Annotated in this window: 103 protein-coding genes, 1 tRNA gene, 10 pseudogenes and 1 riboswitch (2 of these 115 running past the window's edge); of the genes and pseudogenes, 64 read left to right on the forward strand and 50 right to left on the reverse strand. The window is 71.7% G+C overall.

Annotation, left to right across the window (positions count from 1 at the left end; genetic code table 11):
* The 5 genes from MMR14E_RS14060 to xseA form a co-directional block, all read left to right on the forward strand.
* On the forward strand, positions 1-88 hold the final stretch of the coding sequence (locus MMR14E_RS14060) for a DUF6894 family protein (RefSeq protein WP_331315113.1). 170 nt of this gene lie to the left of the window's left edge; only the last 88 of its 258 coding nucleotides appear in the window; its start codon lies off the left edge, out of view; the stop codon is at positions 86-88.
* A 69-nt stretch (positions 89-157) separates the two neighbouring features.
* Complete coding sequence (locus tag MMR14E_RS14065; protein WP_331315114.1) at positions 158-364, forward strand: ribosome modulation factor; 207 nt, start codon at positions 158-160, stop codon at positions 362-364.
* Complete coding sequence (locus tag MMR14E_RS14070; RefSeq protein WP_331315115.1) at positions 364-1,680, forward strand: MFS transporter; 1,317 nt, start codon at positions 364-366, stop codon at positions 1,678-1,680. Before MMR14E_RS14065 ends, MMR14E_RS14070 begins: the two co-directional genes overlap by 1 nt.
* A 181-nt stretch (positions 1,681-1,861) precedes the next feature.
* Positions 1,862-3,334, forward strand: a complete 1,473-nt coding sequence (locus MMR14E_RS14075) for an MDR family MFS transporter (RefSeq protein ID WP_331315116.1) — start codon at positions 1,862-1,864, stop codon at positions 3,332-3,334.
* Positions 3,335-3,453: 119 nt separating this feature from the next.
* On the forward strand, positions 3,454-4,716 hold the full coding sequence (xseA, locus tag MMR14E_RS14080) for an exodeoxyribonuclease VII large subunit (protein ID WP_331315117.1): 1,263 nt from the start codon (positions 3,454-3,456) through the stop codon (positions 4,714-4,716).
* On the opposite strand, the pseudogene MMR14E_RS29270 reads toward xseA, so the two are convergent.
* A pseudogene (locus MMR14E_RS29270) lies at positions 4,602-5,060 on the reverse strand (GNAT family N-acetyltransferase, cg3035/Rv0428c family); the annotation flags it as partial. The gene xseA and the pseudogene MMR14E_RS29270 overlap by 115 nt on opposite strands.
* Positions 5,061-5,110: 50 nt before the next feature.
* Here MMR14E_RS29270 and MMR14E_RS14085 point away from each other — a divergent pair.
* Together MMR14E_RS14085 and MMR14E_RS14090 are read left to right on the forward strand one after the other, a co-directional pair.
* On the forward strand, positions 5,111-6,538 hold the full coding sequence (locus MMR14E_RS14085) for an alpha/beta hydrolase (RefSeq protein ID WP_331315118.1): 1,428 nt from the start codon (positions 5,111-5,113) through the stop codon (positions 6,536-6,538).
* Positions 6,535-8,082, forward strand: coding sequence for a GMC family oxidoreductase (locus MMR14E_RS14090; RefSeq protein ID WP_331315119.1), 1,548 nt, complete (start codon positions 6,535-6,537; stop codon positions 8,080-8,082). Before MMR14E_RS14085 ends, MMR14E_RS14090 begins: the two co-directional genes overlap by 4 nt.
* 6 nt (positions 8,083-8,088) lie before the next feature.
* Here MMR14E_RS14090 and MMR14E_RS14095 read toward each other — a convergent pair whose 3' ends face one another.
* Both MMR14E_RS14095 and MMR14E_RS14100 read right to left on the reverse strand, forming a co-directional pair.
* Complete coding sequence (locus MMR14E_RS14095) at positions 8,089-8,799, reverse strand: GNAT family protein (protein WP_331315120.1); 711 nt, start codon at positions 8,797-8,799, stop codon at positions 8,089-8,091.
* Entirely contained in the window at positions 8,796-9,422 is a 627-nt protein-coding gene (locus MMR14E_RS14100; protein ID WP_331315121.1) for an FMN-binding negative transcriptional regulator, read from the reverse strand. Before MMR14E_RS14100 ends, MMR14E_RS14095 begins: the two co-directional genes overlap by 4 nt.
* A 275-nt stretch (positions 9,423-9,697) precedes the next feature.
* Here MMR14E_RS14100 and MMR14E_RS14105 point away from each other — a divergent pair, with 275 nt between their 5' ends.
* Positions 9,698-10,663 carry a PLP-dependent aminotransferase family protein gene (locus MMR14E_RS14105; protein WP_331315260.1) on the forward strand — a complete coding sequence of 322 codons (966 nt, stop codon included), beginning with the start codon at positions 9,698-9,700 and terminating at the stop codon, positions 10,661-10,663.
* Here MMR14E_RS14105 and MMR14E_RS14110 read toward each other — a convergent pair.
* From MMR14E_RS14110 to MMR14E_RS14150, 9 genes and pseudogenes are all read right to left on the reverse strand, one after another.
* Positions 10,635-11,894 (reverse strand): hypothetical protein, encoded by a 1,260-nt coding sequence (locus tag MMR14E_RS14110; RefSeq protein ID WP_331315122.1) that lies wholly within the window; start codon positions 11,892-11,894, stop codon positions 10,635-10,637. The genes MMR14E_RS14105 and MMR14E_RS14110 overlap by 29 nt on opposite strands.
* 88 nt (positions 11,895-11,982) lie before the next feature.
* Entirely contained in the window at positions 11,983-13,008 is a 1,026-nt protein-coding gene (locus MMR14E_RS14115) for an ABC transporter ATP-binding protein (protein ID WP_331315123.1), read from the reverse strand.
* 8 nt (positions 13,009-13,016) lie between these two features.
* Positions 13,017-14,072 (reverse strand): ABC transporter ATP-binding protein, encoded by a 1,056-nt coding sequence (locus MMR14E_RS14120; RefSeq protein ID WP_331315125.1) that lies wholly within the window; start codon positions 14,070-14,072, stop codon positions 13,017-13,019.
* Positions 14,069-15,004, reverse strand: a complete 936-nt coding sequence (locus tag MMR14E_RS14125) for an ABC transporter permease (RefSeq protein WP_331315126.1) — start codon at positions 15,002-15,004, stop codon at positions 14,069-14,071. Before MMR14E_RS14125 ends, MMR14E_RS14120 begins: the two co-directional genes overlap by 4 nt.
* A gap of 14 nt (positions 15,005-15,018) precedes the next feature.
* Complete coding sequence (locus MMR14E_RS14130; RefSeq protein WP_331315128.1) at positions 15,019-15,972, reverse strand: ABC transporter permease; 954 nt, start codon at positions 15,970-15,972, stop codon at positions 15,019-15,021.
* 160 nt (positions 15,973-16,132) lie between these two features.
* Entirely contained in the window at positions 16,133-17,755 is a 1,623-nt protein-coding gene (locus MMR14E_RS14135) for an ABC transporter substrate-binding protein (protein ID WP_331315130.1), read from the reverse strand.
* A gap of 108 nt (positions 17,756-17,863) precedes the next feature.
* A complete protein-coding gene (hpxZ, locus tag MMR14E_RS14140) occupies positions 17,864-18,247 on the reverse strand; it encodes an oxalurate catabolism protein HpxZ (protein WP_331315131.1) in 384 nt (127 codons plus the stop codon).
* Positions 18,244-18,789: pseudogene (locus MMR14E_RS14145) on the reverse strand (amidase family protein); the annotation flags it as partial. The pseudogene MMR14E_RS14145 and the gene hpxZ, both read right to left, overlap by 4 nt.
* A gap of 173 nt (positions 18,790-18,962) precedes the next feature.
* Positions 18,963-19,157 (reverse strand): DUF4089 domain-containing protein, encoded by a 195-nt coding sequence (locus MMR14E_RS14150; protein WP_331315132.1) that lies wholly within the window; start codon positions 19,155-19,157, stop codon positions 18,963-18,965.
* Positions 19,158-19,931: 774 nt separating this feature from the next.
* On the opposite strand from MMR14E_RS14150, the gene MMR14E_RS14155 reads away from it, so the two are divergent.
* The 3 genes from MMR14E_RS14155 (at position 19,932) to MMR14E_RS14165 (ending at position 21,179) form a co-directional block, all read left to right on the forward strand.
* Positions 19,932-20,312: a DUF6481 family protein gene (locus MMR14E_RS14155; protein ID WP_331315134.1), complete on the forward strand. Its 381-nt coding sequence runs from the start codon at positions 19,932-19,934 to the stop codon at positions 20,310-20,312.
* Positions 20,313-20,481: 169 nt separating this feature from the next.
* Entirely contained in the window at positions 20,482-20,787 is a 306-nt protein-coding gene (locus tag MMR14E_RS14160; protein WP_331315136.1) for a hypothetical protein, read from the forward strand.
* 104 nt (positions 20,788-20,891) lie between these two features.
* Positions 20,892-21,179: a hypothetical protein gene (locus MMR14E_RS14165; protein WP_331315137.1), complete on the forward strand. Its 288-nt coding sequence runs from the start codon at positions 20,892-20,894 to the stop codon at positions 21,177-21,179.
* 15 nt (positions 21,180-21,194) lie between these two features.
* Here MMR14E_RS14165 and MMR14E_RS14170 read toward each other — a convergent pair whose 3' ends face one another.
* From MMR14E_RS14170 to MMR14E_RS14185, 4 genes are all read right to left on the reverse strand, one after another.
* Positions 21,195-21,401, reverse strand: coding sequence for a hypothetical protein (locus MMR14E_RS14170; RefSeq protein ID WP_331315139.1), 207 nt, complete (start codon positions 21,399-21,401; stop codon positions 21,195-21,197).
* A 190-nt stretch (positions 21,402-21,591) separates the two neighbouring features.
* Complete coding sequence (locus tag MMR14E_RS14175) at positions 21,592-22,257, reverse strand: HAD family hydrolase (RefSeq protein WP_331315140.1); 666 nt, start codon at positions 22,255-22,257, stop codon at positions 21,592-21,594.
* Positions 22,258-22,410: 153 nt separating this feature from the next.
* Positions 22,411-22,854: a DUF2934 domain-containing protein gene (locus MMR14E_RS14180; RefSeq protein ID WP_331315142.1), complete on the reverse strand. Its 444-nt coding sequence runs from the start codon at positions 22,852-22,854 to the stop codon at positions 22,411-22,413.
* A 105-nt stretch (positions 22,855-22,959) separates the two neighbouring features.
* Positions 22,960-23,403 (reverse strand): atp-dependent helicase, encoded by a 444-nt coding sequence (locus MMR14E_RS14185; protein ID WP_331315143.1) that lies wholly within the window; start codon positions 23,401-23,403, stop codon positions 22,960-22,962.
* Between the two features lie 183 nt (positions 23,404-23,586).
* On the opposite strand from MMR14E_RS14185, the gene MMR14E_RS14190 reads away from it, so the two are divergent.
* The 11 genes and pseudogenes from MMR14E_RS14190 to MMR14E_RS14240 all read left to right on the forward strand — a co-directional run bounded on the left by MMR14E_RS14190 (position 23,587) and on the right by MMR14E_RS14240 (position 34,441).
* Entirely contained in the window at positions 23,587-24,153 is a 567-nt protein-coding gene (locus MMR14E_RS14190; protein WP_331315144.1) for a NifU family protein, read from the forward strand.
* 296 nt (positions 24,154-24,449) lie between these two features.
* A pseudogene (gene tsaB, locus MMR14E_RS14195) lies at positions 24,450-25,110 on the forward strand (tRNA (adenosine(37)-N6)-threonylcarbamoyltransferase complex dimerization subunit type 1 TsaB).
* On the forward strand, positions 25,107-25,622 hold the full coding sequence (locus tag MMR14E_RS14200) for a GNAT family N-acetyltransferase (protein ID WP_012317649.1): 516 nt from the start codon (positions 25,107-25,109) through the stop codon (positions 25,620-25,622). The pseudogene tsaB and the gene MMR14E_RS14200 overlap by 4 nt, the downstream one beginning before the upstream one ends.
* A 4-nt stretch (positions 25,623-25,626) precedes the next feature.
* The gene (locus MMR14E_RS14205) at positions 25,627-26,400 is read left to right on the forward strand and encodes a lysophospholipid acyltransferase family protein (RefSeq protein ID WP_331315147.1); all 774 of its coding nucleotides are present in this window, start codon (positions 25,627-25,629) and stop codon (positions 26,398-26,400) included.
* A 283-nt stretch (positions 26,401-26,683) separates the two neighbouring features.
* Entirely contained in the window at positions 26,684-28,420 is a 1,737-nt protein-coding gene (locus MMR14E_RS14210) for an L-lactate permease (RefSeq protein WP_331315149.1), read from the forward strand.
* A gap of 171 nt (positions 28,421-28,591) precedes the next feature.
* Positions 28,592-29,929: a tRNA (N6-isopentenyl adenosine(37)-C2)-methylthiotransferase MiaB gene (gene miaB / locus MMR14E_RS14215; RefSeq protein ID WP_331315150.1), complete on the forward strand. Its 1,338-nt coding sequence runs from the start codon at positions 28,592-28,594 to the stop codon at positions 29,927-29,929.
* Between the two features lie 312 nt (positions 29,930-30,241).
* A pseudogene (locus tag MMR14E_RS14220) lies at positions 30,242-31,141 on the forward strand (PhoH family protein); the annotation flags it as partial.
* A 2-nt stretch (positions 31,142-31,143) separates the two neighbouring features.
* The gene (gene ybeY / locus MMR14E_RS14225) at positions 31,144-31,623 is read left to right on the forward strand and encodes an rRNA maturation RNase YbeY (protein ID WP_331315261.1); all 480 of its coding nucleotides are present in this window, start codon (positions 31,144-31,146) and stop codon (positions 31,621-31,623) included.
* A 36-nt stretch (positions 31,624-31,659) separates the two neighbouring features.
* Positions 31,660-32,094, forward strand: a pseudogene (locus tag MMR14E_RS14230) (CBS domain-containing protein); the annotation flags it as partial.
* A 116-nt stretch (positions 32,095-32,210) separates the two neighbouring features.
* Positions 32,211-33,224 (forward strand): annotated as a pseudogene (gene lnt, locus MMR14E_RS14235) (apolipoprotein N-acyltransferase); the annotation flags it as partial.
* Positions 33,221-34,441 carry an MFS transporter gene (locus MMR14E_RS14240; protein WP_331315152.1) on the forward strand — a complete coding sequence of 407 codons (1,221 nt, stop codon included), beginning with the start codon at positions 33,221-33,223 and terminating at the stop codon, positions 34,439-34,441. The pseudogene lnt and the gene MMR14E_RS14240, both read left to right, overlap by 4 nt.
* On the opposite strand, the gene MMR14E_RS14245 is transcribed toward MMR14E_RS14240, so the two are convergent.
* Both MMR14E_RS14245 and MMR14E_RS14250 read right to left on the reverse strand, forming a co-directional pair.
* Positions 34,393-34,869 (reverse strand): cupin domain-containing protein, encoded by a 477-nt coding sequence (locus MMR14E_RS14245; RefSeq protein ID WP_331315154.1) that lies wholly within the window; start codon positions 34,867-34,869, stop codon positions 34,393-34,395. The genes MMR14E_RS14240 and MMR14E_RS14245 overlap by 49 nt on opposite strands.
* Before the next feature lie 85 nt (positions 34,870-34,954).
* Positions 34,955-36,544, reverse strand: coding sequence for a catalase (locus tag MMR14E_RS14250; protein ID WP_331315156.1), 1,590 nt, complete (start codon positions 36,542-36,544; stop codon positions 34,955-34,957).
* 136 nt (positions 36,545-36,680) lie between these two features.
* On the opposite strand from MMR14E_RS14250, the gene MMR14E_RS14255 reads away from it, so the two are divergent.
* The 6 genes and pseudogenes from MMR14E_RS14255 to ilvA all read left to right on the forward strand — a co-directional run bounded on the left by MMR14E_RS14255 (position 36,681) and on the right by ilvA (position 42,638).
* Positions 36,681-37,616 (forward strand): LysR substrate-binding domain-containing protein, encoded by a 936-nt coding sequence (locus MMR14E_RS14255; protein WP_331315158.1) that lies wholly within the window; start codon positions 36,681-36,683, stop codon positions 37,614-37,616.
* 90 nt (positions 37,617-37,706) lie between these two features.
* Positions 37,707-39,221 (forward strand): argininosuccinate lyase, encoded by a 1,515-nt coding sequence (locus tag MMR14E_RS14260; RefSeq protein WP_331315160.1) that lies wholly within the window; start codon positions 37,707-37,709, stop codon positions 39,219-39,221.
* Positions 39,222-39,432: 211 nt separating this feature from the next.
* Positions 39,433-40,149, forward strand: a pseudogene (locus MMR14E_RS14265) (AbrB family transcriptional regulator); the annotation flags it as partial.
* Positions 40,150-40,199: 50 nt separating this feature from the next.
* Positions 40,200-40,676, forward strand: a complete 477-nt coding sequence (locus tag MMR14E_RS14270) for an AbrB family transcriptional regulator (protein ID WP_331315162.1) — start codon at positions 40,200-40,202, stop codon at positions 40,674-40,676.
* Positions 40,673-41,020, forward strand: a complete 348-nt coding sequence (locus tag MMR14E_RS14275; RefSeq protein WP_020093477.1) for a diacylglycerol kinase — start codon at positions 40,673-40,675, stop codon at positions 41,018-41,020. Before MMR14E_RS14270 ends, MMR14E_RS14275 begins: the two co-directional genes overlap by 4 nt.
* Before the next feature lies 1 nt (position 41,021).
* The gene (ilvA, locus tag MMR14E_RS14280; RefSeq protein WP_419539344.1) at positions 41,022-42,638 is read left to right on the forward strand and encodes a threonine ammonia-lyase, biosynthetic; all 1,617 of its coding nucleotides are present in this window, start codon (positions 41,022-41,024) and stop codon (positions 42,636-42,638) included.
* Positions 42,639-42,672: 34 nt separating this feature from the next.
* Here ilvA and MMR14E_RS14285 read toward each other — a convergent pair whose 3' ends face one another.
* The 3 genes from MMR14E_RS14285 to MMR14E_RS14295 form a co-directional block, all read right to left on the reverse strand.
* A complete protein-coding gene (locus MMR14E_RS14285; RefSeq protein WP_331315163.1) occupies positions 42,673-43,332 on the reverse strand; it encodes an MgtC/SapB family protein in 660 nt (219 codons plus the stop codon).
* 82 nt (positions 43,333-43,414) lie between these two features.
* Entirely contained in the window at positions 43,415-44,353 is a 939-nt protein-coding gene (locus MMR14E_RS14290) for an EcsC family protein (protein WP_331315164.1), read from the reverse strand.
* Positions 44,354-44,378: 25 nt separating this feature from the next.
* Positions 44,379-45,764: an AmpG family muropeptide MFS transporter gene (locus MMR14E_RS14295; RefSeq protein ID WP_331315166.1), complete on the reverse strand. Its 1,386-nt coding sequence runs from the start codon at positions 45,762-45,764 to the stop codon at positions 44,379-44,381.
* Positions 45,765-45,967: 203 nt separating this feature from the next.
* Here MMR14E_RS14295 and MMR14E_RS14300 point away from each other — a divergent pair, with 203 nt between their 5' ends.
* Positions 45,968-47,044, forward strand: coding sequence for a histidine kinase dimerization/phosphoacceptor domain -containing protein (locus tag MMR14E_RS14300; protein WP_331315168.1), 1,077 nt, complete (start codon positions 45,968-45,970; stop codon positions 47,042-47,044).
* 57 nt (positions 47,045-47,101) lie between these two features.
* Positions 47,102-47,539 carry a response regulator gene (locus MMR14E_RS14305; RefSeq protein ID WP_020093483.1) on the forward strand — a complete coding sequence of 146 codons (438 nt, stop codon included), beginning with the start codon at positions 47,102-47,104 and terminating at the stop codon, positions 47,537-47,539.
* A 40-nt stretch (positions 47,540-47,579) separates the two neighbouring features.
* Here MMR14E_RS14305 and mutS read toward each other — a convergent pair.
* The 5 genes and pseudogenes from mutS to MMR14E_RS14330 all read right to left on the reverse strand — a co-directional run bounded on the left by mutS (position 47,580) and on the right by MMR14E_RS14330 (position 53,908).
* Positions 47,580-50,230: pseudogene (gene mutS / locus MMR14E_RS14310) on the reverse strand (DNA mismatch repair protein MutS).
* Between the two features lie 142 nt (positions 50,231-50,372).
* The gene (locus MMR14E_RS14315) at positions 50,373-50,681 is read right to left on the reverse strand and encodes a hypothetical protein (RefSeq protein ID WP_331315169.1); all 309 of its coding nucleotides are present in this window, start codon (positions 50,679-50,681) and stop codon (positions 50,373-50,375) included.
* 186 nt (positions 50,682-50,867) lie between these two features.
* A complete protein-coding gene (locus MMR14E_RS14320) occupies positions 50,868-51,785 on the reverse strand; it encodes an alpha/beta hydrolase (RefSeq protein ID WP_331315170.1) in 918 nt (305 codons plus the stop codon).
* A 71-nt stretch (positions 51,786-51,856) separates the two neighbouring features.
* Entirely contained in the window at positions 51,857-52,060 is a 204-nt protein-coding gene (locus MMR14E_RS14325; protein WP_331315171.1) for a hypothetical protein, read from the reverse strand.
* 114 nt (positions 52,061-52,174) lie between these two features.
* Complete coding sequence (locus MMR14E_RS14330) at positions 52,175-53,908, reverse strand: patatin-like phospholipase family protein (protein WP_331315172.1); 1,734 nt, start codon at positions 53,906-53,908, stop codon at positions 52,175-52,177.
* 211 nt (positions 53,909-54,119) lie between these two features.
* Here MMR14E_RS14330 and MMR14E_RS14335 point away from each other — a divergent pair, with 211 nt between their 5' ends.
* From MMR14E_RS14335 to mmsB, 4 genes are all read left to right on the forward strand, one after another.
* Entirely contained in the window at positions 54,120-54,869 is a 750-nt protein-coding gene (locus tag MMR14E_RS14335; RefSeq protein ID WP_331290114.1) for an SDR family oxidoreductase, read from the forward strand.
* 531 nt (positions 54,870-55,400) lie between these two features.
* Positions 55,401-56,474 (forward strand): multiple monosaccharide ABC transporter substrate-binding protein, encoded by a 1,074-nt coding sequence (gene chvE, locus MMR14E_RS14340; protein ID WP_331315174.1) that lies wholly within the window; start codon positions 55,401-55,403, stop codon positions 56,472-56,474.
* A 101-nt stretch (positions 56,475-56,575) separates the two neighbouring features.
* Positions 56,576-58,111 (forward strand): multiple monosaccharide ABC transporter ATP-binding protein, encoded by a 1,536-nt coding sequence (gene mmsA / locus MMR14E_RS14345; protein WP_331315176.1) that lies wholly within the window; start codon positions 56,576-56,578, stop codon positions 58,109-58,111.
* A gap of 95 nt (positions 58,112-58,206) precedes the next feature.
* The gene (gene mmsB / locus MMR14E_RS14350; protein ID WP_331315264.1) at positions 58,207-59,334 is read left to right on the forward strand and encodes a multiple monosaccharide ABC transporter permease; all 1,128 of its coding nucleotides are present in this window, start codon (positions 58,207-58,209) and stop codon (positions 59,332-59,334) included.
* Between the two features lie 189 nt (positions 59,335-59,523).
* Here the strand turns inward: mmsB and MMR14E_RS14355 are convergent, their stop codons facing one another.
* Positions 59,524-60,495 (reverse strand): farnesyl diphosphate synthase, encoded by a 972-nt coding sequence (locus MMR14E_RS14355; RefSeq protein ID WP_331315177.1) that lies wholly within the window; start codon positions 60,493-60,495, stop codon positions 59,524-59,526.
* Between the two features lie 35 nt (positions 60,496-60,530).
* Here MMR14E_RS14355 and mtgA point away from each other — a divergent pair, with 35 nt between their 5' ends.
* Entirely contained in the window at positions 60,531-61,301 is a 771-nt protein-coding gene (gene mtgA, locus MMR14E_RS14360; RefSeq protein ID WP_419539345.1) for a monofunctional biosynthetic peptidoglycan transglycosylase, read from the forward strand.
* 63 nt (positions 61,302-61,364) lie between these two features.
* Positions 61,365-62,009: a hypothetical protein gene (locus MMR14E_RS14365; RefSeq protein ID WP_331315180.1), complete on the forward strand. Its 645-nt coding sequence runs from the start codon at positions 61,365-61,367 to the stop codon at positions 62,007-62,009.
* A 22-nt stretch (positions 62,010-62,031) separates the two neighbouring features.
* Here the strand turns inward: MMR14E_RS14365 and MMR14E_RS14370 are convergent, their stop codons facing one another.
* Positions 62,032-63,270, reverse strand: a complete 1,239-nt coding sequence (locus MMR14E_RS14370) for an argininosuccinate synthase (protein ID WP_331315182.1) — start codon at positions 63,268-63,270, stop codon at positions 62,032-62,034.
* Positions 63,271-63,482: 212 nt separating this feature from the next.
* Here MMR14E_RS14370 and MMR14E_RS14375 point away from each other — a divergent pair, with 212 nt between their 5' ends.
* The 7 genes from MMR14E_RS14375 (at position 63,483) to MMR14E_RS14405 (ending at position 70,374) form a co-directional block, all read left to right on the forward strand.
* The gene (locus MMR14E_RS14375; RefSeq protein ID WP_020093497.1) at positions 63,483-64,109 is read left to right on the forward strand and encodes a 2-hydroxychromene-2-carboxylate isomerase; all 627 of its coding nucleotides are present in this window, start codon (positions 63,483-63,485) and stop codon (positions 64,107-64,109) included.
* A 129-nt stretch (positions 64,110-64,238) separates the two neighbouring features.
* A complete protein-coding gene (locus MMR14E_RS14380; RefSeq protein WP_331315184.1) occupies positions 64,239-64,937 on the forward strand; it encodes a DsbA family protein in 699 nt (232 codons plus the stop codon).
* Between the two features lie 215 nt (positions 64,938-65,152).
* Positions 65,153-65,725 carry a F0F1 ATP synthase subunit delta gene (locus MMR14E_RS14385; protein ID WP_331315185.1) on the forward strand — a complete coding sequence of 191 codons (573 nt, stop codon included), beginning with the start codon at positions 65,153-65,155 and terminating at the stop codon, positions 65,723-65,725.
* A gap of 54 nt (positions 65,726-65,779) precedes the next feature.
* A complete protein-coding gene (atpA, locus tag MMR14E_RS14390) occupies positions 65,780-67,312 on the forward strand; it encodes a F0F1 ATP synthase subunit alpha (protein ID WP_331315187.1) in 1,533 nt (510 codons plus the stop codon).
* A 134-nt stretch (positions 67,313-67,446) separates the two neighbouring features.
* Positions 67,447-68,337 carry a F0F1 ATP synthase subunit gamma gene (locus tag MMR14E_RS14395; RefSeq protein WP_331315189.1) on the forward strand — a complete coding sequence of 297 codons (891 nt, stop codon included), beginning with the start codon at positions 67,447-67,449 and terminating at the stop codon, positions 68,335-68,337.
* 42 nt (positions 68,338-68,379) lie between these two features.
* On the forward strand, positions 68,380-69,834 hold the full coding sequence (gene atpD, locus MMR14E_RS14400) for a F0F1 ATP synthase subunit beta (RefSeq protein ID WP_020093502.1): 1,455 nt from the start codon (positions 68,380-68,382) through the stop codon (positions 69,832-69,834).
* Between the two features lie 138 nt (positions 69,835-69,972).
* Positions 69,973-70,374: a F0F1 ATP synthase subunit epsilon gene (locus MMR14E_RS14405; RefSeq protein WP_331315190.1), complete on the forward strand. Its 402-nt coding sequence runs from the start codon at positions 69,973-69,975 to the stop codon at positions 70,372-70,374.
* 162 nt (positions 70,375-70,536) lie between these two features.
* On the opposite strand, the gene MMR14E_RS14410 is transcribed toward MMR14E_RS14405, so the two are convergent.
* The 7 genes and pseudogenes from MMR14E_RS14410 to hrpB all read right to left on the reverse strand — a co-directional run bounded on the left by MMR14E_RS14410 (position 70,537) and on the right by hrpB (position 77,207).
* A complete protein-coding gene (locus tag MMR14E_RS14410) occupies positions 70,537-71,634 on the reverse strand; it encodes a CCA tRNA nucleotidyltransferase (protein ID WP_331315191.1) in 1,098 nt (365 codons plus the stop codon).
* On the reverse strand, positions 71,631-71,888 hold the full coding sequence (locus tag MMR14E_RS14415; protein ID WP_331315192.1) for a DUF6111 family protein: 258 nt from the start codon (positions 71,886-71,888) through the stop codon (positions 71,631-71,633). Before MMR14E_RS14415 ends, MMR14E_RS14410 begins: the two co-directional genes overlap by 4 nt.
* 9 nt (positions 71,889-71,897) lie before the next feature.
* A complete protein-coding gene (locus MMR14E_RS14420) occupies positions 71,898-72,569 on the reverse strand; it encodes a CoA pyrophosphatase (RefSeq protein WP_331315194.1) in 672 nt (223 codons plus the stop codon).
* Positions 72,566-73,150 (reverse strand): DUF1285 domain-containing protein, encoded by a 585-nt coding sequence (locus tag MMR14E_RS14425; protein WP_331315196.1) that lies wholly within the window; start codon positions 73,148-73,150, stop codon positions 72,566-72,568. The genes MMR14E_RS14420 and MMR14E_RS14425 overlap by 4 nt, the downstream gene beginning before the upstream one ends.
* A gap of 90 nt (positions 73,151-73,240) precedes the next feature.
* Positions 73,241-74,455 (reverse strand): SMP-30/gluconolactonase/LRE family protein, encoded by a 1,215-nt coding sequence (locus tag MMR14E_RS14430; protein WP_331315198.1) that lies wholly within the window; start codon positions 74,453-74,455, stop codon positions 73,241-73,243.
* Between the two features lie 73 nt (positions 74,456-74,528).
* Positions 74,529-74,954, reverse strand: a complete 426-nt coding sequence (locus MMR14E_RS14435; RefSeq protein WP_331315199.1) for a PaaI family thioesterase — start codon at positions 74,952-74,954, stop codon at positions 74,529-74,531.
* A 41-nt stretch (positions 74,955-74,995) separates the two neighbouring features.
* A pseudogene (gene hrpB, locus MMR14E_RS14440) lies at positions 74,996-77,207 on the reverse strand (ATP-dependent helicase HrpB).
* 189 nt (positions 77,208-77,396) lie between these two features.
* Between hrpB and MMR14E_RS14445 the strand changes: the two are divergent.
* The 4 genes from MMR14E_RS14445 to MMR14E_RS14460 all read left to right on the forward strand — a co-directional run bounded on the left by MMR14E_RS14445 (position 77,397) and on the right by MMR14E_RS14460 (position 79,720).
* Positions 77,397-78,044: a carboxymuconolactone decarboxylase family protein gene (locus MMR14E_RS14445; protein ID WP_331315200.1), complete on the forward strand. Its 648-nt coding sequence runs from the start codon at positions 77,397-77,399 to the stop codon at positions 78,042-78,044.
* Positions 78,045-78,194: 150 nt separating this feature from the next.
* On the forward strand, positions 78,195-78,428 hold the full coding sequence (locus tag MMR14E_RS14450) for a hypothetical protein (RefSeq protein WP_331315202.1): 234 nt from the start codon (positions 78,195-78,197) through the stop codon (positions 78,426-78,428).
* A 107-nt stretch (positions 78,429-78,535) separates the two neighbouring features.
* Complete coding sequence (locus MMR14E_RS14455) at positions 78,536-78,907, forward strand: hypothetical protein (RefSeq protein WP_331315204.1); 372 nt, start codon at positions 78,536-78,538, stop codon at positions 78,905-78,907.
* Positions 78,908-79,021: 114 nt separating this feature from the next.
* A complete protein-coding gene (locus MMR14E_RS14460; RefSeq protein ID WP_331315205.1) occupies positions 79,022-79,720 on the forward strand; it encodes a YoaK family protein in 699 nt (232 codons plus the stop codon).
* Here the strand turns inward: MMR14E_RS14460 and MMR14E_RS14465 are convergent.
* The 5 genes from MMR14E_RS14465 to MMR14E_RS14485 form a co-directional block, all read right to left on the reverse strand.
* The gene (locus MMR14E_RS14465) at positions 79,710-79,958 is read right to left on the reverse strand and encodes a flagellar protein (RefSeq protein ID WP_331315206.1); all 249 of its coding nucleotides are present in this window, start codon (positions 79,956-79,958) and stop codon (positions 79,710-79,712) included. The genes MMR14E_RS14460 and MMR14E_RS14465 overlap by 11 nt on opposite strands.
* 102 nt (positions 79,959-80,060) lie before the next feature.
* The gene (locus MMR14E_RS14470) at positions 80,061-80,225 is read right to left on the reverse strand and encodes a hypothetical protein (RefSeq protein WP_331315208.1); all 165 of its coding nucleotides are present in this window, start codon (positions 80,223-80,225) and stop codon (positions 80,061-80,063) included.
* A 42-nt stretch (positions 80,226-80,267) separates the two neighbouring features.
* A tRNA-Leu gene (locus MMR14E_RS14475) sits at positions 80,268-80,354 on the reverse strand.
* A gap of 33 nt (positions 80,355-80,387) precedes the next feature.
* Positions 80,388-81,389 carry an FAD-dependent monooxygenase gene (locus tag MMR14E_RS14480; protein ID WP_331315209.1) on the reverse strand — a complete coding sequence of 334 codons (1,002 nt, stop codon included), beginning with the start codon at positions 81,387-81,389 and terminating at the stop codon, positions 80,388-80,390.
* A gap of 12 nt (positions 81,390-81,401) precedes the next feature.
* A complete protein-coding gene (locus tag MMR14E_RS14485) occupies positions 81,402-81,659 on the reverse strand; it encodes a zinc-finger domain-containing protein (protein WP_091779433.1) in 258 nt (85 codons plus the stop codon).
* A gap of 200 nt (positions 81,660-81,859) precedes the next feature.
* On the opposite strand from MMR14E_RS14485, the gene map reads away from it, so the two are divergent.
* The 6 genes from map to MMR14E_RS14515 all read left to right on the forward strand — a co-directional run bounded on the left by map (position 81,860) and on the right by MMR14E_RS14515 (position 87,629).
* Complete coding sequence (map, locus tag MMR14E_RS14490; protein WP_419539343.1) at positions 81,860-82,687, forward strand: type I methionyl aminopeptidase; 828 nt, start codon at positions 81,860-81,862, stop codon at positions 82,685-82,687.
* Positions 82,688-82,693: 6 nt separating this feature from the next.
* Positions 82,694-83,440 carry a RadC family protein gene (gene radC / locus MMR14E_RS14495; RefSeq protein WP_331315212.1) on the forward strand — a complete coding sequence of 249 codons (747 nt, stop codon included), beginning with the start codon at positions 82,694-82,696 and terminating at the stop codon, positions 83,438-83,440.
* A 96-nt stretch (positions 83,441-83,536) separates the two neighbouring features.
* Positions 83,537-84,970: a circularly permuted type 2 ATP-grasp protein gene (locus tag MMR14E_RS14500; protein WP_331315214.1), complete on the forward strand. Its 1,434-nt coding sequence runs from the start codon at positions 83,537-83,539 to the stop codon at positions 84,968-84,970.
* A 65-nt stretch (positions 84,971-85,035) separates the two neighbouring features.
* Positions 85,036-85,983, forward strand: coding sequence for an alpha-E domain-containing protein (locus MMR14E_RS14505; protein WP_331315216.1), 948 nt, complete (start codon positions 85,036-85,038; stop codon positions 85,981-85,983).
* 21 nt (positions 85,984-86,004) lie between these two features.
* Positions 86,005-86,832: a transglutaminase family protein gene (locus MMR14E_RS14510; RefSeq protein WP_331315217.1), complete on the forward strand. Its 828-nt coding sequence runs from the start codon at positions 86,005-86,007 to the stop codon at positions 86,830-86,832.
* 44 nt (positions 86,833-86,876) lie between these two features.
* A complete protein-coding gene (locus tag MMR14E_RS14515) occupies positions 86,877-87,629 on the forward strand; it encodes a peptidase (protein WP_331315218.1) in 753 nt (250 codons plus the stop codon).
* On the opposite strand, the gene MMR14E_RS14520 is transcribed toward MMR14E_RS14515, so the two are convergent.
* The 4 genes and pseudogenes from MMR14E_RS14520 to thiO all read right to left on the reverse strand — a co-directional run bounded on the left by MMR14E_RS14520 (position 87,626) and on the right by thiO (position 90,537).
* Positions 87,626-88,270 carry a thiamine phosphate synthase gene (locus MMR14E_RS14520; protein ID WP_331315219.1) on the reverse strand — a complete coding sequence of 215 codons (645 nt, stop codon included), beginning with the start codon at positions 88,268-88,270 and terminating at the stop codon, positions 87,626-87,628. The genes MMR14E_RS14515 and MMR14E_RS14520 overlap by 4 nt on opposite strands.
* Positions 88,271-88,294: 24 nt before the next feature.
* Complete coding sequence (locus MMR14E_RS14525; RefSeq protein ID WP_331315220.1) at positions 88,295-89,098, reverse strand: thiazole synthase; 804 nt, start codon at positions 89,096-89,098, stop codon at positions 88,295-88,297.
* Positions 89,099-89,100: 2 nt separating this feature from the next.
* The gene (gene thiS, locus MMR14E_RS14530) at positions 89,101-89,313 is read right to left on the reverse strand and encodes a sulfur carrier protein ThiS (RefSeq protein WP_331315221.1); all 213 of its coding nucleotides are present in this window, start codon (positions 89,311-89,313) and stop codon (positions 89,101-89,103) included.
* Positions 89,310-90,537 (reverse strand): annotated as a pseudogene (gene thiO / locus MMR14E_RS14535) (glycine oxidase ThiO). The gene thiS and the pseudogene thiO overlap by 4 nt, the downstream one beginning before the upstream one ends.
* Before the next feature lie 64 nt (positions 90,538-90,601).
* Positions 90,602-90,730, reverse strand: a riboswitch (TPP riboswitch).
* A gap of 233 nt (positions 90,731-90,963) precedes the next feature.
* Between thiO and MMR14E_RS14540 the strand changes: the two are divergent.
* Both MMR14E_RS14540 and MMR14E_RS14545 read left to right on the forward strand, forming a co-directional pair.
* Positions 90,964-91,470, forward strand: a complete 507-nt coding sequence (locus MMR14E_RS14540; RefSeq protein ID WP_331315222.1) for a TIGR02281 family clan AA aspartic protease — start codon at positions 90,964-90,966, stop codon at positions 91,468-91,470.
* 371 nt (positions 91,471-91,841) lie between these two features.
* On the forward strand, positions 91,842-92,963 hold the full coding sequence (locus MMR14E_RS14545; protein WP_331315224.1) for a glycosyltransferase: 1,122 nt from the start codon (positions 91,842-91,844) through the stop codon (positions 92,961-92,963).
* Positions 92,964-93,066: 103 nt separating this feature from the next.
* Here the strand turns inward: MMR14E_RS14545 and MMR14E_RS14550 are convergent, their stop codons facing one another.
* From MMR14E_RS14550 to MMR14E_RS14565, 4 genes are all read right to left on the reverse strand, one after another.
* The gene (locus MMR14E_RS14550) at positions 93,067-94,326 is read right to left on the reverse strand and encodes an adenylate/guanylate cyclase domain-containing protein (RefSeq protein WP_024831064.1); all 1,260 of its coding nucleotides are present in this window, start codon (positions 94,324-94,326) and stop codon (positions 93,067-93,069) included.
* A gap of 76 nt (positions 94,327-94,402) precedes the next feature.
* On the reverse strand, positions 94,403-96,388 hold the full coding sequence (gene rpoD / locus MMR14E_RS14555; RefSeq protein WP_331315227.1) for an RNA polymerase sigma factor RpoD: 1,986 nt from the start codon (positions 96,386-96,388) through the stop codon (positions 94,403-94,405).
* Between the two features lie 198 nt (positions 96,389-96,586).
* Complete coding sequence (gene dnaG, locus MMR14E_RS14560; RefSeq protein WP_331315229.1) at positions 96,587-98,500, reverse strand: DNA primase; 1,914 nt, start codon at positions 98,498-98,500, stop codon at positions 96,587-96,589.
* A 99-nt stretch (positions 98,501-98,599) separates the two neighbouring features.
* Positions 98,600-99,061 (reverse strand): GatB/YqeY domain-containing protein, encoded by a 462-nt coding sequence (locus tag MMR14E_RS14565; protein ID WP_331315231.1) that lies wholly within the window; start codon positions 99,059-99,061, stop codon positions 98,600-98,602.
* Between the two features lie 191 nt (positions 99,062-99,252).
* On the opposite strand from MMR14E_RS14565, the gene carA reads away from it, so the two are divergent.
* Both carA and MMR14E_RS14575 read left to right on the forward strand, forming a co-directional pair.
* Positions 99,253-100,485 carry a glutamine-hydrolyzing carbamoyl-phosphate synthase small subunit gene (gene carA / locus MMR14E_RS14570; protein ID WP_331315233.1) on the forward strand — a complete coding sequence of 411 codons (1,233 nt, stop codon included), beginning with the start codon at positions 99,253-99,255 and terminating at the stop codon, positions 100,483-100,485.
* Positions 100,486-100,685: 200 nt separating this feature from the next.
* Positions 100,686-101,063, forward strand: coding sequence for a hypothetical protein (locus tag MMR14E_RS14575; RefSeq protein ID WP_331315234.1), 378 nt, complete (start codon positions 100,686-100,688; stop codon positions 101,061-101,063).
* A 33-nt stretch (positions 101,064-101,096) separates the two neighbouring features.
* Here the strand turns inward: MMR14E_RS14575 and MMR14E_RS14580 are convergent, their stop codons facing one another.
* Positions 101,097-101,531: a pseudoazurin gene (locus MMR14E_RS14580; RefSeq protein WP_331315236.1), complete on the reverse strand. Its 435-nt coding sequence runs from the start codon at positions 101,529-101,531 to the stop codon at positions 101,097-101,099.
* Positions 101,532-101,839: 308 nt separating this feature from the next.
* Here MMR14E_RS14580 and carB point away from each other — a divergent pair, with 308 nt between their 5' ends.
* The 7 genes from carB to MMR14E_RS14615 all read left to right on the forward strand — a co-directional run bounded on the left by carB (position 101,840) and on the right by MMR14E_RS14615 (position 109,942).
* Positions 101,840-105,313, forward strand: a complete 3,474-nt coding sequence (carB, locus tag MMR14E_RS14585) for a carbamoyl-phosphate synthase large subunit (RefSeq protein WP_331315238.1) — start codon at positions 101,840-101,842, stop codon at positions 105,311-105,313.
* A gap of 90 nt (positions 105,314-105,403) precedes the next feature.
* Positions 105,404-105,880, forward strand: coding sequence for a transcription elongation factor GreA (greA, locus tag MMR14E_RS14590; RefSeq protein ID WP_170855149.1), 477 nt, complete (start codon positions 105,404-105,406; stop codon positions 105,878-105,880).
* Between the two features lie 4 nt (positions 105,881-105,884).
* A complete protein-coding gene (locus MMR14E_RS14595) occupies positions 105,885-106,385 on the forward strand; it encodes a hypothetical protein (protein WP_331315240.1) in 501 nt (166 codons plus the stop codon).
* Positions 106,386-106,436: 51 nt separating this feature from the next.
* Positions 106,437-107,486: a mitochondrial fission ELM1 family protein gene (locus MMR14E_RS14600; protein WP_331315242.1), complete on the forward strand. Its 1,050-nt coding sequence runs from the start codon at positions 106,437-106,439 to the stop codon at positions 107,484-107,486.
* 14 nt (positions 107,487-107,500) lie between these two features.
* On the forward strand, positions 107,501-108,481 hold the full coding sequence (gene trxB / locus MMR14E_RS14605) for a thioredoxin-disulfide reductase (RefSeq protein WP_331315244.1): 981 nt from the start codon (positions 107,501-107,503) through the stop codon (positions 108,479-108,481).
* Between the two features lie 268 nt (positions 108,482-108,749).
* On the forward strand, positions 108,750-109,640 hold the full coding sequence (locus MMR14E_RS14610) for a LysR family transcriptional regulator (protein ID WP_012317569.1): 891 nt from the start codon (positions 108,750-108,752) through the stop codon (positions 109,638-109,640).
* 41 nt (positions 109,641-109,681) lie between these two features.
* Positions 109,682-109,942 carry a YARHG domain-containing protein gene (locus MMR14E_RS14615; protein ID WP_056522408.1) on the forward strand — a complete coding sequence of 87 codons (261 nt, stop codon included), beginning with the start codon at positions 109,682-109,684 and terminating at the stop codon, positions 109,940-109,942.
* Positions 109,943-110,032: 90 nt separating this feature from the next.
* Here MMR14E_RS14615 and msrP read toward each other — a convergent pair whose 3' ends face one another.
* Positions 110,033-110,937 carry the 3' portion of a protein-methionine-sulfoxide reductase catalytic subunit MsrP gene (msrP, locus tag MMR14E_RS14620; RefSeq protein WP_331315245.1) on the reverse strand. It continues 61 nt past the right edge of the window, so 905 of the gene's 966 nt are visible here — the last part of the coding sequence; its start codon lies off the right edge, out of view; the stop codon is at positions 110,033-110,035.

Raw genomic sequence — 110,937 nt, forward strand, 5'->3', positions numbered from 1 at the left:
GACGGATGACGACGGCGAGGTCGTGCTGGAATTCCCCTTCAGCGAGGCCGTGGCGCTGCCCGCGGACGAAGATCCGACGCGGCACTGACATATCGGCGACGGGCGCGTTCCGTGCCCTACATCGCGCCGCAGCCCCCCGGAACGGAGCTGCGCCCGCATGCATACGCCACCGAACGACCTCGATGCCCGCGCCCTCGGCCGGGCCGCGCCCGCCAAGGGTCTGGCGCGGGAAGCCTGCCCCTACGCGGAGGGGACGGAAGCGCGCGCGCTCTGGCTGTCCGGCTACGAGGAGGCTCTGGCAGCGGGCGAGGATCCCGTGACCGGCGGCCTCGCCAAGCACCCGGTCGACGGATCGGCCCGCTGATGGACGCCCGGACCGCACCGCATCCCGGCGCGCATCATTCGACTCTCGACCGCAAGTCGGTCGGGGCCGTCGTCCTGGGCAACGCCCTCGAATTCTACGACTTCACCGTCTACGCCTTCTTCGCCAAGCCGATCGGCGAGGCCTTCTTCCCGGCGAACGACCCGACCCACAGCCTGCTGGCATCGCTCGCCCTGTTCGGCATCGGCTACGTCATGCGGCCCATCGGCGGCGTGCTGATCGGTGCCTTCGCGGACCGTGCCGGCCGCAAGCCCGCGATGCTGATCACCATCGCGCTGATGGCCGTCGGCATGCTCATGCTGGCCGCCTGTCCCTCCTACGCGACCATCGGCGGCTGGGCGCAGGTCATCGTCATCGCCGGCCGCCTCGTGCAGGGCCTCGCCCTCGGCGGCGAGGTCGGTCCCTCGACGGCCTTCCTGTTGGAGGCCGCACCCCCGGACCGGCGCGGCTTCGTGACGAGCTGGCAGATCGCCAGCCAGGGCTGCGCGGCCCTGTTCGCCGGGATCATCGCGACCGCCCTGGCGCTCGCGGTCGGCGATCAGGCGATGGCGCAGTGGGGCTGGCGGCTGATGTTCGCCCTCGGCCTGTGCGTCGTGCCGGTCGGCCTCGTCATCCGCAGCCACCTGCCCGAGACGGCCGGCGCCGAGGAGGATCCGCACGCGGCGGCCTCGACGATGGCGGTGGTCGGCCGGCTCCTGCGCGAGCACGGCCGCCTGCTGGGCCTGACCTTCCTGGTCATCGCCGCTTCGACCGTGTCGAACGCGGTCGGCACCAACATGCCGGTCTTCGCCGGCGCGACCCTCGGCCTGAGCGAGACCGCCGCCACGGCCGTGCCGATCGCCCTCGGCCTCGCCTCGGTGATCTTCCCGCTGCTCGGCGGTTGGCTGGCCGACCGGTACGGACGGCGACCGGTGATGATCTGGCCGCGGGCGCTGATCCTGGTCCTGGCGGTCCCAGCCTTCGCCTGGGTGGTGCAAGCGCCGAGCGCCGCCAGCGTCTACGCGGTGACCTTCCTGCTCTCGGCCCTGTCGTCCATCAACGCGGCGGCCGTGATCGTCGGCATCCCCGAGGCCCTGCCCCGGGCGGTGCGCAGCGCCGGGTTGTCGATCGTCTACGCGGTCTCGGTCTCGGTGTTCGGCGGCAGCACCAACTACGTGGTGAACTGGCTGATCGCCGCGACCGGGGACCGGCTCGCGCCGGCCTACTACCTCGCCGCGTTCAGCCTCGTCGGCACGATCGCCGCCTTCCTGCTGCCCGAGACGCGCGGTCGCGACCTCGATGCCGATTCCGAAGCCTGATCGGCCCGACCGGCGCGTTGCGCATAATGTATGCACTGGCTGCATCGCGGCGCGTCATCCATGCGTCCGCAGCGGGTCCGGCGCCGCGCGGATGTGCGCTCGCGCACGGATCTCGCCGCTTCGAGCGCGGTTGCCGTGTTCAACGCTAGGTGGGCAGCTGCGGCGGGCCTAGACCGGCGCGATGCCCACGCCTCCAGAGACGCGCCGCCCGCTGGTCCTCGCCGCGGTGATGGCGGCGATGTTCATGATCGCTATCGAGGCGACGATCGTCTCGACGGCGATGCCGCAGATCGCCGGCCAGCTCGGCGACCTCCACCTCTACGCCTGGGTGTTCGCCTCCTTCCTGCTGACCCAGACGGCCACCACGGTGGTGTTCGGCAAGCTCTCGGACCTGTACGGGCGCCGGCCGGTGCTGCTGTTCGGGATCGCGGTGTTCCTCGCGGGCTCCCTCCTGTGCGGGCTCGCGTGGTCGATGCCCTCGCTGATCCTGTTCCGCCTCATCCAGGGTGTCGGCGCCGGGGCGATCCAGCCGGTGAGCCTGACCGTCGTCGGCGACCTGTACGCGGCGCGGGAACGCGGCCGGGTCCAGGGCTATCTCGCCAGCGTCTGGGGCATCTCGTCGGTGGCGGGTCCGCTGGTCGGCGGCCTGATCATCGGCCACCTGAGCTGGCCCTGGATCTTCTGGATCAACCTGCCGATCGGCGTGATCGCGGCCGCCCTGTTCCTGCGCTTCCTCCACGAGGGGGTCGAGCGGCGCAGCCGCCAGATCGACGCGATCGGCGCGGCCCTGTTCACCGCCGCCATCGCGGCGCTGATGATCGCGCTGACCGCGGCGGGCGAATCCGCCGAGGCCGCCCTGTGGCCGGCGCTCGCCTTCGTGGTGGCCGCGATCCTGTTCGTCGTCCAGGAGCGGCGCGCGCCGGACCCGATGCTCGACATCCGCCTGTGGATGCAGCGCCCCATCGCGACGGCCAACACCGCGACGCTGCTCTCCGGCATGACGGTGATCGGGCTCACGGCGTTCCTGCCAATGTACGTGCAGGGCGTGCTGCGACAATCGCCCCTCATCGCCGGCCTGACCCTGACCCTGATGGTGCTCGGCTGGCCGATCGGCGCCACCACGGCGGCGCGCAGCTTCGTGCGGTTCGGCCTGCGCCCGATCCTGCTGGTCGGCGCAACGCTCCTGCCCCTCGGCGCGGTCGCCTTCGTGATGCTCGGATCGGACACCTCCCCGGTGGTGGCGGCCTGCGGCTCCGTTGTGATGGGGCTGGGCATGGGCTTCCTGTCCACGGCCGCCATCGTGATCATCCAGGACAGCGTCGCCTGGGCGCAGCGCGGCGCGGCGACGGCCTCGAACATCTTCTCGCGCAATCTCGGCTCGACCCTCGGCGCGACCGTCCTCGGGGCCGTGCTGAACTACCGGCTCGCGAACCCGTCGAGCGGCCCGGCCGTGAATTCCGATCAGCTGCGCCGCCTGCTCGACGATCCGGGGAGCCTCGGGGCCGGCGGTGAGGCGATCCGCGGCGGCCTGCAGCACGCGCTGCACGGCACGTTCTGGACGGTCTTCGCCGTGGCGGTGCTGACCCTGCTCCTGTCGCTGCTGGTCCCGCCGGTGGCGATCTCCGACCGGCCGCGCGAGCTCGCCGTGGAGTAGGCGGCGCTGTCGCGGCCAGGACACAGCGCGGGGCGCGCCGCCGGGGGGGCGCCCGCCGGACGCCCCCGTCTCCGCGGCGAGCCTTTGACTGTCCCGCCGGACCCCCCTAGCGTCCGGCCATGCCCCTCGTGCCGCCCCCGCGCCCCGCAGCCCAGCAAGCGGCGGACATCCCGCCGACCAGCGTGCTCAACGCCAACCAGCCGGAATGGTCGGTGGGTGAGCTCGCGGGCGCCCTGAAGCGCACCCTCGAGGACGTCTTCGGGCACGTGCGCCTGCGCGGGGAGATCTCGGGCTATCGCGGCCAGCACGGCTCGGGCCACGCCTACTTCTCCCTCAAGGACGGGCAGGCGCGGATCGACGCTGTGGTCTGGAAGGGCGTGTTCGGCCGCCTGCGCCAGCGGCCTCAGGAGGGGCTGGAGGTCGTCGCCACCGGCCGGATCACGACCTTCGCGGGCAAGTCGTCGTACCAGATCGTCATCGAGAGCCTGGAGCCCGCGGGGCTCGGCGCCTGGATGGCGCTCCTGGAGGAGCGCAAGAAGCAGCTCGCCGCCGAGGGCCTCTTCGCGCCGGACCACAAGCGGCCGATCCCCTACCTGCCGCGGGTCGTCGGCGTCGTGACCTCCCCGACCGGCGCGGTGATCCGCGACATCCTCCACCGGCTGGAGGACCGATTTCCCCGCCCGGTCCTGGTTTGGCCGGTGCGGGTCCAGGGCGACGGCGCGGCCGAGGAGGTCGCGGCCGCGATCCGCGGCTTCAACGCCCTTCCGGACGGGGGGGCGATCCCGCGCCCGGACGTGCTCATCGTGGCCCGCGGCGGCGGATCGATCGAGGATCTCTGGGCCTTCAACGAGGAGTGCGTCGTCCGCGCCGCCTTCGCGAGCGCGATCCCGCTGATCTCGGCGGTGGGGCACGAGACCGACACCACGCTGATCGACTACGTCTCGGACCGCCGCGCGCCGACCCCGACGGGCGCCGCCGAGATGGCGGTGCCGGTCCGCGCCGACCTGATCGCCACGGTGGCCGACCTGTCGGCCCGCGGCCGGGGGGCTGTCGGGCGCCGGATCGACCGCGACCGCGCTGACCTGCGCGCCCTCGGACGCGCCCTNGCCTCGATGATCATCAACTCGCGGTCTAGAACCCCGAAGGCGATGGCGCCGATGCCGCCCTCGGCCGCGGCCGCCGCGAAGGCCCGCGGCAGGGCGAGGGCGGCGACGGTGTCGCGGAACACCCGTGCGGCCGCGTCATCCGCGCGGTTCACCGCGTCGCGCAGGGCCAGCCAGTCCGGCCCGGGCGCCGCGGCGACCGCAACGTCCGGATCGGGCGCGGTCGTCAGGTCGTCGAGACGGCGGAACAGCGTGCAGGTCTCGTCGACCACGGCGTAATCCCCGCCGGCCAGGAGCGGCTCCATCTGTGGGGCGATGGCCGGCACGCGGAAGATCGGGCGCTGTCCGAGACGTTCGTAGATCGCGCGCGCGGCCGCGATGGCCGGCCCGGGCGCGCCGCTCCCGCGCATGGGATTCACGGAATTCTGCCGCTTCGAGCGGCCTCCGGCAGCGCGCAGGAGGTAGCCGTGCACCAGGAGCTCGCGTGGGCTCGGCCACGCGTTGAGGCAGGCCTCCTCCACGCGCCAGGCCTGTTCGAGATCCGCCATCGCCGCCTCCTCCGGCGTCCCTGATCGCACGCGTTCACGACTTGACCAACGGCACCGGGACAAGACTTCGGCCATGCGGCGTCGCGTACGCTTGAAGCATCTTGGCGCCGCGCGATGTCTCGGCGATGTCCGAGCCCGAAGTCCTGTTCTGCCTGCACTTTCTGGGCGGGAGTGCCCGAAGTTGGGAGCGTCTCGCGCGCGCCCTCGACGGGACGCCGTTGACTTGCGTGCCCGTAGACTTGCCGGGCTTCGGCGATGCCGTCGACACGCCGGGCTACTCCGTCGCCGCGATGGCCGATCACGTGGCCGAGGCGATCCGCACGCGTGCTCCGGCGCGCTTCGGGATCGCCGGGCACAGCATGGGGGCCAAGGTGGCGCTGGCGCTCGCGCGCCGGGCCGAGGATGGCGAGGCGGGTCTGACGGGCCTCACCGATCTCGTCCTGGTCTCCGGTTCGCCGCCGAGCCCGGAGCCGATTCCGGACGACCGGCGTGCCACGATGCTCGCCTGGATCGACGCGGATCCCGAGACCCGGCGCCGCGAGGCCGAGGCCTTCGTGCGCGCCAACGTGGGCGACCGCCTGGATCCCGAGACCGAGGCGCGGGCGGTGGCCGACGTCCTGCGGGCCGAGCCGGCCGCCTGGAAGGCTTGGCTCGCGGAGGGCGCCAACGAGGATTGGTGCCGCCGCGTCGGGATCCTGCGCACCCCGGCGCTGATCCTGGCTGGGTCCGAGGATGCCGACCTCGGACCGGACGCGCAGCGGGCCCTCATGGCGCCCCATCTCGCGCACCATCGTCTCGCCACCGTCGACGGCGTCGGCCACCTCCTGCCGCTGGAGCGGCCCGCCGCCCTGGCTGACCACCTGCGTGCCCATCTCGGCGATCGGCCCCGCCCGCCCGTCGAGGCCGGCCCCGCGGTTCCGCCGGACTACGCGGCGCTGATCGCCTCTGAGCGGGTGAACAGCCGCCTCCGTGAGGCACTCGCGGAGCGCGCCGCGCCGGACGATCCCGCCTATCGGCCGGCGGCCCTCGACCCGGTGGAACTCGCGATCCTGCGGTCGGCCCTCGCCCGCGTCGTGCCGGTGCCGAACCTCGATCTGGCCGCCCGTCTCGACCGGCGGCTGGCCTCCGGCGACGGCGATGGCTGGCGCTTCTCGGCCCTGCCGCCGGACGCGGAGGCCTACCGCGCCGCCCTTCGGACTCTGGACGCCGCCGCCCGCATCGCCCGCGGCCGCCCGTTCGTGACCCTCGACGCGGCCGAGCAAGACGGGCTGCTCACCCTGTGCGCGCGCGCCGCGCTGAAGGTCCCGGAGAGTCTCGGCGGCCGCCTCGATTCCGACCGGATGCGGTTCTGGTTCGAGGATCTCCGCGCCGACGCGGTCCGCCTCTGGCTCAGCCACCCGGCGGCGCTGGCGCGGATCGGCTTCTCGGGCATCGGTGCCGGCGGCGACCGGCCGGGCGAGATCGCCGACGACCTGCCGGGCTTCGGCGCCGTCGGGCTCGACGCGTCGGAGTGCTGGGAGCCACGGGCAGAGCGAACGGAGGCGGGTCGATGAACCTCGCGGATATGCGGACCTACCGCGCGGACGAGGCCGTCGACGCGGTCGTGGTGGGGACCGGTGCGGGCGGCGCGCCGCTCCTCGCGCGCCTCGCGGCCGCCGGTCTGAAGGTCGTGGCCCTGGAGGCCGGACCGAACTTCACGCCGGAGCGCTTCGCCTTCGACGAGACCCTGGCGGACGAGATCTACTGGACCGAGGAGCGCCTCAGCGGCGGTTCGACTCCGGAAGCCTTCGGGGCGAACAACAGCGGCACCGGGGTCGGCGGCTCGACGCTGCACTGGGGCGCCTTCGTGCCTCGGGCCGATTCCCGCGACCTGCGGCTCAACACGGAATCGGGGGAAGGGGTCGACTGGCCGCTGTCCTACGAGGACCTGCTCCCGTTCTACGAGCGGGTCGAGCGCTTCCTCGGTGTCTCCGGTGCGCAGAGCTACCCCTGGGACGCGGACCGCCGCTATCCCCTGCCCCCGGTCCCGCGGAACGGGCCGGCGCAGATCATGGCGCGGGCCTGCGAGGCTCGTGGCATCCGGTGGGCCGACGCGCCGGCCGCGGTGGTCTCGCGGGACTTCCAGTCCGAGGACGGACCCCGCCGCAACGCCTGCATCAATTGCGGCTTCTGCCACCAGGGCTGCCGCACCGGCGCCAAGGCCAGCATGGACGTGACCTACCTGCCCTACGCGGTCGCCCGCGGCGCCGAGATCCGGGTCGAGGCCTTCGTCCACGGCCTGGAGCGCGGCGCCGACGGCCGGATTAACGGCGTGGTCTACCGGCAGGACGGTCAGGAGCGGCGGCAGCGCTGCGGCGCCGTCTTCCTCTGCGCCGGGGCGGTCGAGACGCCGCGCCTGCTGCTCCATCTCGGGCTCGCCAATTCCAGCGGCCAGATCGGGCGCAACTACATGGGCCATGTGGCGACCCAAGTCTGGGGCACCTTCGACCACGAGGTGCGCATGAACCGGGGCTACCCGTCGTCGCTGATCACCGAGGACTTCATCCGCGCCGGCGCCGACTTCGCCGGCGGCTACCTGATCCAGAGCCTGGGCGTGGTGCCGGTGACCTTCGGCAATTCGGCGGCGCGGGGGCGCGGCCTGTGGGGGCAGCCGCTCCTCGACTACCTCGACCGCTATAATCACCTCGCCGGCATCGGCATCAACGGCGAGACGCTGCCCTGCGACACCAACGTGCTGACCCTCGCCGACGAGACCGACGCGCACGGGATGCGCAAGGCCCGTATCAGCTTCGGCTACGGCGCCAACGAGAACCGCCTCAACGCGCACGCCACGCAGATTATGCGTGACCTCTGGGAGGAGGCGGGAGCCGACGACATCTGGGTGCTGGAGCGCGTCGCCCACACGCTTGGGACCTGCCGGATGGGAAGCGACGGGACGAGCGCCGTCGTCGATCCGCACGGCCGAAGCTTCGACATCGACAACCTGTGGATCTGCGATGGCTCGACCTTCCCGAGTTCGCTCGCGGCGAACCCGGCCCTGACCATCATGGCGCTCAGCCTGCGCAGCGCGGAGGCGTTCCTGGCCGGCAGACCGTAAGCCGGCTCAGGCGGCGCGCAGGTCCGCGAGCCCGCGCCGCTGGCGACCCGCCCCGTCGAAGTTCGACGGGTCGAGCCACGCCGCGAAGCCGGCGCGGACCTGCGGCCACTCGGACTCTGTGATCGAGAACCACGCCGTGTCCCGGGAGCGGCCCTTCACCACCACGGCGTTGCGGAAGATGCCCTCGAAGGTGAAGCCGAGCCGCAGCGCCGCTGCCCGGGACGGGGCGTTCAGGCTGTCGCACTTCCACTCGTAGCGCCGGTAGCCGAGTTCGTCGAAGGCCCGGGCCATCATCAGGGCCATGGCCTCGGTGGCGGCGGGCGCCCGCTGCAGCCGCGGGCCGAAGTGGAGGTGGCCGACCTCGATCACGCCGTTGCCGGGATCGATCCGAAGATACGAGGCGATCCCGAGGGCATCGCCGTTCCCGGGATCCAGGATCGCGTGGAACAGCGGATCCTCGCTCGCCTGCTGCGTCGCCAGGCGCGCCCGGTAGGCCTCCGCGCTCTCCGGCATCTCGTCGCCGAGATAGGTCCAGCCGCGGGTGTCGGGGGCGGCCCTGTAGGTCGCGTAGAGCGCGTCCGCGTGCGCCGCGGCGTCGAGCGGCACCAGCCGGCAGAAGCGGCCCTCCAGAGGCGTGCGCGGCGGCCGCGGGCGCGGGCTCCAATGCGGCAGGGCCGGGCCGACGGGCTGGCCGAAGTCGTTGAGGCGCGCGCTCACAGTCCACTCCGCTCGGCGACCAGCCCGGCGAGACCCGCCTCGCCCTCGGCGCGCAGCCCCGCGATGACCCCGTGTCGGTCGGCCTCGGGCCTGTTCTGGCTCATCTTCCACTTCCCCTCGATCCGCGTGATCGGAATCTCGATGCCGACGATCCCCCGGACCTGCGCGGCCACGAACGGCGCCGGCGCGTCCGCGACCGCCCACGGCTCGGCCCGGGATGCCTCGCGCAGGGCGGTGAGGTCGGTGATCTGGCGCCCGAGCCAGTCCGCATCCTCGATCATCCTCGGCGGGCCCCAGGCGTGGACGGTGGCGTAGTTCCAGGTCGGGACCACCCGGCCATGCTCGCGCTTGCTCGCGTACCAGCTCGGCGTGACGTAGCCCTGCGGCCCCTGGAACACGATTAGGCACTCCTCCGCCGCGGCGAGATCCTCACCCTGCGGGTTGGCGCGGGCGAGGTGCGCCCGCAGCACCCCGTGGCGACCGTCGTCGTCCAGAAGGAACGGGATCGGGTTGGCCGTCAGCCCACCCGCCCCGACGGTCACCAGCAGACCGAGGGGGTTGGCGCGGATCAGCGCGTGCTGCGCGGCGCGCGAATCGTCCCGGAAGTGCGGCGGCTGGTACATCGGCCTGTCCTGTGGCGGTCTTGCGGTTCCGTGCTTGACCGTTCGGCGGTCCAGGAGAAAGGTCCAATTCGCGAAGTGCGACTGGACCAGTTGCCCCATGGCCCGGGCTCCCCTGCCCCTGACGCTGACTCTCGACGCCGCGGCCGCGGCGTCGAGAGTCAGCGTCAGGGGCAGGGGAGCCCGGCCGCCTGCTCCAGGCCGAGTGGCGCCACGGCCCGACCGAGCGGCCGGACCCGCGCGGCTCGCCGGCCCTGCGCGGCGCCATCGCCGCCTATCTGGGGCAGGCGCGCGGCGTCGCCTGCGAGGCCGACGACGTCATCGTCACCGCGGGTATCCGCCAGAGCCTGCGCCTGCTCGCCGAACTGCTCCTCGATCCCGGCGAGACCGCCCTGGTCGAGGAGCCCGGCTTCCCGGGCATCGCGCAGGCCCTCGCCGGCGCCGGCCTGAACCCAGTTCCCGTCCCGGTCGGTCCCGGCGGCCTGTCGGTGGCTCCGGCCGCCGCGGGGGCGTCCGGGGCACGGCTCGCGGTGGTGACGCCGGCCCACCATTACCCCCTCGGGCACGCCATGAGCCTGGAGAACCGCCTCGACCTCCTGGCCTGGGCCGAGGCGGTCTCGGGCTGGATCGTGGAGGACGATTACGACGGGGCCTATCGCTATGCCGGGCGCCCGCTCGCGCCGCTGCGCGCCCTCGATCGCGGCGGCCGGGTGATCTATGTCGGCAGCTTCTCGAAGCTGCTGCTGCCCGCCCTCGGCCTGAGCTACCTCGTCCTGCCCCGCGGCCTCGTCGCGCCGGTCAATCAGGCGCTGGCCGAGACGGGCCCCGCCCCGCCCGGGATCGGACAGTGGGCGCTGGCGCGCTTCATCGAGGACGGCCACCTCGCCGGCCATCTGCGCCGGACCCGCCGCCTCTACGCCCTGCGCCAGGATGCGCTGATCGAGGCCGCGCGCCGCCACGCCGGGGACGTCGCGGCGATCGCCGCCATGGAGGGCGGGATGCACGTTATCGCCCGCCCCGGGCCGGCCTGGGGGGCGGCCCTGAGCGACGTGGCGGCCGCGGCGGCGCTCGGCCACGCGGGGATCTCGGCGGTCGCGCTCTCGGCCTACCATGCCGGGCCGGCGGAACCGGGCCTGCTCCTCGGCTACGCCGCCGTGCCCGAGCGGGCGATCGAGCCGGCGGTGCGTCGCATGGCGGAGGTCCTGCGGGCCGCGGTCAGTGGAGGATCGCGCCCGTCTCCATGAACCGGTTCAGCCGCTCGATCAGCGGCGCGACCATCACCCGCTCGTACTGCGGCAGCAATCCGCGCCGCGCGTGGGCCACGTTGGCCTCGGCCTGCTCGCGCGCGAGGCGGTGCCAGCGCGCCCGGTCGTCCCGACACGCGGCCCAGGCCCGCTCGATCGACCGGAACACGAGCGGCAGCCGCTCGGCCGGGTCGGACACGAGGTCGTAATGGTGATCGATCAGGCCGCCGAAGGTCTCGAAGCCGAGCTCGGACAGCCGCGCGACGGCGCGCGGCGCGCCCACTGTCACGAAGGGCAGGCCCGTCGCCGCCGCCTTGATCGACTTCTCGGTGATCCGCTCGACGCCCGGCTCGAAGAAGTCGGTCTCCGAGATGACGGTCAGGTCGCACGCCGCGTAGGCCTGGGTGTCGAGGGTCATGACCATGTCGGTGCCCTGATCGGCATCGATCCGCCGCGCCCGGCGCGGGATCCAGCTACCGACATCGGCGAGCAGCGGCCCGAAGGCCGCCGCGATCTCCGGCGGCGCGTGGAAGACGTTGATGCCGCCCGCCTTCGGGTTGTCCTCGCCGATGCCGTGGAAGGAGATCAGCCCGTCCCGGTCCAGCCCGCCGAGCTGGAACCAGCGGTAGAGCAGCACCCGGTGCCAGCGCAGGGCGGCGTTCTGGCAGAGGAACCGGGCCGGGCCGGCGGCGCGGGAAAAGGGCGCGTAGCCGGTGCGGTCGAGGGGGTGCTGGGGGAAGAGCCGCGGACCGGCGGCGTCGTCCAGCCAGAGGGCCACCTGAAGCGGGAAGAACTCGAAGGTCCAGAACCGCAGGCCCTCGCCGTAGAGCCGCTCGTAGTCGAGCCGCAGCAGCCGGTTCTGCGTGACGAGGATCACCCGCTCGCGCGGGATCCCGCGGTCTTCGAGGTTCCGGTGCAGTTCCTCGAAGGTCGGCGCGTGCAGGCCCGGACCCTCGTTCGAGAGGTCGAGGAGCAGCGCGGCGCGCCCGGCGCGGAGGTTCTCGGCATCCCCCGGTTCGAGGAGGTCGAGGCGCCCGTTCGCCTCCGGGAAGCCGAGGCGCACGAAATCCAGGACCGGCAGGCACAGGACGTGGTTCGCCGGACCGGGTTGGGCGGTGACGGTGACCCGCTTGCCCAGCCAGCCGAGCGCCGCCGGCAGGAAGTGACCGGCCTCGCCTCGGGGGACGAGCAGGATCTCGGACGGGACTGGCCCGGATAGGACACGACTCATGGTGACGCCCGCGCGGCCGGTTCGGACGCGGTCCGCTGCCGCAGAACCGCGCCGAGCCGGATAAAGCCTCGGCGCGGGTGCGTCGAGGTCAGGCCGGGACCGGCTCGGCGGCGCGCACGGGTGTCGAGCCGGACCGGTAGGCCGCCGAGGCCTCCTCGGTCCGCCAGCAGGCGACGCGGTGGCCGGGGGCGATCTCGGCGACCGGCGGCATCTCCCGGCGGCAGCGCTCCTCGGCGAGGAAGCAGCGCGGCGCGAACGGGCAGCCCGGCGGGCGGTTGGCGAGGTCGGGCGGGCTGCCCGGGATGGTCTGGAGCCGGGAGCCCTTGGCGAGCGCCCCCTCGGCCCGGCTGCGCAGCAGGCCGATCGTGTAGGGATGGTGCGGGTTCAGCACCACCTGATGCGCCGTGCCGGTCTCGACGATCTTGCCCGCGTACATCACGGCGATCCGGTCGGCGACCTCGACCGCCGCGCCGAGATCGTGGGTGACGATCACGATCGACAGGCCGAGGTCGCGCTGCAGCTCGCGCAGGAGCAGCAGCACCTGGATCTGCACCGTGGCGTCGAGCGCCGTGGTCGGCTCGTCGGCGAGCAGGACCTGCGGCCGGCAGGCCAGCGCCAGCGCGATCATGGCCCGCTGGCGCATCCCGCCCGACATCTCGTGCGGGTAGTTGTCGAGCCGCCGCTCCGGGCTCGGGATCCGCACCCGCTCGAACAGGGCGAGCGCCCGCTTCCGGGCCTCGTCCTTGGAGATCGACTCGTGGCGCAGGATCGCCTCGGTGATCTGCCGGCCGACCGTGTAGACCGGGTCAAAGGCGAGCAGCGGCTCCTGGAAGATCATCGAGACGTCGCCGCCGCGGAAATCGGCGAGCTGGCGCCGGGTCAGCGCCTGCACGTCCTTGCCGGCGGCCCGGATGCCGCCCTCGATCCGGCTGCGCCCCTCCGGGAACAGCCGCAGGATCGCCCGCAGCGTCACGCTCTTGCCGGAGCCCGATTCGCCGATGAGCGCCAGCGCCTGACCGCGCTCCAGGCTCAGGTCGACGCCGTCGACGACCTGAACCTTGCCGAAGGCGACGCGCAGGTCCTTCAGGGCGACCGCGGGTTCTGAGGCGGACATCGGGGTGCTCATGCTGCCAGCGCGCCCGCGGGCGCCGCGGAATGGCCGGAGCCCGGCTGGCGGGCAAGGCAGGCGACGCGGTGCAGCGGCCGGATCGTGTCGAGGGGCGGCTCCGTCCGGCCGCAGACATCCTCCGCCAGGGCGCAGCGCGGGTGGAAGCGGCAGCCCGAGGGCGGGTCGATCGGGTTCGGCGGGTCGCCCGCGAGCAGCGCCGCCTGGGTGCGGTTGTCGGGATCGAGCGACGGCATCGAGGCGAGCAGCGCCTCGGTGTAGGGGTGGGCCGGCGCGTCGAGCACCGTGTCGGACGGGCCGATCTCGGAGACCCGGCCGAGATACATCACCATCACCCGGTCGGAGATGAAGCGCACGACGTTCAGGTCGTGGCTGATGAAGATGTAGGTCAGGCCGAACTCGGCCTTGAGGTCGAGGAGCAGGTTCAGGACCTGCGCCTCCACCGACTTGTCGAGGGCCGAGACCGCCTCGTCGAGGAGCACCAACCGCGGCTCCAGGGCGAGCGAGCGGGCGATGTTGACGCGCTGGCGCTGGCCGCCGGAGATCTCGTGCGGGTAGCGGCCGGCGAAGCGCTTCGGCTCCAGCCCGACCCGGGCGAGCAGCCCGCGGGCGCGCTCCACCGCCTCCCGGGCGGGCACGCCGTTGACCTTCGGGCCGAAGGCGATCGACTGCTCGACGGTCATCCGCGGGTTGAGCGACGCGTAGCTGTCCTGGAAGACCATCTGCGCCTGGCGGCGGTAGGAGCGCCAGGGCATCGCGCGCTCGCCGACCGGCTGGCCGTCGTACAGCATCGTGCCGGAATCGCGCTCGATCAGGCCCATGAGCAGCTTGGCGGTGGTCGACTTCCCGCAGCCGGACTCGCCGACGATGCCGAGCGTCTCGCCCTTGAGGACGTCGAAGTCGACGCCGTCCACCGCGCGGACCACCTGCTTCTTGCCCCCGGCCTTGCGGACGGGGAAGTGCTTGACGAGGCCCGAGACCGACAGGAGCGGCTGGGCCGGTCCGCCGCGGTCGCGGGCGAACGGGTCGGGGGCGTCCGGGATGACGCTCACTGGCGAATCTCCATGGCGGACCGGAGCCCGTCCGAGAACAGGTTGAAGGCGATCGAGACGATGAAGATGCAGACGCCCGGGAGGGCGGCCACGACCGGATTGACGTAGATCGCGGTGCGCAGGGTGTTGAGCATCAGGCCCCATTCGGGCTCGGGCGGGCGCACGCCGAGGCCGAGGAACGAGAGGCCGGAGGCCAGGATCATCGAGACCGAGATCAGGCTGGTCGCGTAGACGAAGATCGGCCCGACGACGTTGCCCAGCACCTGCACGCGCATGATCGTCAGGGGCGAAGCGCCCGACAGCTTGGCGGCGTCGATGTAGTCGCGCTTGCGGATGCCCGTGGTGACGCTCTCGGCGACGCGGGCGATCTGGGGCACGAACACGCAGGTCAGCGACACGATCGAGTTGAAGATGCCGGCGCCGAGCGCCCCGGACAGCGCGATCGCCAGCAGCACAGACGGGAAGGCGAAGAACACGTCGATCGTGCGCATCAGGATCGTGTTGGTCCAGCCGCCGACGTAGCCGGCCAGGATCCCGATCCCGGAGCCGATCACGAAGGCGATCAGCACCGGCGTGACGCCGATGAACAGCGACAGCCGCGAGCCCAGCATGAGCCGGCTGATCATGTCGCGGCCGAGCTCGTCCGAGCCGAGCCAGTAGGTGGCGTCGCCGACGTGCTTGAGCCGGCGCAGCATGGAGCCCTTGTAGGGGTCCATCGGGGTGATCCACGGCGCGAGGATCGCGATCAGCACGACGATCAGGATCACGGCGCCCGCGCCCATGGCGACGGGGTCGCGCACGAGCCGGTGGCCGACATGGCCCCAGAAGCCGCGGGATGGGACGAAGGCGGCCTCGGGCCCGTGGGCGACGTCCTCGGCGGCGAGCACGCCGCCGTCGAGGGCCACCGAGGCCGCGGTGACGGGAACGGTCATCGTCGGGCTCCGGCTCAGGCGCGCTCGATGCGCGGGTCGAGGGCGGTCTGCATCACGTCCACCAGCAGGTTGAGGACCACGAAGAACATCGCCAGCACGAGGATCGAGCCCTGCAGCAGGGGCAGGTCGCGCTGGAAGATCGCAGCGTTGAGGAGGAAGCCGGTGCCCGGCCACGCGAACACGGTCTCGACCAGGATCGAGCCGCCGAGCAGGTAGCCGAGCTGCAGGCCCATGATGGCGAGCGCCGTCGGGGCGGCGTTGCGCACGACGTGGCGGAACACGCCGCGCTCGTCCATGCCCTTGGCGCGCAGGGCCTCGACGAAGTCCTGGGACAGGATGTCGGCCACCAGCGCCCGGACCGTGCGGGCGATGATGCCCATCGGGATGACCGACATCGTGATCGCCGGCAGGATCAGGTACCGCAGGTGCTCGAAATCGGGCCGCCAGTTGCTGGACCCGTCGGGCCCGGCCCCGGTCGGCGGCAGCCAGCCGAGATTGGCCGAGAACACGATCACCAGCACCATGCCGAGCCAGTAGTGCGGCACGCTCACGCCGAAGACCGACACGGCCGAGGCGGCCCGGTCGGCCAGCGAGTTGCGGTGATAGCCCGCCACGAAGCCGAACAGGGTGCCGAAGGTGAAGCCGATCACGGTCGCCACCGAGGCGAGGATCAGCGAGTTCACCACGGCGCGGCTGACCTCACTGAGCACCGGGCGGCCGGTGGCGATGGAGGTGCCGAGATCGCCGTGCAGCACGTGCCAGAGCCAGATCAGGTACTGGACCGGCAGGGGCTTATCGAAGCCGTAGGCGGACCGCATCTCGTCGATGGTGGCCTGGGTGGCGTCGGCGGGCAGGACCGCGCTCAGGGGATCGCCCGGCGCGAGGTGGACGAGGAGGAAGCAGACGACGCTGACCCCGAACGCCACGGGCGTCACGTAGACCAGCCGTTTGAGGATGTAGAGCAGCATTCAAGGGCCTGTTGTCTACTCAGCCGAGAATAGTCCCCTCCCCCTTGTGGGGAGGGGTCAGGGGTGGGGGTGGTTCAGGAGGCACCGCAACGCCCTATCCTGCACCACCCCCACCTCCGGCTCCTCCCCACAAGGGGAAGGAGAGAGGCGCCCCGTTACGCTACCGCCCCGCCGTCGCCATCGTAATCTTCGAGAAGTCCTGGAACCAGTTCTGCGCCTGGACGAAGCCCTTCACCTTGGGGCTCATCGCGCGCGGATTGACGTCGTGCGTGATCATGATGAACAGCGCGTCGTCGACGTACTTCTCGTGGACCTTCTCCAGGACCTTCGTCTGCTCGGCCTTGTCGAAGGTGTTGCGGACCTGATCGAACAGCTTGTCCATCGCCGGGTCACAGTAATACCCCCAGTTCGTGCCGTTCGGCGGGGCGAAGTTGCACTGCAGGTGGCGGATGAAGCCGGTGAACGGGTCCTGGATGAAGTACGAGTAGTTGATCGCCGAGACGCCGCGGGAGATGTCGGCCTTGGCCCCGGCCCGCCAGATGTTGATCAGCGTGTTCCACTCCACGACCTCGTAATCGACCTGGATGCCCACGTCGGCGAGGTTCTGCTGGACGAACTCGTTCATCGGCAGCGGCTGCATCTGGCCCGAGCCGGAGGCCGAGATCGCGACCTTGAGCTTCAGGGGCTTGGCCGGGCTGTAGCCCGCCTCGGCCAACAGCTTCTTGGCGGCGTCGGGGTCGTACTTGATGTCGAAGGTCGGGTGGCCGAACCACTGGTGACCGGGCGGCATGAAGCCCTTGGCGGGGATCGCGAGGCCGCCGAGCAGCTCCTTCAGGCCCTCGCGGTCGATGGCGAGGTTCGCGGCCTTGCGGACGCGGATGTCGTTCCAGGGCGAGCCCTCGACGCGCGACAGGTGCCACGTCCAGTTATGCGGGTAGGCGTTGGTGACGATGGTGAAGCCGGCGCTCTTGAGCGAGGCGACGGCATCCGGTGCCGGCGCTTCGATCCAGTCCACCTGGCCGGAGCGCAGGGCCGCGGTCCGGGCATTGGCCTCCGGCAGCGGGATCAGGACGAGCTTGTCGAGCTTCGGCACCCGGTCCTTGTCCCAGTACTCCTTGAACGGGACCATCTCGGCGCGCTCGCGCGGGGCGAACAGGGTCAGCTTCCACGGGCCGGTGCCCGAGGGCTGCTTGGCGAAGGCGTCCCAGGACTTGCCGAGCTTCTCCCACTGGGCCGGCGACGACATCATGATCCAGGCGATCTGGTAGGGCAGCGTCGCGTCGGGGGCCTTGGTGGTGATCTCGACGGTCAGCGGATCGACCACCCGGTAGCTCGCGACCGCCGGGATGCGGGTCTTGCCCTGCGCGGACTGCCGCGGGTCGTACTGCGGCGCGTCGGGCTTCAGGAGCTTGTCGAGGTTCCAGACCACCGCGTCGGCGGTGAAGTCCGAGCCGTCGTGGAATTTCACGCCCGGACGGAGCTTGAAGGTCCACTTGGTCTTGTCGGTGGCGTCGACGCTCCAGCTGGTGGCGAGCCCTGGCACGAGGTCGGAGGCGAGTTCGGCGCTCGACAGGTCCCAGTTGATGAGGCCGTCATAGACCGTGTAGCCCATGAACCGCATGCCCTCGCCGCCGTTGTCGGTCTGGCCGGTGGTCAGCGGGATGTCGGAGGCGGTCATGCCGATCCGCAGCGTCCCCTGCGCGAGGGCAGCGGTGCTCGCGGAGAGCGCCAGGGCGCCGGCCAGCGCCGCACGGGCGCCGATTTTTCTCAGACGGGACAGCATCTTGGGTCGGGTACTCGCGTTGGTCCGCGCCAGACGGCGCGGAATACGCTCGACCTTATGCAAGCCCGCGGCCACACGCCCCGCCGCCGGGGCGCCGGCCGGTTGCGCCTATCCGGCGTCGATCAGGCTCACGTGGGCGGCCACCACCCGCCAGCCCTCCGGGAAGCGCGCCCAGGTCTGGCTCTGGCGGCCGATCCTGCCCGGCGCGCTGGCGCGGGTGAACAGCGTCATCGCGGTGGCGAAGTCGCGCCCGTAGGTGGTGATCTGCGTCCGCGCCAGGGTCCGCTCCAGGCCCACCGGGGAGCGGGCCCGGCGGAAGGCGCGGATCGCGTCCATGCCGTAGAGGTTCTCGCCGATCCCGTAGCGGATGGTCAGCGGGTCGTCCCGGAACAGCGCCTCCAGGGTCGGGACGTCGTTGGTGGTGAGCGCCGTCTCGTAGGCCCGGAAGGCGGCCTCGACCTCGGCCTTCACGGCGGGATCGTCGATGATCATCGGGCAAGCTCCGCGATGGGCGCCGTGCTGACGCCGGTCCGTTCGAGATGGCGCGCTGCGCGCAGGACGAGATCCTCGCGCCAGGGCGCGGCGATGATCTGGACCCCCAGCGGCAGACCGGCATCGAGGCGGATCGGCGCCGCGACGACCGGGAGGCCGATGAAGGAGACCGGCTGCGTGAACACGCCGATATTGGCGCGAACCGGCAGCGTCACGCCGTCGAGGACGAAGTGGGTCTGACCGCCCCTCGGCGCGCGGCAGGGCGTGGCCGGGGCCAGGATCACGTCGACGGTCTCGAACAGCTCCAGCACCCGTGCCCGGTACCAGCGGCGGAAGCGCTGCGCCCGCTCCACGTGGGGCGCCGGGATCATCGCCCCGGCGATCAGCCGGTCGCGGACCGCCGGGTCGAAATCCCCCGGCCGGGTGCGGAGACGGTCGAGGTGGAGCGTCGCGCCCTCCGCGGCGGTGATCAGGTAGGCGGCCGCGCGGGCGCGGTGCGCCTCCGGCAGCTCGACGGTCCGCCGCGCGCCCAGCGCCTCGGCCTGCGCGTCGGCCCGGGCCAGGGCGCGGGCGGACAGCACGTCGGTGAAGGCGCCGACCCGGCCGTCGAGGCGCCCGATCCGGTCGAGCGCGGCCGTCACCACCTCCCGCGCGGTGGTCCGGCCGGCCGCGATCGCTGCGGCGATCGCGGCTGCCGTCGAGGGATCGCTCGCGCTCACGCTTCGAACCTCGGGGCCGCGTCGATCTCGTCGGCGAGCGGGAAGCTCTCCACCAGCTCGGCCGCCGCCGCCAGGACGCGCAGATTGGCGGTCACCGGCGCGATCCACGCGGGATCGAGGCTGAGGCCGAGAAGGGCCGCCGCGGCCGCGGCGTAGCTCTCGGGATCGAACGGGGGACGGGTGTCGGGCATGGCGTTCCTCAAGCCGGTCGCGCGGGGCGCGGTGGGGGTCGGCTAGCAGGCCCCGTGCCGTCGACGGTCGCGCCGCCGCCCCGGCCACCCCGCCGGCCTGCCTAGATCATAGGCATCTGCGGGCGCGTCGGCGACAGATTCGCGGCGCGCGCCGGTGCGTGCACAGGAATTGGGCGATCGCGGATGGTCACATCCTGGGCATTCCCGCGCGCCGCCGGCCGGAGCGTAGCCGTCGCCGACGCGCGAAGTCTCCACGACGGATCTGCTGCCGATTTTGCAGGTCTGCTTTGTGATACAAGAATAGGTCGATGCGCGGAGCGACGGCGGTTGAGCATGCGGCCGGCCCGCGCGAGGTCGGGTGCCGCCCGCCAATCTTGTCCGCGGCGGGTCCACGACCTATTTCAAGAGCGCGGCGCCGACGTCGCCCGCGTGCAGTCGGTCAAGGCGAGAGCCGCCCGTCTGAGGTTTTCCCGCATCGCCGGTGGAAACTCTTACAGAGAGGCCCGGAATTGTCGCTGTGCCGCGTGCCGGCGCAGGTCTCGCCGATTGCATCTCGCGTGAAGCTCTGATTAAGGGCTTTGCGATCTTCGAACAATGGTCCGACCCGAGCGTTCAGACGCAGGCCGAGCGCTCGGGTCGGACCATCGGCACAGCCGATGGATCGGTGCGGTTCCGGGGCGCGGGGATGGCGTCGGGACCGGCAGACTCAGTACGTGCCCGGCCCCGCCGGATGTCCCCGCGACACGCGAGACGTACCCAACTGAGAAAGGTCAGATGAGCGCATTCGACTACAGGAATTTCGACGACCGTCGCCAGAACTCGCAGAACGCCAAGGCCGCCCTGCTGGCCAAGTTCAAGGCACGCCCCGCGGTCGATGACCCCGAGGTGATCGCCAAGGCCAAGGCCCGCGCCGAAGTCGCCAAGGCCCGCGAGGAGCGCGCCCGCGAGCGCGAGGCCGCCCGGATCGCCGCCGAGCGGAAGGCCGCCGAGGAGAAGCGTCAGCGGGAGGAGGCGGAACTCGCCGCCCAGCTCGCCCGCGAGGCCGCCGAGCTGGCCGCCGCGCAGGAGCGCAAGTCGGCCGACCTGGCCGCCAAGAAGGCCCAGCGCGACGCGCGCTACGCGGCCCGCAAGGCGAAGGTCAAGACCAAGCGCTGAGCGCGGACCGTCGGCTCATCCGAGCCCGGACGTCCACGACGCCCGCCCGAAAGGCGGGCGTCGTCGCGTCGGCGGTACCGTTCCCCGGCATCGGCAACCAAGACGCGCGGCGGTGCGTTGAGGGCGACCGAACCGCGACGCGCCCGTGCGGCGCGCAGCCGAGGCCGCGATGCGATCCCGAATCCGACCCGCGCACGTCGCGGCGCTCATCCTCGCCGCCTTCCCGCTCGCCGTCGCGCCCCGGGACGCCCGCGCGCAGGGGGCCGATACGGTGATCGCCTGCGAGACCCTGATCGCCGCCCGCCGGATCGATGCGGCCTCGGGCGGCGGTGCGCCCGCACCCTCGGAGGACGGCTGCCGTCGGATGCCGCGCAGCGCGGTGGGCACCGTGGAGCAGCGGGCCCTGATCGGGGGCGCGCCCTACGAATGCCTGACCATCGCCGGCGGCGGTCGGTGCCTCTGGATCGTGCCCTGAGGCGAGGGCCGACGCTTTTCGCCGGAGCCAGCACTCTGACCAAGCTTCACGGGTGATCGAGACGCTCTATCTCGGTTCCGAGCGAGTGAGGTCCGAACGTCGGTATGTCGAGTACCCTGGCGAGCACGCGAATATCGATCATCGCAGCGACCTGGATCGCCTCGGCCCTGGCCTGCGGGACCGCCCGCGCCGAGCCGCCGATCCGGAGCCCGGAGGATGCCGCGTGCCGCAACGAGGCCCGCGCGAAGGTCTTCTCGGCGCCCAATCCGCAGGGTCTGGAACTCGAGGAGATCGGGCGCCGCATCTACTTCGCCTGCATGGACCGCGTCGCGAAGGCGGCCGCCCCGGCGGCGAAGCGCGGTGGCCGGCGCCATCGGCACCGGCGGCATTGATCTGCGACGCCGCGGTCAGGCGTCGAGCGGCGCACCGATCCGGGCACGGAGCCGCGTCCGCAGGGCCTCGTGGCCGCCTTCGGCGTCGAGGGCGGCCATCAGGCGCAGCAAGTGGCTGAGCGGCGTCGACCGGCTCTCGACGGCATCGGCGATCTGCTCCGGCAGCGTCTTGGCGGCCGGTACGTAGCGCGGTGCCGAGCCGGCCTGATGGGTCTGGGGCATGCGAGGCGCTCGTCCTTCGAAGGAATCCAGATTGGCGGGCGGCTCGCTACGCCTTTCGATCGACGGACACCAGTCCCTTTCGCGCGAATACGTAGCCGGCATCACTCCGCGTCACCGCGCGGCCACAGCGTGGCGGGTAAAGTGTGGACGGCATCGGGCCGGTCGCGGAATCCGCTTGCCGGTCGGCCGCTCAACGGTCCGCCAGCGGCGACTGCGAGAATCGGTCGAGCAGATCCTGCGGGTCCCGGAAGATCGCCACGCAGCCGGCGGCCCTCAGATCCGCTTCCGGGAAGCCGCCGCACAGGAGGCCGACGGTGCGCAGGCCCGCCTTGGCGGCGGCCTCGGCGTCGTAAGGGGTGTCGCCGACGACGATGATCGCGTCGGGCGGTACGCCGTCGAGCTTCTGCAGGGCGGCCTCGAAGATGTCGGGATGCGGCTTGGACCGGTCCGCGTCGTCCGAGCTGGTGGCGACGTCGACGAGGTCGCCGATCCCGAGGATCTCGGTGTAGTGCTCGACCTCGGACCGCTTTCCGGATGAGGCGAGCGCGATCTTCAGGCCGGCGGAGCGGATGTGCTCGAACAGCGGCCGGACACCGGAGAATGGCCGGACGTCCGGGAGGTAGCGCCGCTTGAACAGGTCCGAGCGGTAGGCCTCGATCGTCTCGCCCTCCCGCGCGACCCGCTCCTCCGACAGGAAGACCGGCATCAGCTCGTCGCCGCCCTTGCCGATCTGCCGGCGGACCTCGGCGAAGTCGGTCCGCACGCCGAACTGCGCGAAGGCCTCCACCCAGGCACGGGCATGCAAGTCGACGCTGTCGAGCAGAGTCCCGTCGATGTCGAAGATCACCGCGCGCATCGCAGCCCCGTCGCGGAGCCAGGCGCCCGCATCAGGCCGGACAACCTGCCGGCGCCCGGCCTGTTCCGCTCCGGTCCCTTGAACGACGGAAGCCCGCCCCTGCGCGAGGGGCGGGCTTCGGGAAAGTCAGCGGTGGCGCCGGGGCGCCGGCCGTCAGTGCATGGAGGCCGGCGTCCGGGCCGGCTTCGCCTTGGCGGCGAGGCCGGCGGTCACCGCCGCCTTGGAGGCGCGGGCCGGCTTCGGGGCCGCCGGCTTCGCGGCGGCCTTCACGATGGCGGCCTTCACGGTGGCGGGCTTGTCGGCCGCAGTCTTGTCGGCCGCCGGCTTGGCGGCGGCGGCCTTCGGCGCGGCGGGCTTGGCAGCCGCCTTGGCGGTGGGCTTGGCAGCCGCCTTGGTCGCCGTCTTGGCAGCAATCTCGGCCGGCGCGGCTTTCGCGGCGGACTCGACCGTCTCGGACGCTGCGGCAGCGAGCAGCGCGTTGGCGTGCAGCTCGGCCTCGGCACGGAGCCAGTGGGCGGCAGCGTGCCCGTGGATCCGGCCCTCGCTCTCCCAGATGTAGTAGGCGCACTCGCGCACGTGGTGCTCGCTGATCAGCATGCGGTCGATCTCCTGTCCGTCCCGGGACGACGATGGGAGAGCCGGGTTAAGCGTCGGTTAACCCTGCCGCCGGCGACCGGTGGCGAGCGCGCGCGTCCGGGCGGCCTACTCGGCGATCCCCAGAACCCGCCGCGCCTCGGTTAGGAGCACCGCGTGGCGGGCCGCGCCCGGCCCCTGATCCGGCGCCTCGCGGCCGGCCCGGGCGATCATCTCCTGGAACCGGCGCCGGTCGAGGGCCCGGTGCCCGATACTGGCGAGAACCGCGCCGAGGACGGCCCGGACCGCCTCCGTGCGCTCGTCGGCCATCGCCACGGCCTCGGCCGCGGCCGCGCTCACCCGGGTATCCGCCTCGGCGACGGCCTGCGCCTCCGCGAGCGCCGCGGCGAGGCGCTGACCCTCCTGCCAGGCCTGGTCGTGCTGGTGCGTGCGCAGCGCGAGCAGGACCTTGAGGGAGGCCGCCTCCGCCCGCGCCGCGTCCAGCTTGGCTTGGGCCTCGCGAAGATCCTTAAGCAACTCCTGCGCGAGGGTCTGGTCCGCGGTCACGTCCACTGCCGGCTCCTCTGGCGTTTGATGGCGCCCGTCCTGTCGCGCCGCCGCCCGAATGTCCACTCTCGCGGGCCGGCGACACCGGGCGACAGGTTGAGAAAATCCGCTTGCCGGTCCACATGGAAGGCGGCGCCCCGGGCGCCTGTCCCGGCCGGCCTTGAACCGGCGCAGCGGAGTATCGCCACCATGTTCATCCAGACCGAAGCCACGCCGAACCCGGCCACCCTGAAGTTCCTGCCCGGCCGCGTCGTGCTGGCGGAATCGACCTTCGAGGCGCGGGACGCCGAGGCGGCCGCCCGGTCGCCCCTGGCCGCGGCTCTGTTCACCGTCCCGGGCGTGGCGGGCGTCTATTTCGGCCACGACTTCATCTCGGTGACCAAGGCCGAGGACGGCTCGGACTGGGCGCAGGTCAAGCCGGCGGTGCTCGGCGCGATCATGGAGCACTTCCAGTCCGGCGCGCCCGTGATGGCCGAGGGCGGCCAGGGCGAGATCGAGCCGGGCGACGAGTTCTACGACGAGGCGGACCACGACACCGTCGTCACCATCAAGGACCTGCTCGAGACCCGGGTTCGCCCGGCGGTGGCGGGCGACGGCGGCGACATCACCTTCCGAGGGTATAAGGAAGGGGTGGTCTACTTGGAGATGAAGGGAGCCTGCTCCGGCTGCCCGTCCTCCACGGCGACCCTCCGGCACGGCGTGCAGAACCTGTTCCGGCACTTCCTGCCGGAGATCCGCGAGGTTCAGGCGATCTGAGGGACCGGATCCGCGCGGCGGCGTGAGGGGCCATGCCGCGCGGTATGGCCCCGCCAAATCGCCGCGCGCCCCGCGGGGGCAAGGTCCCGCCGAGGCGCTCGTGGCCGGTGCGGTGGCCCGGCGATCGGGGACGGTCGCGCACCGGCGCAGGCCGGCAACACTCCACCGGTGATCCGCTCGGTGACGGTGCCCCGCCGCTGACGAGGCGTCGGTTTTGCTCTAACGCTGGAGACTCTTCGCGCCCTTCGCGGCGCAGGGGGGCAACGGCCGGTTCGGACCGGCTTGTGGGAGTGAGCGTGCGTATCCTGGCCATCGACACAGCGCTGGACACCTGCGCCGCCTGCGTCATGGCGGAGGAATCCGAGGCGCCCCTCGCCGCCGAGGCGCTGCCCATGGCGCGCGGCCACGCGGAATCCCTGCTGCCGCTGATCGAGCGGGTGATCGCCCGGGTCGAGGGCGGATTTGAGGCGATCGACCGGGTCGCCGTGACGGTCGGGCCGGGCAGCTATACCGGGTTGCGGGTCGGCCTGTCGGCGGCCCGCGCCATCGGCCTGTCGACCGGCAAGCCGGTCGTCGGCGTCGGCACCCTCTCGGCCCTCCTCGCGCCGCTCCTGGCCGAGACCGTCGAGGGCACGATCGCCGCGGTGATCGACGCCCGCCACGGTGCCGTCTACGTGCAGGCTCTGGGACCGGGTGACGGCCTCGCCCCCGCGCATCTCGCCGTCGAGGCGGCGGCCGAGCAGCTGGGCGCCGGCCCGGTGGTGCTGACCGGCTCCGGGGCGCCGATGCTGGCCGCCNACGATCTCCTGGCCCATGCGGAGCCGGGACCCGCGTCTCGGCGCGGCCGTGGCCTCCCTCGGTCTCGTCGCCGACCCGGCGCAGGCGCTGGCCCGGCCCCTCTACCTGCGCGGGCCGGATGCGCGGCCGCAGGACCACGCGCGGATCGCACGTCGATGACGCGGCCGCTGCCCTTCTGGCCCTTCGACTGGTGGTTCGCGTGGTGGGACGCGCTCACCCCCGAGCCCTACGTCGCCCCGCTCCGCGACGCCGCCCAGGCCCCGGCCCTCGCCCGTCTCCACGCCACCGCCTTCGCGCGGCCCTGGGACGCGCACGAGTTCGAGCGCATGCTCTGCGAGCGCTCGACCCACGCGCACGCCCTCTGGCGCGCGGGTGTGCTTCAGGGTTTCGTGCTCTCGCGCCGGGCCGCCGACGAGGCCGAGATCCTGACGGTCGTGCTGTCCCCGGCGCTGCGCGGCGGCGGCCACAGCCGCAAGCTGCTCCGCGAGCACCTCGCGAGCCTCGCCCTCGACGGCGTCGCCCGGGTGCATCTGGAGGTCGACGAGGGCAACGCCCCCGCCCTGCGGCTCTACGCCCGCCACGGCTTCCGGCAGGTGGGGTCGCGCACCGGCTACTATCTCAAGGCCGACGGCAGCCGGGCGACCGCGCTGACGATGAGCGCCGACCTGTGACGCCGTGAGCCGCCTCGGCATCGCCTGGCGGGTCGCGGCCCTCGCCCTCGCCTTCGCGGTGCTGGGACCGCCTCACTGGATCGCCCTGCGGCTCCTGGGCCGCCGCGCCACCCTGGCGCCGATCCTGTTCCACCGCGTCTTCCTGCGCCTGTTCGGGGTGCGGGTCACGCAGAGCGGGACGCCCCCGGCCTCCGGCGAGGCCGCGCTGGTGCTCGCCAACCACGTCTCGTGGCTCGACATCATCGCGGTGGGCTCGCTGCGGCCGCTCTCCTTCGTGGCGAAGTCCGAGATCGCCGGGTGGCCGCTGATCGGCACCCTCGCCGGGCTGCAGCGGACGATCTACATCGACCGGCAGCGGCGCGGCGCGACCGCCACCGTCAGCACCGCCATGGGCCACCGCCTCGCCGAGGGGGAGCTGGTCGTCCTGTTCGCCGAGGGGACCACCGGCGACGGCACACGGCTCCTGCCGTTCCGCTCGTCCCTCGTGGGCGCGGCCCGCGCGGCGCTGCAGGCCGAGGCCGGCCGCGGCCGGGTGCGCCTCCAGCCGCTCGCCATCGCCTATCCGAGGCGCAACGGCCTGCCGGTGACGCGGGCCGAGCGCACCGAGATCGCGTGGTACGGCGACATGGAGCTGGTGCCGCACCTCGCGGCCTTCGTGCAGGGCGGCCCCATCGACGTGCACGTNGCCGGCACCCGCGCCGGGACCGTGCCGGCACCGGACGCCCGGCCGGCGGCCCCGGGGATCGGTCTTCAGGGACCGGAGATCGCCCCGGTCTGAACGGCCGGGGCGGCGGCGGCCGCGCTCCGCGCCCGTCGCGAGGACTGAGATCCTGGCCCGGCGCGGAGACCGGTCTCGGGCCATGAATGTATGCCTGCGCCGGACGGGTCAGATCCGCACACCGCCGGGAGAACGCTGTCGCACCGGGTCAATCCGGCGATCCGCGCAAGAGTAATGTGTAGAACTCACCGCCAGAATACATGATGCAACGCATTGAGCGGTCGGAACGCCTCTGCTAGCTAGGCCGCAACCCGGAACAGACGGGACTTGTGGAGGACGCCGCGTGCAAACCTGGAACCAGGTTTACGATCCGTTCGGGAGCCCGTGGCTCTCGACGCTCGCCGCTTCAGTGCCGGTCATCGCACTGCTCGCCATGATCGCCAGCGGGCGCGTGAAGGCCCATATCGCGGCCGTCATCGCCCTCGGCCTCGCCATGCTGGTGGCCATCGTCGGCTTCGGCATGCCGACCGACCTCGCCACCCGCGCCGCCATCCTCGGGATGGTCACGGGCTTCTTCCCGATCGGCTGGATCATCCTCAACGTCATCTTCCTCTACCGGCTCACCGTGGAGAAGGGCTGGTTCGCGATCCTGCAGCAATCGGTGGCCGGCATCACCGCGGATCGCCGACTCCAGCTGCTCCTGGTGGCCTTCGCGTTCGGCGCCTTCTTCGAGGGCGCGGGCGGGTTCGGCACCCCGGTCGCCGTCACGGGCGCGATCCTGATCGGCCTGGGCTTCTCGCCGCTCGCCGCCTCGGGCCTGTCGCTCATCGCCAACACCGCCCCGGTGGCCTTCGGGGCGCTCGGCGCGCCGATTCAGGGGCTGGCGTCGGTGACCGGCTACCCGCCCGAGATCCTCGGCGCGATGATCGGCCGGCAGCTGCCCCTGTTCTCGCTGATCGTGCCGTTCTGGCTGATCTGGGTGTTCGCCGGCTTCCGCGGCATGATCCGGGTGTGGCCGCCGATCCTGGTCTGCGGCGCCTCCTTCGCGGTCGCGCAGTTCCTGATCTCGAACTACGTGAATCCGTGGATCGTCGATATCGGCGCCTCGCTCGTCTCGATGCTGGCCCTCGTGCTGTTCCTCAAGGTCTGGCAGCCCCGGGAGATCTGGTCCTCGCCGGCCCTGCGCGGCCACGATCCGTCGCTCGCCGTCGCCGGTCCGCGGCCCGTGGCGCTCGGTGCCGGCGTGCCCGGCACGCCCCCCGTCCATGTCGGCGCCCGCACCGCCTCGCAGGGCGAGATCCTGATGGCCTGGGTCCCGTGGATCGTCCTCTCGGTGATCGTGGCGATCTGGGGAACCGGCTGGTTCAAGGGCATCGTCAACCCGCTCTTCACGTGGAAGTACGAGGTGCCGGGCCTGCACAACGTGATCATGAAGGTGCCGCCGGTCGTGGCCAAGCCCAGCCCCGAGGGCGCGGTCTTCCTGTTCACCTACATGTCCTACACGGGCACCGGCGTGCTGATCGCCGCGATCATCTCCGGCCTGATCATGCGGTTCTCGCCGCTGCGCCTCGTGACGGCCTACTTCGAGACCATCTGGGCCCTGCGCTACTCGCTGATCACCATCTCGGCGATGCTCGCGCTCGGCGTCCTCACCCGCTACGCGGGCGTCGACGCCACCCTCGGCCTCGCCTTCGCCGGCACAGGCATCCTCTACCCGTTCTTCGGGACGCTGCTCGGCTGGCTGGGCGTCGCGCTCACGGGCTCGGACACGGCCTCGAACGTGCTGTTCGGGGGCCTGCAGCGGATCACCTCCGAGCAGCTCGGCCTCTCGGGCGTGCTGATGGCGGCGGCGAACTCGTCGGGCGGCGTGATGGGCAAGATGATCGACGCCCAGTCGATCGTCGTCGCCTCGACGGCCACCGGCTATTTCGGCCAGGAGGGCAAGATCCTGCGGTTCGTGTTCTGGCACTCGATCGCGCTGGCCTGCCTCGTCGGCCTGTTCGTCATGCTGCAGGCCTACGTGCCGTTCTTCCAGCACATGGTGATCGACCTGCCCGCCGCGGCCCCCGCGGCCCACTGAGACGGCCCGGGGAGTCTCCCCCCGGGAGCCATGCGCCGGCCGCCCACGGGCGGCCGGTCGCGTCTCGGGGGAGCCGCGACGGCCCGCGCGAAGCGTGCTACAGGCCACCGGCCGGCCCCGTCCCCGCGGGCCCGGCGCGGAGTTGGGCGGATCGGTTCGGGACGGCGCGCGTTGAAGAAGGCCTACGTCAAATCCTACGGTTGCCAGATGAACGCCTACGACGCGGCCCGCATGGCCGACGTCCTCGGCGCTGAGGGCTACACGGCGACCGACACGGTCGAGGACGCGGACGTCGTCGTCCTCAACACCTGCCACATCCGCGAGAAGGCCGCCGAGAAGGTCTATTCCGAGCTCGGCCGCCTGCGCGTGCTCAAGGGCGAGCGGAAAGCGCAGGGCCTCGACACGCGCATCGTGGTGGCCGGCTGCGTCGCCCAGGCCGAGGGCGCCGAGATCCAGGCGCGCCAGCCCGCCGTCGACGTGGTGGTCGGCCCCCAGAGCTACCACCGCCTGCCGGACCTGCTAGCCCGCTCCCGCGAGCGCCGCGTCGTCGACACCGAGTTCCCGGTCGAGGACAAGTTCGACCACCTGCCCCGCCGGCGGACCCTCGGGGCGTCGGCCTTCCTGACCGTGCAGGAGGGCTGCGACAAGTTCTGCGCCTTCTGCGTGGTCCCCTACACGCGGGGCGCGGAGGTCTCGCGCTCCGTGGCGGCGGTGCTCGCCGAGGCCGAGAAGCTCGCCGACGGGGGCGTCCGCGAGGTGACGCTCATCGGCCAGAACGTCAACGCCTACCACGGCGACGGCCCCGACGGCGCGCCCGCGGGCCTCGCGGAGCTGGTGCGCGCGGTGGCGAAGATCCCCGGCATCGCGCGGATCCGCTACACGACGAGCCACCCGAACGATTTCGACGACGCCCTGATCCGGGCCCACGCCGAGGTGCCGGCGCTGATGCCCTACCTGCACCTGCCGGTGCAGTCGGGCTCCGACCGCATCCTCGCCGCGATGAACCGCAGGCACACCGGCGACCAGTACCGCCGGCTGATCGACCGGATCCGGGCCGCCCGGCCCGACATCGCACTCTCGTCCGACTTCATCGTCGGCTTCCCCGGCGAGACCGACGCGGACTTCGCCGAGACCCTGCGGCTCGTGCGCGACGTCGGGTTCGAGAGCGCGTTCTCGTTCAAGTACAGCACGCGCCCCGGCACGCCGGCCGCCGACCGCACCGATCAGGTGCCGGAGGCCGTGATGGCGGCCCGGCTCGCCGAACTGCAGGCGCTCCTCGACAGCCAGCGCCACGCCTACCAGCGGGCGGCCGCGGGACGGGTCTTCGACGTGCTGGTGGAGAAGCCCGGGCGGCATCCCGGCCAGGTCGCGGGCAAGACGCCGCACCTGCTGGCCGTCCAGTTCGACGCCGCGCCACACCATATCGGGCAGGTCGTGCCGGTGCGGATCACCGAGGCGGGGTCCAACAGCCTGTTCGGGGAACTGGTGTCCGAGGCTGCGGCGGCGTGAGGAGCGGAGCGGTCGGGATGATGGCGAGGATGGCGGCTTGAGCGCGTCGGACGGTGCGGGCGCGCGCGGCGCGCTCCGGNAAGGAGATCGACGCGGCCGTGCTCTGGGGACCCGCCGCGGGCTGGCTCGCCAAGCAGTCCGGGACGCCGATGAGCGTCGTGCCGCTGCTGAAGGAGCCGGAGCGGCCGCCGATGGCGTACCGGATCGCCATGGGTGTCCGGCTCGGCGAGAATGACTGGAAGCGGTCGCTGAACACGATCCTGCGCAAGCGCAAGGCCGACATCGACAAGGTCCTGCGCGAGTACGACGTGCCTCGTCATCAAGGGGCCGGCCGACGCCGCCGAGACGGCGCGGCGGGTCTTCCAGAAGCTCTACGCCCGGGTCCGGACCGGCGGCAGCACCCTGACCCTCGGCGACGTGGACGGCGCCATCCGCGAGGCCACCGCGCAGGCGACCCTGTTCCCGGCCGAGGTCATCGCGGCCGAGGCCGACAAGCCGCATTTCGAGCAGATCGCCACCCGCAAGCGCGGGGCCGTGCGGGCGCGCAACCCCGCGCAGGACGCCTACATCAAGCTTCTGCGCACCAACGAGCTGGTCTTCGCCGAGGGCCCGGCCGGGACCGGCAAGACCTGGCTCGCGGTCGGCCACGCCGTGTCGCTCCTGGAGCAGGGCCATGCCGAGCGCCTGATCCTGTCGCGGCCCGCGGTCGAGGCCGGCGAGCGCCTGGGCTTCCTGCCGGGCGACATGCGCGAGAAGGTCGACCCGTACCTGCGGCCGATCTACGACGCCCTCTACGACTTCATGGAGGCCCGCCACGTCGACCGCGGCCTCCAGACCGGCCAGATCGAGATCGCGCCGCTCGCCTTCATGCGCGGCCGGACCCTCACCAACGCGGTGGTGCTGCTCGACGAGGCGCAGAACACCACCTCCATGCAGATGAAGATGTTCCTCACCCGCCTGGGCGAGGGCTCGCGCATGATCGTCACCGGCGATCCGAGCCAGATCGATCTGCCGCCGGGCCAGAAGTCCGGGCTCGTGGAAGCGGTCAGCGTGCTGGAGGGCGTCGAGGGGATCGGGCACGTGCGGTTCAAGGACGTCGACGTGGTCCGCCACGACCTCGTCCGCCGGATCGTGACCGCCTACGAGAGTGCCGCCCACGGCAGCGCGGAGGGCGACCGCAACCCGAATCCCCGCCGCCGGCCGCTGGCGTGACCGTGCCCCACGAGATCGACCTCGCCGTCGAGGACGCGCGCTGGGAGGCGGCGGTTCCGGACCTCGAAGCCCTCGTCACCCGCGCCATCGAGGCCGGGCTCGCCGTCGCCCCCGAGAGTCCGGACGGCCCCGTCGAGGTCAGCGTCCTTTTGACGGACGATGCCGCCGTCCAGGAGCTCAACCGGACCTGGCGCGGCAAGGACAAGCCGACCAACGTCCTGTCCTTCCCGGCGGCCCCGCAGCCGCGGCATGCCGGGACCGCCGCCCCCCTCGGCGACGTGGTCCTTGCGTACGAGACCCTGGTGCGCGAGAGTGCGGAGCAGTCGAAGCCGCTCCAGAATCACCTCGCCCACCTCCTCGTCCATGGCACCCTGCATTGTCTCGGTCAGGACCACGAGATCGGCGAGGCCGAGGCCGATGCCATGGAAGCCCTCGAGGTCGCGGCGCTCGCGACCCTCGGCATCCCGGATCCCTATGCCTGAGCGCGCGACGTCCGAGCGACCCCAGACCCGAGAGACATGAGCAACGATCGAAGTCGCGGCGCGGCCCTGGCCGCGCCCAGTTCCACCGAGGGCGACTCCCAGCACCGGGAGCCCTGGTACGACCGCCTGCTCCAGGCGCTCCATCTCAAGCCGCGCGATTCCCTGCGCGAGGGTCTTGAGGAGGCGCTGGCGGAGCCGGATGCCGGCGAGAGCGGCCTTACCCCGCTCGAGCGCGTCATGCTCAAGAACGTCCTCGGCCTGCACAAGGTGCGCGTCGACGACGTGATGGTCCCCCGGGCCGACATCGTCGCCGTCTCGAACGACACCAGCCTCGGCGAGTTGCTCAAGCTGTTCCGCACGGCCGGCCATTCCCGGCTGCCGGTCTACGGCGAGACCCTCGACGATCCCCGCGGCATGGTCCACATCCGCGATCTCGTCGACCACATCGCCGCCAAGGCCGAGCCGGCCCAGATTGGTGGCGAGGTCGGTGAGGCGCGCCAGCATCGCGTCGTGGTCGTCGCTCGCGAGGGCGACGTCGCGGTAGACCGTCGCGAGGGCATTCAGGAGCCGCTCGCCGGTCTCGGCCGCCAGGNGCGAACCCGCGCGCCCGGTTCGGGCCGAGCGCGGCCGCCGCCATCGTGCTCGCCGGCCTGGCGCTGTACGGGGCCGAGCGGCTCGGGCCGCCCGACCCGGTGGTGGCCGGTGTCCGGCTGCGGCTCGTCCAGCCCAACCTGCCGCAGGACGCCAAGTTCAGGCCGGAGAACCGGGCCGACATCGTCGACCGCTACATCGAGCTGAGCCAGCGCCCGACGGAGGCCGGCGCGCCGGAGCCGACCCACATCGTCTGGCCGGAATCCGCCTTCCCGTTCCTGATCCAGCGCGATCCCGACGCCCTCGCCAAGGTGGCGGCCGGCCTCAAGCCCGGGCAGCACCTGATCACCGGGGCGGCCCGGGCCGAGGAGCCGCTGCCGGGCGAGCGCCTGCGCTTCTACAACGCCGTCCTGGTGATCGGCCCGGACGGCCGGATCTCCGACAGCTACGACAAGGTCCACCTCGTCCCGTTCGGGGAATACCTCCCCGCTCCCCTCGACGCCGCGCTGCGGGCCGTGGGCTTGCGCCAGTTCGTGGCGATCCCCGGCGGATTCTCGGCCGGAACGCTCGCGGCGCAGCGCATCCTGACGGTGCCGGGCCTGCCGCCGGTCGCCGCGACCATCTGCTACGAGGCGATCTTCCCCGGCGCGATCCTGCCCGCGGGCCGCGCCGCCCCGGCGCCGCGGCCGCCGGGACTGATCCTGAACGTGACCAACGACGCGTGGTTCGGCGACACGCCGGGGCCGCGCCAGCACCTCGCGCAGGCGCGCCTGCGCGCCGTCGAGGAGGGGCTGCCGCTCGTGCGCGACGCCAATACCGGGATCTCCGCGGTGATCGACCCGCACGGCCGCGTCGTCGCCCGCACGGCGCTCGATACCGAGACCTGGCTCGACGCGGACCTGCCCGCCCGCATCGTCGGCGGCACGCTCTACGGCCAGTTCGGCGACGCCGCCTTCGCGCTGATGCTGGCGGCCTGCCTCGGCGGGGCCGTGATCGCGCGGCGGCCGTGAGTTCGGACAGGGCGACCGCGAACCGGTTCCTGCTCGGCCTCGCGCTGATGCTGGTCGCGTTCAACCTGCGCCCGGCGCTCAGCACGGTCGGCCCCCTGCTGGCGACGATCCGGGACGGCACGGGTCTCGGTGCCGGCGGTGCCGCCATCCTCACGACGCTGCCGGTCCTGTGCCTCGGCATCGCCTGCGCGCTGGCCGCGCCGCTCATCCGCCGGATCGGGCCCGACCTCGCGGTGCTCGCCGGCTCGACGATCCTCGTCGCCGGCCTGACGCTCCGCGGTCTCGGCGGCCTCGTGCCGCTCTTCGCCGGGACGGCGCTGGCGGCCATCGGGATCGGCCTCGACAACGTCCTGCTGCCGGCGCTGGTGAAGCGCGATTTCGCCGGCAACGGCGGCCTGATGACCGGTCTCTACACGATGACCCTGTGCCTCGGCGCGGCCGCGGGCGCCGGGGCGTCGGTGCCGGTGGAGCACGCCCTCGGCGGCGGCTGGCCCTCCGCCCTCGCGATCTGGTCGCTGCCCGCGCTCGTGGCGGCCTTCGTATGGATCCCGTTCGCCCGCCGGGCCGCCTCGACCGCCGCGCCCTCCGCCGGGCGGCTGCTGCGGAACCCGCTGGCGTGGTGGGTGACGGGCTTCATGGGTCTGCAATCCTCGCTCGCCTACATCCTGTTCGGCTGGCTGCCGCTCCTGTTGCAGGGCCGCGGGCTGACGCCCCTGAATGCCGGGCTCTACGCCTCGCTGGCGACGCTGGTGCAGGCGCCGGGCGCGCTGCTGGTCGCCATGCTGGCGGCCCGCGCCCGCGACCAGCGCGCCTGGATCGTCGTGATTCCCGGCCTGACCGCCGCCGCCTTCGTGGTCCTCGCCTTCGGGGCGGAGTCCCTGCGGATCCCCGCCGCCTGCGCGCTGGGCTTCGGGATCGGCGGCTGCTTCGGGCTGGGCCTGACGCTGATCGTGCTGCGCGCCGCGGACGCGGCGAGCGCCGCAGGCCTCTCGGCCATGGCGCAGGGCATCGGCTACACCTGCGCCGCGCTGGGACCGCTGGTCTTCGGCCTCGCCCACGAGGCCACCGGAGGATGGGCCGTGCCGGGCGCCCTGTTCGTCGGCATCACCGTCGCGGCGATCCTGATCGGGCTGGCCGCCGGACGTGACCTGAAGGTCAGCGCGGCCGATCAGCCGCCGACCGCGCTCCAGCCGGCGAACCCGGCCAGCGGTTCCTGATCGTAGCGGGCCATCAGGTCGATCATCGCGGCCGCGTCGCCGAGCCGGCCCTCCGCGGCGAGCCGGGCCAGACCCTCGAAGAATCCCTCGCGGCCGAGCGCCGGCGCGAAGCTCAGCGTGAAGCGCACCGGCCGGTCGCCGCGGTTGGCGAAGGCGTGCGCGACGCCGGGCGGGATCAGCGCGAAGTCGCCCGGTCCGAGATCGTGATCCGCTCCGTCGACGTGGAGCGCGAGTCGGCCCGCCTCGACCGAGAACGTCTCGGTCAGCCGGGCGTGGCGGTGCAGTCCCGCGCCCGGCGTCCGGGGATCCATCGCGACCCGGTAGATGCCGAGGCCGTCGCCGGTCTCGTCGCTGCGCGCCAGATAGGAGATCCGCATGCCGCCGATGACGGCGTCCGGGCCGGGCCCGCGGTGCACGACACTCGCCATCGCCGCCTCCGTCCGTTCCGCAAACGAGAACCCCGCGCGGCCGGGTGACCGCGCGGGGCTGTGTCGTTGAGCGCGCGCGCGAGGCTTACTCGGCGGCGACCCGGTGCGCCTGCGAGCCGTCGGTCAGGGTCTCCGACTGCAGGCGCTTGCCCGGCGCGGCGCGGCCCGGCAGCGGCGGCAGAGCCTTGGCCTTCTCCAGGTCGATCCCGGCGCCCTCGGCGACGCGGCGGCCGTAATCCGCGTCGGCGTGCCAGAAGTGCCAGACCATCCGCAGCTGAATCGGCTCAGGGCACTGCTTCATGTCGGCCACGAGGTTGGCGATCAGGTCGTCGCGCTCCCAGTCCGCGAACGAGCGGTAGCGCACGCCGGCCTGGGTGTAGTCGTCCTCGGTCCGCGAGGTCTGGTAGCGGCCGAGATTGCCCTGGACCGGCTGGTGGTAGTCCTTCGCGGGCTTCGGCGCCTCGCGCAGGCCCTCGGCCAGGGTCGAGGGCTCGTAGTTGATGTGCTTGTTCGGGCCGGTGCCGTCGACCGCGTAGGCCATCTGGCCGTCGCGCTGGTTCGAGTAGACCTTCACGCCCGGCTGCGGCGCGTTGATCGGCAGCTGGAGGTAGTTGGCGCCGACGCGGTAGCGCTGCGTGTCCGAGTAGGACAGTGTCCGGCCCTGGAGCATCTTGTCGTCCGAGAAGTCGATGCCGTCGACCAGCACGCCGGTGCCGAAGGCCGACTGCTCGACTTCGGCGAAGAAGTTGTCCGGCACGCGGTCGAGCACCATCCGGCCGCAGGGCAGCAGCGGGAACTGATCGACCGGCCACAGCTTCGTGTCGTCCAGCGGGTCGAACGACAGGTGGTCGTTCGGGCCATCCGGCATGATCTGCACGGCGAACTCCCACTCGGGGAAATTGCCGGCCTTGATGTTGTCGTACAGGTCGCGGGTCGCGTGGCCGACATCCTTGGCCTGGATCTCGGAAGCCTGCTGCGAGGTCAGGTTCCGGACGCCCTGCTTGGGGATCCAGTGGAACTTGCAGAGCACCGCCTCGCCCTGGTCGTTGACCAGCTTGTAGGTGTTGACGCCCGAGCCCTCCATCTCGCGGTAATTCGCCGGGATGCCCCAGGGCGACTTCAGGTGCGTCACCATGTGGATCGACTCGGGGTGCTGGGCCACGAAGTCGAAGAAGCGCCACGCCTCCTGGCGGTTCGTCACCGGGTCCGGCTTGAACGCGTGGATCATGTCGGGGAACTTGATCGCGTCGCGGATGAAGAAGACCTTGAGGTTGTTGCCCACGAGGTCCCAGTTGCCGTCGACGGTCTTGAACTTGACCGCGAAGCCGCGCGGGTCGCGCTCGGTCTCCGGGCTCTCCTTGGCGCCGGCGACCGTCGAGAAGCGCACGAACATCGGCGTCTTCACGCCGGTCTCGTTCAGCACGCGGGCGCGGGTGTACTTGGAGGCCGGCTCGTCGCCGATCTTGCCGTAGGCCTCGAACCAGCCGTGGGCACCTGCGCCGCGGGCGTGGACGACGCGCTCCGGGATCCGCTCGCGGTCGAAATGCGTGATCTTCTCGATGAACTGGTAGTTCTCGAGCGTCGCGGGGCCGCGCTCACCGACGGTGCGGGTGCTCTGATTGTCGCGGACCGGATGGCCCTGGCGGGTCGTCAGGATCGGGCGTTGATCGCTCATGCGTACCGTCTCTCCGTTCTGCGAAGGCTCTCGGTGGACAGCGGGGTCAGCCTGGAACCGTTCTGGTGAGGGGTTATGACCGCGGCATGACCCCGAGGCAAATGCATCGTCACAAAGATTCTGATAGACGCAGCCTATGAACCTGGCCGGCCTGTCGCTCCGCGATCTCGAGTACGTCGTCGCCGTCGCCGACGAGGGGCATTTCGGCCGCGCCGCCGAGCGCTGCAACGTCAGCCAGCCGACGCTGAGCGTGCAGGTCCGCAAGCTGGAAACCGCGCTCGGGCTGACATTGTTCGAGCGGTCGAACCGGCGGATCCTGCTCACCGAGGCGGGGCAGGCCATCGTCCGGCAGGCGCGGGTCGTCCTTGCGGAGGCGCAGCGGCTCCTGGCGCTGGCCAGCGAGGGCCGCGGCTCACCGCTCACCGGGCGCCTCGTGCTGGCGGCGATCCAGACCCTCGGTCCCTACTTCTTCCCGCTGGTGCTGCGGCCCCTGCGCGAGCAGTACCCGCTCCTGATGCTCTCGCTGTCGGAATCGCGCACGGCCGACATCGTGGAGGGTCTGCGCGACGGCCGCATCGACGCGGCCCTGGTCTCGTTGCCCCTGCCGTCGCAGGGGCTCGCGATCTCGCCGCTGTTCGTCGAGCCGTTCTGGCTCGCCTGCCCGGCCGAGCACGCCCTCGCCCGGGGCGGCGCGCTCTCCGCCAACGAGATCGCGGGGCCGGACCTGCTGCTGCTCGACGAGGGCAATTGCCTGCGCGACCAGACGATCGCGGCCTGCGGCGCCGGCTCCTCGGTCGGCCGCCACGCCACCAGCCTGGAGACGCTCCGCTCCATGGTGGCGGCGGGCGCCGGCTACACGCTGCTCCCGGCCCTGGCGGTGCCGGCGAACCCCGATCCCAGCGGCCTGACGGTCACCCGCGCCTTCGACGTCGACGGTCCGGGCCGGACCATCGCGCTGGTCTGGCGGGCGAGCGACCCCCGGTCCGCCGGGCTCGCGAGTCTGGCCGCCTTCTTCCGCGCGCACGCGCCGACGGGCACGGCGGCCTGCCGCGACGGTGAGGCCGTCGCCTGAGCCGCTGCGGCCGCCCGCCTTGAGCGGTTGTGAATAGGAAGGCGGGCCGCAACGGGGCTATGAGGGCCGGTGACGACAGGGAGCGGCTCGATGCGGCGCACGATGGTCTGGGTCGCACTGGCGCTGCTGGTGCCCGCGGGGGCCCGCGCCGAGCCGAAGGACAGCTTCGCCCGGATCGACCAGATCAACCGCGCCTCCCTGGTGATGACGGTCGAGACCGGCATCGTGCCGCGGGCGCTGGGCGCGACCGTCGCCCGCGCCCTCGACCAGGTCGCCGCCGACGCCGCCAAGCCGGGTGCCGAGCGGCCGGACGACTACCTGCGGATCGAGCCGCTGATCACCGCCATCGCGGGGGCCGACGCCACCCGGATGCATTCCGGGCGCAGCCGCCAGGACATCATCCCGACGGTGCTGAAGCTCGAGCAGCGCGACCGCCTCCTGAACCTCGCCAAGGCGCTCGACGAGACCCGGGCGGCCCTGCTGGCGGTGGCCGAGCGCGAGGCCGACACGATCGTCCCGGCCTACACCAACGGGGTCCAGGCCCAGCCGACGACGCTCGGCCACGTCTACCTGGGCTACGAAGCCGCCCTCGCCCGCGACGCCGACCGCCTCCGCGAGACCTGGGCGCGGCTGAACCTGTCGCCCCTGGGCGCGGCCGCCCTGGGCACGTCGAGCTTCCCGGTGGATCGGAACCGGCTCGCAGCGCTGCTCGGCTTCGACGCGCCGGTGGAGAACAGCTACGATGCCGGCCAGCTCGCCCCGATGGACCTCGGGATCGAGCTGACCGGGCTCGCGGCGAATCTCGCGACCACGGCCGGCAGCTTCGCCCAGGACCTCTACGCGCAGTACCACCAGACCCGGCCCTGGATCCTGCTGCGGGAGGGCGCGCTGACCGGGCCGAGCAGCATCATGCCGCAGAAGCGCAACCCCGTCGCGCTCTACAGCCTGCGCATGAAGGCCAGCGACGTCGTGGGGGCCGCCCAGGCCTTCGTCATCATGGCGCACAACGTCGATTCCGGCATGCCGGACTACAAGCGCAACCAGGCCGAGCCGCCGGGGCGGACCCTGGCCGAGGCCGCCGAGATGTGCCGGCGCTGGACGCGCGTCCTCGACGGGCTGGTCGTGGACCGGGCGCGCGCCGCCGACGAGGTCGCGGCGGACTATTCCACCACCACCGAGCTCGCCGACACGCTCCAGCGCGAGGCCGACGTGCCGTTCCGGCTCGGCCACTACTTCGCGTCCGAGCTCGTGAGCTACGGCCGCAGCCACGACCTGCGCCCGGCCGACCTGCCCTTCCCGGAGGTGCGGCGCATCTACGCCGAGGCCGCGGCCGGGTCGGGGCTGAAGCCGGATCTGCCCCTCGACGAGACCCGCTTCCGGGCGGCGCTGTCGGCCCGCGGCATGATCGACGCCGCGAAGGGTCTCGGCGGCCCGCAGCCCGCCGAGGTCCGGCGGATGCTGGCCGCCGCGCAGGCCCGGCTGCGGACCGACCGCGCCTGGCTCGCCCGCTTCGCACGGGACCGCCCCCCCGCGATCCGGCCCGCAGCCAACCCGCTCAGGTTGCAATCGCGGCCGTGCCTCAGCCGAGCTGCGTCAGCAGCGTGAAAGCGCCGAACAGCAGGACCGCCCCCACCGAGGCGGCCAGCAGGATGAGCGCCCGGACGCGCCTCGACACCGCCTTCGCGGCCCTGACGCGCGAGCCCTGACTTCGGCGCGGGGGGGCCGTGCCGAAACTCTGCCGTGACAGGGCCAATATTGCGGTATAGCGCGCGCCTGACGCCTGCCGGCTGAAGCGGGCCGCTCCCGATCGGTCGCCTTGCCCCCTCTCCGCACCCTCGGCCTCTGGGCCGCCCTCGCCGCCGCGTCCGCGGCCGTGTCGTACGGCCTGATGCAGGCGCAGTTCCCGGCCGCCCTGCTGCTCGGGCCGATGATCGCGGCCATCGCCTTCGGCGTCGGCGGCTCGCGCCTGCGGGTCCCGCGGGCCGCGTTCCAGGCCTCGCAGGCGGCGATCGGCTGCCTCGTCGCGCACGCCGTCACCGGGCAGATCGCCCAGACCCTGCTGGAGGACGGGCCGCTCATCGTCGCCGTCGTCCTGGTCACCGTCGCGGTCAGCGGCCTGGTCGGCTGGATCCTGACCCGCCTGCGCGTGCTGCCCGGGACCACCGCGGCCTGGGGATCGTCCCCCGGCGGCGCCTCCGCCATGGTGGCGATGGCCGAGGATTTCGGCGCCGATCCGCGCCTCGTCGCCTTCATGCAGTACGTGCGCGTCGCCGCCGTGGTGTTCTCGGCCTCGCTGGCGGCCCGCTTCCTGATGGAGACGCCGGTGCCGGGCGCGTCGGCCGGCGTCGGCGAGGTCACCGGCCCGCTCTCGCTGCTCGCGACGCTCGCGGTCGCCGTCGTGGGCGCGGGCGCGGCGCTCGCCCTGCGGGTGCCGGCCGGCGCGCAGATCGGGCCGATGGTGCTGGGCAGCCTGCTCCACGCCACCGGGCTCGTGCGCATGGCGCTGCCGGTCCCGCTCCTCGAACTCGCCTACGCCTGCATCGGCCTCTACGTGGGCNGCTCGCGACGCTCGCGGGCGCCGTCGTGGGCGCGGGCGCGGCGCTCGCCCTGCGGGTGCCGGCCGGCGCGCAGATCGGGCCGATGGTGCTGGGCAGCCTGCTCCACGCCACCGGGCTCGTGCGCATGGCGCTGCCGGTCCCGCTCCTCGAACTCGCCTACGCCTGCATCGGCATCTACGTGGGCCTGCGCTTCACCCGGGAGACGCTGCGCCTGACCTTCACCGCCCTGCCGGGCATCCTGGCGGCGACCTTCTCGGTCATCGCCCTCTGCGCGGCCTGGGGCTGGGGACTGACCCTGCTGCTGCCCATCGACCTGCTCACCGCGGTCCTCGCCACGAGCCCCGGCGGGCTCGACTCGGTGGCGATCATCGCGGTCGGCTCGAAGGCGGACGTCTCGTTCGTCCTGGCCGTCCAGACTCTGCGCCTGTTCGTGGTGCTGCTGACCGGCCCGCTCCTCGCCAAGTGGATCAGCCGGTCGGTGCCGGAGGCCGCCATCCGATGAACGCCCTGGTCCTCGCCTTCCTCAACTCCTGGCGCGGCCTGCGTCACGGCGCCCGCACCGAGCGGGCCGTCCGGCAGGAGCTCGTGCTCCTGGCGCTCGGGATCCCGGTCGCGCTGTTCCTCGGCGCGACGCTCTGGGTGCGCGTCGCCCTGATGGTCAGCCTCCTGCTCATGCTGGCCGCGGAGTTCCTGAACACCGCCGTCGAGAAGCTCTGCGACCACGTCCATCCGGGTCATCACCCGATGATCGGGACCGTGAAGGACCTCGCCTCCGCCGGCACGTTCATGGCGCAGATGGCGGCGCTGCTCGTCTGGGTGGCGGCGCTGGTCGACCGCCTCGGCTGACCTGCCGCGCGCGGGGCGCGCTCGCATCCGCGGGCCGGAGGGTCTATCTGGCCGGCATTGCCCCGCGCATCGGCCGAGACTGCACACCGTGACGGACTACATCCGCAAGATCCTCACTGCCCGCGTCTACGACGTGGCGATCGAGAGCCCCCTCGATCCGATGCCGCGCCTGACGCAGCGGCTCGGCCGGCCGGTCCTGCTCAAGCGCGAGGATCTCCAGCCGGTCTTCTCGTTCAAGCTGCGCGGCGCCTACAACAAGATGTCGGGCCTGCTGCCCGATCAGATCGCCCGCGGCGTCGTCTGCGCCTCGGCGGGCAACCACGCGCAGGGCGTCGCGCTCGCCGCCGCCAAGCTCGGCGCGCGGGCCGTGATCGTGATGCCGCGCACCACCCCCTCGATCAAGGTCGATGCCTGCCGGGCCCGCGGGGCCGAGGTCGTGCTCCACGGCGACGCCTTCGACGAGGCGCTGGCGCAGGCCAAGATCCTCGAGGCCGAGGAGGGTCTGACCTTCCTGCACCCCTTCGACGATCCGGACGTGATCGCCGGCCAGGGCACCATCGGCAAGGAGATCCTGGAGCAGCACACCGGCCCGATCGAGGCGATCTTCGTCCCGGTGGGCGGCGGCGGGCTGGCCGCCGGCATCGCCACCTTCGTGAAGTACCTGCGGCCGGGCACCAAGGTCATCGGTGTCGAGCCCGAGGACGCGGCCTGCATGGCCGCGGCGCTCGCGGCCGACACCCGGGTCAGCCTGCCGACCGTCGGCCTGTTCGCCGACGGCGTCGCCGTGCGGCAGGCCGGCGAGGAGACCTTCCGGCTCTGCCGCGAGCACCTCGACGGGGTGATCACCGTGGACACCGACGCCATGTGCGCCGCGGTCAAGGACATCTTCGACGACACCCGCGCGGTGTCCGAGCCGTCCGGGGCTCTGAGCCTCGCCGGCGCCAAGCTCTATGCCGAGCGCGAGGGCGGCGACGGCACGCTGATCGCCATCTCGTCGGGCGCGAACCTGAACTTCGACCGCCTGCGTCACATCGCCGAGCGCGCCGAGATCGGCGAGCAGCGGGAGGTCCTGATCGGCGTGACCATCCCGGAACGTCCCGGCGCCTACCGGGCCTTCATCCAGGCGCTCGGCCCGCGCGCCGTCACCGAGTTCAACTACCGCCACGCCCCGGGCTCCGAGGCTCAGATCTTCGTGGGCATCAACGTCGGCGGCGGCAAGCGCGAGAAGCAGGCGCTGATCGGCTCCCTGCGCGAGGCCGGCTACCGCGTCCTCGACATGAGCGACAACGAGATGGCCAAGGTCCACGTCCGCTACATGGTCGGCGGGCGGGCCGTGGGTGTCGCGCACGAGCGGCTGTTCCGCTTCCAGTTCCCGGAGCGGCCGGGCGCGCTGATGAAGTTCCTGGAGGCGCTGGGCCCGGACTTCGACATCACGCTGTTCCACTACCGCAACCACGGCGCCGATTACGGCCGGGTGCTCGCCGGGATCGCGGTCCCGCCGGCCGAGCGCGCCCGCTTCGACGCCGTCATCGAGGCGCTCGGCTACCCGGCCACCGACGAGACCGAGAACCCGGCCTACCGCCTGTTCCTCGACGGCGAGGGCGCCGGGGCGCTCTGAGCCCCGGCGGCGGCACGCCCCGCCTCACCCGCCGTCAGCTCTCCGCCACGTCGACGGCGGTGACGTCCGGCATCGCCCGCAGCTTCGCCGCGATGGTCTCGAAGCTCGTCCGCGACAGGCGCACGAACGTGATGGTGACCTCGTCGTGGTCCGGGTCGGGGCCCGGATGGACCGTGAAGGTCCGCACGCGCGAGGCCCGCTCGCCGGTCGCCGCCTGGAGGGTGTCGATCGACATGGTGCCCCGTCGGGCAGTCAGCCGCAGCGTCTGGGCGCGCATCCGGTCGCGCCAGCGCTCCTCGAAGGGCTTCACGCCGGCCAGGATGCCGACGATGAGCGCGGTCGCGGCCAGCGCCGGAACGTAGAGGCCGCTGCCGATCGCCAGCCCGATCGCCGCCACGCCCCAGAGGCTCGCGGCCGTGGTCAGGCCCTTCACCACTTCGCCGCGCAGCAGGATCGTCCCCGCGCCGAGAAAACCGATGCCGGAGACCACCTGCGCGGCGATGCGCGACGGATCGAGCACGACGTGCTCGGCGCCGAGCACGTCGGCGAAGCCGAAGGCCGAGACCAGCATGATGAGGCAGGAGCCGACGCAGACCAGCATGTGGGTCCGCAGGCCGGCCGCCCAGAGCAGCCGCTCGCGCTCCAGGCCGATCACGCTGCCGAACAGGCCCGCCAGCGCCAGCCGGGCCACCATCTCGCCGTTGCCGATCAGAGCCGCCTCCGTGCCTCCGCCCCGTGCGGATGGCCCGGATCCTTGCGGCTTTACCGCGGGCGGATCAAGCGATCCCGAGGGCCGCCTTCTCGACCTCGTAGGCGGCCCGCACGGCGGCGGCGCCGTAGGCGCGCTCCAGGCGCCGCACGGTGAAATGCGCCCGCGCGGTCGACTGGAAGTGGTTCATGAAGGCGGTGTTGACCGCCGCGCCGCCGAAGGCGCCGAGGATCGGCACCGCCTGCGCGGCGACCTTCTGGGAGACCACGAGGCCGAAGCGCGCGGCGATCTGGGCGGTGAAGCGGATCAGCGCCGGGGCCGACTGGTCGAGGAGCGTCTTGCTCCCGGCGTAGCGGGCCGCCTCCGACAGCGTCTTGGCCAGGGCGGCGCGGACCGCGAAGTAGCCGCTCTCGGTGAGCGCGGAGCCCGCCTCCGTCTCCGCCATGGCCCGGCCGCCGAGGGCGAAGACCTGCACGCAGGCGAGCGCGCCCTCGGGCGTCTTCAGATCCTCCCCCTCCTCCCGGGCGATCTCGGCGATCGAGCGCAGCATCAGCGTGGTCGAGACCGGCAGTTCGACCGCCACCGTGGCGAGCCCGAACGCGCCGCCGACCGCGCCCGAGAGCGCCGCCATCGCCTTGTGCTTGGCGTCGCCCGAGCCGAGCAGCCGCGCGAGACGGCCCTCGGCCTTCGCGGCGACGCCGCCGAACCCCTCGCCCTCGGCCGGGACGAGTTCCTTGCGCGGCAGCGTCGCCAGGGCGACCCGCAGCGCCCCGCGCATGGCCACCTCGGTGCTGCGGCTCACCGCCTCGGTGACCGGGGCCGGCAGCGACCGGCCGATGATGTCGAGGGGCGCGCCGGCCGCCGCGGAGAGCCGCGCCGCGAGGCTCGGTCGCTCCAGCACCTCCACGGCACGGCGCAGGGCGGCGAGGTCCGCGTCGCTCAGCACCGTCTCTGGCGTCTCGGCCGGCAGCGTCTCGCCGGCGCGGGTGAGGTCGCTCGTGCTCATCCGTCGATCCCTGGATCTGTCCCGCTCACGCGGCCCCCGGGGCGCGCGCCGTGGTAGGAAGCTCGGGCCCCGGGATGCGGTTCCCCGGCTCCTGGGCGTCCCGTACCGGGGCCGCGGCCCTCGCCTGCCCGCTCCGTCGCCCCACCGCGAGGCAGAGCACCAGGACGGGGATTCCCACGAGGGAGGTCATGACGAAGAAGGCCGGATAGCCGATCGCCGCGACCACGAAGCCCGACGAGCCCGCGATCAGCTTGCCCGGCAGCGCGTAGAGCGAGGAGAACAGCGCGTACTGCGTCGCCGCGTAGGCCGGGCTGGTCAGGCTCGACATGTAGGCGATCAGCACGATCCCCGCGAAGGAGCCGCAGAAATTCTCGATCGAGATGGCCACCGTCAGGCGCCAGATCTCGGGCGCACCGGCCGCCAGCCACGCGAAGGCGAGGTGCGAGGATGCCGCCAGGAAGGCGCCGAGCAGCAGCGTCGGGAACAGGCCGAGCCGGGCCAGCGCCCAGCCGCCCGCGAAGCCGCCCGCGATGCCGACCCAGATGCCGTAGAGCTTGGTGACGGTGGCGATCTCCTTCAGGTCGAAGCCCAGCGTCCGGTAGAGCGGGCTCGCCATCACGCCGGACAGGAAGTCGGGCAGCCGGAACAGGGCGACGAGCAGGAGGATGCCCCAGAGCGCGCCGCCGAAGCGGCCGTGCAGCTCGGTGAGCGGCTCCAGGATGGCGCGGCGCATCGACCAGAACCGGGACCGGGCGGGCGTCTCGTCCCGGGCCGCGCGCGGTGCGTCGAAGGCCGGGGCCAGCAGGGCGGCGATCATCCCGACCAGCATGAGCGCGGCCATGATCAGGTAGGCCAGCGTCCAGCCCCCCGCCGAGGCGATGAACAGCGCGCCCGCGCCGGCGGTGATCAGGCCGAGGCGGTAGCCGAGGTTGGACGTGGCCGCCAGGATGCCCTGGAAGTCGCTGCCGGCGGCGTCGATGCGCCAGCCGTCGATCACGACGTCCTGGCTGGCGGCGCAGAACGCCACCAGGAAGGCGCCGAGACCCAGGAGCGCGAGGTTCGTCTTCGGGTCCGAGAAGGCCATGAGGATCAGGCACAGGGCGACCGCCGCCTGGGTCGTCACCATCCAGGCGCGGCGCCGCCCGAGCCGCGCGCTCAGCACCGGCACGTTCAGGCGGTCGATCGCCGGTGCCCAGAGAAACTTCAGCGAGTAGGGCAGCGCCACGTAGCTGAACAGTCCGATCGCCCGCACGTCGATGTCCGAGAAGGCGAGGCGGAGCGTGAAGGTCCCGAGCACCAGGAGCAGCGGCAGGCCGGACGAGAATCCGAGCGCCAGCATGAGCACGATCCGCGGGTCCTCGACGATGTCGCGGAGCCGGAAGCGACGGATCGCCTGTGGCTGGTTCGCCATGGCATGGAACTCCTGAGCCTTCGTGGCCTTGATCCCGCGAAATCGTGGCAGCCTTACGCCGCACCTGTCTCCGCTGGATCGTGCTGTCTTGCGCCCCAATCTTGGTAGAAGCTTGCTTAACGCGGTGTCCACGTCCCGCGGTCGGAGCGCGATGGTGGCGCCGCCGGACGAACGGGGCCACCGCCTGACCGTGGAATGATGCGTTGAGTGCCCGATCCGAGACCGGTCCGCCCCTCGCGACGCTCGTCGACGCGTTCGCGTCGAGCCCGTCGCCGATGGTCATCACCGATGCCCGCGCCCCCGACAACCCGATCGCCTGGGTCAACGACGCGTTCCTGAGCGCCACCGGCTACGCCGCCGACGAGATCGTCGGGCGCAACTGCCGGATGCTGCAGGGCCCGGCCACCGACCGGTCGACGGTGCAGCGGATCCGCTCGGCGGTCGAGGCCGCCGAGCCGATCTCGGTCGAGCTGCTGAACTATCGCAAGGACGGGTCGTCCTTCTGGAACGCGATGACCATCACCCCGGTGCGCGACGCCGAGGGGCTGGCCTACTTCTACGCCGCGCAGGCGGACATGACCCATGTCCACCAGATGGAAGTGTCGATGCGCGGCACCAACGACGAGCTGGAGCGCCTCGTCGCGGCGCGGACCCAGGACCTGACTTCGGCGCTGGAGCAGAAGACCGCCCTGCTGCACGAGGTCGACCACCGGGTGAAGAACAATCTCCAGGTGATCTCCTCGCTGATGCTCCTGAAGGCCCGGCGCACGCCAGAGGGCGACGCGCGGGACGCGCTCCAGGGCATGGCGGATAGGATCGGCGCGCTGTCGACGGCGCACCGGATGCTCTACTCCGAGGGCGACTGCACGCATTTCAACCTCGGCGACTTCGCGGCCGAGTTCCTGGCCGACATGAATGCCGGCCTGGACCCGGAGCGGCGCCGGGTGGAGGCCGATGTCGAGCCGATCGCCGTGGCCGCCGCGATGGCGGCCCCCCTCGCGCTGATGATCCACGAATTGACGGCCAACGCCCTGCGCCACGCCTTCCCGGGCGAGCGGGAAGGCCGCGTGTCGATCGTCGCCCGCCGCACCGAAGGCGGGATGCACATGACGATCCGCGACGACGGCGTCGGCGTGGCCGCGGCGGCACCGAACCCGGCGGGGTTCGGGCGCAATCTCGTCGAGATGGTCGTCCGGCAGATGCGCGGGACCATCGCGTGGGCGGAGGCCGGTCCGGGCACGACCGTCGAGATCGACATCCCGCTCCAGCAGCCGGCTTGAGAAATCGCCGTGGAGGCTTCAAGCTCGTCGGCCGCGGGGCCGGACAACGGAGAGCGCATGGGGACCGGGAACGCCGCCGCGGACGCCGCGCTCCGCATCCTCGTGGTCGAGGACGAGGCCCTGATCGCCCTCGAGCTGGAATGCCTGCTGGACGATCTGGGGCACGTCACGGTCGGCGTCGCCGGCAACGCGACGGAGGCCATCGCGATGGGCCGGTCCACGGCGCCCGACGTCGCCCTCGTGGACATCCACCTCGTTGACGGTCCGACCGGGATCGACGTCGCCCGGGCGCTGTCGGCCGACCGGCGCACCACCGTGGTGTTCATGACCGCCAACGCCAAGCGCATCCCGGCCGATTTCGCCGGCGCGATCGGGGTGATCGCCAAGCCCTATTCCGAGCGCGTCGTCGCCAGTACCCTGGACTACGTGGCCGATCGCCGGGCCGGCCGCGACGGACCGGCCTGCCCGGACGGGTTCTCGCCCGCGCCCGTCTGAGGTTCTTCGGGGTAGGCCCCCGGCGCGCGGCCTGCGGGTCTCACCCCTGCCCCGCCCGCTCGCGCTTCAGCCGGTAGAGCGCGTCCAGCGCCTCCCGCGGAGTCAGCGCGTCCGGGTCGATGGCGTCGAGCAGCGCGCCCAGCGGATCCTCCGGCGGCGGCTCCGGCGGCGGGGGGGGCGCGAGGGCTGCGAAGAGCGGCAGGTCGTCGATCCGGGCGCGGGCCGGGCGGCCGCGCTCGGCCTTCTCGAGGCTCTTGAGGATCGCTCCGGCGCGGGTCACGACGCTGGCGGGCAGGCCCGCGAGCCGCGCCACCTGCAGCCCGTAGCTGCGCTCGGCGACGCCCGGAACGACCTCGTGCAGGAACACGACGCCGTCCCGGTGCTCGGCCACCTTCAGGGTGGCGTTCTCCAGCCGCGCCAGCCGGTCGCCCAATGCCGTCAACTCGTGGAAATGCGTGGCGAACAGCGCCCGGCACGCATTGACCTCGTGGAGGTGCTCCAGGCAGGCCCAGGCGATCGACAGGCCGTCGAAGGTCGCGGTGCCGCGGCCGATCTCGTCCAGGATCACCAGGGAGCGCCGGGTCGCCTGGTTGAGGATCGCGGCGGTCTCGACCATCTCGACCATGAAGGTCGACTGCCCCCGGGCGAGGTCGTCGGCGGCGCCGACGCGGGAGAACAGCCGGTCGACCCGGCCGATCCGCGCCTCGGCGGCCGGCACGAAGGCGCCGATCTGGGCGAGCACCGCGATCAGCGCGTTCTGGCGCAGGAAGGTCGACTTGCCGCCCATGTTGGGGCCGGTGATCAGGCGGATCCGGCCGCGCGTGTCGCCGGACAGGTCGCAATCGTTGGCGATGAACGGCTCGCCGGCCCGGCTTAGGGCCGCCTCGACCACCGGGTGACGGCCGCCGACCACGACGAAGCCGAGCGAGTCGTCGACCACGGGACGCCGCCAGTCGAGCTCGACGGCGAGTTCCGCGTGGCTCGCCGCCACGTCGAGCCCGGCCAGCGCCTCGGCCACCGCGGCGACGGGCTCGGCCTGGGCCAGCACGCGGCCGGCGAGGTCGTCGAAGACGGCTGCCTCCAGGGCCAGGGCCCGGTCGGAGGCGCCCGAGATCTTCGATTCCAGCTCGCCCAGCTCGACGCTGGTGAAGCGCATCGCGTCCACCATGGTCTGGCGATGGACGAACTCGCTCTGGAGGCCCTTGAGGCAGGCCTCGCCGACCGATTGCGGGACTTCGATGAAGTAGCCCAGCAGGTTGTTGTGCTTGATCCGCAGGGTCCGGCAGCCTGTCTGCTCGGCGTAGCGCGCCTGCAGCGCCGCGATCACCTTGCGGGAATCCTGTCCGAGCGTCCGCGCCTCGTCGATCTCCGGGTGGTAGCCCGCGCGGACGAAGCCGCCGTCGCGCCGGCTCAGGGGCAACTCGTCGGCGAGCGCCGCCGCCAGCGTCGCGATGAGCGCAGGGTCGGCCTCGGCCAGATGCTCGGCCAGGCGGGCGAGGTCCGCCGGGAGGTCGGCCGTCCGAGCCCGGTCCGCGAGAGCGCCCGGGCGAGGTCCGGGGCCCGGGCCAGGGCGTCGCGCAGGAAGCCGCGCAGGCGCGCGTCCTCCACCAGGTACGCCACCGCGGCGTGCCGTCGGGCGATGGCGTCGAGGTGGGTCAGCGGGCCCGCGAGGTGCTCGGCGAGCAGCCGCGCCCCGTTCGCCGTCACGGTYCGGTCGATCGTGGCGAGGAGACTCCCGGCGCGCTCCCCCGACAGGGTGCGGGTGAGTTCGAGGTTGGCCCGCGTCGCCGCGTCGATCGCCAGGGTCGCGCCGCCATCCTCGCGGGTCGGGACCGCCAGCGGCGGGCGGGCCGCGAGCTGCGTGCGCGCGATGTAGAGCAGCGCCGCCCCGGCCGCCGCGATCTCGGCCCTGGTGAACTGGCCGAACCCCTCCAGGGTCGAGACACCGTACTGCTCGCGCAGGCGCCGCTCGGCGGCGGCGGGTTCGAGCTCGGCCTGCGCCAGGGGCACGACGGCCGCGCGGCACTCCTGCCAGAGGCGCGCGAGGGCGGGATCGGCGTGGATCGCCTCCGACAGGACGATCTCCCGCGGGTCGTGCCGGGCGATGGCGCCGGACAGGTCGCCGCCCGCGACCTCGCTCAGGGAGAACCGGCCGGTGGAGATGTCCACCGCGGCGAGGCCGTAGGCGACCGCCCCCTCCCCGGTCTTCCGGCGGCCGATGGCCAGGAGGAGGTTGGCGCGGGCCGGGTCGAGGAGCCGGTCCTCCGTGATCGTGCCGGGAGTGACGAGCCGCACGACCTCGCGGCGCACGACGGATTTCGGCCCGCGCTTCTTGGCCTCGGCCGGATCCTCGGTCTGCTCGCACACCGCCACGCGGTGGCCGAGGGCGATGAGGCGGTTGAGATAGTCGTCGGACCGGTCGACCGGCACGCCACACATCGGGATCTCGCTGCCCGCGTGCTTGCCGCGCTTCGTCAGGACGATGCCGAGGGCCCGGGACGCGATCTCCGCGTCCTCGAAGAACAGCTCGTAGAAGTCGCCCATCCGGTAGAACAGGAGGCAGTCCGGATTGGCGGCCTTGATCTCGATGTACTGCGCCATCATCGGCGTCGCGCCGGCCGGGTCCAGGCCGGGCGTGGGCGTCGTGTCGGCGGCGGTGCGGGTGTCGGTTCGGGCGGCGGTTCGGGCCATGCCGCGTCTTAGCAGAGCCCCGCGGGCGAATCAGGCCGCGGGAGCCGACGCGCCTGGGGAGAAGGCGCCCGGACGGCGCATCGCCGGTGGATGGCGCCCGGATCCGGCACAGCCTGCGCGGGATCCGGACGCGGTTCGGATCTCAGTAGCGCGGGCCGCCCGTGGTGTTGCCGAGCTGCTGCTGGTAGCCCGGCCGCGACGGGTTGCGGGCGTTGGGGTTGCCGTGGTGCCGGGTGTTCATGCGCCGCATCCGGCGCTCGTGCCGGGTCGAGTGGTGACGGTGCATCCGGTGATGATGCATGCGGTGGTGGCGATGCATCGCCACGGTCTCGACCATGTCGGATCCCGCGAGGCCGGGCTGCGCGAGCGCGGGCGCGGCCTGCGACGCGACGGTTCCGGCCAGGAGGCCGCCGAAGACCACACCCGCGGTCAGGAGAGAACGGAAAGACATCGTGGAGTAGCTCCGATCAGCCCTCATGGGCCACCACCAAGTGACAAGTGCTCGGCATGTTCCGGATCGGCGGTGAAAAATAGTACGGGGGTTCCGAGGTCTGCATCGGCCGACGCCGAGTCCGGCGCCTGTTCGGGCGGGCTGGCGCCGAGACTTTCCAAATCGGTCCGTGCACTGAGTATCGGCCTACAACTTCCCCGCGTGGGCCGGCCCGCGTCCCTGCGCCGAGCCGCGGCCGCCCGGCGGCTCGCGGAGGAACGCGCCGAGCTCCGCGTTGACCGCCTCGGGTTCCTCGTGGGCCAGCCAGTGGCTCGCCCGCTCGTACCAGTGGAGCCGGCCGGCATCGCAGAACGCGAGGCTCGCCTCCGCCAGGCCGGGCTGGAGGGCGGTGTCCCGGCGCCCCCAGAGGATCAGTGCCGGCACGCGCACCCGCGGCGGCCGCGCCCGGGGCAGCTGCACCAGGGCCCGGTACCAGTTCAGCATGCCGGTCATCGCGCCGGGCTGGAGCCACGCCGCGACGTAGTGGTCGAGATCGGCCTGCGCGAAGGCGCCCGGACGGCTGGAGCCCGTCAGCGCGCGCCGCAGGGCACGGCAACGATCCGCCGTGAGCAGCCGCTCGGGCAGGCGCGGGAGCTGGAACAGTCCGACATAGGTGCTGCGCAGCCACTGACCCGGATGGTGCCGCATGTAGGCGCCGACCACGGCCGGGTGCGGCGCGTTGAGGATCGCCAGCCGGTCGATCCGCTCGGGGTGGCGGCTCGCCACCCACCACGCGACGAGGCCGCCCCAGTCGTGACCGACCAGCCGCACCGTGGGCGCGTTGTAGGCGTCGGCCAGCGCCAGGACGTCGCCGGCCAGCCTGTCGAGGTGGTAAGCGGCGATCCCCGCCGGCTTGTCGCTGAGGCCGTAGCCGCGCTGATCCGGCGCGATGATCCGCAGTCCCTCTTCGGCGAGGGGGCCGATCTGGTGGCGCCAGCCGTACCAGGATTCCGGGAAGCCGTGCAGCAGGATGGTCGGCGGCCCCGTCTCGGGGCCCGCCTCGGCCACGTGCAGGCCGACCTCCGGCAGGGCGATCCGGCGAAACCTCACTCCTGGGACGGTCATCCTCGCGCGCGCTCCGTCATCCCCGGCTGCAGCCTCGGTCGGGAACGCGCGCGTCCGCCGCTCCGATCCGCTCAGAAGCCGAGCGCGGCGCCGTCGCCGGCGTCCGGAGAGAGCTGATCGCGCAGGCGGTCCGGTGCTGTCCGCGTCCAGAGGCACAGCAGCACGAAGGCGGCGCCGTGCAGGAGAGAGTGCGGCGCGGAGTGGTCGGCCGCGACGCGCCGATCCTGCGCGGAGGCGCGCCCGGTGTCGGTCGGGGGCGTGGCGAGGTGGGTCATGGCTCCGGTCTCCAGACGAGGTGTTGCACCGGAGATCGTCGCCGTGAGGTCCGGGTTACAGGGCCGCGGGCGCCGCGCGTGCGCCGCCGCACGCGGACATCGCAGCGCACCCGCTCAGCGCACCGGATCGAGCCAGCGCGCGAGGGTGCCGGTCGCGATGCCCGCACGGGTTTCCCGGTAGCCGAGCTCCGCCGCTTCCCGGAAGCGCGACCACGCCCGCAGGTCGATGCCGGAGAGCTGGGGCTTGAGCACCGCGGCCGCGTGGGCCGCCGCCATCAGGCTCTGCGCGTCGCCCGACACGGTGGCGGCGCGCAGCAGCAGCGGCGCCAGTCCCGGCATCGCCAGCGGCGAGCCGATGAGCTTGCGCATGAGCCGGCCGCTCCAGCCGCGCCGCGGCATGTCCTGGAACGCCCGGTCCGTCCCGACATCGACGGCCAGGACCGGACCGCGCTCCAGGCCGGCGGCGACGTCGGCCGGGAGGTTGTTCATCATGCCGCCGTCGACCAGGACGCCCTCGTCGCACAGCACGGGCGGCAGGAGGCCCGGGATCGCGATGCTGGCGCGCAGGGCCTTCGGCAGGTCGCCCGAGCGGTGCACCATGGTTTCGCCGGTCGTCAGGTTCGACGAGACGCAGAAGAACGGCAGCCAGAGGTCCTCGATGCGCACGCCGCCGTAGCGCGCCGCGAGGCCGGCATCCACCTTGGCGCCGCGGGTCAGCGCGTGCAGCGGCAGCGTGTAGTCGTTGATCGGGTTGCTGGTGGCGAAGAACGCCTCGATCTGGGCCTGGATCTCCGCGACGCTCCAGCCCATGGCGAGGCTCGCCGCGATGATCGCGCCCATGCTGGTGCCGCCGACGAAGTCCGGCGTGCAGGAGGCCTCGTCGAGGGCCTTGAGCACGCCGAGATGGGCGAGGCCCCGCGCCCCGCCGCCGCCGAGGACGAGGCCGCGCGCCGATCCGCTGGCGAGCCGCGCGAGGCGATGCAGGTCGGCCCGGTTGCCGTCCCGGACCTGGATGCGCAGCGCCGCCGGCAGCGCGGCGACCTCCGGGTGAAGGGCCCTCGGGCGCCGGGCCGCGGGGTCCTGGCGCACGACGAGGTCCATGCGGATCCAGTCGGAGCGCACCCGGTCGAGATAGGCGGCCGCGCCCGGCCGCGGCGGTGCGCCGGGCTCGGCCAGCAGCAGGATGTGGTCGCCCCGCCGCTGGCTCTGCCGGCACCAGGGGCAGTCGATGTCGTGCGCCGCGAAGATCGTGCGCGCGTGGTCGCCCTCGAACGCCTGGAACCACGCCTCGTCGGCCCCCTCCGGCCAGTCGGTCAGGCAGCCGGTCTCCCCGGGCAGCAGGGCGTCGAAGGCGGCGGCGAGCTGCCGCGCCACCCGCGCCGGATCCGGCCCCTCCGTCACCGCCAGGATCGTGAAGATCCGCGGCGCGTGGTGGACCGAGTGGCCGTCGTAGATCGCCCGCAGGCGGTCGGCGAGCATCCGGGCGAAGTAGAGGAGCGTGTGCGGGTGCTCGGCGATCACCGCCTCGAAGGCGTCGCGGGTGAGCCGCAGGAGATGCGAATCGCGCAGCGCCATCACGGTCGCCGCTCGCGGGGCGTCCGACAGCAGGGCCATCTCGCCGAAGGTCTCGGGCGGCCGCAGGCGCGCGATCCGGGTCGGCCGCCCGGCATGGTCGCGGGCCGAGACGCCGACCGCGCCGGAGACCAGCGTGTACAGGGCGTCCCCGGTCTCGCCCTGCTCGAACAGGGTCCGGCCGCCCGGCACCGCCACCGGCACCATCCGGGCCCGCACGGCCGCGACCGCCGGCGCGTCGAGCCCGGCGAGGAACGGGATCTCGGGTGCGCTCACGCCGGGACCGCCGCGCCGCTCGTCCACCGCAGGCCTGCCGACGAACCCTGCCCCATCGTCCCGTTCCCGTCCCCGCGTCTTTCAGCCCACCATAGCGCATGGTGGGCGCCCGCACGCCCCGTGACCGCGGCCCGCATCTGAAACGCCGGTGCCTTCGCGCGGCGGCGCCCATCCGCTACAGGCGGGGCAACACCGGAACCGGGAGGAACGCATGTCGGGGCTTGAGCGGATCGCGATCGTGACCGGGGCCGGGACGGGTGTCGGCAAGGCCGCCGCCCTCGCGCTCGCGGATGCCGGATGGCGCGTTGTCCTCTCCGGGCGGCGTCAGGCCCCCCTCGACGAGGTCGCCGCGCGGATCGGACACGGGGCCCTGGCGGTCCCCACCGACGTGACCGATCCCGACTCGATCGCCGCCCTGTTCGCGCGCACCAAGGCGGAGTTCGGCCGGCTCGACCTGCTGTTCAACAATGCCGGGATCGGCGCTCCGGCAGTCCCGCTGGAGGACCTGCCCCTCGAGACCTGGCGGCAGGTGGTCGACACCAACCTCACGGCGCTGTTCCTGTGCACGCAGCACGCGTTCCGGATCATGCGCGACCAGGACCCCCGCGGCGGCCGGATCATCAACAACGGCTCGATCTCGGCCCACGCGCCCCGTCCGAACTCCATCGCCTACACGGCGACCAAGCACGCCGTGACCGGGCTGACCAAGGCGACCTCCCTCGACGGGCGGGCCTACGACATCGCCTGCGGCCAGATCGATATCGGCAACGCCGACACGCCCATGGGCGGCAAGATGAAGGCCGGCGTCCCGCAGGCGGACGGCTCCCTGCGGGCCGAGGCCGTGATGGATCCGGACCATGTCGGCCAGGCCGTGCTGTCCATGGCGAGCCTGCCGCTGGAGGCCAACGTCCAGTTCATGACCATCATGGCCACCAAGATGCCGTTCGTCGGCCGCGGCTGAGCCGCCTCGGTTTCCGGGGCCGCGCGGCGACGCCGCACCGACGCCGCACCGACGCGGCCCGGCGGAGCGGACGCGCGATCCGGCCTGCCCTGATCCGCCGTGCGATCGGACCGTTGCGCGCCGCAGCGCCCCCGACCGCGTCGCGCCGACCGGCGATCGAGCCCGGACCTGAACCCGCGGCGCGCCCTACGCACACCTGAGGCCGCGCTTCGCGACGGCGCGCCGCGCGGGCCGATTGACGGCCCGTTCTATAACTCATACAAATCGAACGCCCGAGCTTCCCACGGTACGGGCTTGGCCCCCGGAGAGGCTGCCGGCGGCGCCCGAATCGCGCCTCTGCGAGCCGACTCGGCCAAGCTTGCCGGATCGACCCCGGCAGGGATCTTCGCGTGGGCAGTGGATGGAGATCGGGTATAAACCGGGTCAGTCAGGAACGATTTTCGAAGTTAAAAATAGTCAGTCAACAACAACAGAAACATGGACCCGCTTCGATGCAAGTCGAAGTGTGGCTATGAATCGATAGGGGGGCTTATGATCGCCGGGCATACGGTTCTCAAATACATCCTGAGCCTGTCGCTATTCGGCGCGTCCGCCGTCACGTCGGCGCAGGCGGCGAGCGGGGACCCGATCGGGGTCGCCATGCCGACCAAGTCGTCGCAGCGCTGGATCGACGACGGCAACAACATCGTCAGGCTTCTGAAGGCCAAGGGCTACAGGCCGGATCTGCAATACGCGGACGACGACATCCCGACGCAGCTCGCCCAGATCGAGAACATGCTCACGACGGGCGTGAAGATCCTGGTCATCGCCTCCATCGACGGCACGACGCTCAGCGATGTGCTGTCGAAGGCGCGCGAGCGCGGCGTCAGGGTGATCGCCTACGATCGGCTGATCAGAGGCACGCCGAACGTCGATTACTACGCCACCTTCGACAACTATAAGGTCGGCGTGCAGCAGGCGACATCCATCGTCGACGCCCTCGGCCTGCGCGACGGCAAGGGACCCTTCAACATCGAGCTGTTCGGCGGTTCACCCGACGACAATAACGCATACTTTTTCTACGACGGCGCCCTGTCGGTGCTGAAGCCGTTCATCGACGCGAAGAAGCTCGTGGTCCGCTCGGGCCAGTTCGGCATGGACAAGGTGTCCACCCTGCGCTGGGACCCGGCGACCGCCCAGGCGCGGATGGATAACCTGCTCTCGGCCTATTACGGCAACGCCCATCTCGACGCCGTGCTCTCGCCCTATGACGGGATCTCGACGGCGATCCTCTCGTCGGTGAAGAGCGTCGGCTACGGCTCCGGCGGCGTGAAGCTGCCGGTGGTCAGCGGCCAGGATGCCGAGCTGCAATCGGTCAAGTCGATCATCGCCGGAGAGCAGACGGCGACCGTCTTCAAGGACACCCGGGACTTGGCCAAGGTGACGGTGGCGATGATCGACGCCATCGAGGCCGGCCGGGAGCCCGAGGTCAACGACGCGAAGACCTACGACAACGGCAGGAAGGTCGTCCCGTCCTACCTGCTCACGCCGGTGATCGTCACCAAGGCCAACTGGAAGCCGGCCCTGGTCGATACCGGATACTACACGCTCGACCAGCTCAAGTGACCGAAACCGCGGCGGAGCCCGGCGGCTCCGCCAGCAATCAGTCCCGCGCCGCGATGGCCGGCGCGGGCGCCGAACGTGCAGTCCGAGCTGGTAGGCGCCGCATGCAGCCCGTCCTCGAAATGCGGGGAATCTCCAAGACCTTCCCCGGGGTGAAGGCTCTCGACGACGTGAATCTCACCGTCCAGCCCGCCGAGATCCTCGCCCTCGTCGGCGAGAACGGGGCCGGGAAGTCGACGCTCATGAAGGTGCTGAGCGGCGTGTATCCCCACGGGTCCTACGCGGGCGACATCACCTACGAGGGCCGACCGGCCCGCTTCCGGGGCATCGGGGACAGCGAGCGCCTCGGCATCGTGATCATCCACCAGGAACTCGCCCTGGTGCCCTACCTGTCGATCGCCGAGAACATCTTCCTCGGCAACGAGCCGGCCCGTTTCGGGATCATCGACCGGGACCGCGTCGAAGCCCGCGCCCGCGCGCTGATGGCGATGGTGGGGCTCGACGAGAATCCCGAAACCCTCGTCACCCATCTCGGCGTCGGCAAGCAGCAGCTCGTGGAGATCGCCAAGGCGCTCTCCAAGGAGGTCAAGCTGCTGATCCTCGACGAGCCGACCGCGTCTTTGAGCGAGACGGACAGCGAGGCCCTGCTGCAGCTCCTGCTGGACTTCAAGGCGCAGGGCATCGCGTCGATCCTGATCTCCCACAAGCTCAACGAGATCGCCAAGGTGGCCGATCGGATCACGGTCCTGCGCGACGGCTCCACCGTCGAGACCCTCGACTGCCGCGGCGGCCCGATCGACGAGGACCGCATCATCCGGGCGATGGTCGGCCGCGCGCTGGAGAACCGCTACCCGGTCCGCACGCCGCGGATCGGCGCGGTGCTGATGGAGGTGCGCGACTGGACGGTCCACCACCCGGTCCACGCCGACCGGGCGGTGGTGCGCGACGTCAACCTGAACCTGCGCAGCGGCGAGATCGTCGGGATCGCCGGCCTGATGGGCTCGGGCCGGACCGAGCTCGCCATGAGCCTCTTCGGCCGGTCCTACGGCCAGGACATCCGGGGCACGGTCCGGATCGACGGTGCCGCGGTCGACGTCTCGACCATCGACCGGGCGATCGCGGCCGGCCTCGCCTACGTCACCGAGGACCGCAAGCAGCTCGGGCTGGTGCTGGGCGAGGACATCGCCCGGAACACGACCCTGGCGAACCTGCCGGGCATCTCCACCGCCGCGGTGATCGACGAGGTGGCCGAGCACCGGGTCGCGACGGGCTACCGCACCAAGATGCGCATCCGCTCCTTCGGGGTGACGCAGCCGACCGTGAACCTGTCGGGCGGCAACCAGCAGAAGGTCGTGCTGAGCAAGTGGCTGTTCACCCAGCCCAAGGTGCTGATCCTCGACGAGCCGACCCGCGGCATCGATGTCGGCGCCAAGTACGAGATCTACAGCATCATCAACGAACTGGCCGAGACCGGCCGCGGCGTCCTGGTGATCTCCTCGGAGATGCCGGAACTGCTCGGCCTCTGCGACCGCATCTACGTGATGAGCGAGGGGCGCTTCGTGGGCGCCTTCGACCGCGGCGAGGCCAGCCAGGAAGCGATCATGCGCGCGATCGTGCGCTCCGGGGGCCTGAACGGATGACCGACCTCACAGTGAGCAAGTCCATGAGCCCCGGCGGCGACATCGTGACGGCCGCCGCCACGGGCGAGGCCGGGGCCCGGCGCGGCCGGCTGCCGATGGCGCCGCTGCGCGCCTACGGGCTCGTCGTCGCGCTGGCGATGATCACGCTGTTCTTCGAGGTCGCGACCGGCGGCGTCCTGTTCCAGCCGCTGAACCTCACCAACCTGATCCTCCAGAACAGCTACGTCGTCGTGATGGCGCTCGGGATGCTGCTGGTCATCGTGGCCGGGCATATCGACCTGTCGGTCGGCTCGGTGGTCGGCTTCGTGGGGGCGCTCGCCGCCCTGCTGATGGTCCGCTTCCACGTCGACCCGTTCCCGGCCGCGCTGCTGTGCCTCGCGGTGGGCGCGGTCATCGGCGGCCTGCAGGGCTACTTCGTGGCCTACCTCGCGATCCCGAGCTTCATCGTCACCCTGTCCGGCATGATGGTGTTCCGCGGCCTGACGCAGGTGCTGCTGCAGGGGACCTCCATCGGACCGTTCCCGGAAGTGTTCCAGCTCCTCGCCAAGGGCTTCCTCGTCAACCTTGCCGGACCCTGGACCGCCGTCCTGATCGCCCTCGCGCTGGTCGCGACCCTGACCGGGCTGAGCTGGAGACGGCGGCAGTCGCGGCTGCGGAACGGGAGCCCGGTCGAGTCCCCGGCGACGTTCGTCGGTCGCACCGGCGTGACCGCCATCCTGATCCTGGCCTTCGCGTGGCAGATGAGCGCCTACCGGGGGCTGCCGAACGTGCTTCTCGTGCTGCTGGCGCTGGTGATGCTGTACGGCTTCGTGACCGCGCGGATGACGATCGGGCGCCGGATCTACGCGCTGGGCGGGAACATCAAGGCCGCGCGCCTCTCGGGCATCAAGACCGAGCGGCTGACCTTCCTGACCTTCGCCAACATGGGCGCGCTGGCGGGCCTCGCCGGCATGATCTTCGTCGCCCGGCTCAACACCGCGAACTCGAAGGCCGGCGTCGGGATGGAACTCGACGTGATCGCCGCCTGCTTCATCGGCGGGGCCTCGGCCGCCGGCGGCATCGGCAAGGTCTCGGGTGTTGTGACCGGCGCCTTCATCATCGGCATCATGAACAACGGCATGTCGATCCTGGGGATCGGCGTCGACTGGCAGCAGGTGATCAAGGGCGTGGTCCTGCTCGCGGCCGTCTGCCTCGACGTCCACAACAAGAACAACCGGCTCTGACGGGCGCCGCGCGCTTCGCGGCCCCGCGCCCGATTCGGATCGCACCGGTCGGGACTGCGCGGGTCCGCCTCGCGGAGCCCGACGCTCCGGTGGCGCGCCGGCCGCGATCGCGGCGCCGCGCGCGCTGGACGGGTCGCCGGGCCTAGCCCGGCCTCCGAGGCGTCAAACGGGTTTCCCCGGCCCGCGCGCTCAGGTCTTGCGGGCGACCGTGAAGCGGGCGGCGTCGCGCAGGACGCGGGCACCCTCCCCCCAGGACGACACCGCGTCCTCGCAGACGCCGACGAGGCGGTCGCACTCGGCGCGGGCGCCGTCGATGCCGAGACGGTCGACGAGCGTCGCCTTGCCGGCATCCTTGTCCTTGCCGGTGGCCTTGCCCATGGCCTCCGGCGAGGCCTCCCGGTCGAGGATGTCGTCGGCGATCTGGAAGGCCTGCCCCAGGGCGAGCCCGTAGCGCAGGAGTGCGGCCCGCTGGTCCTTGTCGGCACCGCCGACGATCGCGCCGGCCTCGACCGAGAAGGCCAGGATCGCGCCGGTCTTCATCGCCTGCATCCGCAGGGTGTCGTCCACGTCCATGTTGGCCGCGCCGAACCGGCCCTCGGCGGTGAGGTCGAGGAGCTGGCCGCCGACCATGCCGCCGAGGCCCGAGGCGCGGGCGAGGCCGAGCACGAGATCGGCGCGGATGCGCGCGTCCGGCTGCCAGGTCGGGTCGGCGACGATCTCGAAGGCCAGCGTCTGCAGGGCGTCGCCGACCAGGATGGCGGTCGCCTCGTCGTAGGCCTTGTGGACCGTGGGCTTGCCGCGGCGCATGTCGTCGTCGTCCATCGCCGGCAGGTCGTCGTGGACGAGGCTGTAGCAGTGGACCAGCTCGACGCCGGCGCCGGCCGCCAGGGCTGCGGCCTCGGAGCCGCCGAGCATCCGGGCGGTCTCGATGGCGAGGAAGGGCCGGAGACGCTTGCCGCCGCCGAGCACGGCGTGGCGCATGGCTTCCATCAGGCGCGGCGGCCGGGCGATCTCGCCCGCGCCGACCGCGGGCCCGAGGCGCTCGACCAGGAAGGTCTCGACCGTGCCGGCGACCTCCGTCAACCTGTGGGTAAAATCGGCGGCCGGCGTGACTGCCTTGACCGAACCGGTCGGTGCCTGCGTTGAGGGGGTCGGGGTCATCGGGCTTACGTCCGGTCCTGGCCTTGCGAAAACCAATCGGGTGTCAGTTGGGCGGGGACGGACTCACGGTGGACGGGGCTCGACGCAGGCGGGAGACGGAAGGTCGCGACCTCCCGCTCGCGCGCCCGCGCCGTTCCCGCCGCGTCCGCCGGGTCGTGGGAGCGCTTCTGCTGCTCCCCGCCGCCGGGTTCGTCCTCGCGCTGACGCTGGCGCTCGTCTATAGCGCGGTGATGCCGCCGTCGACCCTGATGCTGGGACGGTGGTTGACGCTTCAGCCGGTGAGCCGCGATCCGGTCCCGCTCTCCGCCATCGCGCCGGCCCTGTCCCAGGCCGTGATCGCCTCGGAGGATCAGCGCTTCTGCCTGGATCACGGGGTCGATTTCGGCGCGATCCGCGACGTGGTCGAGGACGAGGATTCCCCGAGCCGCGGCGCCTCCACGATCGCCATGCAGACTGTCAAGAACGTGTTCCTGTGGCCCGGCCGCTCCTACATCCGCAAGGCCGTCGAGATCCCGCTGGCGCTGGCGCTCGACACGCTCTGGGGCAAGCGCCGGATGATGGAGATCTACCTCAACGTCGCCGAGTGGGGCGACGGGATCTACGGCGCGCAGGCCGCGAGCCGGCACTGGTTCGGCAAGGACGCGAGCCGGCTGACCCGCAACGAGGCCGCCCTCCTCGCCGCCGTGCTTCCGAACCCGATCACCCGGAGCGCCGGCCGGCCCTCGCCCGGGGTGCGCCGCCGGGCCGCGCGGATCCAGGCCATGATGGGGCAGATCGACGGGCTGACGGGCTGCCTGCGGCGGTAGCAGGGGGCGGTGCGCCTCTGTAAGACGGGCCCTTCCAAGCGTGAGACCCGGGACCGAGCCACGATGAGCGATGCCGTTTACGACCTGAGCCTGGAGCGCATCGCCCTGATCCGCCGGATGGTGGTCGCCTGGGGCGGCACCGCGCCGGGCGCGCCGACCGTCCATCCCGCGGCGCCCTACGGCAGCCTGGATCGCGACGGCGACATCGCCAACGTCACCGGCGACGACGAGGGCGCCGAGGAGGAGCACCGGGCAGTTGAAGAAGGCCTCGCGGTCTTCGTCCAGAACGCGCAGCTGAAGCCGGGCCGGTACCAGTACCACAACGGCCTGGCGAAGCTCGACCCGGGCGCGGTCGGCGACGTCTTCCGGGATGCGGCCACCGGCGAGACGCCGGACGTCATCACCTTCGCGGTGACGCCCGAGCACCTCGCGCTGATCCCGCGACTGAAGATCGGGTGGAATGCCGAGCAGGGGGTGCCGCGCGTCGACCCGGAGACGCCGTACGGCGATGACGGCGCCTACACCGCGGCGATGAAGCGCCATCTCGCCGCCGTCCCCGGCGCGGCCGCGAACGACGACGAGGACGCGGAGACGCGGCTCGTGCGCCTCCATCGCGAATTGCAGCCGGCCCTGCAGATCTTCCTGCGCTACGCCGATCTCGGCCCCGGCGACTTCCGTCGGGCCGCTGAGCGCTGGCTCCCGGCCTGACGGCCGGCGACCGGAAGCGGGCTCAGCCCTCGCGCTTCCTGCGCTGGGCCAGGGTGCGCAGCCGCAGGGCGTTGAGCTTGATGAAGCCGGCCGCGTCGCGGTGATCGTAGGCGACGGCGCCCTCCTCGAAGGTCACCAGATCCTGGTCGTAGAGCGAGTGCGGGCTCTCGCGGCCGATGACGTGGACGCCGCCCTTGTAGAGCTTCAGCCGCACCGTTCCGGTGACCTTCTCCTGGCTCCTGTCGATCAGGGCCTGGATCATCTCGCGCTCCGGCGAGAACCAGAAGCCGTTGTAGATCAGCTCCGCGTATTGCGGCATGAGCTGGTCCTTCAGGTGCGCGGCACCCCGGTCCAGCGTGATCGACTCGATGGCGCGGTGCGCCGGCAGCAGGATCGTGCCGCCGGGCGTCTCGTACATGCCGCGGCTCTTCATGCCGACGAAGCGGTTCTCCACGAGGTCGAGCCGGCCGATGCCGTTGGCGCGGCCGAGCTCGTTGAGCTTGGCCAGGAGGCTCGCGGGCGACAGGGCCTCGCCGTCGATCGAGACCGCGTCGCCGCGCTCGAAGCCGATCGTGATGATCGTCGGCTGGTCGGGCGCCTCCTCGGGGGAGAGGGTGCGCGAGTAGACGTAGTCCGGCACCTCGACGGCCGGATCCTCCAGCACCTTGCCCTCGGATGAGGCGTGCAGGAGGTTGGCGTCGACCGAGAACGGGCTCTCGCCGCGCTTGTCCTTGGCGATCGGGATCTGATGCTGCTCGGCGAAGGCGATGAGTTGCTCGCGCGAGCGCAGGTCCCACTCGCGCCAGGGCGCGATCACCGTGACGTCGGGCTTGAGCGCGTAGTAGCCGAGCTCGAACCGGACCTGATCGTTCCCCTTGCCGGTCGCGCCGTGGCAGACCGCGTCGGCGCCGACCTTCTCGGCGATCTCGATCTGCTTCTTGGCGATCAGCGGCCGGGCGATCGAGGTGCCGAGCAGGTAGACGCCCTCGTAGACGGCGTTGGCCCGGAACATCGGGAAGACGTAGTCGCGGACGAACTCCTCGCGCAGGTCCTCGATGTAGATGTTCTCGGGCTTGATGCCGAGCAGCTCCGCCTTGCGGCGGGCCGGCTCCAACTCCTCCCCCTGGCCGAGATCGGCCGTGAAGGTCACGACCTCGCAGCCGTAGGTGGTCTGCAGCCACTTCAGGATGATCGATGTGTCGAGCCCGCCGGAATAGGCCAGCACGACCTTCTTCACAGGGCTCTTCGCGGGGACGGACATGGGACTTCCGGAACTGGGCGAGGGATCTGGCTCGGCGTCTGCGGCTTATCGCGGGTGTCACCGGCCTGCAACCGGCGCGCCGTCTCGCGCGTAGCCGAGATGCCGGAGGATCGGCCGCGTTTCGCCTCACGGCGGCCTTGCGGTTGTGTCAGAAACGGCGCGGGCGTTGCAGGTCGTCATCGCCGCGAGAGTGCATCGGAGAAGCGAAGTCTATGGCGCGCCAGCCAATTCTGGAGTTCTGGTACGAATTCGCCTCCACCTACTCCTACCTCGCGGCCATGCGCGTCGAGGCCGCCGCCGCCGAGGCGGACGTGGCGATCCGGTGGCGCCCCTTCCTGGTCGGACCTCTCTTCGCCGCGCAGGGCTGGACCACCTCGCCGTTCAATCTCTACGCGGCCAAGGGCAAGAACATGTGGCGCGACGTCGAGCGCGAGGCCGCCCGCCTCGGCCTGCCGCCGGTGACGCGCCCCGCCCAGTTCCCGCAGAACAGCCTCAGCGCGGTGCGGGTCGCGATCCTCGGCCAGGATCAGCCGTGGCTCGTGCCGTTCTCGAAGGCGGTCTTCACCGCGAGCTTCGCCGAGGGCCGCTCGATCGCGGAGCCGGCGGCCGTGGCGGAGATCCTCGATTCGCTCGGGCTCGACGGCACGCAGACCGTGCGGGCCGCCGCCGCTGAGGCCAACAAGACGAAGCTGCGGGTCAGCGTCGAGGAGGCGCGCTCCCGCGGGATCTACGGGGCGCCGACCTTCCTGGCCGACGACGGCGAGCTGTTCTGGGGCAACGACCGGCTGGAGCAGGCCCTGGCCTGGGCGACCGGTGACCGGCCGAAGGGGCTGCGCTAGGCTGCGCCCGCCCCGCGGTCGCGCGACGTTCACGGCCGCACGGCCATCAAACCGACTCGACCCCCTGGTTCTGGTCCGGCTCCGCTCCGGCACGGCCGGACCGGACGAGCGATGCCCCGGACGAGTCCCATGCCTGTTTCGAAGCCTGTCTCGCGACGCCTCCTCCTCGCCGCAGCCGCCACCCTCGGGGCCGGCGTGACCGTCGCCTCCGCGCAATCCTACGGCCAGCGGGTCGCGGTGACGGGCGACGACGGGCGCGCGGTGGCGAACTCGATCCTGCCGGGGGAGATCACCGGGCAGATCCCCGGCCTGCGCGGCGTGACCTATGTCGGGCCGCGGGAGGCCGGCACCACGCTCTACGAGTTCTTCGACTTCAACTGCCCGTACTGCCGGAAGGCGGCCGCCGACGTCGTCGCCCTGCACGACAGCGACCCGGAGCTCCGGATCGGGCTTGTCCACAACCCGATCCTGTCGCCGCAATCCGCCCAGGCCGCCAAGGTGATGCTGGCCGTCCAGCGCAAGCTCGGCTCGCAGGCCGCGTGGCGCTTCTATCAGACGCTGCTCGGCAAGCCCGGCCGCATCGACGGGCCCGGCGCGCTCACGGCTGCGGCCGCTCTGGGGATCCCGCAGGCGGAGGTGGAGGAGATCGCCGACAGCGAGGAGGTGCGCGCGGCGCTCAAGAGCCAGATGCGGATGGCCGCGGATCTCGGCCTCTACGCGACGCCGTCCTACGTGCTCGGCAACAGCGGGATCCTCGGACATCCGGGCGCCGGCGCCATGGCCAAGATGATCGCGAGCGTCCGGCGCTGCGACCGGCTGGCCTGCTGAGGCTCCGCCCGCGTCACACTTCTGCCGTCCTCACGCGCAGCGGACCCGGCTGCCGTGTTGCGCGCGGCCATGCTGGCATGCTAGGCGGTCGCCGCGCCGCGAGGACAGTTCTCGACCTGTCCGTTGCCGGCGCGATCCCACGTCCCGAACGGTCTCGCACCGCGCTCCAGCCGGAGCGCGCGGAGCGGGCGGGCAACCAGAGAAGAGAGCGACGGGTGGCGCAGAACGGTTCCGAGGCTGGTCCCCTGGTCGCAGGCGTGGCGGGCCGGTACGCTTCCGCCCTGTTCGAGCTCGCGCGCGACGAGCGCCAGGTCGACGCGGTCGCCCAATCCCTCGATCAATTCGACACGCTGCTGAAGGAGAGCGCGGATCTCCGCCGCCTCGTCCGCAGTCCGGTCTTCAGCGCGGAGGAGCAGGCGGCCGCCATCGGCGCCGTGCTCGACAAGGCGGGCATCGGCGGGCTGGCCGGCAACTTCATCCGCCTCGCGGCCTCGAACCGCCGGCTCTTCGCCCTGCCCGACATGATCGACGCGTTCCGGACCCTGGTCCAGGACTCGAAGGGCATCGTGCGCGCCCAGGTGCGGGTGGCCGAGAAGCCCTCCGACGCGGTGATCGAGGAGATCAAGGCGTCGCTGCGCGACATCGCCAAGGCCGACGTCGCCGTCGACCTCGTGGTCGACCCGAGCCTGATCGGCGGCCTCGTCGTGAAGATGGGCTCGCGCATGGTCGACGCCTCCCTGAAGACCAAGCTCAACGGTATCCGCCTCGCGATGCGGGCCGCGCGGTAAGCGCCCCCATCCGACCCGAACACGCATAGACGCATCAGCGACAGAGGCCCGAGTATGGACATCCGCGCCGCCGAGATCTCCGCGATCCTGAAAGAGCAGATCAAGAACTTCGGCGAGGAAGCCGAGGTCTCCGAGGTCGGGCAGGTCCTGTCCGTCGGCGACGGCATCGCCCGCGCCTACGGCCTCGACAACGTCCAGGCCGGCGAGATGGTCGAGTTCGAGTCGGGCGTGCGCGGCATGGCCCTGAACCTCGAGCAGGACAACGTCGGCATCGTGATCTTCGGCTCCGACCGCGAGATCAAGGAAGGCCAGACCGTCAAGCGGACCGGCGCCATCGTGGACGTGCCGGTCGGCAAGGGCCTGCTCGGCCGCGTCGTCGACGCCCTCGGCAACCCGATCGACGGCAAGGGCCCGATCCAGTCGACCGAGCGTCGCCGCGTCGACGTCAAGGCGCCGGGCATCATCCCGCGCAAGTCGGTGCACGAGCCGATGGCCACGGGCCTCAAGGCGATCGACGCCCTGATCCCGGTGGGCCGCGGCCAGCGCGAGCTGATCATCGGCGACCGTCAGACCGGCAAGACCGCCATCGCCCTCGACACGATCCTGAACCAGAAGCCGGGTCACACCGCCGGCGGTGACGAGAAGGCCAAGCTCTACTGCATCTACGTCGCCATCGGCCAGAAGCGCTCGACGGTGGCCCAGTTCGTGAAGGTCCTCGAGGACCAGGGCGCGCTGGAATACTCCATCGTCATCGCCGCCACGGCGTCCGACGCGGCCCCGATGCAGTTCATCGCGCCGTTCGCCGGCTGCGCCATGGGCGAGTACTTCCGCGACAACGGCATGCACGCCGTGATCGTGTACGACGATCTCTCCAAGCAGGCCGTGGCCTACCGCCAGATGTCGCTGCTGCTGCGCCGCCCGCCGGGCCGCGAGGCGTATCCGGGCGACGTGTTCTACCTCCACAGCCGCCTGCTGGAGCGCGCCGCCAAGATGGGCGACGCCGCCGGCAACGGCTCGCTGACCGCGCTCCCGGTCATCGAGACCCAGGCCAACGACGTCTCGGCCTACATCCCGACCAACGTGATCTCGATCACCGACGGCCAGATCTTCCTCGAGACCGACCTGTTCTACCAGGGCATCCGCCCGGCGGTGAACGTCGGCCTCTCGGTGTCGCGGGTGGGCTCCTCGGCCCAGACCAAGGCGATGAAAAAGGTCGCCGGCAAGATCAAGGGCGAGCTCGCGCAGTACCGCGAGATGGCCGCCTTCGCGCAGTTCGGCTCGGATCTCGACGCCTCGACCCAGCAGCTCCTGAACCGCGGCTCGCGGCTCACCGAGCTCCTGAAGCAGCCGCAGTTCTCGCCGCTGAAGATGGAAGAGCAGGTCGCGGTGATCTACGCCGGCGTGAACGGCTACCTGGACAAGATGCCGGTCAGCAAGGTCCGCCCGTTCGAGGACGCGCTGCTCTCGACCCTGCGGTCCAAGCACAAGGATCTGCTCGACTCGATCGCCGCCTCCAAGGACCTGTCGGACGAGAACGCCGGCAAGCTGAAGAGCGTCGTCGAGAGCGTCGCCAAGTCGATCGGCTGATGTGAGGCCCCTCCCCCCGGGGAGGGATCTTGGGCGGCGCGGGGGGATCCCGGTCCCCGCCGCACCGCCCGAACTTCCGGCTCCTTCCCGCCGAGGGAAGGAGAGGCCCATAGAACGGACCTGGACCTCACCCGATGGCGAGTTTGAAGGACCTGCGCAACCGCATCACCTCGGTGAAGGCGACGCAGAAGATCACCAAGGCCATGCAGATGGTCGCCGCCGCCAAGCTGCGCCGGGCGCAGATGGCCGCCGAGGCGGGCCGTCCCTACGCCGAGAAGATGTCGGCGGTGCTCGGCAACCTCGCGGGCAACCTCGTCGGCGGCGTCGGAGCCCCTCGGCTCCTGTCCGGGACCGGATCCGAGCAGACGCACCTTCTCGTGGTGTGCACGGGCGACCGCGGCCTCGCCGGCGCGTTCAACTCGTCGATCGTCCGCCTCGCGGTGCGCGAGCACGCCCAGAAGCTCGCCGCCGAGGGCAAGACCGTCAAGATCATGACGGTCGGCAAGAAGGGCCTCGACGCGCTGCGCCGGCAGTACCGCGACCAGATCGTCGAGAGCATGGACATCCGCGGCAACCGCCCGGTGGATTACGAGTTCGCCGCCTCGATCGCCGACAAGATCCTGACCCGCTTCGAGAACGGCGAGTTCGACGTCGCGACCCTGTTCTACTCCGAGTTCCGCTCGGTCATCTCGCAGATCCCGACCGCGCAGCGCCTGATCCCCGCGGAGCTGCCGGCGGCCGACGCGACCGCGAAGGCGGCGGCCGGCAACGCCGCCCTGGAATTCGAGCCGTCCGAGGAGGCGATCCTCGAGACGCTGCTGCCGAAGAACCTGACGGTGCAGATCTACCGGGCGCTCCTGGAGAACGCCGCCTCCGAGCAGGGCGCGCGCATGAGCGCCATGGACTCGGCGACCCGCAACGCGGGCGAGATGATCAAGAAGCAGACGCTGATCTACAACCGGACGCGTCAGGCCATGATCACCAAGGAACTCATCGAGATCATCTCGGGTGCGGAAGCCCTCTGAGGCACCGCGACCCGACCGCACAGCTTGAAGGGTAGGTTAACGATGGCGAACACCGCACTCCCCGGCACCGGCTCCAACAAGGTCGGCAAGATCACCCAGGTCATCGGCCCCGTGGTCGACGTGCAGTTCGAGGGCCACCTGCCCGAGATCCTGAATGCGCTGGAGACCAAGAACAACGGCGCCCGCCTCGTCCTCGAGGTCGCCCAGCAGCTCGGCGAGAACACCGTCCGCTGCATCGCCATGGACACGTCCGAGGGCCTGACTCGCGGCCAGGAGTGCACCGACACCGGCGAGCCGATCAAGGTTCCGGTCGGCATGAACACGCTCGGCCGCATCATGAACGTCATCGGCGAGCCGATCGACGAGGCCGGCCCGGTCCAGGCCGACACCTTCCGCGCGATCCACCAGCCGGCCCCCTCCTACGCCGAGCAGTCGACCGAGGCGCAGATCCTCGTCACCGGCATCAAGGTGGTGGACCTGCTCGCCCCCTACGCGAAGGGCGGCAAGATCGGCCTGTTCGGCGGCGCCGGCGTCGGCAAGACCGTGCTGATCATGGAGCTGATCAACAACATCGCCAAGGTGCACTCGGGCTACTCGGTGTTCGCCGGCGTGGGTGAGCGCACCCGCGAGGGCAACGATCTCTACCACGAGATGATCGAGTCCAAGGTGAACGTCGACCCGAAGGAGCACGGCTCCGCCGAGGGTTCGAAGTGCGCTCTGGTCTACGGCCAGATGAACGAGTCGCCCGGCGCCCGCTCGCGCGTCGCCCTGACCGGCCTCACCATCGCCGAGCAGTTCCGCGACGACGGCCAGGACGTGCTGTTCTTCGTCGACAACATCTTCCGCTTCACGCAGGCGGGCTCCGAGGTGTCGGCGCTCCTCGGCCGCATCCCCTCGGCGGTGGGCTACCAGCCGACGCTCGCCACCGACATGGGCGCCCTCCAGGAGCGCATCACCACCACGACCAAGGGCTCGATCACCTCGGTGCAGGCGATCTACGTGCCGGCCGACGACCTGACCGACCCGGCGCCGGCCGCCTCGTTCGCCCACCTCGACGCCACGACCGTGCTGTCGCGCTCGATCGCCGAGAAGGGCATCTACCCGGCGGTGGATCCGCTCGACTCGACCTCGCGCATGCTGTCGCCGGCGATCCTCGGCGAGGAGCACTACGACGTCGCCCGCCGCGTGCAGCAGACCCTGCAGCGCTACAAGGCGCTCCAGGACATCATCGCGATCCTGGGCATGGACGAGCTGTCCGAGGAGGACAAGCTGACCGTGGCCCGCGCCCGCAAGATCGAGCGCTTCTTCTCGCAGCCCTTCTCGGTGGCCGAGGTGTTCACCGGCTCGCCGGGCAAGCAGGTCGCCCTCGAGGACACCATCAAGGGCTTCAAGGGCCTGGTGAACGGCGACTACGACGACCTCCCGGAGGCCGCCTTCTACATGGTCGGCACCATCGAGGAGGCCCAGGAGAAGGCCAAGAAGCTCAAGGCCGCGTAAGACGACACCCTCTTCCCCGCGCGGGAAGGGGACAGAGGCTGCGCGGACGACCTGACCGGTGCCGTCCGCGCAGCCTTTTTCGAGACGCTCCGCCCGCGCGGCGGAGAGCGCGCCGCCGATCCGGGAACACGTCAGGCCATGGCCACCTTCCACTTCGATTTCGTCGGCCCCGAGCGGACGCTGTATTCCGGCGAGGTGACCGCCGTTCAGCTGCCCGGCACCGAGGGCGAGATGACCGTGATGCCGGGCCACGCGCCCGTGCTGACGTCCCTGCGGGTCGGCGTCATCGTGATCACCGAGAGCCAGGGCAGCGGCAAGCGGATCTACGTCCGCGGCGGCTTCGCCGACATTGGCCCGACGGCCGTGACCGTGCTGGCCGAGCGCGCCGCACCGATCGAGGAGCTGACCCACGACTCCCTCGACCGTGACATCGAGGCGGTCGAGATGCAGCGCGACGCCACCGAGGACCTGCAGAAGCGCGAGGAGCTGAACGGCCAGATCGTCCAGCTCCAGGAGACCAAGGCGCTCCTGAAGCTCTGAGCCGCGCTCAGCGGGCGCCTTCCAGCGCCCGCGCCATCAGGTCGGCCCGCGCCGCGGCGTCGGTCGGGCAGCCGTGCGCCAGCCAGACTTTCCGCGCCGCGGCCAAGCCGCGTCCTATAGCGGGGCCCGGCGCCACCCCGGCCGCCACCAGATCCGCCCCCGTCAGGGGAAAAGCCGGCGACGCCCCCTCCCCCGCGAGGGCGGCCAGGGCGCTCCGCGCCGCCNGGACCCGTCCGCCGAGCAGGTCGGCGAGATCCGCAGCCGCGCCCTGGTCTTCGGCTGCACCAACGACACGCCGAGCCGCACCACGTGGTGCCGGGCCCGCGCCGCGTCCGCGTCCAGCACCGCGCGTCCGTGGAGATCGGCCAGAGCCGCGGCGTAGCCGAGCAGGTAAGCGTGCTCGCTCTTCGAGAGACGCAGCCGCTCGCGCAGCCGGTCGGCGTCGTGCCGGGCGCCGACCGCGACGGCCGCGAGGCGCGCCACCGGGGACAGGCCCGCGGCGGCGGCCCGCTCCAGCCGCCCGAGTTCCCCGACGCCGCCGGTGATCCGCGGCAGCAGGCCGGTCGCGCTCAGCGTCCTCATCAGGGCCGGGCCGCCGGGCGCGGCCAGCAGCTTCAGGAACTCGGCGCGCACGCGCTCGCGGGAGAGCCGGTCCAGGCTGTCCCGCGCGGCCACGCAGGCCGCCAGGGCGGCGGCGTCGGGAGGGCCGGCGCCGAATCGGGCATGGAAGCGGAAGAAGCGCAGGATTCGCAGCGCGTCCTCGCGGATCCGGGTCGCCGGATCGCCGATGAAGCGCACCCGCCCGTCCGCGAGGTCGGGCCGGCCGCCCACCGGGTCGTGCAGGCTCCCGTCGGCGCCGAGGGAGAGCGCGTTGACGGTGAAGTCGCGGCGCTCGGCGTCGCGGCGGAAGTCGCTGCCGAACCGGACGACCGCGTGCCGCCCGTCGGTCTCGACGTCCTCGCGCAGGGTCGTGACCTCGATCGGCCCGTCCTCGGTCACCAGCGTGATGGTGCCGTGCTCGATGCCGGTCGGCACCGCCTTGAGGCCGGGCGCCCGCTGCGCCGCCCGCATCACTGCCTCGGGCCGGTGCGTCGTCGCCATGTCGATGTCGGCGGTCGGCGCGCCGAGGAGCGCGTCGCGGACGCAGCCGCCGATCAGGCGGGTCTCCGCGCCCGGCGCGTCCAGGGCCGCGAGGACGCGGCGGACGCCCGGGCGTTCGAGCAGGGCCGCCAGCCCCGCGGGATCGAGGGCGCGGCTCACCGGAAGCCGCCGGGCACGAGGCGACCGTTCTCCATGTGGGCCGGCACGTAGCCGCCGGGACGGCGCTCCGAGAACAGGCCCTCGTAGACGAGGGTGCCGATCACGACCGCGAGCCCGGCCAGGACGAGGCGGAACAGGTGCGCGTCCCAGTGAACCCGGCGCAGCGGATTGCGGCCCGACAGCAGCAGGTAGACCAGGAACAGCGCGAAGGGGATGAGGAAGAGGCCGAACTCTTCGAGGACGCGGCGGAGCATGGAATCAGCTTAACGCGCGGGACGGCGGCCGTCGCCCTGCGCCGCTTCCGGGTACAGCCGTTCCCGCAGATTGTTCAGGATCCCGGCGGTGACGCCCCAGATCAGCCGCTCGCCGAAGGTCAGGGCGTAGAACCAGCGTTCGCGGCCCTGCCAGGCGCGGGAGCGCAGGCGGTAGCGCTCCGGGTCCATGAGGAACGGGAGCGGCACCTCGAAGACGTCGGCCACCTCGTTCGGGTTCGGCGTCAGCACCGCGCCGGGATCGACCAGGCCGATGACCGGCGTCACGAGGAAGCCGGTGCCCGAGAGGTACGAGTCGAGATAGCCGAGCAGCCGCACGAGATCGGGCGGCAGCCCGATCTCCTCGGAGGCCTCCCGCAGGGCCGCGTCCGCCGGGCCGGGATCGGACGGATCGATCTTGCCGCCCGGCAGCGCCACCTGCCCGGAATGGTCGCGCAGGTTGGCCGCCCGCAACGTCAGGATCAGGGTCGGACCGTCCGCCCGCGGCACGACCGGCACGAGGACGGCGGCCCGGCGATGCGGCGGCGGCGGGATCACGGCCGCTCCGTCCGGATCGAGGCTGTGATCGCCCCGGGGATTGGAGGTCGGATCGTCCGGCCCGGGCGGGTCCGGCGACAGGCCGGCGGCGGCGCGGGCGAGGAAGTCGGCGAGCGGGTCGCTCACGCGGCGGCGACCGGCGCGATCGTGTGGAAGGCGCCGCCGGCCCACAGGCCGAGCCAGGGCTCTCCGTCGACCAGACGCTCCTCGGCGAGGTCCACGAGGTCGTAGGTGAGTGCCCGGGTCACGAGCGCCCACAGCCCGCGGCGGACATGGAGATAGGGTTTCAGCGCCCCGTCCGGCGCCTCCTCGAAGCGCAGAGCGTGCTCGGCATCGACGCTCACCAGATCGTCGACGTTGGTCCGGAACGAGACGCGCCGGTCCGCCCCGCTCCCGTCCACCGCCATCTCGACGGCCACGAAGGCCGCGTCGTCCACGGTGATACCGACGCTCTCCACCGGCGTGACCAGGACGGTCCGGCCGTCCGGCTCGCGCCGCAGGATAGTCGCGAAGAGCTTGACCAGCTTGTCCCGTCGGATCGGCGAGCCGTTGTGGAACCACGTCCCGTCCGCGGCGATGCGGATGTCGATCGCGCCGCAATACGGCGGGTCCCACCGCTCCACCGGCGGCGGCCCGCGCTTCGGCAGATCCCCCAGGGCCGCGCTGAGGCGGCTCAAGGTCGGGTCGGGGGCGGGATCCTCGCTCATGCCCGTGACAGATAGCGTCCCGGTGCCCGGTCAGCCATGGCCGACCGGAGGATCGGCGCCGGTTCCGTCCCGGATTGCAGCGGCGCGATCCTAGGCCGGCCCGGCGCCCTGGGTATTCACCGTCAGGGCGTAGAGCGACTGGCTCGCCGCCATGAACAGGCGGTTGCGCTTGGGGCCGCCGAAGGTCAGGTTCCCGCACACTTCCGGCAGGCGGATCCGCCCGATGAGCTTGCCCTGCGGTGTCCAGACGGTGACGCCGTTGTAGCCCACGGCCGGGCCGGCGTTGCTGGACACCCAGAGATTGCCGTCGACGTCGGCCCGCAGGCCGTCGGGCCCGCATTTCACCCCGTCCACGACGCAGTCCGAGAAGAGCCGCCTGTTCGAGAGCGCAGCCCCGGTCCCGACGTCGAAGGCGTAGATCTCGCCCTTGCCGCCCGGCCCGGTATCCCCCGGCCCCTTCCCGGTGGAGCAGACGTAGAGCGTCCGGTGATCGGGCGAGAAGCAGAGGCCGTTGGGGTCGGGCACCTCGTCGTCGGTGAGCACGCGGTCGAGCCGGCCGGACGGGTCGACGCGGTAGACCGCGTTCGGCAGCACGCGGCGCCGCGGGACGGTGCCGGCGGGCTGGCCGAGCCGCGGATCGAGATGGCCCTGCGGATTGCTCGGACCGCCCGCCGCGTCGGGCAGGCCCTCGTAGAGCAGCGCGCCGTAGGGCGGATCGGAGAACCAGTACGCGCCGTCCGGGTGCTGAACGACGTCGTTGGGCGAGTTGAGCGGCTTGCCCTCGAACGAATCGGCCAGGACCGTGGCCGAGCCGTCGAGCTCGTAGCGGACGACGCGCCCGGTGGCATGCTCGCAGCTGAGCTGCCGCCCCTGGCGGTCGAAGCTGTTGCCGTTCGAATTGTTGCTCGGCATCCGGAAGGTGGAGACGTGCCCGTCCTCCTCCAGCCAGCGCATCTGCCGATTGTTCGGGATGTCGCTCCAGACGAGGTAGCGGCCGACCGAATTCCAGGCGGGCCCCTCCGCCCAGAGGGCGCCGGTCCAGAGCCGGCGGATGGCGCTGTTCGGCACGATGTAGGGCTCGAAGGCCGGGTCGACCGTGACGATGTCCGGATCGGTGAAGTAGGTGGTCGGGGCGGCGCCCGGCCGGAAGTCGCGCGGCGGACTCGTCACCGTGCTGGGCTGCGCCGCCGCGTCGGCGGCCGTGACGGCGAGTGTTCCCAGGGCCGCGAGGAGCGTGCGTCGGGACGGTGGGACGCCCCCGCGCTCGGCCGCGATCCCGGATGCCTCGGTCTGCGACGGTCGCATGCGATCCTCCCCCGCGCATCCCGCGACGGGCCGCGACGCGCGCCGGCAGGCTAGGACGCCTGTCCTGATCCGGTCAACTCGGCCGGCGCCGCAGGATCTTCCAGACGCCGTCAGCCGAGGCGAGCAGACGGCTGCCGTCGCGGACGTCGCCGCGCATGAACACGAGGGAGCCCGTGCGCTTGACGACCTGCGGCCGGATCTCGATCCAGTCGCCGAGCCGGCCGACATCGATGAATTTCATCTCCAGCTGGATGGTCACGCAATTGGCGCCGTCGGCGGCGCGCATCGCGGTCTCGCCGAGGGCGCGGTCGGCGAAGCTCATCAGCATGCCGCCGTGGACCACGCCGATCAGGTTGGCGTGCTTCTGGTCGGCCCGGAACGCGTAGGCGCCGTCCGCGCCGCGGACGTGCAGCGGCCCGACATGGGCGATGAAGCCCTTGTCTTCCACCAGAGTCCAGCCGTCGGCGGCGGGGTCGTGGGCATCGGTGTCGGTGGTCATCGCGTCGGGTCCGTTCGCGTCGGGGCTTCGTCAGGCGGTGATCAGGTGCCGCGGGGCTTGGCCCGGCGAGTGGGAGCCTCGCTGAGCGGGTCCTCCGGCCAGGGATGGCGCGGGTAGCGCCCGCGCATCTCGGACCGCACCGCCGCCCAGGAACCGCGCCAGAAGCCCGGCAAGTCCCGGGTGATCTGGATCGGCCGCAGCGCCGGCGACAGCAGGTGCAGGACAAGCGGCCGGCCCCCGGCCCTGGGATGCCGGTCGAGGCCGAACAGCTCCTGGACCCGGACCGCAAGCGCCGGCTCCTCCGCCGTGTAATCGACCGGGACGCGCGAGCCGGTCGGCACCTCGACATGGGTCGGCGCCTCCGCGTCGAGCCGGGCGCGCAGGTCCCAGGGCAGCAGGGCCTGGAGGGCGTCCGCGAGGTTGCTCGCCGTGACCGACGCCAGGGCGGCGCGACCCAGCAGGGCGGGCGCCAGCCAAGTTTCCGCCGTGCGGGCCAGCGCGGCGTCGGAGAGGTCGGGCCAGGCCGCGCCGTCGGCGGCGTGCAGGAAGGTCACCCGGGCCCGCCACTGCGCCAGGGCCGGCGTCCACGGCAGGCGGTCGATCCCGAGATCGGCGATGCCGCGCGCCAGGATCGCGGCGCTGTCCGTATCGGGCGGCACCGGCAGCGGCCGCGACCCGAGACTGACGGCGCCGAGCCGTCGGACCGCCCGTGCCCGCAGGGCGGCCGCCTGCGGATCGAAGGCGATCTCGGTGCGCGACTCGATCCGGTCAGCGAACAGGCCCTCGATCGCCTCGGGGCCGATCGCCGCCGCGGCCAGGATCCGGGCGTTCCCGGCCGATCCGGCGAGGTCGGCGACGACCAGATAAGTCTCGCGGGCGAGCGGGCTCGCCGGGTCGAGGCGCCCGGCCCGGCCGCTCGCCATCACGAACTCGCCCTCCCTGACCGGTGCCGGCCGCGACCGTCACCATCCGGGCGAGCCGCGGCGGCAGCGGCAACGCCCGCAGCCGCGCGCCGACCGGCGTCAGGCGGCCGTCGGGATCGAGCGCGCCCAGCTCTCTCAGCAGGGCGCGGGCCTCCGTGAGGGCGGCCGCGGGCGGCGGGTCGAGGAAGGCGAGCGCGCCCGGGTCGGTCACGCCCCAGGCGGCGCAGTCGAGGAGCAGCCCGGCGAGGTCGGCCGACAGGATCTCGGGCCGCGTGAACGGCTCCAGGGCGTTGGTGCCGGCCTCGGACCAGAGCCGCCAGCACAGGCCGGGCTCGGTGCGGCCGGCGCGGCCCCGGCGCTGGTCCACCGAGGCGCGGGAGGCGCGGGCCGTGACCAGGCGGGTCAGACCGAGGCCCGGCTCGTAGACCGGGACCCGCGCCAGCCCCGAATCGACCACGATCCGGACGCCCTCGATGGTCAGGGAGGTCTCGGCGATGCTGGTCGCGAGGACGACCTTCCGGGTGCCGGCGGAGGCCGGCGCGACGGCGCGGTCCTGCTCGGCGGGGGTCAGCGCGCCGTAGAGGGGCGCGAGCTGAACGTCGGGGCCGACCTTCTCGGCCAGCAGGTCGGCGGTCCGGCGGATCTCCGCCTGCCCGGGCAGGAACACCAGGATCGAGCCCGGATCCGCCCGGAGGGCGCGCAGCGTGACCTCGGCGACCGAGTCCTCGACCCGCCGGTTCGGATCGCGCTCCACGTACCGGGTCTCAACCGGGAAGGCGCGGCCCTCGGAGGCCACGACCGGGGCGTCGCCCATCAGCCGCGCGACCCGGGCGCCGTCCAGGGTCGCCGACATGACGAGGATCCGCAGGTCCTCCCGCAGGCCGCCCTGCGCGTCGAGCGCCAGCGCGAGGCCGAGATCGGCGTCCAGGGAGCGCTCGTGGAACTCGTCGAACAGGACGGCGCCGATCCCCGAGAGTTCCGGATCGTCCAGGATCATCCGGGTGAAGACGCCCTCGGTGACGACCTCGATCCGCGTGCGGCCCGAGATCTTCGAGCCGAGGCGGACGCGCAGGCCGACTGTCCCGCCGACCGGCTCGCCCAGCGTCTGCGCCATCCGCGCGGCGGCGGCCCGGGCCGCGAGGCGCCGCGGCTCCAGCAGGACGATCTTGCGCCCGTCGAGCCAGGGCGCTTCCAGGAGGTCGAGGGGCACGCGGGTCGTCTTGCCGGCGCCGGGGGCGGCCACCAGGACGGCGGCGTTCCGCGCGGCGAGCGCGCGGCGCAGATCGGGGAGCGCCGCCTCGATCGGCAGCGCGGGTGCGGGACCGGCCATCGCGGCCGCTGATGGCGCGGCGCGGCGCCGAGCGCAACCGGCCCGAACCCGGCTCCGCGACGGGGGAGGTCTTTTCCTGACGCCGAGCCGGATTCGTACGGGCTTTCCCGCCCGGGCCCTGGCGGCCGCGCGACGCCGCCGTAATCGTGCGGCGCGACACGACACAGACGATCCAACGGGAGCGAAACGATGACCCTCCGCCGCCGCGCGCTGACCCTTGCTGCCCTCTCCGTGGCCCTGCCGCTGGCGACCTTGTGGGCGAGCGCTGCAGCGCGCGCGCAGGACCGGCTGCCGACCATTCCGCCCCAGGACTACACCCCCGAGCAGAAGCAGGCGGCCGAGGCCTTCGCGCAGGCGCGCGGCAAGCCGCCCTTCGGGCCGTTCGAGCCGCTCATGTACTCGCCGGAGGTGATGACGCTCGCCCGCTCGATGGGCGATTACCTGCGCTTCAAGCCGAAGATCGGCACGACGCTCTCGGAGCTGGTGATCCTGATGACCGCCCGCCGCTGGACTCAGGATTACGAGTGGTACGTCCACGCACCGATCGCCGAGAAGGCCGGCATCTCCGCCGACATCATCGCGGCGATCCGCGACGGCCGCCGGCCGGCCAGGATGAGCGACGACGAGACCCTCGTGTACGAGTTCACCGCCGAGCTCCAGGACACGAAGCGCGTCTCCGACGCGACCTTCGCGCGGGCCGAGGCCCGGTTCGGCAAGCCGGGCGTCGTCGATCTGGCCGCGATCTCCGGCTACTACACGTTCCTGGCGATGGAGTTGAACGCCGCCCGCTACCCGATTCCCGCCGACGGCAAGCCGCTGCCGCGAATGCCGGAGTGAGCCGGCTTATCCACAGCCGCCAGGCTTCTGAAACGGCGTTATCCACAGGGTTCGGCCGCCTCCGGGCGGCCCGCCCGGCGGGCGTTGACGGAACGTTAACCCTTATGGCTTGTTCTCTTTTCGTTCCCGGACGCGACGAAGGAGAACCCGATGCTGACCCAGGTCCTGGCCCAGCGCGACGATCACGCCTGCCCCGTCGAGGCGATCAGCTCCGCGTATCTCGGCTTCGCCGGCGGCGACGCCGGGATCGCCCTGCGCTGCGCGATCGCCGACGCCCTCTCCGACCTGATGGAGGCCGAGCGGCGCACGCGCGAGCGCAGCCGCCTGATCTCCCGCGGCTACATCCGCACCGCCCCCGATCCGGAGGTCGGGCCGCCAAGCTGAACCGTGGCTGCAGGCCGGCTTCAGCTTCGGTGCAGCGGCGGCGCGGCATGGTCTCCCGTGTGATCCGGGGCGCCGCAGGCGCTCCGCGCTTCTACCGGAGACAGGTCATGACACGCATCGCTCTGCTCTCGGCCGCCGCGCTGATCGGCGCGGGCACCCTGGCCTCCACGACCGCCGAGGCCCGCGGCGGCGGCGCCATCGCGGCCGGCATCATCGGCGGCCTCGCGGCCGGCGCCCTGATCGGCGCCGCGACCCAGGCCCACGCGGCGCCCGGCTACGGCTACGGCTACGCGGATTACGGCTACGCCCCGGCCCCCGTGGTCGTGCGGCCGGCCCCGGCCTACCGCGTCTACGAGGAGGACGCGCCGGTCTACGCGACCCGCCGGACCGTGACCTACGAGCGGGTCCCGGTCGGCTACGGCCCGGCCCGCCACTGGGGCGGGGATTACGAGGGCGGCTACGGCTATCGCGGCTGGTGAGCCGGGAGTTGCGCCGGGCGCCGTGACGGCGCCCCGGCGCGTGGCTTATGACGGTGGCGGCGCCGGCCGAATCCGGCTCTCGGCACCCCACCGACGGGTCATCGACACGGGTCCATGCTGGTCCACGAAGGCGAGACGCGCACCCCGGAGGCCGACAGGGCGCTCGCCCTCTCCCTCGCGGGGGTGGCCGGCGCGCTGAACACCGCCGGCTTCTACGCGGTCGGCCTCTACGCCTCGAACATGACCGGGAACGTCTCGGCCATCTCGGACAGGACCGGCACCGGCGACCTGCTCCTGGCCGCGCAGGCCGGCCTGCTCGTCATCCTGTTCGTGCTCGGTGCCGCCACCGCGACGCTGCTGATCCGCCGCCGCCGCCGCGGTCACCATCCGGGCGCCTACGCCTACGGGGTCTGCGCGGAGGCGATCCTCCTCGTCGCCGTCGGCCTGCTCGTGCTGCCGCTCCACGAGCCGGCGCGGAGCCACGCCCTGGTGCTCGGCCTGAGTTTCGTCCTGGGCCTCCAGAACGCGGCCGTGACCAAGATCTCCGAGTCGCGGGTCCGGACCACGCACGTCACCGGCATGATCACCGACATCGGCATCGAGCTCGCGCGCTGGCTCGATCGCGGTCCGCCGGGCTCCGACCCGCTGAGGGCCCACGATCCCGTGCGGCTGCGGCTGTACCTCTCGACCGTCGGCGCCTTCCTGGCGGGCGGGGTGGCGGGGGTCGTGGCCTACCGCCTCGTGGGCGTGGCCCTGCTCTTCGCGGCGGCCGCGATCCTGGCCGGCCTCGCCCTCCCCGCCCTCAGGCGGTGACGTCGAGGAGCTGACCCATCATGCGGTCGGCCGAGCGCGCCACCGCGGCATTCAGCGCGAAGGCCGATCGCGACCCGATCAGGTCCAGCGCGGCCCCCGACAGGTCCACCTGCGCGGCCGGCGGCAGGGCCGTGTCGCCGGTGGGCGCGCCGCTCGCCGCGATGGTCTCGGCCGCTTTCCCGAGCCGGTCGGTGGCCCGGGCCATGCCGGTGGCGGCGGTCTGAAGGGCGTCGATCATGCCGGATACTCCCCGTCCGGACCCTGGCAGGCAGACGCGAAGGGCCGGTTTCGGCGATCGCTCGAATGCGACGGATCCCGCGTCTTCGGGACTGTCGGGCCCTCACCCCTTCGGCGCGCACACGGTGACCGGGGACGCCCCGCCGTAGGGCCGCTCGGCCTCGGCGATCTGCTTCGCGGCGGCCTCGCAGGCCTGCCGGGTGTTGAACTCGACGGACCCGATCGCCGAGCCCGAGCCGGCCAGCATGATGATGAGCACGTAGACCACGCCATTCCCTCCGGCATCCCGGTCCGGCGTCGCGCTGCGTGCTGGTGCGGACGGCGGGACTCGAACCCGCACGGCCTCGCGGCCGCAAGATTTTAAGTCTCGTGCGTCTACCGGTTCCGCCACGTCCGCATGCGCCCTCGGTAGCGGGGCCGGCGGGTCCGATCAAGCGGGGGGCGTCCACCCGTACAGCCAGGCGTAGCGGTCCCGCATGCCGTCCGGGCCGAGACGCGACATCACGGCGTCGCGCACGAACGCCACCACGCCGCCGGCGTGGTAGGTCCGGCCGTTGCTGCGCGCCGCCGTCTGGACCTTGCGCACCCGGGCGGTCCGCGCGCCCGAGAACGCCGCGAGTGCGGCCGGCACGTCGGCGTGGTCCGCGAGGGCGCGGGTCAGGACCGCGGCGTCCTCGATCGCCAGGGCGGCCCCCTGCGCGAGGTAGGGCAGCACCGGGTGACCGGCATCGCCGATCAGCGCGAGCCGGTCGCGGGCGAGCGGGCGCGCGACGGCGCGGTCGGCGAGCGACCAGACCAGCCAGGAATCCGGCAGGCTCAGGAGATCGCGCAGCGGCGCGGCCATGGGGATGAGCGCCCGCCACGCCGCGGCCTGACCCGGCCGGAGCGGCGCCGAGTCGAGATGCGCGCGCAGGCGCGAGCGGAGCCCGTCCGCGCCGATCGCGAGGTCGAAGGCGACCGGCTGGGCCCCGCTCGCGCCCTCGACGGTGAGGACGGCTTCCGACGCCGTCTCGGACACGGCCGTCACGGTGCGGCCCATCAGCAGGCGGATCGTCGAGCGGCTCCGGAATGCGTCGAGCAGCAGCGTCTGCAGGTCGGCGCGGTGAATGACGTAGTAGGGCGCGCCGAACCGGCTCTGCGCCCGCGCACCGAGCGCGACGCCGCCGATGCGGCGGCCGCTGTCGAGCGCGCGCACCTCCACGCCGGGCGGCTCGCTCGCCGCCCGGCGCAGGGCCGCGGAGAGCCCGAGACCGGCGAGAACGTGGCTCGCGTTGGGCGAGATCTGGATCCCGGCCCCGACCTCACTGAAGCCGGTCCGGCGCTCGATCACCGTGACGGCGTGGCCGGCATCCGACAGCGCCAGCGCCGCCGTCAGGCCGCCGATCCCGGCCCCGACGATCCCGATCCGCAGAGATGGACTGCCAGAGGGCACGGTGGGCGGCGCCTACTCCGCCGCGAGCTTGGCGTCGTCCCGCCACACGCAGGCCTGCGGCTCCGCCTCGTCGGCCTTCAGGCCGGCCCGGTAGCGATAGAGCGTCGAGCAGTATTGGCAGATGATCTCGCTGTCGGCGCCCATGTCGAGGAACACGTGCGGGTGGTCGAACGGCGGCAGCGCGCCGATGCACATGAATTCCTTCACGCCCACGGTGATCACCGGCACGCCCGGCTCGTTGTGGAAGTGCGGTACCGCCTTGCCTGCCATCCGGCCCTCGTCTGCCCCGCGACCGACCGCGCGGCGAATCTGCCTGCGCGCTCCCGGGCGTCTCGCGGCCGCTTATGCCGCCAGCCCCGCGACCGGCGCAAGCCTCGCCCGGCCCGCGACCGATGCGGCTTGGACTCCCGGGCCCCGCGCCGTACATAGGGCGAAGCCCGATTGATGCCGCCGCGAACAAAGTCCCGATCATGCAGCAGGAACAGGCCAGTGCGCAGGGTGCGCGCCGCGCCCCGGAACCGCCGATCCACGGTCCCGAGGGTTTCGAGGGCATGCGCCGGGCGGGGCGGCTCACCGCCGAGGCCCTCGACCTGCTGATGGAGGCGACGCAGCCGGGCGTCACCACCGAGGAGCTCGACAGGCTCGCCTACACTTTCGCGATGGACCACGGCGCCTATCCGGCGTCGCTGCTCTACCGCGGCTACCCGAAGTCGATCTGCACCTCGATCAACCACGTGGTCTGCCACGGCATCCCCAACGACAAGCCTCTGCGCGAGGGCGACATCGTCAATCTCGACATCTGCCTGATCCTCGACGGCTGGCACGGTGATTCGAGCCGGATGGCCTATGTCGGCGAGGTGCCGCGCAAGGCCCAGCGCCTGTGCGAGATCACCTACGAGGCGCTGATGCGCGGCGTCGCCGCCGTGAAGCCCGGCGGCTCGACCAACGATATCGGACGGGCGATCCAGTCCTTCGCGGAAGGCGAGCGCTGCTCGGTGGTGCGCGACTTCTGCGGCCACGGCCTCGGGCGCACCTATCACGACGCGCCCACGATCCTGCACTACGTCGAGGCCAGCTACGACGTGCCGTTCAAGCCCGGCCAGTTCTTCACGATCGAGCCGATGATCAATCTCGGCCGGCCGGCCGTGAAGGTTCTGGGCGACGGCTGGACCGCCGTGACCCGCGACCGCTCGCTCTCCGCCCAGTTCGAGCACACGGTGGGCGTCACCGAAACCGGCGTCGAGATCTTCACGATCTCGCCGAAGGGGCTGCATCAGCCCGTCAACCCGGCCGCCTGACCGGCCGTGCCCGAGCGGCAGGACGACGGTGACGCGGGGCTGTTCGCCGACAGCGCCGCGCCGTCTCCGGTCGAGAAGGAGACGCCGCACTATCACGGCCATCGCGACCGCCTGCGGGAGAAGTTCTCGGCGGCCGGTCCGGACGCGCTGCCCGATTACGAGATGCTGGAACTCGTCCTGTTCCGGGCGATCCCCCGGCGCGACGTGAAGCCCCTCGCCAAGGCGCTGGTCGCCCGGTTCGGCAGCTTCGCCGAGGTGGTCAGCGCCGAGCCGGCGCGGCTCATGGAAGTGGAGGGCGTGAGCGCCGCTGTCGCGTCCGACCTCAAGGTGATCGAGGCCGCGGCGCGGCGGCTCGCCCGGGGCGCGATCCGGGAGCGCGCGCTCCTGGGCTCGTGGAGCGCGCTGCACGAGTACCTGCGCACCACCATGGCGTTCGCCCCGCGGGAGGAGTTCCGCGTCCTGTTCCTCGACAAGCGCAACCACCTCATCGCCGACGAGGTGCAGGGGCGCGGCACCGTCGATCATGCGCCGGTCTACCCGCGCGAGGTCGCCCGCCGGGCACTCGAGCTCTCGGCGACGGCCATCATCCTGGCCCACAACCACCCGTCGGGCGACCCCGCCCCCTCCGCGGCCGACGTGGCGATGACCCGCGAGGTCGTGGCGGTCCTGGCGCCGCTCAAGATCGTGGTCCACGATCACGTGATCCTCGGCCGAAACGGTCACGCGAGCCTGAAAGGCCTGAAGCTGATCTGATCCTCCGGCCGCCTTGAGCGTTATCGCCCGCGGATATAGCCATGAACGGGTGGCGCGCCTCTTGCCTCAAGAGCGAGAGCGTACGGGAGGAGTGAGATGGCGGTGACGGCCTTCGACGAGATGAACGGGATCGGCGCGGCCGATCCGGCAGCCGTCCGCGACGCCTACGGCCAGCTCAAGGCCTGGCTCGACTCGACGCCGCCCGAGCATTTCAACACCCGCCGCAGCCAGGCCGAGCTGCTGTTCCGACGGATCGGCATCACCTTCGCGGTCTACGGCGACAACGAGTCGACCGAGCGGCTGATCCCGTTCGACATCATCCCCCGGGTGATCACCAAGCCGGAATGGGCCTTCCTGGAGCGCGGCCTGACGCAGCGGGTCACGGCCATCAACCTGTTCCTGAAGGACATCTACGGCGCCCAGGAATGCATCAAGGCCGGCATCATCCCGGCCGACCTCGTCTACCGCAACGCCCATTACCGCATGGAGATGCGGTCCTTCCGCGTGCCGCACGACCTCTACGTCCACATCGCCGGCATCGACATCGTCCGGACCGGCGAGAACGATTTCTTCGTGCTGGAGGACAACGCCCGCATCCCGTCGGGCGTCTCCTACATGCTGGAGAACCGGGAGGTGATGCTGCGCCTGTTCCCGGACCTGTTCTCGAAGCACCGCGTCGCGCCGGTCGAGAACTACCCGGACGCCCTGCTCGCCACCCTGCGCAGCCTCGCGCCGGGCTCGGCGACCCGCGACCCGACCGTCGTTCTGCTGACCCCGGGGCGCTACAACTCCGCGTTCTACGAGCACTCGTTCCTGGCCGACAAGCTCGGCGTCGAGCTGGTGGAGGCGTCCGACCTCTTCACCAAGGACGACGTGGTCTACATGCGGACGACCGAGGGGCCGCGGAAGGTCGACGTGATCTACCGCCGCCTCGACGACGACTTCCTCGACCCGCTGGTCTTCCGCCCGGATTCGGTCCTCGGCGTGCCCGGCCTGATGAACGCCTACGAGCGCGGCTCGGTCACCCTCGCCAACGCGGTCGGGACCGGCATATCGGACGACAAGGCGGTCTACAGCTACATGCCGGAGATCGTGAAGTTCTTCACCGGCGAGGAGCCGATCCTGCACAACGTTCCGACCTATCGGTGCCGCGAGAAGGACGCGTTCGCGTACGTGATGGACAACCTGTCCGAGCTGGTGGTGAAGGAGGTCAACGGCTCGGGCGGCTACGGGATGCTCGTCGGGCCGCACGCGAGCAAGCGCGAGCTCGACGATTTCGCCAAGAAGCTCAAGCACGCCCCGGACGGGTTCATCGCCCAGCCGACCCTGTCGCTCTCCACCTGCCCGACCTTCGTGGCCTCGGGCGTTGCCCCCCGCCACGTCGACCTGCGGCCCTTCGTGCTGTGCGGGGCCGACAAGATCCGCATCGTCCCGGGCGGCCTGACCCGGGTGGCGCTGAAGGAAGGCTCCCTGGTGGTCAATTCCAGCCAGGGCGGTGGCACCAAGGACACCTGGGTGCTCGACGCCTGAGCTCCGCGATATCCGGACGTTCCGAGGCGCGGACATCGTGGTCCGCACGACTTGGCTGAAGACCGATGCTCTCCAGGACTGCCGACAACCTCTTCTGGCTCTCCCGCTACGTCGAGCGGGCCGACTTCGTCGCCCGCATTCTCGACGCGGCACACCGATTCGCGTCGCTTCCGACGAGCTACGGCGGCGGCGGGAGCAACGAGTGGGACTCGGCCCTCGCCTCGGCCGGCGACCCCGACGCGTTCAAGACCCATTACAGCGCGGTCAACGCCGACACGGTCTGCGACTTCCTGGCCTTCAGCCCGCACAACCCGTCCTCGATCCGCTCCTGCATCGAGGCGGCCCGCGAGAATGCCCGCTCGGTGCGCACGGCGCTCACCACCGAGATGTGGGACGCGATCAACGGCGCGTGGCTGGAGCTGCGCAACTACGCCGGCAAGGACCTCAACCGTGACGAGTTCGGCCGCTTCCTCGACTGGGTGAAGACCGTCTCGCTGACCTTCGACGGCTCGGCCTTCCGGACGATGCTGCGCAACGACGCCTTCTGGTTCACCCGGCTCGGCACGGCGATCGAGCGGGCCGACAACACCGCCCGCATCCTCGACGTGAAGTACCAGATCCTGCTGCCGCACGACGAGACGGTGGGCGGCAGCCTCGACTACTTCCAGTGGACCACGATCCTGCGCGAAGTGTCGGCGTTCAACGCCTACCACTGGGTCTACCGGGAGAGCATCAAGCCGCTGCTCGTGGCGGACCTGCTGATGCTCAACAAGCAGATGCCGCGCTCCTTCGCGAACTGCTACGGCGTCATCGTCGAGTATCTCGACCTGATCGCCGACGCCTACGGCCGCCGGGGGCCGAGCCAGCGTCTCGCGGGAAACATGTTGGCGAAGCTGGAGGGCGAGGATATCGACCGTGTCTTCGCCACCGGGCTGCACGAGTTCGTCGAGGCGTTCATCGCCGAGAACAACAAGGTGGGCGAGGCGATCGCCAAGCAGTATCTGGTCGGCTGAACAGGACGGACAGGACGGCGCATGCGCATCCGCGTGGTTCACGAGACCATCTACACGTACGAGCAGCCGGCCCGCGGGCTCGTGCAGGTCCTGCGGCTGACGCCGCGGGACCATGACGGGCAGTACGTTCGCGGGTGGCGGATCGACACCACCGTCGACGGGCGGCTGACCGCCCGCGAGGACGGGTTCGGCAACGTCGTCCACTGGTTCACCCCGGACGAGCCGGCCGACGCCCTGACCATCCGGGTCACCGGCGAGGTCGACACCGACGACACCCACGGCGTCGTCCGCGGCACGGTGGAGCGCCTGCCGGACGAATTCTACCTGCGCGACACGGACCTGTGCGTCGCGAGCCCTGAGCTGCACGCCTTCGCGGAGCGCGTCGCCGCGGAGGGCGACGGCGCCGTCCTGGCCCGGCTCCACCGGCTGATGGGCGCCGTCCACGGCGCCGTGGCCCACGAGCCCGGTCCCGCGAGCGGCGCGGTCCCGGCCGCCAAGGCGTTCGCGGCCGGCAGCGGCGTCTGTCAGGACCTCGCCCACGTCCTGATCGCCGCCGCCCGCCACATCGGCATCCCTTCCCGCTACGTCGCCGGCTATCGGGCCCGCGACGACGGCCAGGCGGATGTCGAGGCGCCCCACGGCTGGGTCGAGGCCCTGGTGCCGGATCTCGGCTGGGTGGCGTTCGACCCGTGCTACGATGTCAGCCCGGCGGACAATTACATCCGCGTCGCCACCGGCCTGGACTATCTCGGCGCGGCGCCGATCCGCGGCAGCCGGACCGGCGGTGGCACCGAGACACTGGACGTGAAGCTCCGGGTCGAGCAAGGCAGGGCCGCCGCTCAATCCTGATCGTACCGACCCCGGTCCGCCGACCGCACGAGAGCCCGAAGACGATGACCTACTGCGTCGGTGTCCTGGTGGAGGAAGGGCTGGTCATGGTCGCCGATACCCGCACCAATGCGGGGCTCGACGACATCTCGACCTACCGCAAGCTCCACCATTTCAACGTGCCGGGCGAGCGGGTGATGATGCTCGCCTCCGCGGGCAACCTCTCGATCACCCAGTCGGTGCTCAGCCTGCTCCAGGAGGGCGTGCCCGGCGAGGAGGAGGGCGAGCCGCCGCAGAAGCTCGTCGAGGCGCCGACCATGTTCCAGGCGGCGCAGCTGATCGGCCGGGCCATCCGGCGGGTCCGCGCGATCGAGAAGGACGGGTTCGAGGCGGCCAACATCCGGTTCTCGATCTCGCTTCTGTTCGGCGGCCAGATCGGCACCGGCGAGATGCGGCTGTACCTGATCTACTCCGCCGGCAACTTCATCGAGTGCAGCACCGACGCGCCGTTCCTCCAGATCGGCGAGCACAAGTACGGCAAGCCGATCCTCGACCGGGCGGTGAAGTACACGACCGACCTCTACGACGCCCTCAAGGTGAGCTTGGTCTCGATGGATTCGACCATGCGGTCGAATCTGGGCGTCGGCCTGCCGATCGACATCGCGGTCGCCCGCCGGAACGCGCTGACGCTCGAGGTGAACCACCGGATCGAGGCCGGCGAGGGCTACTTCCACGACCTGCGCGAGCGCTGGTCGGCGGCGCTCCGGGCCGCGCACCGGGCGATTCCGCGCCCGCCCTACGGGCCTTCCAGCACCTAGGACGGGGCTGCATTCCACGTGGCTGTCCGAGCCGCTGTGGACTCCGCTGCACCCCAGGCCTCCAGGAGCGCCCGCGTCGCGTCGGCCGGATCCATGGCCCGCATCGGGCCACCCATGACGGCGAAGCCCGCCGCCCCCGCCGCGCGACAGGCCCCGATCACTGCCGGACCGACACCGCCCAGGGCCACGATCGGCAGGCCCGCCGCACGCGCGGCGGCGAGGCCCTCCGGTCCGAGAGCCGGTCCGTAGCCCGGCTTGCTCGCCGTCGCGTAGATCGGGCTGAGGGTCACGTAGTCGGCGCCGGCCGTCGCGGCGGCCGCGGCCTCACGCGGCGCGTGCGCGGAAACGCCGATCAGCGCGGCCTCGCCCAGGGTGGCCCGCGCCGCCGCGATCGCCTCCGGTCCCGAGCCGCCGCCGAGATGCACGCCGTCGGCTTCGAGGGCGCGCGCCAGCGCGACGTCGCCGCCGACCGTCAGGACACCGTTCGCGGCGCGCACGCGCGCGGCGACGCCCGCGCCGAGATGCAGGCGGGCATCCGCATCCAGGTCCCTGTCGCGGAACCAGATCCAGCGCCCGCCGCCGTCGAGGATCGCCTGGACGGTCTCGGCGAGGGGCCGCGGGTGCCCGTGCCGGTCCGTCACCGCCAGCAGCGGCGACCAGCACCCTCACGAGCCGACGAGGCCGAGCTGCGGGCTCGACGGCTCGGCCCGGCCGCGGCGAGGGATCCGCCCGGCGAGATGCGCGTCGCGCCCGGCCTCCACGGCCCGGCCCATGGCGCGGGCCATCCGCACCGGATCGTCGGCCTTGGCGATCGCGGTGTTGATCAGGCAGGCGGAAGCGCCGAGTTCCATGGCGATCACCGCGTCCGAGGCGGTGCCGATCCCGGCATCGACCACCACCGGCACCCTCGCCCGGCGGCAGATCAGCTCCAGGTTGGCCGGGTTGGCGACGCCCATCCCGGAGCCGATCAGCGAGCCCATGGGCATGACGGCGGCGCAGCCGAGATCCTCCAGGCGCTGGCACACGATCGGGTCGTCGTTGCAGTAGGGCAGCACCACGAAGCCGTCGTCCACGAGATGGCGACAGGCCTCGATCAGCTCGGTCACGTCCGGGTACAGCGTCTCCCGGTCGCCGATCACCTCGACCTTGATCCAGTTGGTGTCGAGCGCCTCCCGGGCGAGCTCGGCGGTCATGATCGCGTCCCGGGCCGTCTCGCAGCCGGCGGTGTTCGGCAGGAAGCGCTTGCCCTTCAGGATCTTGACCGTGTCCGAGCCGTGGCCCTGGAGCGAGACCCGGCGGATCGAGGCGGTGACCACGTCGGCGCCGCTCGCCGCGACGGCGTCGCGCATGATCGCCTGTGTCGGGTAGCCGGCGGTGCCGATGAACAGCCGGGACGACAGCGTCACCCCGGCAATGGTCAGGCTGTCGTCCCCGCCCTCGGGGCGGGACGGCGTGTGACTCGGGTCCATGCTCAACCTCCCTGCATGGCGCGGACGATCTCGACGCGGTCGCCCTCCGCGACCGGGGTCTCGCCCCAGTCCCGGCGGCGCAGAACCCGGCCGTTCAGCGCGATGGCGACGCCCTGCGGACTCTCGATGCCGCCCTCCTCCGCTTCCAGGCGGAACAGGGCGTCCACCGTCTCGACCGCGCAGTCGCGCGGCTCACCGTTGACGAGAAGTTTCATGCCGATTCCCTCAGCGCTTCCGGCTGCCCGAAGCGCGCGCGGGTGAAGGGACGGGCGACATCCGGCAGCGCGCCGTGCAGCACCAGCGCGGCGACCGCGTCGGCGGTCACCGGGGCGAGCAGGTAGCCGTTGCGGTGATGCCCGGTGGCGGCGACGAGGCCCGGGGCGATCGCGTCGAGGATCGGCGCGTCGTCGTCCGAGGTCGGACGGTAGCCGCTCCACACCGCCTCCACCTCCATCTCCTCGATGCCGGGCAGCACCCGGCGGGCGCCTTCCAGCAGGGCGTAGAGCCCGCCGGCGGTGACGCCGGGCCGGAAGCCGCAATCCTCGACGGTCGCGCCGACGATGAGCTGGCCGTCGCTCTTCGGCGCCATGTGGACCTGCTCGGTCCAGACCATCCGCGCCAGGGTACCGGTGCGGGGGGTGGTGCGCAGGGCCAGGGACTGGCCCTTGAGCGGGCGGACCGGCAGGGCGAGCGCGTCGGGCAGCAGGCCGCCCTCCCCGCTCCAGGCACCGGAGGCGAGGATGACGGTCTCCGCCGCCACGACGCGGTCGCCGGCACGGATCCCGGTGACGCGGCCGCCCGACCAGTCCAGGGCGGTGACGGGCGTCCGCTCCACCAGGACGACGCCGGCCCGGCGGCAGGCCTCGGTGAGGGCGTCCATGACCAGACGGGGATCGACCTGATGGTCGAGCGGACAGTGGATCCCGGCGGTGACGGAGGGGCGCAGGCCCGGCTCCAGGCGCCGCACCTCGCTGCCCGGCAGCCAGGTGGCCGCGAGGCCGGAGCGGCGCTGCAGGTCGTAGCGGAAGCGCAGGCGCTCGACCTCGTCGCGGCCGACCGCCAGCACCAGGGTGCCGTCGGCCCGGTAGTCGATCGCGCGGCCGGATTCGGCCTCCAGCGCGTCGCGGAACCCGGGCCAGAGCCGCAGCGAATCCAGTGCGAGGGGCAGCAGCGGGTCGGACCCGGGCTCGTGCTCGGCGGCCGGGGCCAGCATGCCGGTGGCCGCGAGGCTCGCGCCCGCGCCGATCGTGTCCCGCTCNCTCCAGCACCGTCACGGCGCGGCCGGCCCGGGCGAGGCGCCACGCGATCGACAGCCCGATCAGCCCGCCGCCGACGACGGCCACGTCGGTCCGCGCCGGAAGGGACGCCGGCGCGGCGCTGCCGTGCGGTTTGCGGCGGCGTCCGATCGGTGAGGCGGGGCGGTCGAGGGGCACAATCATCTCCGCGGAATGCCGTCGCGGTGACCGGGCCGTGCGCTTCGGTGAGAAGCTGTGGCCTGCCTGTCGGGCGGCCGCGGTCCAATCCCTACGCCGGTATGAGCCGGATCAGGTTCGAAGGATTTCCGCGCCGCAGGTCCTGACGGACGTGCCAGCGGTTTCTCAGCCCCTTGCCGGGGATCTCCCTGGAACAGAGGCAGATGTGGCTTCCCGGCCGCGGCCGGTCAACCCCGCGCCGCAACCATCCGGTCGTTCCAGCGACAATCCGCGGATCCCGGTGATGATCTGGATACCAATCGCAGCGGAATCGGCACGCGTGCGCCGGCGGCGATCGCGATCGCGCACCATCCCTTCACCGGTCTGGCATCTCATCGCCGGGATTCCGGAACGTCTCCGGTCGCCGGCACTCCACGTCACGGGCGAATTCGCGTGCGCGCAATCCTATTGATCTGCCTGCTCGGCTTCCTCGGCGTCACGGCCGTCCTGAAGCTGCGCGACGGCATGCGGCCGGCGCCGGTGGCCCTCGCCGTCACTCCGCCGCCGGAGCCGGCTCTCGCGGTCGATGCCGCCGGTGTGGCTCTCCAGGCCGGGCGCAACGGCCACTTCTTCGTCAACGCGCTGCTGGACGGCCGCTCGTTGCCGATGATGGTGGATACCGGGGCGAGTGCCTGCGCGTTCTCCGAGGAGGACGCCGCGCGGATCGGGATCCGGGTCGGTCCGTCCGATTTCACGCGCGTCTGGAACACCGCGAACGGCACGGTCCGCGTGGCGCCGATCCGGATCGCCATCGTGCAGATCGGATCGATCACGGTGCGGGACGTCGATGCGGTGGTGATCCCGCGCGGGCTCCTGTCCACCAGCCTTCTGGGCATGTCGTTCCTCAGGCGTCTGCGCGATTTCGGTGTCTCCGGCAGCACGATGACGCTCAGGGGCTGAAGCGCCGAGATCCTCCGCCCTGACCTTCGTGATCGTGGCGTTCTCGCGGGGCGCACGCGGGACCGGCTGCGCCGCTGCCACCGGTGTACAGACACCGGGCCGGCGTGCCCGACATGGTCTCGCGGCCGCTCGATCAATCTCCGCGGATCAACGTGCCTGTTGAGGCTCCCTTGTTGTGCTCAAGTATTGATGTACGTTGGAGCGATCGTGCTGTAGATACGCGCTTTAACGTAAGCTTTGCCGGTCTGGACGATTGTTTTGTCAATGCATGATGGCGGTGCTAGGAGTGTCTACGACTGCGTGTTCTGAATAAGGGCGCGGCGTGGAGCGGCTTCAGAATGACGAATCGCGGGTCGATCATCTGTTTGTCCATGATCGTGAAGGACGAGGCCCCCGTTATCCGGCGTTGCCTCGACTCTGTGCGTCCGATGATCCATCATTGGATCATCGTTGATACCGGCTCGACGGACGGAACCCAGGATATCGTCCGCGCCGCGCTGGCGGACATACCGGGAGCCCTGGTCGAGCGCCCGTGGGTCGATTTCGCTTTCAATCGGAACGAGGCTCTGAAACTCGCGCGGCGGCACGCGCAGTACGTGCTGATCATCGACGCCGACGATGAGCTGATCATCCCGGCGGACTTCACGATGCCGAAGCTGCGCGCGCCCGGCTACCGCTTCGAGATCATCGACGAACACACGCGCTACTGGCGCAACCAGCTGGTCAGCAGCCGGGAGAACTGGCGCTACCGTGGCGTCCTGCACGAATTTCTCAGCTGCCCCGGCGTGACCGAGACGCCGATCCTGCCCCTCGCGATGCGCCGCGGCGACGACGGCGCCCGCCACCGCGACGCGACGGCGGATGCGCGGGATATCGCCGTTCTCGAGAAGGCGCTGGCGGTCGAGACGGACCCTTTCATGATCGCGCGGTACACGATGTACCTCGGGACCACGTACGACGCCGCCGGGGAACACCGGAAGGCCCTCGCGTGCTTTCTGAAGCGGGCCGATCTCGGCGGATGGGACGAGGAAGTCTATTTCAACCTGCTGATGGCTGCGGTGAACGCGGAGCGCCTCCACGAGCCGGAGGACCGGGTGCTGGATCTCTACGAGCGCGCGACCGCGGTCCGTCCCGCGCGGGCGGAGGCGCGCCACGGGGCCAGTCGGTTCTGCAGGCTGAGAAAGCGGTTCGCGGAGGGCTATCGGTATGCCGAGGCTGGCCTCGCGCTCGAGCTTCCGAGCGAGGGGATCTCCCTGAACCCGTGGGTCTACGAGTACGGCTTGCTCGACGAGTTCGCCCTCAACGCGTACCACAGCGGCCAATACAGCGCCTGCGGTCACGCCTGCCTGAAGATCCTCGAACGGACGCAGGTCCCGCGGGACGTCGCCCTACGCGCCGGCGCCCTGGCCCGGGACGTGATGGCGAAGATGATCGACCCGGTCTGGGGCTGCCGTCATACTCCCTACGCTCTGCCGTTCGTGCCGACGTGGTGAGATCGACCGCGCACGCCCGGGCGGCGAACGGCGGATGACGGCGGACGGGCAGGACGGCCCGGTGTCGTTCAGGGATCGATCGGTTACGCGCTCGGGAGGCGGCTCAGCTCGACCTGCGCGGGCGCAGGAATTTCGGCCGGAACACCGCCATCGGCTCGTCGAACCCGTTGAGACGGTGCTCGCCGAGCGGGATCGGGTCGCCCCAGAGGAAGTCCACGAAGGGCTTCGACATCAGCAGCGGCTCGCCGAGGGCGCGGTTCAGCTGCGCGATGCGGCTCGCGAGGTTCACGTCGCGGCCGATCACCGTGAAGTCGAGGCGGGAGCCGGACCCGACATTGCCGTAGGCGGCTTCGCCGTGGTGGAGCGCGATGCCCGCGGCGACCGGCACCGGGAACTGGTGCAGGGCGTTCGCCTCGTCGAGGGCCGCCAGGGCGTGCTGGGCCGCCGTGAGCGCGCCTTTGGCCGCGCCGCCCAGGTCGTCGCCGGACTCCCGGAAGATCGCCAGCAGGCCGTCGCCGAGATACTTCAGGACCTCGCCGCCCTCCCGCTCGATCGGCGGCACGAGGCAGTCGAAGAACACGTTGAGCAGGCCGACCGCCTCCTCGGGCGTCATGTCGGCGGTTGTACGGGTGTAGTCGCGCATGTCGGCGAACAGGATCGCCGAGCGGATCCGCGTCACCTGCCCCCGGCGGATGTCCCCGGCCAGGATCGCCCGGTGCGGCTCGTCGCCGACGTAGAGCCGGAGCACGTGGTCGAGCTGCTTGTTGAGGACGCGCATCTCCATCACCGCCGCCAGCGCCGGCATGACGAAGCGGAGGATCGCGATGTCGTCGTCCCGGAACCCCTCGGGGGCCCGCGTGGCGAAGGTGATGCCGTTCTGCGTGCCGTTCGTGAAGAACAGGGGCGCCACCACGTAGTGGGTGTAACCGCCGGCCTTCAGGTCCGGGACGATCGCGTAGGCGTCGTCCGGGGTCTTCGACAGGTCGAGGATCAGCCACTCGCCGGTCTCGTGGACCGTGTGGAACGGGCTGTTGAGGTAGGCGTCCGTCGAGCGGGCCCCGTGGGGGAACAGCCGCACGGTGGTGCCGCCGTCCCGGGTCCAGATGCGGCCGACCCCGGCATATTCCGAGTGCAGGGTGTCGATGGCCGTCGAGGCCCGGTCCACCGGCACGCCGATCGCGATCAGGCGCTCGGCGAGCCCGGCCAGCATCTCCTCGGCGTTGGGCATCCGCGCGCCCTCGCCGAGCAGCCAGTCGCGGATGCCCACGGAGGGCTGGAGCGCGCCGAAGGGCACGTCGTCGGCCTCCGAGCCGTCCGCGAAGGCCGTCGGGGATCCGGGCGTTGGCGGGCGGCGTTCGAGCATGGCGCCAGACTGGATGCCGCGCGGCACCGAGGCAACGCGGGCGACGGGGAAGCGCCGCGCGATCCGCGGCGCAGGCTCAGTTGTCCAGGAAGCTCCTGAGCTTCCGGCTGCGCGAGGGATGCTTCAGCTTCCGCAGCGCCTTCGCCTCGATCTGGCGGATGCGCTCGCGGGTCACCGAGAACTGCTGGCCGACCTCCTCGAGGGTGTGGTCGGTGTTCATGCCGATGCCGAAGCGCATGCGCAGCACGCGCTCCTCGCGGGGCGTGAGCGAGGCGAGCACGCGCGTCGTGGTCTCGCGCAGGTTCGACTGGATCGCCGCGTCGATCGGCAAGACGACGTTCTTGTCCTCGATGAAGTCGCCGAGGTGGCTGTCCTCCTCGTCGCCGATGGGCGTCTCGAGGGAGATCGGCTCCTTGGCGATCTTCAGGACCTTGCGGACCTTCTCCAGCGGCATGGCCAGCTTCTCGGCCAGCTCCTCCGGGGTCGGCTCGCGTCCGATCTCGTGCAGCATCTGGCGCGACGTGCGGACGATCTTGTTGATCGTCTCGATCATGTGCACCGGGATGCGGATCGTGCGCGCCTGGTCGGCGATCGAGCGGGTGATCGCCTGCCGGATCCACCACGTGGCGTAGGTCGAGAACTTGTACCCGCGACGGTACTCGAACTTGTCGACCGCCTTCATCAGGCCGATGTTGCCCTCCTGGATCAGGTCCAGGAACTGCAGGCCGCGGTTCGTGTACTTCTTGGCGATGGAGATCACGAGGCGCAGGTTCGCCTCGATCATCTCCTTCTTGGCCTGACGGGCCTCGCGCTCGCCCTTCTGGACCATGTTGACGATGCGGCGGTACTCGCCGATCTCCAGGCCCGTCTCCGAGGCGAGGTCGAGGATCTGCGCGCGCAGCTCCGCGACCTGCCGCGAGCCGCGCTCGACCAGGTTCTTCCAGCCCTTGCCGCCGAGGGTCCCGACGCGCTCCATCCAGTTGGGATCGAGCTCGTAGCCCTGGTAGTGGCGCAGGAACTCGTCGCGCGCCACGCCGTGGCTCTCGGCGAAGCGCATCAGCCGGCCCTCGTGGCCTATCAGCTGCTTGTTGATCGAGTAGAGCTGGCCGACCAGCGCCTCGATGCGGTTGTTGTTGAGCGAGAGGGACTTCACGTCGGCGACGACGATGTCCTTCAGCTCGATCTGCTTCTGGTTCTGGGCCGGGGTGTTCTGCTCGCCCGCAGCCTTGCGCTCGGTGCCCTCGATCTGGAACTTGCGCAGCTTGCGGTAGTTCGCGGCGATCGCGTCGAAGGTCTCGAGGACCCGCGGCTTGATCTCCGCCTCCATGGCGGCGAGCGAGACGTTGTTCTCGAGATCGTCCTCGTCGTCGCCGCCCTCCGGGGTCGCCGGCTCGCCGTCCTCCGACCCCTCCTCGCCCTCGGCCTCGCCGATCTGCGGGCCGTTCTTGCCGTCCGGGCCCGCGTAGGTCGCCTCGAGGTCGATGATGTCGCGCAGGAGGACCTTGCCCTCCACGAGTTCGTCCCGCCAGATGATGATCGCCTGGAAGGTCAGCGGGCTCTCGCAGAGGCCCGCGATCATCGCCTCGCGGCCGGCCTCGATGCGCTTGGCGATGGCGATCTCGCCCTCGCGGGACAGGAGCTCCACCGAGCCCATCTCGCGCAGGTACATGCGCACCGGATCGTCGGTGCGGTCGGTCGGCTCCTTGGTCGTGGTGGCGACCGCGACGGCGCGCGCCGGCGCGACCTCGGCGACCTCGCCGCCTTCGGCCTCCTCCTCCTCGCCGTCCGCGGCCTTCTCGCCGGCGGCCTCGTCGGTCTCCTCGGCCTCGACGACGTTGATGCCCATCTCGGAGAGCTGCGAGAGCACGTCCTCGAGCTGGTCCGGATCGGACTGGCCCTCGGGCAGCACCTCGTTGACCTCCTCGTAGGTCACGTAGCCGCGCTTCTTGGCGAGCTTGACCATCCGCTTGACCGAAGCATCCGTCAGGTCGAGGAGCGGCCCGTCGGTCTGCTGCTCGGGGGCAGCGTCCGTCTCGTCCCGTTCCGTTGCCTTCGTCGCCATGATCAGCCTATTGTTTCGCACGCGGCGCGTAGCGGAGGCCCCGATGAGGCCGGTCCACGCCGTCGGCGCCGCTCCGTGAGATCGGCGCCGGATCGCTCCAATCGCCGTGAGTCGTCGGTATCCGTATGCAAGCCCGAGGCTTGACCGATTGTTAACTATGGCGGGACACTGCCCCCCGCCACCGCCATGACACAGGCATTACGCGGCCGTCGAGTCGCTCGACACCGGTGCATCGGCCTCCGCCTCGGCGGCGATGACGGTTTCCAGCCTCGCCTTCACTTCGCAGAGCCATGCCCATCCGGCATCGGTCGGATCGTCCTCAAACGCCTGCCGTGCTTCGCGAAGTTCGCTATGTAGCGCTCCTGCCTGCCGGTGCAAGATCATCGCCTGTCGGAGCGCGTCTGCGCGGTGGCCAGGATCGGCGTGCGGGGCCAGGGTCGTGCGGTCCCGCGAGCGAGCCAGAGCGAGGATTCGGTCGGCCGCCCCAGTGAGTCCGGCGCGGTTGATGCGGTTCTGCAACACCTCGGGCGCCGCGTGCTCGTCCTCGGCCGCGCAGGCCAGCAGGACCGACAGCAGCGTACGGGCGTCGGGATCCTCGAAGTCGAGCTCGGCCGCCTCCTCGCCGAACTCCGCCATCATCTCGGGATGGGCCAGCAGGGTGCCGACGATCACCGCCTCGCGCACCGGGGCGGCGCCCGTGAAGCCCGCCGAGGCCGTCACCGAAGGGCTGGGGCTGCCGGTGATGCGCGGCGAGACGGGCTCGCCGGGGCGGGCGAAGCGCTGGCGACCGCGCGGGGTCCCGCCGGCGGCNCCGCGCGGGGTCCCGCCGGCGGCGCGGCCGCCGCGGGGCGACAGGCCGCGCAGTCGCTCCTCGATATCGTCGCGGTAGTAGCGCCGCACGGTCTCGTCGCGGATCGTCGCGACGGTTGTACGCAGAGTCTGCGTCAGGCCGGCGCGGCGCTCCGGCGTGTCGACCGGTCCCGCCTCGAGGGCGCGCCGCCACAGCAGCTCCGACAGGGGGAGCGCCGCCGTCAGGACTTGGTCGATCGCCGTCGGGCCGCCCGACCGCAGCAGGTCGTCCGGGTCCTGGCCGCCCGGAAGCAGCGCGATCCGGAGCGAGCGGCCGGGTTCGAGGAGCGGCAGCGCGATGTCGAGGGCCCGGAACGCGGCCCGCTGGCCGGCCTTGTCGCCGTCGAAGCAGAGGATCGGCTCGTCGGCGTGGCGCCAGAGCAGGCCGAGCTGGTCCTCCGTGAGGGCAGTGCCCAGGGGGGCCACGGTCTCGGGATGGCCGGCGAGCGTCATGGCGATGACGTCGACGTAGCCCTCGACCGCGATGATCGATCCGCGGTCGTGGGCGGCCTTGCGGGCACCGTGCAGGTTGTAGAGCGTCCGGCCTTTGTGGAAGAGCGGCGTCTCCGGCGAGTTGAGGTACTTGGCGCGCACCTCCTTGGCGAGCGCCCGGCCGCCGAAGGCCACGACCCGGCCGCGGGTGTCGGTGATCGGGAACATGACCCGGTCGCGGAAATAGTCGTAGGGGACGGAGACCCCCTCCCCCGCCGCGAGCAGGCCGAGCTCGACCATCAGCGCCTTCTCGACGCCCTGCCCGGCGAGGTGGTCGCGCAGCGCGTAGCGCTCGCCCGGCGCGTAGCCGAGGCGGAAGGCGCGCTGCGTCTCGTCCCGCAATCCGCGCCGCTCGAGATAGGCGCGGGCCTCGCTGCCCTGGCCCGACCGCAGGCGCTCCTCGAACCAGCGCGCGGCCATCTCCATGACCTCGATCGCGCCGGCCCGCCTCTGCTCGCTGGCGCGGTTGTCCTCGGTGGGCGCCGGCAGGCTGACGCCGGCCTCGCCCGCGAGCCGCTCGACCGCCTCGGGGAAGCTGAGGCCTTCCGTCTCCATGAGGAAGGTGAAGATGTCGCCGTGCTTGGAGGACGAGAAGCAGTGGTAGAACTGCTTCTGGTCGTTCACGTAGAAGGACGGCGTCTTCTCGGCGTTGAACGGCGACAGGCCGCGCCATTCGCGGCCGGCCTTCTTCAGCTGCACGCGGCGGCCGACCACCGACGAGGCCGGCAGCCGTGAGCGGATCTCTTCCAGGATGTGGGGCGGATAGCGCACGGGGCCTGGGACGGTTGCGTGAACCTGCTCCTATAGCGCGAGACGCCTGACCGAGTCCCTCACGCCCCCGGAATCCGGTGGAGGATTGCGGGGAGAGGTTCAGCCCTTCGCCGCCAGCGCCGCCTTCACCAGCCCGCTGGCCTTGCCGAAATCCATCCGGCCCACGAAAGTCCCCTTCAGGGCGCCGATCACCTTGCCCATGTCCTTCGGCCCGGCGGCGCCGGTCTCGAGGATCGCTGCCTCGACCGCGGCCTTCATCTCGGTCTCGTCCATCTGCTTCGGCAGGAAGCTCTCGACGATCGCGATCTCGGCGCGCTCGTTGGCGGCGAGTTCCGGGCGGCCGCCCTGCTCGTAGACGGCGGCCGATTCGGTGCGCTGCTTGATCATCTTCTGCAGCAGCGACAGGATCTCCTCGTCGGAGATCGGCTCCTTGCCGTTGCCGCGCGCCTCGATGTCCCGGTCCTTCAGGGCAGCCTGAATCATCCGGACGGTGGCGAGCCTGTCCTTGTCGCCGGCCTTCATGGCTTCCTTCATCTCGGTGGTGAAGCGCGCGCGCAGCATCTCGGTGACCTTCCAACGATCGAAGCGGGGGGCTGGCCTGCGGTTTGCGGGTGTTGAGCCCTGCGGGAGGCGGAGCCACATTGACCCCATCGCGGGCCGCTGGCTAAGAGCGCCGCACACGATCATGCCGCAAGCCGAGAGCGCCGAGAGCCGGCGCCCGCCTTCGGCCGGACATAAGCGAGACTCAGCCCATGCTGCAAGACGCCGCCGCGCATGCCCCCGAGCCTCAGGCTCCCGAGCCCTGGGCCGAGCCCGTCGCGACGGCGCTGCTCGTTCTGGCCGACGGCACCGTCCTGGAGGGATTCGGCATCGGCCAGACCGGCGTGGCCGACGGTGAGGTCTGTTTCAACACGGCGATGACCGGCTACCAGGAGATCCTGACGGACCCATCCTATGCCGGCCAGATCGTCACCTTCACCTTCCCGCATATCGGCAACGTCGGCACCAACGACGAGGATCTGGAGAGCCTGGAGGCGGCGCCGGCCTCGGGCGTCCGCGGCACCGTCATCGCCTCGGCGGTGACGAACCCGTCGAACTGGCGGTCCTCGTCGCATCTCGACGGGTGGCTCAGGGCGCGCGGCATCGTCGGCATCACCGGCGTCGACACCCGGGCGCTCACGGCCCGCATCCGCGACCAGGGCATGCCCAACGCCGTGATCGCCAACGATCCCCAGGGGAATTTCGACCGCGAGGCCCTCAAGGCCCGCGCGGCAGCCCTCGCGCCCATGGAGGGGCTGGACCTCGTTCCGCCGGTAACGAGCCGCGCGAAGTCGGAATGGTCCGAGACCGTGTGGGCGCTCGGCAACGGCTACGGCACGCGCGCACCCGGCGAGGGCCTCAAGGTCGTGGCCATCGATTACGGCGTGAAGCGCAACATCCTGCGCCTCCTCGCCCAGGCCGGCTGCGACGTCACCGTGGTGCCGGCCACCACGACGGCCGAGGAGATCCTGGCGCTGAAGCCGGACGGCGTGTTCCTGTCGAACGGCCCCGGCGATCCGGCCGCCACCGGCGCCTACGCGGTCCCGGTGATTCGCAGGCTCCTGGACGAGAAGGTGCCGACCTTCGGCATCTGCCTCGGCCACCAGCTGATGGGTCTCGCCCTCGGCGGCCGGACCGTGAAGATGGGCCAGGGCCACCACGGCGCGAACCACCCGGTGAAGGACAAGACCACCGGCAAGGTCGAGATCGTGTCGATGAACCACGGCTTCGCGGTGGACCCGGACAGCCTGCCGGAGACGGCCGTGGAGACCCACGTGTCGCTGTTCGACGGCTCGAATTGCGGCCTGACCCTCACCGACCGCCCGGCCTTCTCGGTGCAGCACCACCCGGAGGCCTCCCCCGGCCCGCGCGACAGCCACTACCTCTTCGAGCGCTTCGTGACGCTGATGCGCTCCGGCACTGCTGAGACCGCGACGAGCGCCTGAGGACCCGGTACGGCCCCCGTCCCGCCGGCATCGCCGCGCGGCGACGGCGGGACACGGCCGGGCCGCCGCCCCGACCCCAATCGGGCCGCGGCGGGGCCATAAAATCCGCCAGATCGGACGGCTTAAGGGGGCTCATGACGGCCCGCGACCGGCGGCGCATCCGCGCCCTGCGACGGCGGCCCGTCTCAGGGGATTGCCGGATGACCATCGACGAGGCGCGCGACGATTTCTCCCGCCTGCATCGCAGCTTCACCTTCCACCTGGGCGTCGCCGTGGGCCTGTCCTGGCTGACCGCCCTCTACGCCGCCTTCTACGCTCCCTGGGTGCGCAACATCCGGGCGCTGATCGACCCGACCGGCGGCTTCGACCGCGTCGAGAGCACGGTGTCCTACCTGTTCGCCATGCCGGCGGTCCTCGCCCTCGCCTGGGTCTCGGTCTATTTCGGCCGCGAGGCCCTGCGCCGCGCGCAGACGCTCTCGAACGTCGCCGTCGAGTTCGCGGCCGCCGCCGTCGTGGCCTTCGGGATGTTCTACCTGTCGATCGACCGCGCGGTCGCGGCGCTCCACGCCGGTTTCTGAGGCGGCACGGGGCGGCGCGCGCCGCCCCGACGCCTACCGGACCTTCTCGAACAGCGGCTCGAACCGCTTGGCGGCCATCTTGTTCTGCGGCACCGCCCTCGCCGCCTCCAGATTGTCGGGCTTGTCGCCGACCTGGACGAGGCCGACCATACCCATGATGTAGTGCGGCGCGCACTTGATTCCGTAGAGACCGGGCTTGTCGAAGGTCACGGTCTCCTCCTTGCCGACCACCGTCTTGAACGGTACCGCGCCCTCGGGCGCCATGCCCTTGATCAGCTCGGCATTGTGACCCTTGTCGGCCGGAACGAACCGCACCGTGTCGCCGGGCTGAATTTTCACGAAGGCCGGATCGAAGACCATCATCCCGCCCGGGCCGCTGTTCAACGTCTTGATGGAGACTTCCGAGGCGTTCGCGCCCGCGATCGAGGCGATCAGAAGTGCGGCGACGGGCAGGGTTGGCCTGAGCATTTTCAGTCTCGAACAAGTACGATGTCGATCGACGGGTCGCGCGATCGACCGAGCCTTACGGTCAGGCGCCGATCGCCCGCAAGAATTCAATGAATGCTTGCGAGAATTTTTAAATACTCCAGATCGACGGAGCCCGGCCGCCCGCGCGCGCCGGCCCCTCGGCCAGATTGCGCGGTTGTCCCGGCCTTCCAAAGCGCCCGTGGCCCGTGTAAACGCGGGGCTCAACGACATTCCCGCCACGCGCGTCCGGGAGCAGGGCTCAGTCGAGCCGTGCCCGATCGGGCGCGCTTGGCCTGAGAAGGCCCACGATGCCCAAACGCACCGACATCTCCTCGATCCTGATCATCGGTGCGGGTCCGATCATCATCGGACAGGCCTGCGAGTTCGATTATTCCGGCACCCAGGCCTGCAAGGCCCTCCGCGAGGAGGGCTACCGCATCGTGCTGGTGAACTCGAACCCCGCGACCATCATGACCGACCCGGACATGGCGGACGCGACCTACGTCGAGCCGATCACGCCGGAGATCGTCGCCAAGATCATCGAGAAGGAGCGCCCCGACGCGATCCTGCCGACCATGGGCGGCCAGACGGCGCTGAACTGCGCCCTGTCGCTGCAGAAGATGGGCGTGCTCGCCAAGTACGGCGTGCAGATGATCGGCGCCACCGCCGAGGCCATCGACAAGGCCGAGGACCGGAGCCTGTTCCGCGACGCCATGACCAAGATCGGGCTCGACACCCCGAAATCGGCGCTCGCCAACGCCTCGGCGGCCAAGAAGGCCGACCGTCAAACCTACCTGGCCGAGATCGCCAGGATCGAGGCGGCCAACACCGATCCGGCGGCGCGCCAGACGGCCCTGGCGGCCTACGAGAAGAGCTGGGCCGCGGGCGAGACCGAGCGGCGCAAGCGCTACGGCGAGCACGCCATCGGGCAGGCCCTGATCGCGCTGGCCGAGGTCGGCCTGCCGGCGATCATCCGGCCGTCCTTCACCATGGGCGGCACCGGCGGCGGCATCGCCTACAACCGCGAGGAGTTCCTCGACATCGTCGAGCGCGGCATCGACGCGTCGCCGACCAACGAGGTGCTGATCGAGGAGAGCGTGCTCGGCTGGAAGGAGTACGAGATGGAGGTCGTCCGGGACCGGAACGACAACTGCATCATCGTCTGCTCCATCGAGAACATCGACCCGATGGGCGTGCACACGGGCGATTCGATCACCGTCGCCCCGGCGCTGACGCTCACCGACAAGGAATACCAAGTGATGCGCGACGCATCGCTGGCGGTGCTCCGCGAGATCGGCGTCGAGACCGGCGGCTCGAACGTGCAGTTCGCGATCAACCCCGAGAACGGGCGCATGATCGTGATCGAGATGAACCCGCGCGTCTCGCGCTCCTCGGCGCTCGCCTCGAAGGCCACCGGCTTCCCGATCGCCAAGGTCGCGGCCAAGCTCGCGGTCGGCTACACGCTGGACGAGATCGCCAACGACATCACCGGCGGCGCGACCCCGGCCTCGTTCGAGCCGACGATCGACTACGTCGTCACCAAAATTCCGAGGTTCGCGTTCGAGAAATTCCCGGGCGCCGAGCCGACGCTCACGACCGCGATGAAGTCGGTGGGCGAGGCCATGGCGATCGGCCGCTGCTTCGCCGAATCGCTGCAGAAGGCGCTCCGCTCGCTGGAGACCGGCCTGACCGGCCTCGACGACATCGAGATCGAGGGGCTGGGCAAGGGCGACGACCACAACGCCATCAAGGCGGCGATCGGCACCCCGACCCCGGACCGGCTCCTGAAGGTCGCGCAGGCGCTGCGCCTCGGCGTCAGCCACGAGCAGGTCTACGCCTCCTGCAAGATCGACCCGTGGTTCCTGGAGCAACTCCAGGCGATCATCGATCTGGAGAACCGCGTGAAGGCCCACGGCCTGCCGAAGACGGCCGGCGCCTTCCGCCAGCTCAAGGCCGCCGGCTTCTCGGATGCCCGCCTCGCGGTTCTGGCCAAGATCGACGAGGCCGCCGTCGGCGCGGCCCGTCGCGCCCTGGCGGTGCGCCCGGTCTACAAGCGCATCGACACCTGCGCGGCGGAGTTCAAGTCGCCCACCGCCTACATGTACTCGACCTACGTGGCGCCCTTCGCGGGCGCGGTGGTCGACGAGGCGCAGCCCTCGGACCGCAAGAAGGTCGTGATCCTCGGCGGCGGCCCGAACCGGATCGGCCAGGGCATCGAGTTCGACTATTGCTGCTGCCACGCCTGCTTCGCGCTGTCGGACGCGGGCTACGAGACCATCATGGTCAACTGCAACCCGGAGACGGTCTCGACCGACTACGACACCTCCGACCGGCTCTACTTCGAGCCGCTGACCGCCGAGGACGTGCTGGAGATCATCGAGACCGAGCGGCAGGCCGGCACCCTTCACGGCGTGATCGTGCAGTTCGGCGGCCAGACCCCGCTGAAGCTCGCCCGCGCCCTCGAGGCCGCCGGCGTGCCGATCCTCGGCACCTCGCCCGACGCCATCGACCTCGCCGAGGACCGCGACCAGTTCAAGCGGCTCCTCGACAAGCTGGCGATGAAGCAGCCGAAGAACGGCATCGCCTACTCGGTGGAGCAGAGCCGGTTGGTGGCCGAGACGCTCGGCCTGCCCTTCGTGGTGCGCCCGAGCTACGTGCTCGGCGGCCGCGCCATGGCGATCATCCGCGACGAGACCCAGTTCGCCGACTACCTGCTCGACACGCTGCCGAGCCTGATCCCCTCCGAGGTGAAGGCCCGCTACCCGAACGACAAGACCGGCCAGATCAACACGGTGCTGGGCAAGAACCCCCTCCTGTTCGACCGCTACCTCTCGGACGCGGTCGAGGTCGACGTCGACGCGGTCTGCGACGGCAAGGACGTGTTCATCGCCGGCATCATGGAGCACATCGAGGAGGCCGGCATCCATTCCGGCGATTCGGCCTGCTCGCTGCCGCCGCGCTCGCTCTCGCCCGAGATCATGGACGAGCTGGAGCGCCAGACGAAAGCGATGGCGCTGGCGCTCAACGTCGTCGGCCTGATGAACGTGCAGTACGCCATCAAGGACGGCACGATCTACGTGCTGGAGGTGAACCCCCGCGCCTCGCGCACGGTGCCGTTCGTCGCCAAGGTCATCGGCGAGCCGATCGCCAAGATCGCGGCCCGGGTCATGGCGGGCGAGCCGCTCGCGACCTTCGGCCTGAAACCGAAGACCCTGCCCCATATCGCCGTCAAGGAGGCGGTCTTCCCCTTCGCCCGCTTCCCCGGCGTCGACGTGCTGCTCGGCCCGGAGATGCGCTCGACCGGCGAGGTGATCGGGCTCGACGCGAGCTTCGGCGTGGCCTTCGCCAAGAGCCAGCTCGGCTCGGGCACGCAGGTGCCGAAGGCGGGCGCCGTGTTCGTCTCGGTGCGGGATGCCGACAAGGCCCGCATCCTGCCGACCATGAAGCTCCTGTCCGATCTCGGCTTCACCGTCCTGGCGACCGGCGGCACGCAGCGCTATCTGGTGGAGAACGGCGTCCCGGCCGAGCGGATCAACAAGGTTCTCGAGGGGCGGCCGCACGTGGTCGACGCCATCAAGAACGGCGGGATCCACCTCGTCCTCAACACCACCGAGGGGGCCGGCGCCCTGTCGGACTCGCGCTCGCTCCGGCGCGCGGCCCTCTTGCATAAGGTGCCGTATTACACCACTCTAGCCGGCGCGATGGCCGCGGCCGAGGGGATCAAGGCCTATCTAGAGGGCGATCTCAAGGTCCGCGCGTTGCAGGAATACTTCGCGGCCTGAACCTCAGGGTTCCGCTGACTTCATTTCATGGCCCGGGGAGAGTGCTTCACTCTCGGCCGGGCCTCTTCATTGTGGCGCGAGACGATGGCGATAGACAAGGTTCCGATCACCGTGCGCGGGCTGGCAGCCCTCGAAGAGGAGCTGAAGCACCGCCAGCAGGTGGAGCGCCAGCGCATCATCCAGGCGATCGCCGAGGCCCGCGCGCTCGGCGACCTGTCGGAGAACGCCGAGTACCACGCGGCCAAGGAGGCGCAGTCCCACAACGAGGGTCGCGTCCTCGAGCTCGAGAGCATGATCGCGCGGGCCGAAGTGATCGACGTCACGAAACTCTCGGGCGACAGGATCAAGTTCGGCGCCACCGTGAAGCTCGTCGACGAGGACACGGAGGAGGAGAAGACCTACCAGATCGTGGGCGAGCCGGAGGCCGACGTGCGTTCGGGCCGCGTCTCGATCACCTCGCCGATCGCCCGCGCGCTCATCGGCAAGGGCGTCGGCGACACGGTCGAGGTCACCACGCCGGGCGGCGGCAAGTCCTACGAGGTCGTCGCCGTCCAGTACGGCGGCTGACCCGATGCGCCCGCGTTCCTTGAGCCGGCTCGCCGGCCTGCTTCTGACTGCCGTCGCGGGGTCCGCGGCGGCGAGCGATTTCCCGCCGACCCCGGTCTTCTCCGACGTCCGGGTCGACGTGCGGCCGCTCCTCGACAAGGGCGGCGGGCTGCAGGCCGAGGCGCTGGCCGGTGACCTGACCGACGCCCTGCGGAAGAACTTCGCCGGCCGGATCGGCGGCCGCGGGCCGCGCCTCGTCGTCGTGGTGACGAGCCTGTCGCTGCGGCCCTATGCCGGCAGCGGTGCCCTGCGCGGCTACGGCGGCAATTTCCAGACCGACTACATGGAGGGCGAGGCGCTGCTCGTCGGCCCCAAGGGTCAGGTGCTCGGGCGCTACCCGCAGATGACCGCGACGCCGTCGAGCTACGGCGGGGCGTGGTACGATCCGCGATTCGAGCAGCGCCGGCTCGCCGCCATCGCTGACATCTACGCCCAGTGGCTCGCCCGCGACCTGCCGCGGGACTAGAAGACGGCCGCCGGCCCGGGCCGGCGGTGTGGGGCGTACCGGGTGAGGAGCATGGCAAGCATCGACCTGTCGGAGGCGCAGTCCGCGCCGGTCAGCATTCCGGACCTCCGGCGTGAGCCCCTGCCCGAACTCGCCCGCGCTCGCGCCTGGGTCGTCACGGACGGCAAGGCCGGAGACGAGAATCAGTGCGTCGGCATCGCCGAGACCCTGGGCCTCGACTTCGAGATCCGGCAGGTTCCGGCCTCCGGCCCGTTCGGCTGGATGGCGCCCTGGGGACCGATCGACCCGCGCGAGGGTCCGCGCCGCCGCGCCGGCGCCCTGTCGGGCCCTTACCCCGACATCCTGATCGCCTCCGGGCGCCGGTCGGTCCCGTACCTGCGGACGGTGCGGCGCGCGACCGGCGGCCGGACGTTCACGGCGTTCCTGAAGGATCCGCGGACCGGAGCGGACAGTGCCGACTTCATCTGGGTGCCGGATTACGACGATCTGCGCGGACCCAACGTCTTCACGACGCTGACGGCGCCGCACCTCGTCACCGCGGCGCGCCTGGCCGCGGCCCGTGCCCGGCCTGACCCCCGCCTCGCGCGCCTCGACGGCCCGCGCGTGGCGGTGCTGGTCGGCGGCGACAGCCGGCACCTGAGCTATCGCAAGACCGACATGATCCGCCTCGTGGAGGATCTGCGCGGCCTGGCCGAGCAGGGCTGCCGGCTGATGGTGACGATCTCCCGCCGGACGCCGAACCCGCTGCGCGAGGCCGTGAAGGCGCTCGCCGCCGAGACCGGCGGGTTCCTCTGGGACGGGAGCGGCGACAACCCCTACGTGGCCATGCTGGCGCTCGCCGAGGCGATCGTCGTGACTTCCGACTCGGCCAACATGGTCAGCGAGGCGGTGTCGACCGGCGCACCGGTCCTGCTGTTCGATCTGCCGCGTACCTATATCCGGCATCGGCGCATGTTCGCCGGGCTGGCGATCGCCGGAGCGCTGCGGCCGTTCACCGGTCAGTTGGCAGATCTGACGTACAAGCCGATCGACGCGACGCCGGTCATCGCCCAGGCGCTCGCCGACGCCTATGCCGCGCGCCGCGCGGCCGGACCGGCCTGAGGAGACCGAGACACATGGCCCACACGCACGCCAAGCTCGTGATCATCGGCTCGGGTCCCGCCGGCTACACGGCGGCGATCTACGCGGCCCGCGCCATGGTCGAGCCGCTGCTGATCTCCGGCTTCCAGCCGGGCGGGCAGCTCATGATCACCACGGATGTCGAGAATTACCCGGGCTTCGCCGAGGCCATTCAGGGCCCCTGGCTGATGGAGCAGATGCGCCTCCAGGCCGAGCATGTCGGCACCCGGATCGTCTCGGAATACATCACGAAGGTCGATCTCAAGCAGCGGCCGTTCCGCCTCGAGGCCGATTCGGGCGAGACCTACTCGTGCGACGCCCTGGTCATCGCCACGGGCGCCCAGGCCAAGTGGCTCGGAATCCCCTCCGAGGCGGCGTTCCAGGGCGGCGGCGTATCGGCCTGCGCGACCTGCGACGGGTTCTTCTTCCGCGGCAAGGAGGTCGTGGTCGTGGGCGGCGGCAACACGGCGGTCGAGGAGGCCCTGTACCTCGCCAACATCGCCAGCAAGGTGACGGTCGTCCATCGCCGCGACAGCTTCCGGGCCGAGCGGATCCTGCAGGAGCGCCTGTTCAAGCACCCGAACGTCGAGGTGCTCTGGCACCGGGAGATCGCCGAGATCTGCGGCGTGCAGAAGCCGGCGCCGGGCGTGACCCACGTCCGCCTCAAGGATCCGCGCTCGGGCGAGATCAGCGAGGTGAAGGCCGACGGCGTGTTCGTGGCGATCGGCCACCAGCCGGCCACCGCGATCTTCGAGGGGCAGCTGCCCATGCGCCACGGCGGCTACCTCAGCGTGAAGCCCGGTACCACCGAGACCGAGATCCCGGGTGTGTTCGCCGCCGGCGACGTCACGGACGACGTCTACCGTCAGGCGATCACCGCCGCCGGCATGGGCTGCATGGCGGCGCTGGAGGCGGAGAAGTTCCTGGCCAACCTGGAGATCGGCGAGAGCCCGGTCCAGGCCGCGGCGGCGGAGTGACCGCCGCGCCGGTCTCACGCTCCGTGCGCGGACCGGCCGCGGCCGGCATTTCAACAAGATCGCGCTGCTTGTGCTTGCGCAGGACCATGCACCGTGTGCATAGGAGTGCTGACTGCGCCGGGATGCATTGGTTGCATGCCCGCGCGGTGCGGCGAGCGGCCATCCGCGCGCGGCACCGCGCAGTTCGCCCGGTGATCTGCCCGCCGCTTCGCGCCCATCTTCCACCCAGGGCGCGACCCGCGGGCGCGCGCTGGTAGGGGTTCTCGCCTTGGACTGGGACAAGATCCGGATCTTCCTCAACGTCGCGGAGGCGGGGAGCTTCACCAAGGCGGGTGACGATATCGGGCTCAGCCAATCGGCGGTGAGCCGCCAGATCAGCGCCCTTGAGCGCGAGCTCAAGGCGCCGCTCTTCCACCGCCATGCCCGCGGCCTCCTGCTCACCGAGCAGGGTGACCTTCTGTTCCGCGCCGCGCGCGACATGAAGCTGCGCCTGGAGAATACCCGGGCCCGGCTCGTCGAGACCTCCGAGCGGCCGACCGGTGACCTCAAGGTCACCACCACGGTGGGCCTCGGCACGTCCTGGTTGTCTCAGCGAGTGGGCGAGTTCCTCGACCTCTACCCGGACGTGCGCATCGAGCTGATCCTCACCAACGAGGAGCTCGATCTCGCCATGCGTGAGGCCGACGTGGCGATCCGCATGCGGCGCCCGGCGCAGCCGGACCTGATCCAGCGGCGGCTGTTCACCGTGCACTACCACGCCTTCGCGAGCCCGGATTACGTCAAGCGCTTCGGCGAGCCCAAGACCATCGAGGAGCTCGACGATCACCGCCTCGTCTCCTTCGGCGGCAACGAGCCCTCGTACCTGCTCGCCGCCCACTGGCTCGCCGATGCCGGCCGCGAGGGCCGCGAGCGGCGCCAGGTCCACCTGACGGTGAACAACATCGGCGCGCTGCAGCGCGCCATGGAGGCCGGCGCCGGCATCGGCATCCTGCCCGACTACGCGGTGGATGGCGGCCAGCAGCTCGTGCAGGTGCTGCGCGAGACCGAGATGCCGAGCCTGGAGAGCTACCTCGTCTACGCCGAGGAGATGCGCTCGGTCGCCCGCGTGCAGGCGTTCCGCGACTTCCTCGTCTCGAAGGCGCAGCGCTGGACCTACTGAGCATCCGATGGTTGGATCCGGATCCTCACGGAGACGATTCGATGCGCGCTGCTCTCTACGCTCTGATCCTCGTCGCGGGATCGACCGGTGCGATGGCGGATGACTGCGCGGAAGCTTGGTACCAGCGCAACCTGATCTACAAGCAGGCCGGGTACTGCTTCAGCACGCCGCGGGCGATCCGGACCTTCGGCAACGCGGATTGCCGGTACGACGCCATGGATCGCGTGCCGCTCTCGCGGCAGGAGCAGGCGACCGTGGCGGATCTGCAGGCCTTCGAGCGGGCCCATGCCTGCCCGCGCTGAGGCGCGGGCCGACGGCGCGGATGGAGACGTGACGTAGGCGCCGTGTCGTCGGGACCGGAGCCGCGCCAGCGCGGCTCCGGCGGGTCCGGATCAGACGAACAGGCGCTCGCCCTCGAGGCCCTTGTAGAGGCCCGCGACCTGCTCGCCGTAGCCGTTGTAGATCAGCGTCGGCACCCGCTGGTCGGTGCCGAGGACGCGCTCGGTCGCCTGGCTCCAGCGCGGGTGCGGCACGGCCGGGTTCACGTTGGCCCAGAAGCCGTACTCCGAGGCCTGCAGACCTTCCCAGAAGGTCTTCGGCCTGTCCGCGGTGAACGAGACCTTCACCAGCGACTTGGCCGACTTGAACCCGTATTTCCACGGCACCGCGACGCGGATCGGCGCGCCGAACTGGTTGGGCAGCGGCTTGCCGTAGATCCCCGTGACCATGAAGGCGAGGTCGTTGCCGGCCTCCGCGAGGGTCAGGCCCTCCGTGTAGGGCCAGGGATAGAAGAAGGCCCGCTGGCCGGGCGCCATCGCCTTGTCCATGAAGGTCTCGAAGCGGATGTACTTCGCGCCGGAGGTGGGCTTGGCGAGCGCCACGAGCTTCGCCAGCGGGAAGCCGGTCCACGGCACCGCCATCGACCACGCCTCGACGCAGCGGTGGCGGTAGAGCCGCTCCTCGAGTCCGACCTTCCGGATCAGGTCGTCGACGCCGATCTCGAAGGGCTTCTCCACGAGGCCGTCGATCTTCAGGGTCCAGGGCTGCGTCTTGAGGGCGTTGGCGGCCGGCAGCACCGTCTTCGACGTGCCGAACTCGTAGAAATTGTTGTAGTCGGCGCTGAAGCGCTCCGGCGTCAGCGGCCGGTCGAGGGTGTAGGCAGGGTTCTGCTGCGCCGGGTAGAGCGGCGCGTCGCCCGCGGCCGCCCGGGCGGCGCGGCCGCCCAGGAGCGATCCGGCCGCGAGTCCGGCCGCGAGTCCGGCCGCGCCGCCGATCAGGGCCCGCCGATCGAGGAACA

Origin of the sequence: Methylobacterium mesophilicum (assembly GCF_036441335.1) — a bacterium.
Taxonomy (GTDB): domain Bacteria; phylum Pseudomonadota; class Alphaproteobacteria; order Rhizobiales; family Beijerinckiaceae; genus Methylobacterium; species Methylobacterium mesophilicum_B.

What these genes read in the sequence shown, in the direction of transcription:
- MMR14E_RS14065 (WP_331315114.1), top strand. Translation starts at nt 158, where the DNA reads ATGCATACGCCACCGAACGACCTCGATGCCCGCGCCCTCGGCCGGGCC.
- MMR14E_RS14070 (WP_331315115.1), top strand. Translation starts at nt 364, where the DNA reads ATGGACGCCCGGACCGCACCGCATCCCGGCGCGCATCATTCGACTCTC.
- MMR14E_RS14075 (WP_331315116.1), top strand. Translation starts at nt 1,862, where the DNA reads ATGCCCACGCCTCCAGAGACGCGCCGCCCGCTGGTCCTCGCCGCGGTG.
- MMR14E_RS14085 (WP_331315118.1), top strand. Translation starts at nt 5,111, where the DNA reads ATGTCCGAGCCCGAAGTCCTGTTCTGCCTGCACTTTCTGGGCGGGAGT.
- MMR14E_RS14090 (WP_331315119.1), top strand. Translation starts at nt 6,535, where the DNA reads ATGAACCTCGCGGATATGCGGACCTACCGCGCGGACGAGGCCGTCGAC.
- MMR14E_RS14100 (WP_331315121.1), bottom strand. Translation starts at nt 9,422, where the DNA reads ATGTACCAGCCGCCGCACTTCCGGGACGATTCGCGCGCCGCGCAGCAC.
- MMR14E_RS14110 (WP_331315122.1), bottom strand. Translation starts at nt 11,894, where the DNA reads ATGAGTCGTGTCCTATCCGGGCCAGTCCCGTCCGAGATCCTGCTCGTC.
- MMR14E_RS14115 (WP_331315123.1), bottom strand. Translation starts at nt 13,008, where the DNA reads ATGTCCGCCTCAGAACCCGCGGTCGCCCTGAAGGACCTGCGCGTCGCC.
- MMR14E_RS14125 (WP_331315126.1), bottom strand. Translation starts at nt 15,004, where the DNA reads ATGACCGTTCCCGTCACCGCGGCCTCGGTGGCCCTCGACGGCGGCGTG.
- MMR14E_RS14130 (WP_331315128.1), bottom strand. Translation starts at nt 15,972, where the DNA reads ATGCTGCTCTACATCCTCAAACGGCTGGTCTACGTGACGCCCGTGGCG.
- MMR14E_RS14135 (WP_331315130.1), bottom strand. Translation starts at nt 17,755, where the DNA reads ATGCTGTCCCGTCTGAGAAAAATCGGCGCCCGTGCGGCGCTGGCCGGC.
- hpxZ (WP_331315131.1), bottom strand. Translation starts at nt 18,247, where the DNA reads ATGATCATCGACGATCCCGCCGTGAAGGCCGAGGTCGAGGCCGCCTTC.
- MMR14E_RS14150 (WP_331315132.1), bottom strand. Translation starts at nt 19,157, where the DNA reads ATGCCCGACACCCGTCCCCCGTTCGATCCCGAGAGCTACGCCGCGGCC.
- MMR14E_RS14155 (WP_331315134.1), top strand. Translation starts at nt 19,932, where the DNA reads ATGAGCGCATTCGACTACAGGAATTTCGACGACCGTCGCCAGAACTCG.
- MMR14E_RS14160 (WP_331315136.1), top strand. Translation starts at nt 20,482, where the DNA reads ATGCGATCCCGAATCCGACCCGCGCACGTCGCGGCGCTCATCCTCGCC.
- MMR14E_RS14165 (WP_331315137.1), top strand. Translation starts at nt 20,892, where the DNA reads ATGTCGAGTACCCTGGCGAGCACGCGAATATCGATCATCGCAGCGACC.
- MMR14E_RS14170 (WP_331315139.1), bottom strand. Translation starts at nt 21,401, where the DNA reads ATGCCCCAGACCCATCAGGCCGGCTCGGCACCGCGCTACGTACCGGCC.
- MMR14E_RS14175 (WP_331315140.1), bottom strand. Translation starts at nt 22,257, where the DNA reads ATGCGCGCGGTGATCTTCGACATCGACGGGACTCTGCTCGACAGCGTC.
- MMR14E_RS14180 (WP_331315142.1), bottom strand. Translation starts at nt 22,854, where the DNA reads ATGCTGATCAGCGAGCACCACGTGCGCGAGTGCGCCTACTACATCTGG.
- MMR14E_RS14190 (WP_331315144.1), top strand. Translation starts at nt 23,587, where the DNA reads ATGTTCATCCAGACCGAAGCCACGCCGAACCCGGCCACCCTGAAGTTC.
- MMR14E_RS14200 (WP_012317649.1), top strand. Translation starts at nt 25,107, where the DNA reads ATGACGCGGCCGCTGCCCTTCTGGCCCTTCGACTGGTGGTTCGCGTGG.
- MMR14E_RS14245 (WP_331315154.1), bottom strand. Translation starts at nt 34,869, where the DNA reads ATGGCGAGTGTCGTGCACCGCGGGCCCGGCCCGGACGCCGTCATCGGC.
- MMR14E_RS14250 (WP_331315156.1), bottom strand. Translation starts at nt 36,544, where the DNA reads ATGAGCGATCAACGCCCGATCCTGACGACCCGCCAGGGCCATCCGGTC.
- MMR14E_RS14255 (WP_331315158.1), top strand. Translation starts at nt 36,681, where the DNA reads ATGAACCTGGCCGGCCTGTCGCTCCGCGATCTCGAGTACGTCGTCGCC.
- MMR14E_RS14260 (WP_331315160.1), top strand. Translation starts at nt 37,707, where the DNA reads ATGCGGCGCACGATGGTCTGGGTCGCACTGGCGCTGCTGGTGCCCGCG.
- MMR14E_RS14275 (WP_020093477.1), top strand. Translation starts at nt 40,673, where the DNA reads ATGAACGCCCTGGTCCTCGCCTTCCTCAACTCCTGGCGCGGCCTGCGT.
- MMR14E_RS14285 (WP_331315163.1), bottom strand. Translation starts at nt 43,332, where the DNA reads ATGGTGGCCCGGCTGGCGCTGGCGGGCCTGTTCGGCAGCGTGATCGGC.
- MMR14E_RS14290 (WP_331315164.1), bottom strand. Translation starts at nt 44,353, where the DNA reads ATGAGCACGAGCGACCTCACCCGCGCCGGCGAGACGCTGCCGGCCGAG.
- MMR14E_RS14295 (WP_331315166.1), bottom strand. Translation starts at nt 45,764, where the DNA reads ATGGCGAACCAGCCACAGGCGATCCGTCGCTTCCGGCTCCGCGACATC.
- MMR14E_RS14305 (WP_020093483.1), top strand. Translation starts at nt 47,102, where the DNA reads ATGGGGACCGGGAACGCCGCCGCGGACGCCGCGCTCCGCATCCTCGTG.
- MMR14E_RS14315 (WP_331315169.1), bottom strand. Translation starts at nt 50,681, where the DNA reads ATGTCTTTCCGTTCTCTCCTGACCGCGGGTGTGGTCTTCGGCGGCCTC.
- MMR14E_RS14320 (WP_331315170.1), bottom strand. Translation starts at nt 51,785, where the DNA reads ATGACCGTCCCAGGAGTGAGGTTTCGCCGGATCGCCCTGCCGGAGGTC.
- MMR14E_RS14325 (WP_331315171.1), bottom strand. Translation starts at nt 52,060, where the DNA reads ATGACCCACCTCGCCACGCCCCCGACCGACACCGGGCGCGCCTCCGCG.
- MMR14E_RS14335 (WP_331290114.1), top strand. Translation starts at nt 54,120, where the DNA reads ATGTCGGGGCTTGAGCGGATCGCGATCGTGACCGGGGCCGGGACGGGT.
- chvE (WP_331315174.1), top strand. Translation starts at nt 55,401, where the DNA reads ATGATCGCCGGGCATACGGTTCTCAAATACATCCTGAGCCTGTCGCTA.
- mmsA (WP_331315176.1), top strand. Translation starts at nt 56,576, where the DNA reads ATGCAGCCCGTCCTCGAAATGCGGGGAATCTCCAAGACCTTCCCCGGG.
- mmsB (WP_331315264.1), top strand. Translation starts at nt 58,207, where the DNA reads ATGGCGCCGCTGCGCGCCTACGGGCTCGTCGTCGCGCTGGCGATGATC.
- MMR14E_RS14355 (WP_331315177.1), bottom strand. Translation starts at nt 60,495, where the DNA reads ATGACCCCGACCCCCTCAACGCAGGCACCGACCGGTTCGGTCAAGGCA.
- MMR14E_RS14365 (WP_331315180.1), top strand. Translation starts at nt 61,365, where the DNA reads ATGAGCGATGCCGTTTACGACCTGAGCCTGGAGCGCATCGCCCTGATC.
- MMR14E_RS14370 (WP_331315182.1), bottom strand. Translation starts at nt 63,270, where the DNA reads ATGTCCGTCCCCGCGAAGAGCCCTGTGAAGAAGGTCGTGCTGGCCTAT.
- MMR14E_RS14375 (WP_020093497.1), top strand. Translation starts at nt 63,483, where the DNA reads ATGGCGCGCCAGCCAATTCTGGAGTTCTGGTACGAATTCGCCTCCACC.
- MMR14E_RS14380 (WP_331315184.1), top strand. Translation starts at nt 64,239, where the DNA reads ATGCCTGTTTCGAAGCCTGTCTCGCGACGCCTCCTCCTCGCCGCAGCC.
- atpA (WP_331315187.1), top strand. Translation starts at nt 65,780, where the DNA reads ATGGACATCCGCGCCGCCGAGATCTCCGCGATCCTGAAAGAGCAGATC.
- MMR14E_RS14395 (WP_331315189.1), top strand. Translation starts at nt 67,447, where the DNA reads ATGGCGAGTTTGAAGGACCTGCGCAACCGCATCACCTCGGTGAAGGCG.
- atpD (WP_020093502.1), top strand. Translation starts at nt 68,380, where the DNA reads ATGGCGAACACCGCACTCCCCGGCACCGGCTCCAACAAGGTCGGCAAG.
- MMR14E_RS14405 (WP_331315190.1), top strand. Translation starts at nt 69,973, where the DNA reads ATGGCCACCTTCCACTTCGATTTCGTCGGCCCCGAGCGGACGCTGTAT.
- MMR14E_RS14415 (WP_331315192.1), bottom strand. Translation starts at nt 71,888, where the DNA reads ATGCTCCGCCGCGTCCTCGAAGAGTTCGGCCTCTTCCTCATCCCCTTC.
- MMR14E_RS14425 (WP_331315196.1), bottom strand. Translation starts at nt 73,150, where the DNA reads ATGAGCGAGGATCCCGCCCCCGACCCGACCTTGAGCCGCCTCAGCGCG.
- MMR14E_RS14430 (WP_331315198.1), bottom strand. Translation starts at nt 74,455, where the DNA reads ATGCGACCGTCGCAGACCGAGGCATCCGGGATCGCGGCCGAGCGCGGG.
- MMR14E_RS14435 (WP_331315199.1), bottom strand. Translation starts at nt 74,954, where the DNA reads ATGACCACCGACACCGATGCCCACGACCCCGCCGCCGACGGCTGGACT.
- MMR14E_RS14445 (WP_331315200.1), top strand. Translation starts at nt 77,397, where the DNA reads ATGACCCTCCGCCGCCGCGCGCTGACCCTTGCTGCCCTCTCCGTGGCC.
- MMR14E_RS14450 (WP_331315202.1), top strand. Translation starts at nt 78,195, where the DNA reads ATGCTGACCCAGGTCCTGGCCCAGCGCGACGATCACGCCTGCCCCGTC.
- MMR14E_RS14455 (WP_331315204.1), top strand. Translation starts at nt 78,536, where the DNA reads ATGACACGCATCGCTCTGCTCTCGGCCGCCGCGCTGATCGGCGCGGGC.
- MMR14E_RS14460 (WP_331315205.1), top strand. Translation starts at nt 79,022, where the DNA reads ATGCTGGTCCACGAAGGCGAGACGCGCACCCCGGAGGCCGACAGGGCG.
- MMR14E_RS14465 (WP_331315206.1), bottom strand. Translation starts at nt 79,958, where the DNA reads ATGATCGACGCCCTTCAGACCGCCGCCACCGGCATGGCCCGGGCCACC.
- MMR14E_RS14485 (WP_091779433.1), bottom strand. Translation starts at nt 81,659, where the DNA reads ATGGCAGGCAAGGCGGTACCGCACTTCCACAACGAGCCGGGCGTGCCG.
- map (WP_419539343.1), top strand. Translation starts at nt 81,860, where the DNA reads ATGCAGCAGGAACAGGCCAGTGCGCAGGGTGCGCGCCGCGCCCCGGAA.
- MMR14E_RS14500 (WP_331315214.1), top strand. Translation starts at nt 83,537, where the DNA reads ATGGCGGTGACGGCCTTCGACGAGATGAACGGGATCGGCGCGGCCGAT.
- MMR14E_RS14505 (WP_331315216.1), top strand. Translation starts at nt 85,036, where the DNA reads ATGCTCTCCAGGACTGCCGACAACCTCTTCTGGCTCTCCCGCTACGTC.
- MMR14E_RS14510 (WP_331315217.1), top strand. Translation starts at nt 86,005, where the DNA reads ATGCGCATCCGCGTGGTTCACGAGACCATCTACACGTACGAGCAGCCG.
- MMR14E_RS14515 (WP_331315218.1), top strand. Translation starts at nt 86,877, where the DNA reads ATGACCTACTGCGTCGGTGTCCTGGTGGAGGAAGGGCTGGTCATGGTC.
- MMR14E_RS14525 (WP_331315220.1), bottom strand. Translation starts at nt 89,098, where the DNA reads ATGGACCCGAGTCACACGCCGTCCCGCCCCGAGGGCGGGGACGACAGC.
- thiS (WP_331315221.1), bottom strand. Translation starts at nt 89,313, where the DNA reads ATGAAACTTCTCGTCAACGGTGAGCCGCGCGACTGCGCGGTCGAGACG.
- MMR14E_RS14545 (WP_331315224.1), top strand. Translation starts at nt 91,842, where the DNA reads ATGATCGTGAAGGACGAGGCCCCCGTTATCCGGCGTTGCCTCGACTCT.
- MMR14E_RS14550 (WP_024831064.1), bottom strand. Translation starts at nt 94,326, where the DNA reads ATGCTCGAACGCCGCCCGCCAACGCCCGGATCCCCGACGGCCTTCGCG.
- rpoD (WP_331315227.1), bottom strand. Translation starts at nt 96,388, where the DNA reads ATGGCGACGAAGGCAACGGAACGGGACGAGACGGACGCTGCCCCCGAG.
- MMR14E_RS14565 (WP_331315231.1), bottom strand. Translation starts at nt 99,061, where the DNA reads ATGCTGCGCGCGCGCTTCACCACCGAGATGAAGGAAGCCATGAAGGCC.
- carA (WP_331315233.1), top strand. Translation starts at nt 99,253, where the DNA reads ATGCTGCAAGACGCCGCCGCGCATGCCCCCGAGCCTCAGGCTCCCGAG.
- MMR14E_RS14575 (WP_331315234.1), top strand. Translation starts at nt 100,686, where the DNA reads ATGACCATCGACGAGGCGCGCGACGATTTCTCCCGCCTGCATCGCAGC.
- MMR14E_RS14580 (WP_331315236.1), bottom strand. Translation starts at nt 101,531, where the DNA reads ATGCTCAGGCCAACCCTGCCCGTCGCCGCACTTCTGATCGCCTCGATC.
- carB (WP_331315238.1), top strand. Translation starts at nt 101,840, where the DNA reads ATGCCCAAACGCACCGACATCTCCTCGATCCTGATCATCGGTGCGGGT.
- MMR14E_RS14595 (WP_331315240.1), top strand. Translation starts at nt 105,885, where the DNA reads ATGCGCCCGCGTTCCTTGAGCCGGCTCGCCGGCCTGCTTCTGACTGCC.
- MMR14E_RS14600 (WP_331315242.1), top strand. Translation starts at nt 106,437, where the DNA reads ATGGCAAGCATCGACCTGTCGGAGGCGCAGTCCGCGCCGGTCAGCATT.
- trxB (WP_331315244.1), top strand. Translation starts at nt 107,501, where the DNA reads ATGGCCCACACGCACGCCAAGCTCGTGATCATCGGCTCGGGTCCCGCC.
- MMR14E_RS14615 (WP_056522408.1), top strand. Translation starts at nt 109,682, where the DNA reads ATGCGCGCTGCTCTCTACGCTCTGATCCTCGTCGCGGGATCGACCGGT.